Below are 82,487 nucleotides of genomic sequence, written 5' to 3' on the forward strand. Positions count from 1 at the left end.
CAGTTTTTCTTCGGGGACATTGGATTGAAATGGCTTTGACAGTGCCGTGTCGGTTGTCCCAGGATGCAGCGCGAATACGCAACTGCTCGGCTTAATCCGTGACCACTCAATACTCAAGGTTTTGATGGTCATATTGAGCGCCGCCTTTGAGGCGCGGTAGCTATACCAGCCACCCAAACGGTTGTCACTGATACTGCCGACCCGAGCCGATAAGCTCGCAAATTTAGGCTGTTTGCTCTTCATCAGCAGCGGTTGCAAGTGTTTAGCGAGCAACACTGTCGCCAGTGCGTTGGTTTGCATTGAGCGAAGGAAAAACGCGCTGTCGAGCTGCGCAAGTCGCTTTTCTGGTTGATGCGTGTCGTCATGCAACAGGCCCACCGTATTGATGACCCAATCGAGTTGGCTCATGGTTTGGCTTAAGTTCTCAATATGCGCCTCATCACACACATCCACCAAAAACCAGTTGAGCTTGGGGTGCGAAAGCAACGGTTGACGTTGGCGAAACGTCGCATAAACGGTGTCGATAGTGTCATCTTCAATAAGCTGCTTGACCATAGCAAGGCCAATACCGCCAGAGCCACCCACGATTAAAACCTTCATCCTCTGCTTTACTCCTCTCAATGACGCTTGTGCCTGTTTAATCATAAGGCTTTGTACGGGTCAAAGCGGCACAGCGCTCACCGAGTTGCGCTCAATCTCTTTCAACACACGGCGGTATGGGCTGGTACTCGCTAAATGCACTGAATTGGTGAACACTGTGTAAACTTCCTTTAACACTTATGATGTGATCATTATCACGGACGATCTCGACATTTTTGCTAAACAACTTCATCTTATGCCCGTTTGATTCTGAGAATTTTTTGAATCTAAAGGATAGGAAGCCGGATTATGGACAACGAACATAGCTTGCGAGAAAACTTACTCGCCCTCATTTTAGGTAGTGCCCTGGTCTCACTTGGGGTGATCTTCTTTAACAAGGTAGGTCTCCTCACGGGTGGCACCGCGGGATTGGCGATTTTCCTCACTAAAGTGAGTGATTTCAGTTTTGGTCAGGTGTTTTTCGCTCTCAACTTACCCTTCTATATTTTGTCGGTCACTCGTATGGGCTGGCGTTTTACCATCAACACGTTTATTGCGGTGACCATAGTGTCGTTTGCGGTCGACCATCTTCATCACTTGATTGAGATTGCCCGTATTGAACCCGTGTATGCGGCGTTACTGGGTGGTGGATTAATCGGCGTCGGTATGCTGGTGATATTCCGTCACAAAATGAGCTTAGGTGGCTTTAACATCTTGGCGCTGTTTCTTCAGGAACGCTTTGGTATTCGTGCCGGTAAAGTGCAAATGGGTCTTGACTGTACCATCGTGATTTTGTCGCTGTTTATCGTCGATATCCATCTGATTCTATTGTCGGTACTGGGCGCGATTGCGACTAACCTTATCTTGGCCATGAACCATAAACCGGGTCGCTATCAGCCCAAACCCACGGCGGCTTAATCTGACGTTAATGTCTCGAGTTTGTCACAGATGAAAAGGGCAGAGCCAAGGTGGTATTGACCACTGAGCTCTGCCTTTTTTGTTCTCTGGCTTGTACTTTAGTCGCGTTCGAGCAACTGAGTCAGTGACTGGATGTGTGTGATGCCTTCAGGTACCGCATCGTTGTTTGGGTTGTACAAAACCGTATTGAGCCCAGCTTGCTGGGCAGGATAGATGTCTTTTTCCAGTGAATCTCCAACCATGATCAGATGGCTTGGCTCAACCTCCAGAGATTGTGCGATGGCGTCGTAAAACGCAACACTGGTTTTTTCTAACCCTAGGTTCGCCTTGCAGTAGTAGCCATTAAGATAGTTGTCTAACCCGACTCGCTGGAAGGCTTGTTCAATGTCTCTTTCTGAGGAGTGCTGAGCGCTGGTGGCCACGTAAACCGCATGCTCTTTTGCGAGTGCTTGTAACGTCTGCTCGGCGCCTTCTACCGTTTCGACTTTTTCCCATGTACTCATTTTCCCGCTTTGGTCGGGAAAATCGACCATTAAGGTATCTCCCCAATCAAAGAGATAGATTGGTTGCGTCATTGCCCGCTCTCCCATATTTGTTCGTTGGCACCCTCGGTGAATGGGAAGGTGTTGATTGGTCATTATTTTCAATCTATTACGAGAAATCCAGCGCTAATTGAAAATGGTTAACTATTGCTAATCGAAACGATAAAAAACTGGATTAGGCACCGGATAAAAATGCCCTTACAGTCGCCGCATAACCTAAGGTAGGTTAGTGAAAAATCCAGTTAATTGAGGTGGTTTAAATGTACGCAATCGGTGATGTGGTAGTAGCGACAAAAGGTAAGGACTTCGGCCCAATGACCGTTTACGGTTTAAGCAGTGGCGGTTTTTACGTGCACGTTAAAGCGGACGGATTGATGTTGACTTACCCAGCTAAAGATCTACAAATCGCTCAATCATCTAAAGCAGCGTAATTGCTCGGATGAGAGAATTCTAAGATAAGGCCAGAGCATGTTCTCTGGCCTTATTTTTTGTTAGATTTCCTCGTGTTTATGCACCAAGCCAAAATCCGCTAGGATGGCGTAGGCAGCCGGGATCATAAACAGCACCAGGAGTGTCGAGGCGAAGATACCGAACACAATCGAGATGACCAGCGGCTGGATAACCTGCGCTTGCAAACTGGTTTCCGTCAAGAGCGGAAGTAAGCCGGCGGCGGTGGTCATGGAGGTGAGAAAGACGGCGCGAAAACGCTCGCGACTCGCTTTGACCACGGAGTCGTGCACGCTGTCCCCTTCATCGACATGGTGGCGGATATACTGCACCAGTAAGATGGAATCGTTCACCACGATCCCCGCCAGCGATACAAAGCCCATCATACTCGGCATACTCAATGGGTGGCCAAGCAGCACGTGGCCCCACACCACACCGATAAACGCCAGTGGAATCGCCAGCATGACCACAAACGGCTCAAGATAGCTGCGGAACTGATAGCTTAAGATGGCGAACACGCCAAACAGCCCGAGCAAAAATCCTTTACCCATTGAGGCGCCGGTTTCCGCGGCGTCTTTCGCTTCGCCTTCAAAATCAAATCTCAGCCCCGGGTATTTAGCGACCAGTCTTGGCGCTTCTTGCTGCTGAAACTGACGAATGATGGCGGTGGAGTTGGCTTTGGTGTTGTCAGTATCACCAAACACACTGACGGTTCTTAGCCCATCAATACGTTGAATGCGCACGTAATTGCGTTGGAAATCCAAGGTTGCAATACTGGCAAGTGGGATCTGGCTGCCGTCTGCAAGAATGATAGGGAAGTTGGCCAACTGGCCAAGATCGCCAGCCTGCGTTTTGTCCAGCCTCACCTCGATAGAAATGTTCTCCACACCGACTTGAATTTCATCCGCCGTTTGACCAAAGAACGCCGCGCGGAGTTGCGAAGCGATCAGTTGCCCGTTCACCCCATAGCTCTCGGCGCCTGGGCGAAGCTTCACCAGCACCTCTTCTTTGCCCATGCGCATGTCATCTAAGACGCCATGTACGCCATCAAATTCATTGAGGTATTGTTGAATCTCGATGGAGGCGGCTTTGAGCTCTTCCAATGAATCGTGTTTGGCGCGAATTTCAATCGCGCGGCCACCCGGTCCCATTGTCGGCTGCTTAAATACCAAAGAAATGGGGTCGGCGAGCTCACCGACATCATCACGCCACGCAGCAATGAAGTCATCAATAAGGGTGTTGCGACTTTCCGCGCCAAGCAGATCGAGTCTCACCGTCGCAATGTGTGGGCCAGACTCATTGGCATCCGCGTTGGTATTAAACTGGCTAGTGATGTGCTCAACAAGCGGTCTGCCTTGCTCAAACTCCTGACTCCAGGTTTCATCGAGTTTGCGCGCTGAAGCAACAATGTGATCCACCACCTGTTCAGTTTGGCGCAGCGAAGAGCCCGGCGGTAAAATCACACGTGCCTCGGCGATATCACCATCCAGTTCAGGAAAGGGTTGGAACTTCAAAATGCCACTCACCAGTGTTGAGGCAGAGATCAACAGCATCGCCACCACCGCGCCTAAAAACGCGTAACGGTAGGCCACCACTTTGTCGACGGCGTTGACCAACGTGGTGTTGCGAAAATGCTCAAATCGATCGAGCAGTCGCTTCTTCCAACGATTGGGCGCTTTTTCGACTTTCTGCTTATGCAATGAGTGCGACAGGTGATTCGGCAAAATCAAAAACGCTTCCACCAAGCTGAGCGTTAAGACCAAAATCAGCACTTGCGGCACCGCTTTGAGCACTGCGCCCATCTCTCCTTGCAGGAACAGCAAGCTACCAAAGATACACACCGTAGTTAAGAAGGAGGAGATCACCCCAGGGAGCACTTTTTTGACGCCTTTGATCACCGCGTCATCGATCTCTTCGCCTCGATCTAAGTGGGCGGCAATAGACTCAGCGATAACGATGGCATCATCCATCATGATACCGATGGCCATCAATAAGCCGACCAAGGACATGATATTAATGGATAGCCCAAGTTGTGCCATCAAGAACAGGCCACCTAAAAAGGCCACCGGTAAGCCCGCGGCTACCCAAAATGAGTAGCGTAAGCTAAAGAAAAGCCACATGGTGGCAAACACCAACACGATCCCTTGCCAACCGTTGCGTACCATCATGGTTAGGCGGTCCCACAACACCGATGAGAGGTCATTGGTCATTTCAAGGGTGACGCCATCGGGCGCGTGCGCTTGTTGGTCGGTCACGAACGCGGCCACGCGCTCTTTAATGCGCAGTGCGTCGTCTTCTTTGTTTTTGCTCACTTTGAGCAGGGCGGATGGGTGACCATCAAACAGCACTTTTTGCTCATCGAGCTCAAAGCGATCGGTGATTTTAGCCACGTCTCGCAAGCGAATCAGAGAACCATTCGGCCCAGAGCCAACCACAATCGTTTCAAGTGCCTCTGGTGTGACGCGTCGCTCATCAAAGCGAATGAGAAAGTTTTTGTCAGGCGTTTCCACGTTGCCACTGGGCAGTTTGACGTTCTGCTTGCCGATTTGCGTCGCGATATCGCCAACACTCAGACCCAGTTGGCGAATGGCACTGGTGTCGAGTTCCACTCGGTATTGGTGATCAGAAAACCCGGCCACATCGACCAGCGACACACCATAGTCAAGTTTCAACGTTCGCTTAAGCTGTTCGGCGTAGGCTTTTAACTCTGGCCATGTAGTGTCTGCGGTGATAGCCACATCAACCACAGGCTCGTTCCAATCCAACTCTTGAACGATAGGGGATTCGATCTCCTGCGGAAAATCGTTGATGGCGTTGATTTGAGTTTGCACATCCACCAACATGCGGCCAATATCGGCTTTCTCGTCCAGTTTGAGCACTAAACGCGCTGAGCCTTCGACCGCCTCACAGCGTGTTTCAACGATATTGGCCAGACCATCCACCGCGTCTTCCATGCGCACGCAAATGCTCTCTTCGACCTCTTGTGGCGACGCGCCGGGGTAGACGACGCCGGCCATGATATATGGCGGATCAAACTCAGGGAATGTCTCACGTTTGATGGTGGTGAGAGATGTCACGCCGAGCAGTAGCAAGGTGAGCATCAATAAGTTGGCCGCCGTTGGGTGCTTGGCGAAAAAACGAATCATGATTTCGGCTCCTGTGGCGAACGCGCATCTTTGAGCAGCATCCCTTCAATCGCAGGGAGGAGATCATTGAGAATCAGCGCTTGTCCTTGCTCCAAATCCCCCTCGATCACCACTTGGTTATCGCGGCGATAAAGTACTTCAACCGGCACCATGCGCAATTTGCTTTCTTTATCGAGCAGATAAATGGTATTGCCATGGAGGGCGCGTTCAGGGATAACCCAACTCGGGTTGGCTTGGCCTTCGACTTCAGCGCGCACAAACATGCCATTAACCAGTGGCGGCGTAGCGCCCGGCGCAAGTGCGCGATAGTCTTGCTCGATTTCGAGGATGACGCCCGCCGTCGCTTGATTAGGATCGACCGTTTCACTGATGCGCGCCACACGCGCAGGCCACGAGGCTTTTAGGTTTCCGCTGCTTAGCTGCACGTTAGCTTTAATATCCGTCATATTGGGTTGCGGAATGCCGGATTCGTCGCGGCCAAATTCACCTAGGCTTGCTGCGATAGTCAGCATGTCATGAATCGAGAGCTGCGCTTCCACTTCCATCACTTGTATGCCATGAGCGACCACCATGGTTTGCTGTAGATTGACCACTTGGTCTTGCTCGATATCAACGCTGGCGATGCGTAAGTCGTAAGGCAAGCGAATGATGGTTTTCTCGAGAGAACGCTTGGCCTCATCCACTTTGGAGGTCGCCACTTTCACTTGCGCCTCTGCAACGCGTTTTTCGTCAGGCATCAAGCCGATTTGGTTCTCGATGTCGAGCACCAGTTTACGTTGTGATAAGGTGCTTTGCTGCTGCTGGTCAACGTCGGATTGAGAGTTCAGCCCTTTTTGACGCAGGTTTTGTTGGCGCGCGAGTTCTTTGTTGGCAATGTCGAGTCGATTTGACTCAATCACTAACGTCTGTTTGAGGTTGGCTTCTTCTTGGTTGAGCTTAGCTAAAGAGGTGTGAGCAGAATTGAGATCAGCTTGGGCTTGAACCAATTTGAGTTCGTAGTCGAGCGGGTCAATACGCAGAATTTCCGTCCCCGCAGGTAGGACTTGTCCTTTTTCAAGATCCGGGTGTCGATAGACAATTTTCCCCGTAACTTCCGCGATGGCTTTCCACTCGACTTTCGGTGCAACCTTGCCAAAACCAATCGCCAGTGGCGCCATCGCTTTGAGTTCCAGTGTTTGGGTATCGACCAGTCTGGCACGCTCACCCGCGGGCTTTACGGGCAGTTGCGGCTTGGTCATGATCGCAAGGGCGAGGATAAGGATCCCGACCCCAAGCGCAGGGAAAAACAGCAGTTTCTTATTAATTTTCATCGTGTTCGCCTTGGGCTTGTAAAAAGCCATGTTTAAGAACGTCAATATTGTGTTCAAGCAATCGGTTTAAAAAAGATTCGCTCAGTTCAATGCCATGAATCGAGAGAAGAGAAGCGGGTGCGATAAACGGAAACACCATCAAGCTGATAAAGGAGACTCGACACAGCAGGGGATCCATACTCGGGCGAATAATGCCGTTGGCGGCCAGCTTCTCAAAAATCATTGACTGCATAGGCCGGCCCACGTCATCAAAGACTTTCTGCATGAGTTTTCGCTGGGTTTGCGACTCAGGCATATTCATCACTTGCCAAATGAGCTTGGGAAAGTGCGGCGTTTTGTGCATCTCTTGATAGTAAGTGCGCATAATGTCGATAAAACTTTGCTGAGAACCGACACTAAACATCTGTTGCAACTGATGTTTCATCGGCTCGAGTGTTTCTCTCAGCATGGTCTCAAACAGCCCCTCTTTGCTGCCGAAGTAGTAGCGAATCATCGCGGCGTTGACCCCCGCTTTTTGCGCAACTAAACGTGTCGAGACCTTGTCATACGGCATCGCCATGAACAGTTCGCGCGCATGGAGGATGAGCGCGTCTCGGGCATCAATGTTTTGCGTCGGTCGACCTGCGCGGCGTGGTCTCTCTTGCACGGGCTTCTCCAATCAACAATTAAACAATTGGATAATTATAGGGGGCAAACTGGCGCTTCGACATGAGAAAAATTATTCACCTGTTAATCAAGTGGATAATTATTGCGATGCTTCACAAAATTCGACGTCTCGAGAAAAAGATGAAAAAAAAACCGTGCAGTGGGCAAACCGCACGGATCAAAGTATGAAATGAGATAGTTTGGAATGTTTGCCACACGTAGAGAGTGTTATTAAACGCCATTTAAAGCGATATTTTCAAAGTCATTACCCCAATAGTAATCACCATAAAAATACCGAAAGAATGGTGTCTCATTAACACCGTTTTTCGTCAATTAAACTCTTGATTCATCGGTGTGACCAACGGTGTCTAAAGTAACATTATTGTTATCTATAATTAAATGTTAAAAACGAAATTATACATTACAAATATGAAAATGACGTGCCACATAATTACCCTTTCTGTTAACAATATGATGCCTAATTTAATTGTATGATTATCGATGGATGCTGAACAATATCAGAAACTTAGGTGAGCATAGGCTTGACAAGAAATCCACTGCGGAAATTCACGTGCTAAAGAGTACGAATGTGTGATCAATCACAGGTTATTAACCATTAATATTGTATGGTTAATAAAGGTGTAATGTCGCAAAGAATGGAGTGCGGTGTGATTGAGATAATCATTGATGGAGCTTATCGAATTGTCGAGACGGACAAAACGTTACTTGAGGTCGCGAGCGTCTGCGGCGTTGAGATCCCATCTTTGTGTGGTTTGAACCGTTCAAACGACAAAATCCCATGCGATTTGTGTGTGGTCGAAGTGGAAAGTGGCGGCATGAAACGTGCCTGTGAATTGAAGGTCTACTCTGGGCTCAATGTGGTGACGCAGTCTCCTGCGCTTTCAGAGCATCGCCGCCGGGCCTTAAATCGTATCATGGAAGATCACTACGCCGATTGTGAAGCGCCGTGTCAGACCGCGTGTCCCGCTGGGGTCGATATTCAGAGCTATCTCTACCATATTGCGCAAAATGATCATCAAAAAGCGGTCGAAGTGATTAAAAAAACGCTGCCGATGCCATTGTCGATTGGCCGCGTTTGTCCTGCATTTTGTGAAAGTGAGTGTCGCCGCTCGCTCGTCGATGAGCCGATCGCGATTCGCCAGCTCAAACGCCACGCAGCCGACGCTGATCAGCGTGCCTATCAGGCCTATGTACCGGAGAAAAAAGCCGACAAGCCACAACGTGTCGCGATTGTTGGCAGTGGGCCGGGCGGATTGACAGCGGGCTACTACCTATCGAATGAAGGCTATCAAGTGGACGTGTTCGAGGCAATGCCACAAGCCGGGGGCTGGCTGCGTTATGGCATTCCTGAGTATCGCTTACCCAAATCGATTCTTGATCAAGAAATAGATCTGCTGTGTCGCAACGGCATGACGATTCATACCAACAGCAAGTTAGGTGAGGCGAACACGCTCAGTGCGCTGAGTGAAGAGTATGACGCCGTTTGTCTTGCGGTTGGCGCGTCCAAAGCGGTCGAAATGCACTACCCTGGGAGCACGCTTGAGGGTTGTTATCTTGGAGTGGATTACCTCAAGGATTACGTCACCGAGCAGCGCTATACCACCGGGAAAAAAGTGGCGGTGATCGGTGGGGGCAACACCGCGATAGATTGCGCGCGCACTGCGGTGCGAGCAGGCGCCGATACCACACTGATTTATCGTCGTACCCGCGATGAAATGCCTGCCGAAGATTATGAAATCGTGGAAGCGGAACACGAAGGGGTCAAGTTCCACTTTTTAACTAACCCAGTGGAAAACCATGCGGACGAGCAAGGGCGCGTACATCAAGTCACCTTTGAGCGCATGGCGCTGGGGACACCCGATGCTTCAGGTCGCCGTCGTCCAGAGCCGACCGGCGAGTATTTCACACAAGCGTTTGATACCGTGATTGCGGCCGTGTCACAAACCCCAGATCTGGATTTCATGCGTCATGAAACACTGGATATTCCTATCACCCGATGGAATACCGCTGATGTGGATGAGACTACTATGCATCACGGTAGTGGTAACTTGTTCAGTATCGGTGATTTTCGCCGAGGCCCAGCCACTGCCATTGAAGCGGTAGCGGATGGACGAATTGCCGCGCAAGCCATCGATCGCTTTTTCAATGGCACCATGGCATCACTGCCTGTTAAACCGTTTAATGCGCGCAAAGAGCCGTCGTTAAACAAAGTCGACCCTGCTCAGTTTAAGCAGTTAGAGCAGGTGAAGCGGATGATCATGCCTGAGCTCAGCGCCGAGCAGCGTGAATGCTCGTTTGACGAAGTCGAGCTAGGCTTTGATAACGAGCAAGCCATAGCGGAAGCTGCGCGCTGCCTAGAATGTGGCTGCCAAGCCAACACCGATTGTGCGCTGCGTGACTACGCCACCACTTATCAGGCCGAGCAACACCACCCGCAATCGGTGAAGGTTCAATCCGCAGCCGATTGGCAAGCGGTGCGCGATGAGCGGCATAAATTCTGCGTCGATAGCAGCTCAGAGTTTATTGTTTTTGATGCCAACCGTTGCATCAGTTGCGGGCAATGCATACAAGCGTGTCGTGAGCAAAGCGTTCATGGCGTGCTGAGCTTTATGACCGACGAAAAAGGCCACCCGAAACTTCGCCCCGATTTACGACCTAACTTTGGCCCCAATGGCACCTTAATGGGCGATTCCACCTGCGTACAGTGCGGTGCGTGCACGCAAGCGTGTCCGACTGGGGCGATGGTGGATAAGCGCAATAAAGCGCAAGGCCGGGATATTGAATTGAAACAGGTGGATACCATATGCACCTACTGCGGCGTTGGCTGTAAACTGACGCTGCATGTGGATGAAGCGCGCAATCGTATCATGGCGGTGACAGGCGGAGCCTCTCCGGTTAATGAAGGTATGTTGTGCGTCAAAGGTCGCTTTGGTTTTGATTTTATTGGCAGTGACGAGCGCCTCACCACGCCGTTGATCCGTAAAGATGGTTGGTTGCAACCGGCGTCTTGGTCTGAAGCGATTACGCTGATTGCGAACAAGTTTTCTGCCATCAAACGCGACTTTGGTTCGGATGCGCTGGCCGGTTTCTCTTCAGCGAAAACCACCAACGAAGATAACTACGCGTTTCAGAAATTCATCCGTCGAGAGCTGGGCACCAATAACGTCGATCATTGTGCGCGTTTGTGCCACGCCTCGACAGTCACCGGGCTTGAAGCGGCGCTTGGCAGTGGCGCGATGACCAATGATATTCCGAGCATTCAGCACTCTGACATCATCTTTATCATAGGGTCCGATACCTCATCAGCGCACCCGATCATCGCTTCGCACATTAAACAAGCGGTGCGTCACCATGGCGCGCGCTTGATTGTCGCCGACCCGAAACGCATCGCCATGGCCGATCACGCGGAGCTCTATCTTGCGCATCGTCCGGGGACCGATGTGATGCTGATTAATGGCGTGATGCAGCAAATCATCAAACACGGTTGGTATGACCGAGACTACATCGAAGAGCGCGTAGACGGTTTTGATACCATGATGCAAGAGGTGATGTCGCCCTCATACGCGTTAGAAAACGTGGAGCTGGTCACCGGTGTGAAGGCGGACGATATTTTCGCTATGGCGCGCATGATAGGCACGGCGAAACGCACCGCTGTGTATTACTCAATGGGCATCACTCAGCACACCACCGGTCATGATAACGTTCGTTCCATCGCCAATTTGCAACTCTTGTGCGGCAACATCGGTATTGAAGGCGGCGGTATTAACCCTCTGCGCGGCCAATCCAACGTGCAAGGTGCGTGTGATATGGGCGCGCTGCCCAATAACTACCCGGGCTACCAAAAGGTCTATAACCCCTTGGTGCGGGATAAATTTGCCCTCGCTTGGGATGCGCCCAATCTATCGCTCACACCTGGATTGACCTTAACAGAAATCATCGATGGCGCGTGCGATCGCAGCGTACGCGGCTTGTATGTGATGGGTGAAAATCCGGTACTGAGCGATCCGGATCAAGCCCACGTGATTGAAGGGCTTGAGAGTCTCGATTTCTTGGTGGTGCAAGACATCTTCCTTACCGAAACCGCGCAGTACGCTGATGTGGTCTTGCCGTCGTGTAGCTTTGCCGAGAAATCGGGCCACTTTACCAACACAGAGCGCCGAGTGCAGCGCATTACTCCTGCAGTAGCGCCGCCGGGCGAGGCGAAAGAAGATTGGTGGATCATTCAGGAAATCGCCAATGCGATGGGTGGGGAGTGGCGTTATCGTCAGGTCTCGGATATCACCAATGAAATAGCTCGAGTCACACCACAATATGGCGGTCTAAAGTGGGCCAACATCCCGCCTAATGGCGTGCAGTGGCCGAGCAATAAGAATAATCCTGAAGGGACGCGCATCATGCACCAGACGCAGTTTTCGCGTGGTAAAGGGCAAATGGAGGCGATTCCTTTTCGCTATGCCGCAGAGCTGCCGGATGAGGAGTTCCCATTAGTGCTGACTACCGGCCGCGTGCTGGAGCAATTTCACACCGGTACCATGACGAGAAAAACCCAAGGGTTGGATAACCTTGCCGGGCCAAGAGCGATGATCAGCGTGCAGGATGCCGAGCGCTTAGGTATTGGCAATGGTCAACGGCTGAAAGTTTCCACCAGGCGAGGTGAGATTGAGATCGACGCTTTTGTCACCAAGCGTATGCAGCCTGGGGTGGTGTTTATTCCGTTCCATTTTGTGGAGTCACCGGTCAACCGTTTGACCACCACGGCCAAAGATCCGCACGCTAAGATCCCGGAATTTAAGGTCGCAGCCGTACGCGTGGAGCCGCTTTAGGCAATCACGCGTTGTACTTTAGCCGATTTTAACGGCTTAGCCTTGGGCTAAGCCGTTAAAAACTCGGTGAAAACGTCAATCATCGACCATACTTACTCTAATTTGTTACGCGCGATTGGGCCTTGTCTCAAGTGGCGCTAACGTTGAGGGAGAGGTGGAGTGAAGCGTTGGATTCTTTGGGCAATTGTCTATTTCCCAGCCTTGTGCTGGGCAGGGTTATCACTGAAAGAGTCCCTCTGGTGGGTAGAAAATATCGTCGCGTTTCCTGCGCTGTTTATGTTTGGCTATATACTGCTTGCCCTCGTGTTGGGGCTGGCCCGCTGTTACGGTCAAACGCTTGTCTGCCTTGTCCTTGCCGGCGCGTTTGCCTTGATGACCCCCAAAGGCAGCCAAGCACTCGTCGCAGACTGCGATACTCCCGTCACCGTCTTGCAATACAATCTCTACTACGAAAACCCAGATATCCATCAGTTCATCAACTACTTATTAACGCAGCCAGCGGATTTGATTGTAATGCAGGAAGTGGCGCCGGAGATTGGTGAGCAGCTTAAATTGCTCGATGACCGCTATCCGTTTTTCTATGGCGGCCAAGAGGGCATCGGTTATCCGTCGAGCCAAATGATTCTCAGCACCACCCCGTTAACGGACGCCTCTGTGTTTCACACGCCGGATCAGCAGAGCGTGATTCGCGCGCTATGGCATCCACCAAAACAAGATCCCATCACTTTAATGGTGGCGCATCCACCTTCGCCGCGCAGCAAAGAACTCTGGCATCGTCGCAACGCGTTAATTCGAACCATTGAGTCGTTGAATGAGCAATACCCTGATGATGAAGTGCTTATCGTCGGAGACTTTAACCTATCCTCGATCAGCCGACGTTTTGCGCAGCTGTTCCCCACCTTTCAGACCGCGCCGGTGGCCAGTTGGCCTAATTGGGGCGCACAAGTCGCAACGCCTGCATCAACCATGATTGCCATTGATCACCTTTGGCTACAATCGGCGAATGCTGGGCGGCGTTTGTGCCACAGAGAAAGTCTTTCGACACCCAACGGTTCCGATCACAAGTTGGTTCTCACCAAAATTGGCTATTGAGCAAAAAAAAACCAAGGCAGTTTTTGCCTTGGTTATGAGCTGAATGGGTTATTCAGTAGAGGAGGTCGAGGGCAATTAAGGTTTCAGTGCGAGCACTTTATCAATGTCTGCCGCGCTGTGGCGTTCAGGCACTTGCTCCCACTCTTCACCCCATGCACGGTTGACGATACGACCACGCTGCACCGCTTCTCGCGCTTCAATCTCTTTCGCCCAGCGTTTGACGTGTTGATAACTGTCGACGTCTAAGAACTCTGCGGCATTGTAGGCGTGACCTAACACCAGATTGCCATACCACGGCCAGGTGGCGATGTCGGCGATGCTGTACTCTTCACCACCGAGGTAGGTGTGCTTCGCCAGTTCTTTGTCGAGTACGTCGAGCTGACGCTTGGCTTCCATCGCAAATCGGTTGATCGGGTACTCGAATTTCTCTGGTGCATACGCATAGAAGTGACCAAAGCCGCCGCCCAGATAAGGCGCAGAGCCTTGCAGCCAAAATAGCCAGTTCATCACTTGAGTTCGCGCCGCATGATCTTTAGGTAGGAAATGACCAAACTTTTCCGCAAGGTAAAGCAGGATGTGGCCAGATTCAAAGACGTTGATGGGCGTTTCACCAGAACGGTCCACTAAGGCCGGAATTTTTGAGTTCGGGTTGATTTCGACAAAGCCAGAACCAAACTGATCACCGTCACCAATTTTGATCAAGTAAGCGTCGTACTCCGCCTCTTTGACACCGAGTGCAAGCAGTTCTTCGAGTAAGATGGTGACCTTTTGTCCGTTTGGCGTTGCCAGAGAATGCAGTTGTAGCGGATGCTCGCCAACGGGTAGGGCTTGTTCGTGGCGCGCGCCTGAGTCTGGTCGGTTGATGCTGGCCCATTGTCCGCCGTTGCCTTCTTCCATTGTCCAAACTTTAGGTGGTACGTATTGGTTAGTCATTCTAATTCCTTATCCAACGTTGCTTTGTGCCCTAACATCATAGGGCATACTTCACACGTTGGGGTGGCAAGAGAGAATTAAAAGGCTATCGGACCAATTTGATAGAACCTCGAGTTATGACACAGAGTGCTTTGGCATATCGGCGGATGCGTTAGGCGAGATAATCAGTAATGAGGGACGACGATACTCGTCAGAGGCAGGGCACTATCTTGAGCACATTTCAGCCTTCTTATTTGCAAGCGATCGGTGCTGCGCTTTCAAACAGGATCACAAAATCCGATCATTTTACACAGCAGATAGGAAATTCAATGGAGCAAAAAGAGGGAACTGCTACAGTGAAACTGCGGTCAAATCGAACAACTGTTTGACCACAGTTAGCTAGGGAGTCATACCATGGATGAGATGATTAGAAAGGCGCGCCAAAAGCGTCGTAAACACCAGCAGCAAGTTAAACCATTGAACTTGCAACAGAAAAAGTACAGTGAACTGATTTTGGTCGATTTCGATGAACCCTCGGCGCCGCAGGTTGACCGCCGCGCCGAGAGCAAAATCTATTCATAGTGCCTAGGTGTTAGGCCACCATTGTTTCCGTTTTCAAGCGCGCCAGCGCATCCGATAACGAAGACTCGACGTAGTGGCCTAATGCCAATACTTCCTCACAAGGCGCGACCAAATCAGGGATCTGAAACGTCGTCATATTGGCAGCCATGGAGCTGCGCACACCATTGTTCGAATCCTCAAACGCCACACATTGCGCGGCCTCAACGCCGAGCCTTTGAGCGGCGAGTAAATAAATCTCTGGGTCAGGTTTGCCTTGGGTCACTTCACAGCCGCACGTTAGAGAATCAAAGTATTGATCCAATCCCGCCAGTTTTAATTTCACCGTGGCAACCTCTCGTTGTGATGAGGTGGCAACAGCGGTTGGAATCTTGTTCGCCTTTAACCACTTCAGCAGATCAAGCACGCCTTCTTTGACCGGAATGGCTTGATGATTAACGATGGCTTTGTAGTTTTTACGCCATTCTGCATCGAGCTTATCGAGATCGTCGTGGTACACCTTACGAAATGTCTTATCAATGCTGACCGCGTTTTGGCCAATGATGGAGAGGTAGACATCGGGGTAGAACGGAAGGTTAACGTTGGCGCAGGCTTGTTCAAACACCTGCATACAGAGGCGCTCGGTATCGAGCAATAGGCCATCCATATCAAAAATTGCGGCTTGGAAATTCATAGTAGGGCTTTCATTGTGAGACGTTGAAAGCGGTCATTCTGACATAGATGAACGGCTCCGTCCAAGTGGCATAAATTGAATATTTGCTTGCGATAAGCTTCGGTCAGAAGTGTGACAAAAAGGGCGATTTAGCCCTTTTTTGCCATCCATAACTTGGTTAATCTACTTTGTCGAAACAAACGCGGAATTGTAAAGGATTAACGATGAAACTCTCTGCCATGATCGCAACGCTTGTCTTACTTCTCGCCGGTTGTTCCAACACCTGGGAAGGAGTGAAAGAAGACTCCTCCAAAGTATGGAAGGACACCAAAGAAGCGATTCACGAAGCGACAGAATAACCAAAGAAAACGCCGCCCTTTTAGTGACTAAAAAGGGCGGCGTTTTGATATCTAACGGTGCCAATGCCTACGGCTTAACCATATTGCGCTTCTAACTGCTCCGCTTTATTGAACTTGTCGTGAGTCGCAAGTTGCTTGGCGTAGGTAGCGATATGAGGGTAACGCTCCAGTAGTCCGAACTTGGTTAAGATTTCCACGATGAAAGACATCATGATATCCGCACCGGTGAGGGTGTCGGCGACCAAGTAACGTTTACCTTCTAAACGTTGATTGACGTAACTCATCACCTTATCTAACTCAAGATCGGCGTACCCGGCAAGGAAGTTGGTCTGCGCACCATCTTTGGCGACAAACATTTTCAGAAGCAAGGGCAGCGCCGCTGAGCTTTCCGCAAAATGCAGCCATTGAAGGTAATCGACATAGTCATCGCTGTCTGATTTGGGCGCGAGATGTGGCCCGTAACGTTGGATTAGGTACTCTGTAATGGCCCCAGATTCAGCGATCACCACTCCTTTGTCTTCAATGACGGGCGATTTACCCAAAGGGTGAACACTTTTGAGTTCAGGTGGCGCGAGAAACGTGACGTTATCACGTTGATAAGGCGCGATTTTATACTCAAGATTCAGCTCTTCTAGTAGCCAAATGATGCGCTTAGAGCGCGATTGGTTTAGGTGGTGCAGCGTAATCATGACGACTCCTTATACCGGCTCGTTGGTTTTAACGACCAGCTTACCGAAGTTTTTCCCTTCGAGTAGGCCAATAAAGGCATCAGGCGCGTTGTCTAGCCCTTCTACCATGTGCTCTTTGTAGTGAATCTTACCTTCTGCCAGCCAACGATTCATGTCTTGAGCGAACTCACCATAACGGTGACCGTAATCATCAAAAATGATGAAGCCTTGCATCTTGATGCGTTTAACGAGCAATTGCCCCATCAACATCGACAGGCGATCTGGCCCTTGTGGCAAAGAGGTGGCATTGTACTGTGAGATAAGGCCACACAATGGTACGCGCGCGCCAGTGTTGAGCAATGGCATAACAGCGTCAAACACTTTACCGCCAACGTTTTCAAAGTAGATATCAATGCCTTTTGAACAATGCGTGGCGAGTTGCTCAGCGAAGTCGTCCGCTTTATGGTCGATGCACGCATCAAAGCCAAGCTGCTCCACCGCATAACGGCATTTTTCTTCTCCGCCGGCTACACCGACAACGTAACAACCTTTCAATTTACCGATTTGGCCAACCATAGAACCGACCGCGCCAGTGGCGGCAGCCACGACCAGCGTGTCGCCTTCTTTGGGGGCTCCAATATCAAGTAGGCCCATGTAAGCGGTAAAGCCAGGCATGCCCATTACGCCGAGCGCATAGGAAGGGTGCGCCGGGTTTTGGCCCATGTTGATTAGGCCTTCGCCATTTGACAGTGCGTAATCTTGCCATCCGCTGTAGGCCAGCACCCAATCACCGTTTTTAAACTGATCGTGGCGAGATTCGATGACCTGACACACGGTACCCGCGACCATGGTGTCACCGATAGCAACTGGGTCTGCGTAGGATTTTGCATCACTCATCCGCCCGCGCATGTACGGATCAAGGGAGAGATAAACACTGCGCAACAGAACTTCGCCCTCAGCTGGGCTTGGAATGTCTGTTGTCTCTAGACGAAAATTATCCGCAGTGGGGGCGCCATTGGGGCGAGATGCAAGCACTACGCGTCGGTTAATGGAATCTGACATGATGTTCTCCTGTGTAGACATGACATAAAGTACGTCTTGGTTATGTTATTAGACCAGTCGTCTAGTTGTGTGGCCAAAAAATCCCGCTACCAGCATAGTCGATAACGGGGAGCAATGTGTGATGAGCCTGCTCTACTTGATGGCCGGATTACCCAGCAAAGCTTTGGAGCTAAGTAAACACAGCTCAAGATGGGTTTCATCTTGAACAAGCTTGTTGAGCAAACTCGCACCTAACCATTGTTGATATAACTGAGTGGCCGTGGCATGTGCGTTGCTTACCTGGACCGAGCCATCGTCAATGCCCACTTCAATACAGCGAGCAAGGCTTTCGATCACCATTTCTGCGCCTTTGGCGAGCGATTGACGCATCGGCTCGGATAAATCGGCGACTTCGGCACTCAACTTGACCACAAGACAGCGGTTCGCATTGCAGGTGCCTGAATCTTTCTCCAGCCAGCGAGAGAAGTAGTGAACGAGTCTTTCAAAACCGTTCAGATCGGTCTGAGTTAATATCTCGTTGCTGCGCGCCATGTACTCACGAATGTATTCGCTAATTAGCGCCTCGCCAAACTGCTCTTTCGATTTGAAATAGTGATAAAAAGAGCCTTTCGGCACTTGGGCGGTGCTCAGCAGTTCAGACAACCCCACGGCGGTAAAGCCCTTATTGACCACCAACTGATAACCAATATTGAGAATGTGCTGACGAGTATCTTGTGTTTTTGCGTTCATGGCCGCTACTATAGTGTAAAACTAGACCAGTCGTCTAGTGCGTCAATCAATGAGCTGCTCATGCAGTGGGACAAGGAACAGTATGGACATCAGTGTTCGCTCATACACCAAACAAAAACGCGGTCATTGGCACACTTATCATCAATTGGTTCTGCCGCTAAGCGGAGCGATTGATATTGAGCTTGAAGACTATCGCGGAAAGGTTTCGCCGGGAGAGTGTGTGGTGGTGAAGAAAACACTTGAGCACATCTTCCGGGCCGATGAAGCCGCCCGTTTTTTAGTCGTGGATAGCGACACGTTGCCAGAGCCCTTACTGACTGCCAAGATGCCGGTGTTCTCAATCTCGACACCACTTCAGCACTACATTGAGTTTCTCGCAGCGCAACTGGAGCAGTCTGTTGATACGCCTTTGGAAAGTCAAGCATTTGAACTGTTTACATCGCTGCTAGCACGACAAGAAATGCAGCGCAGTGGTGATGCCCGAATTCAGAGGGTAAAAGCGCACATCAGTGCTCATATCGATGCGCCGATGGGCATTGAATCTCTCAGTCGCATCGCCTGTTTGAGCGCGACACAATTTAAATCGCAATTCAAAAAGCACACCGGACAAACCGTTCACGCGTATATTACGGCAGAGCGTATGTCACGAGCTCATGCACTATTGACTCACACCGACTTAAGTATTGCTCGAATTGCAGAGCAGTGTGGTTATCAAGACGCGTCAGCATTCTCGCGGCGATTTCAGGTGCACTTTTCACTGTCACCGAAGCAAGTACGTCATCTCTAACAGCGCCATAATCATCAGAATAACCGAATAAACCGTCCTTTCTGCACATTGGATGTCTTAGGCTTGCCGTAAGCTAAATGGAGTATTTCTGGCTTGGATTAGGCAATGTCTGCTCACGTTTCTTCTTCACAATGGCAATCTATTGGTGCCATCCTATTCGCTTCCTTACTTTGGGGAACCACTGGCAGCGCTGCGGCGCTCGCTCCGACCATTCACCCGTTAGCGATCGGTGCGTTTGCGATGGGATTGGGGGGATTACTTTTGGCGCTTATCGCTGTTCCCGCACTCATAAAAGACCTGGCAATTTTGCGCCAACATGTTGGTACGCTGATTTTGGGCGCGTTGGCTTTAACCTTGTACCCGCTGGCGTTTTATACCTCGATGCGGTGGTCAGGTGTTGCGATAGGGACGGTGGTTTCTATTGCCACTGCGCCACTGTTTACCGTCTGTTTTGAGCGTCTTTTTGGCACGGTTAAAGCGCTATCGACACAATGGCTAATCAGTTTCGCTTTTGGGGCGATTGGGGTCATGCTGTTAACCCTAACCAAAGGTGATGGCGTGAACACCTTGGACAATGGGCGTTTTACATTCGGTGTTGTGTTGGGGTTAGTGGCGGCGGCGAGTTATGCCGGTTATTCACTGGCAGCAAAGCAGCTTATTACCTTAGGTGTACGATCCCAAAGTGCGATGGGGGCGATTTTCGGCCTTGGTGCATGTTTGTTGCTGCCTACGCTATTTTGGACGGGAAGTGCCCTATTTGCATCAGCAATCAACAGCGCTGTCTCTCTATATATGGCTGTGATCCCGATGTTTGTCGGCTACCTGCTGTTTGGTTTTGGATTGCGCAGGGTCGAAGTGCGCACGGCGACACTACTCACTCTGTTTGAGCCTTTGGTGGCGGCACTGCTGGCAGTGATATTTCTAGGTGAGAGGCTCAGCATTCAAGGCTGGGTCGGACTGGGGTTGATCAGTGCGTGCCTACTGATTCAGACACGCACAGGGCGAGTGAAAAAGGCTATGCCACTCGCTCAAAACGAATCATAAACAGTTGATCCAGATCGGGGTAGATGTCACGAATCAAGGTTTTCAGCTCAGGCAGCGGCAGGTGCTCTTGCTCTGCGTGAAATTCGTTGATGTCGTCGTAGCGCAGCGGTTCGACAGACAGAATGCGGATGGTGCAAATGCTCTGCTGCGTCTCGAGTGTCAACACCTCGACCTCAGTGCCAGGCACATAATGGGATTCAGCTTCATCTCGAATCGTGATGGTCTTTTTCCCTTGTGCCACCAGCGGTGTCAAGAACTCGAAAAACGTCATCTTGGTAGGATGACTGATGTCAGGGTGACTCATGACTCTTCCTTAGGTTGACGTTTATGTTTCGGCACATAGTTGAGGATCGAAATCGGTACCGGTTTGCGCGGCTCAAAGCCTTCCACTTCACGGCGTTCAATCAAGTGGCCTAATCGGCTCTCAATCATGCACAGGTTCTTAAAGTTGTCTTTAGAGACAAACGAGATCGCCTCACCTTGGGCATCGGCGCGACCGGTTCGTCCAATACGATGGACGTACTCATCGGCAGGGAAAGGCAGGTCGTAGTTAATCACCCGTGTCAGTCCTTCAATATCGATCCCGCGTGCGCCCACGCCAGTGGCGATCATGTAACGGATTTTACCGGCTTTGAAATCCGCTAATAGCTGTTTTCTTATCGCTTGACTACGACCACTATGAAACGCTTCAGCGTCAATGCCGCGTTTGGCCAACTGATCGGCGAGTTTAGCCGCGCCATGTTTGGTCTCAATAAAAATCAGCGCTTGGTCCCAGTCGTTCTCTTTGATGAGATGGCTCAACAGGGCCGATTTTTTATCTTTATCAACGGTAATCAGCCACTGCTCAATGTTCTTTTTCGATGCCTGATTGGCGGCAATACTGATTTCAAACGGATCGTGAACCGCTGTCTTGGCAAGTTCTCGGACCTTGTTGGATAGGGTCGCTGAAAACAAGAGATGCTGAATATCGGTTGGCAGTCGGTCGAGAATTTTGTTCAGATCGTCAATAAAGCCCATGTCTAACATGCGATCCGCTTCATCCAGCACCAACACTTCGACCTCTTCAAAATAGGCGGCGCGCTGGCCATATAAATCGAGTAAGCGCCCCGGTGTGGCCACCACAATGTCAACGCCTTCGATCAACGCCTGCTTTTGCGCTTTATCACCCACACCACCAAACAGGGCGACAGAGGTGAGCGGCATGTGGCGACTGTAGTGGCGGATTTTTTCATCAATCTGCTCGGCCAACTCGCGGGTTGGCGCCAGAATTAATGCACGAAAACGTTTTTTACGCTGAGTCTCTCCTTGGGCGAGTCGCTCCAAAATTGGCCAGACAAAACTGGCGGTTTTACCTGTACCGGTCTGAGCCGCGGCGATTAAATCGTCGCCACGTAAAATGACAGGGACAGCTTTGGTTTGAATTTGGGTCGGTTTACTGTAGCCCAGTTCGTCAATTGCACGAACCAACGGCTCGCTGAGGCCAAGGTGAGAAAACGCCATGATGATACTCTGTAGTTGTGGGTGGCTACCGCACAGGGCAACCTAAATGCTGAGGCGGATTGTAACATGAATCCGCCACGAGACGACCTATTCGGCCGTGTCGATGTGAGTGATAATCTCGGTGGTGACGGAGTTGGCGATAAAGCAGTGTTGGTGCGCTAAGTTGTGCAATTTTTCCAGCTGTTGACGAGTGGGCCGTTTCTCACCGGAGAAGATCACGCGAGGAGAGAGAATCACTTGCGTCACTGAGCTATAGCCTTGGCTGTTTTCCTCCAGTTTTCCCACCGCTGCATCGCGGTAATGGTCAACGACGAAACGTTGTTTGGCCGCAATGCCAAGAAACGTCAGCATATGACAACTGGAGATAGCGGCAATAAAGGCTTCTTCAGGATCGACGTTGGCTTCTGTCGAATAGGGTAAAGGGACAACGTGAGGTGAGGAGGACGCGTCAATCACAGCGCCGCCATCAAAATGCCATTGATGACTGCGATGGTACTGATTGTCACTAAATGGTTCATCGGGTGCTCTTTGCCATTCCACCGTCGCGATATGCTTAGCCATTGGGTCTCTCATCCATGTGGGTGAATCTTGCTGTTAGGTTAACAGAGTTTCCTTGTTGAATCAGAGCGATATATGTCACACCTCGTTGGTTGTGTTGTGCAGCGAAACAGTAACCCGCGTAAAGTGACAGCAAATTACCGACTTTTGGCTAGGAGTCATCATGAACAAAACCGAAAAACAAAAAATGCTCGCAGGTGAGCCGTACAATGCGTGGGACGAGACACTCTACCAAGAGCGCATCCGTTGTAGAGAGCACTTACTCAAGCTCAACAACACGATTCCCAACAGCCCAGAATGGCGCGAGGCGATCGACAGCCTGCTGCCTGATGCGGGAGAGGCCTATTTAGAGCCGCCGTTTCGTTGTGATTACGGCAGTAATATTCATGTGGGTAAAAACTTCTACGCTAACTTTAACTGCGTGATTTTGGATGTGGCGCCGGTGTACATTGGCGATAACGTGTTGCTCGCTCCCAATGTTCAGCTTTACACCGCAGGCCACCCGTTGGATGTCAAAGGGCGTGTCGAAGAGGGTGTTGAGTTTGGTACCACAATTACCATTGGTGATAATGTCTGGCTAGGCGGTGGTGTGATTGTTTGCCCAGGAGTGACCATTGGTGATAACACGGTTATCGGGGCGGGCAGTGTTGTGACGAAAGACGTTCCGGCGAATGTAGTTGCCGCGGGTAATCCGTGCCGCGTGATTCGCGAGATTGAGCAGCGTTAGCTAGCCATGATCTCGAAGCGTCGGGGGAACCACGGAGAGCGTGGCGCTCTTCCCGGCGCTCATTTCTTCTGCTTGTTGGTAGAGAATGCGGCTGATGGCCTCGGCGTAAACGGGTTTCGAATAGAGATACCCTTGGCCGAGTTCACATTGCTCGCTCAGTAAGTAGCGTGCTTGCAGCGCGGTTTCTATGCCTTCAGCCACCACTTTGATGTTCATCTGCTGAGCCATTGAAATCACGGCCGAGCACAACGCGCGATCATTCTCATCCTCTTCAATATCAGACACAAAGCTGCGGTCGATTTTCAAACCATCGACGTTGAATTCTCTCAGATAGGCGAGCGACGCGTAACCTGTCCCAAAGTCATCCAACCATACTTCAATACCCAATTGGCGGATTTTATCCAGCGTTGTTTTGGCTTTGTCCATGTCGAGCATTAAGGCCGTTTCCGTCACCTCGACGTGCAGGTGCGAGGCGTGAAGCTGATGTTTGTCGACCAGTTCCGCTAGGCGTGCGGCAATGTCTTGGTTGTAAATCTGCTTGGCAGAGAGGTTGATTGCAACATGAAAATCATCAGCGTGCGGTAACTGATGCCACTTGTTCAGTGCCAGACACACTTGTTCCATAATCCACTGGCCGAGAGGCAGAATCAGCCCAGTGGATTCTGCGACGGGGATAAACTCGCTTGGCGCGATTAATCCTCTGGCTGGGTGATTCCAGCGAATCAGCGCTTCAACGCCGATGACTCGACCTGTTTGCATATTCACTTTCGGTTGGTAGTGGATTTCAAATTGAGAAAAGTCTCTGATTGCCGCCCGCAACTCTCGTTCAATCACGCCGCGATTGAGTACTTGATATTCCATCTCTGTGGTGAAATGACAGTAACGCCCTTTGCCTTGAGTTTTGGCGGCGTACATCGCGATGTCGGCGTTTTTGACCAGTTCCTCAGCACTTTGACCGTTGGCAGGGAAGAGGGCAATACCAACACTAGCGCCAACGACCACGGATTCGTTGACCCCTTGGAGTAATATCGGTTCTTCAAATAGGTGTACCAGTCGCTGCGCGATGTCACCGGCTGCGTGTTGATCAATGTGAGGAATACAGAGTAAAAACTCGTCCCCGCCGACGCGGGCAATTAGGCTATTTTCTTTGGCGTGACGACTGAGTAGATGCGCGACAAAATCGCTGTGACGTAAGTTCTCGCTAATTTTACTCGCGACGCTGCATAATAACTCATCGCCCGCTTGATGGCCCAAGTTGTCGTTGATGCGTTTGAATTCATCCAAGTCGAGGAAAAGAATCGCGAACGTCAGCGGCTTCACGCGGTGCTGCTCCAATAATCCCTCTAAAAAGCCCAAAAACTGGGTGCGATTGGGTAGTTTTGTCAGTGGATCGTTGTAAGCTAAAAATTGAATGGCATCACTGCGTTCTTTGAGGTTATTGTCCATCTCATTAAAGGCTTTGGCTAGCTCACCAAGCTCATCACCACGCTCAATGTTATTCAGATTTTGATAGTGACCCCGGCTGATACGCTGAGAGTGACGCACCAGTTTTGTGATGGGTTTGATTAAGGTGTTGGCCATGACAATTGAAATCACAAAACTGACGAGACACATCACCGCTGTGACCACCACAATTAAAAAGGTGCTGTGCTCTGTGCTGGCTTGGTTAATTTGTTGAATGATCTCTTGGTTTTCAGCGATGTCACGTTGTATTGCGGTCAATGAGTACACCATCATCACACCGCCAAGTAGCTCCTGATTAAGAATCAGTGGGCGGGCGATAACGAGTCTATTCCCTTCATGGCGCAGATACTCCATCTGTTTGCCAAGCGTCGTTTGTTCGACATTGGTATCATTCAGGGGCATGCCATAGGCGTCGCCTTCTCGACTGCCTCTGTGAATGACGGTACCATTGAAATCATACACTTTGACTTCGAGCGTAGAGGCATTTTTCAGCGTCGGTTCCAAAATCCGCTCAATCCCATCCAAATCGTAAAAGTACATAGGGTTAAGCAGCGCTTCAGTGAGATAGCTCATCGTCTGTTCGGCTTGGCTTTTCGCATAGCCGATAAAACGCTGCGCCATGTGCTGTCCGTTTTCTTCTAGTACCTTGGCATTGTAATGGCTGTTGATGATCCATTGAGAGAGTGCAAAGCTCCCCAGTGTGAGAATCACGGCGAGCATATTACCAACGACCAGTTTACTCTTGAGTTTCATCCTATTGCCTCGTCATGCTGGTCACTAACGACCTAGATATTGATCGACGAGGGCTTTCTGTTGCAGAGACCAGACGATGCTCTGTTCGATGTCGTCGGTAATGGGGTCAAACTTTGCTGTCTCCTTGTATTTTTTGAGTGGCAGCACGGCGCTCGGGTCTTGGTCTGCCAAGAAGAGGACTTGGCTTATTGCTTGTTTGAGATCGGGATCCATATCGGGTCGAACGAGCATAAACGCACGAGGCACAGAGGGGCTCGTGTGGATGACGCGCAGCTGCTCTTTGATTGGGGCCGGAATTTCTTTCTCCCAGTCGATATCACTGAACGCCGCAGCGGACACGATTTTACGATGTACCCAACTCATCATATTGGACTCACCACCCGCAGATGAGAACTCATCGGAAAAGAAGTAGCCAATTTTATCTGTAGGCGGCAGATCGCGCGGTGAAGTCACTTCATGCAGCGGATAGCCTTGCTCTATCAATACAGAGATAGGAATTAGAAATGCGCTGGTGGAGTTACGATCCTCAAAGACAATCACTTTGCCCACCAAATCATCCAAGGTATAGATGTCGGAGTCTTGATGAACGAAAAACAGCGAGGCGTAGTTGGCCACCCCGTTTTTCCAGCGACGCGCAATCATTTCAGCATGGCTGTACTTGATGAGATCGTCCGAGGCATACACCGTCTCTGATACGATATCCACTTGGCCACTTTTGACCCAATTGGATAGCTGAAGGTTAGTTTTGGCCACCACAACTTTGGCTTGTACAATACCATGTTGATGGAGGTTCGCCGCTAAGTAATCGGCAAAGGGCTGCGCACGTTTAAAAGCTTTCTTCGGGTTGGAGCTAAGCGTGCCAAGAATAAGGGTTTGCTCGCGCGTAATCTCAGGTGATTCGCTCGCGAATACGCGAGGTAAACTCAACAGCAACGCGATGGACAAGGCGGTAACAGCAATGTGAACCCAGTGGCGTGGTGTCATAACTCTCCCCTTATTTGAAGAAGATACACGTCACTGTCTGCGCAGTGTTTTAAACAATTGAACAACTGACTTAATAAATTAAGTCTAGTGTGACTCGTAATATTGAGCAATATGAATGATAAATTGCTCATCAAGCTTGAGCGAAAGTTCACGGTTTACAATGTAAATGCTAGGAAGAAAAAGGCTTCTCATGCTGAGAAGCCAGTTCATTGAGGTTATAGCCAGTTCAATGAGTTTATAGAGTGCGGTGTGAAGGCCACAGGATGCTTAACGCTCGTCTAGCCACGTTTGCAAATCGAACGTGCGTATATTGCCTGCATCCTCAAGGTGAATCTGCGCTCTGCGAGTTGCCAAATCAAGTTGCAGCGTTGCGCGACTGTCTAAATGAACCCATTCCATCGTAAGGCTTGAACCCTCGCCAGCCACGCTAAAACTACCATCAAACGCGGCGCTGCGATTACGCAATCGAATCAGTTCACACAAGGCGTTGACGACAGGCTTGCCTCGTTCAGCGGCTAACTGCGCTGGTGTGAGGTAAGGGCGATTGATGTCTCGACCCACTTGAGTGCGATGGAGCAGGGCCATGTCGTTGTGCATCGCCAACAAACCGCCGTAGTAGACTTGAGGAACGCCGGGGCTGAAGAACTGAATGGCTCTCGCCAGCAAATAATCAAAATCGCATCGCCCTAGTGCGTCATAGTAGCTGCAATTGACTTGATAGAGATCGAGGTTATTTGCTGCGCTACCTGTTGCCTGCTGACTCTCTCCTTGGCTCTTTTGATGAATGGTCTCGACGAGCCGATCGATTTGTTCGGCGTCGAGTAACCCCGGTTTGTCACCTTCAGGGCCAGCGTCGATGATGCCGATGCCATCGTGTGTGTCGAGCACGGTTAAACAGTTTCGTGGTGCGATCGTCAGCCACTTGACCAACGCCTCGACATTATTGCTATAGAGGGTGTGTAGGACCAGTGGCGGCAGAGCAAAGTCGTAGACACGATTGACTTTGCTCGCCACGTCAATTTGGGTTTTATAGTGGCTATGAATTTCAGCCACGGTCTCCATGCCAAGTGCGTTGGCGCGCTTGGATAAGGTATCGATAAACGCAAAGGTATCCTCAATCATAAAGCAGGAGGTGCCCGCGCGTTTAATCGCATAGCCTGCGGCGTCAAGGCGAATGATTTTTACACCGTTATCAGCAAATAGGGTCAGTACGCGCTCAAGGTAGGCTTGACCCGCTTGCGTTTCCACATTGATGTCGATTTGGTTGTCAGTGAAAGTGGTCCAAAAGTTGACGGATTCACCGCTGGCGAGGGTTTTTGCGCTAAAACAACTGCCCGGACGAGGGCGATAGATCCGCTTAGCTTGCTCTTCACTGATGCCATCTGGAAACAGATCGCGCTCTTTAAGAAACATCGACCAATACTCAGAGGCTTCGCCTTTCTCCAGCACATCCAAAAACTCGGGCGATTGGCCAGAGGCATGGTTGACGATAAGGTCGGCCATGATTTCAACGTCTTTGCCAAGTGCGTTGAGATCGGGCCAATCGCCAAGCCTTGGGTCGATTTGAGCATGGTCAATGGGATCAAATCCCGCGTCGCTACCATCAATTGGGTAATAGAACGGCAAAATATGCACGCCGCCAAAGAGGTCGCTCAACGTGTTGCTGAGTGTGTTGCGCAGCGCATGAAGACCGCCACCCGTTAGGCGGTCTGTGTAAGTGATTAACTGAACTTGGTTTTTCATCGGATTCTCTTTTTTTACACTCTCTTGTCCAAACTCTCTTGTTCAAACAGGGTGAGCGATAGACACACTACAGATGTTTCAGTGAGATACCTTGTTGGTTGAACAAGTGAATCTTATCGGGCTCGGCGGTCAGTTTAATTTGCTCGCCTTTGTGATAGTCGAGAATACCCGGCAGTTTGGCGACGATGGACTCATCATGATTGGGCAGCTGAATGTGCAGCAGCGTGACTTCACCGAGCGATTCGACAAACAGCACCGTGCCCGTCATCAGCTCTTGCCCCTCTGCGGCGACGCGAAAATCTTCTGGGCGAATGCCCATTTGCAAGGTGTCGCCAACTAATGCGTTCTGCGCTGCGATCGGGACGGTAATGGTGAGGCCGCTTTCGGCTTTGATTTGAGACTCGCTGCCTGCCGCTTCAAGAGTGACTGGGCTAATGTTCATCGCAGGTGAGCCAATAAAGCGCGCAACAAACACGTTCGCTGGATTGGTGTAGAGTTCCAGTGGTGTGCCGACCTGTTCAATCTTGCCTGCTGACAGTACCACAATGCGATCGGCAAGTGTCATGGCCTCGACCTGATCGTGCGTCACGTAGATCATCGTGGTTTGCTTGAGCTCCTCTTTTAAGTTGGCGATCTCAATACGAGTTTGTACCCGCAGCGCCGCATCGAGGTTAGAGAGTGGCTCATCAAAAAGGAAGACTTTTGGTTGGCGTACAATCGCGCGGCCAATCGCTACTCGCTGTCTTTGCCCACCGGACAGCGCTTTCGGTAAACGGTCGAGGTAAGGTTCTAGTTGCAGCATGCGCGCGGCTTCCATTACTCGCTCATGGATCGCTTCTTTTGACTCTTTCGCGATGCGCATCGCAAACGCCATGTTGTCGTAAACCGTCATATGCGGGTAGAGGGCGTAGGTTTGAAACACCATCGCAATACCGCGCATCGCCGCAGGCAAATCGTTGACTTTCGCCCCTTCAATAAACAAATCACCAGAGGTGATCTCTTCCAACCCCGCAATCATGCGCAGCAAGGTGGATTTACCACAGCCTGATGGCCCGACAAAGACGATAAATTCGCCTTGATCAATCTCCAAATCGACACCGTGAATGACTTGGGTGTCACCGTAGGCTTTTTTTACGTTGGTCAGTGTTAATCCTGTCATTATCAATTCTCTTCAATCCTTGGCTGGTTATTTCACAGAGCCAGAAAGCAATCCGCGCACTAAGTAGCGCTGCAAGGCAAAAAATACGGTCAGTGGTACAGCAATTGAGACAAAGGCTGAGGCCGTGAGGATCTCCCAGTTACCGCCACGGGAGCCGAGCAGTTCGCGTAAGCGGGCGGTGAGCACCATGTGCTCTTCTCCTGTACCTAAGAACACCGTCGCGACCAGTAAGTCATTCCATACCCAAAGGAATTGGAAAATGCCAAAAGAGGCAAGGGCAGGGAAGGAGAGTGGCAGTACGATGCGCATAAAGATCTCAAAGTCTGTCGCACCGTCGACCTTGGCGGACTCAATGATCTCCCTTGGTAGGCTAGAGATGTAGTTGCGCAGCAGATAAATCGCCAGTGGCAGACCAAAGCCGGTGTGGGCAAGCCAGATACCGAGATAGGTTTTCGCGCCCACGCCAAAGAAGGCACCAATGTCGTTGTAGAGACGTAGCAACGGGATCAGTGACATCTGCAATGGCACCACTAGCAAGCCAACGACCATAGCAATCAGCAGGTTGCGACCGGGCATCTTCATCCAAGAGAGCGCATACGCAGCGTACGCAGCGATCAAAATCGGGATAATGGTAGCGGGAATCGTCACGGTGAGTGAGTTAATGAATGAGCGACCGATCCCCTCTGCAGTCAGTACCTCGCGGTAGTTATCTAAGCCAAACTTGGGCGGCACGACGGCGGTATAGAAAATACGTTTGCCACGTGAGCCTTTGAACGGCTCGTTTGAGACCATTTCATAGTGACCATCCTCAGTGACGGTCAATGTCCCGTCGTTCATCTCGGCCACGTCGCCGGGTTGGTAAGCGGTCGGCTCTCTTGAGGAGAAACCAAATGCTTTAATATCAACAGGCTCACCATCAAGCAGCAGTTGCCCGGCAAGCACATACTGATCGCCCCGTTGAATTTGCGTGTCTGGATCGCCGGTGCGATCAACGAGATTTTGTTCGGATGCGGTAAGGGATGTCCACCAACCACTCAGGGCAAGCTGATCTTTATCTCGGAATGAGGAGATAAACAGGCCTGCGGTCGGCAGTGTCCAAAGAATCACGATGACGAGCACCGAAAGGTGGACAAGAAAGGTCAGCGGTGAGCGCCTAAGTTTACTCAGGCTAAACTTGGCTTGGCTCACATTGGGTGCTGTAGTTTGAGGCTGAGACATTAACGATCCTCCATTTGAGCGCTGGCTTGGCGCATGTTCCACACCATAACAGGAACAACCGCGACCATGATCACCACGGCAATCGCCGCGCCGCGGCCAAAGTCACCGCCGCCTCTAAACATCCAGTCGAACATCATGTTCGCCAGCACCTGTGTACTCCATTGACCGTTGGTCATGGCAAGGACGATATCGAACACTTTCAGCACTAAGATGGTGATGGTGGTCCAGACCACAGCAATGGTGCCCCAAATCTGTGGAATGAGTATTTTGAAGAAGATTTGCACGCCATTGGCCCCATCAAGGACCGCCGCTTCCACCGTCTCTTCGGGAATACCGCGCAGCGCGGCTGAGAGAATCACCATCGCAAAGCCGGTTTGAATCCAAATTAAGATCACCATCAAAAAGAAATTATTCCAAAAAGGGAGGGTAATCCATGCTTGCGCCGTGCCGCCGAACAGTTCGACGATGGCGTTTAAAATACCGATTTGTTCTGAGCCTGACGCACGATAGTCATAAACGAACTTCCAGATGATCGACGCACCAATAAAGGAGATGGCCATCGGCATAAAAATCAAGCTTTTGGCAATATTGCCCCAGCTGACTTTATCGGTCAGCGCCGCGATCACCAAGCCAAAGAAGGTCGAGGCAGCCGGTACGACCAATAGCCACAATAGGTTGTTGAACAGGGATTCACGAAACTCCGGATCGTTAAACAGCCAGGTGTAGTTACTCAAGCCTACAAACTCAAAGCCGTTTCGATCGTGCAGTGATAACACCACAGATTCAAAAACGGGATAAATAAGGTAGAGGCCCAAAAACGCCAACGCTGGGCCAAGAAAGAGCCAAGGGCGAATCGCTGCGGCGCGACGCAGGTTTTGCGCCATAGTCTGATTGGAAACCCGACGAGTCGGGAAGATCACGCTAAGTAACCAGTTGGTGCCGACAAAGTAGACCACGCAACTGGCGACGCCTAGCGCCATGATAAATAAAGAGGAATAGAGTTGCTCCATCACGACCTCAACTTGGAACCCATACCGACAGAAAACGCTTAGCTGACTGTCGAGGGTTGAACATCAATACGGCAGTCTCATCAGCGGGCTACATTAGGTAGCCCGCATGGGATGAGATGAACTATTTGAGCGCATCCCAGGTTTTTTGGATGTCGTTGGCGACATCTTGCGCCGATTTACCGCCGCTGTAGTCGACCATGCCTGTCCAGAATGCGCCTGCACCGATTTTACCTGGCATCAAGTCAGAGCCGTCAAAGCGGAAGGTTGTGGCTTGAAGTAAGATCTCACCTTGTTTTTTCAAGGTGTCGTTGCCGTACGCATCCACGTTAGCGCCTTTGTGCGGTGTTAAGAAACCAGACTGAGCCATCCAAATTTCATGCGCAATCGGCGATTGGAGGAACTCCATGAACGCGCGAGCCGCTTTTGAATCTTTGGTGATGCTCCACATGGTGCCGGCACCCAGTACCGGTTTACCTAAGTCTTTCGACTCATAAGCAGGGAAGTAGAAGAAGTCCGCATCCGCGCCCAGTTCCGTTCCTTCAGGGAAGAAGCTTGGAATGAATGACGCTTGACGGTGCATGTAACATTTGGCCGGAGAGGTAAAGAGACCTTTTGGTGAATCCCTAAAGTCAGTTGCAGCGACCGCACGCGCACCGCCATCCACGTAGGCGTCGTTGCGAACAAACCAACCGAATTCTTCAATTGCGCCGACCACTTTCGCATCGTTGAATTTCAGCTCGTTGCTAACCCATTTGTCGTAATCTGCGGGTGATTGGGTGCGCAGCATCATGTCTTCTACCCAGTCAGTGGCTGGCCAGCCGGTTGCGCCGCCAGAACCTAGACCGACACACCAAGGTGTTTCACCATCTTTGACGATTTGATCGGTAAGCGCTTTAAGCTCTTCCATCGTTTCTGGTACTTCGTAGCCTGCGTCTTCAAAGTTTTCAGGCACATACCAAACCAGTGATTTCAAATCGACTTTATAGAAGAAGCCGTAGAGCGCTTCTTTGCCATCTTTGCCGGTAAATGTGCCCAGGTCGACCCAGGATGAGCCTGCCGCATAGTTATCATTAATCCAGTCGGCCATGGAAGGCTCAAGTGGCGTTAGGAAGCCTTTTGAGGCCAAATCAGCCGCAAGACCTGGCTGCGGGAAGATCGCAATGTTTGGCGCACTACCTGCTTGTACATCGATGGCGATTTGCTGCTCAAACGAGTCTGAGCCAGAGTATTTCACCACGGCGCCTGTTGCCGCTTCGAAGTAGGCGATAACGCTTTCCACCAGCTCCTTATCTTCGGTCAACCAAGGGCCGAATACGGTGACGGTTTCACCTTTTAAATCCATATTTTTGAGTGCTTCGTAGCTCTGCCAATTAAAGCGAGCGTCTTCACCCGGTGCGTACTTCAGTTCGGCGGCAAACGCGGAGGTAGCAGAAATCGCGACCGCGATTGCACCAGCAAGTAGAGAGGTTTTCATCAGTAAGACTCCATGTATTCGATACCCTTTACCTTCAATGGGTTAGGGTGGGTTCAGATACTTTGTTTCATTGTTATAATTGATGTTATTCCCTAGACTTAACCCATCAAGATTCTATAACTTCTATAAAGACCAGTAATTTCTTAATCGATTAAGCTATCAATAAACAACATAAGACGTTATTTCAAATTCGCCTGTTTTTCTGCTCAATCTTGTGCTTTTGATCAAATTTTTCTCTGGTTTGCTGCTCACTCTATGACCGCTGTCAAACTAATCAATTTTTAGTGATCAAGTGAGTTCCTTATTTCTTCTTAATCGATTTAGAATTGTGACATATAACCCTGATCTATCGACGCCGTTGGTGTGGTTCACTCAGGGAGTCAGTGAAGGAGTGGTAGTGCGATGAGCAGTGAAAGGCGAAAACCGACGTTGAAAACCGTGGCGGCCCATCTTGGGGTCTCGACCGCGACGGTGTCGAACGCTTTCAATCGTCCCAACCAACTCTCCCAGTCTCTGCGTGAGAAAATTTTGGCGGAGTGTGAAACGCTCGGTTACACGGGGCCAAGCATTACGGCGCGCAGTTTAAGAACGGGGAAAACGGGCGTGATTGGTGTATTGCTGGCAGACAGCCTGGCGTACAATTTTACCGATCCGGTGGCGACCGAATTTCTCGCGGGAATATCAAAAACCTTGGACGCAGCACACGTCAATATGCTGCTGCTGCCCTCCAATCACGAGAACTACCAAAATACGCAGGTGGAAACCATACCGGATAGCTTTATCGTCTATGGTAAGCCGATGGACCCGAGCGTGATCAATCTGATTTTGCGTCAACACAAGCCGGTGGTGTCGGTGGATTTCTCTCTTCCTGATATTCCTTCCGTGAACGTAGATAACCTCACCGCGTGCTATGAGATCGCCAAACACGCCATTCGTAGCCCGAATGACAATGTGTTGATTCTTGGCCTGCGTCTAGAGCCATCGACCTCCATGTCGCTGGCGAACCTGAACTCACTGTATACCAGTGAAGAGTCCGTCTCGCGTTGCCGTTTTGAAGGTTACAAAAAAGCTTTGGCAGAAAGTGGGATTGATTTGGCCTACGAGAACGTCTGGCAGATTCACGACCTTGACGAAACCAGCCTGAAAACCATGCTGCGCGGCGCGTTGGCCAACCCGAAAAAAGTCGATGTGCTGCTCTGTATGAGTGACAAAATCGCGCTTGCCGCGCTGGATGTGGCCAATGAACTTGGTCTTTCTATGCCCGATACACTGCGCGTTGTAGGCTTTGATGGCATTCCCAAAGCTGCGCAAGCGGGCCTGACAACGATTGCTCAACCGATTATGAAAAAGGGCCAAGTGGCCGCGCAAATGGCGCTTGGACACATCCCTTACGAAACCGTCCAACTGGACACAGAGCTGGTCGTTCGCACCAGCAGTTAACTTGCTAAGGAGTCTCCCATGACGACGGGACAACTGGAAAAACGCTGGTGGCATGATGCCGTGGTGTACCAAATCTACCCAAGAAGCTTTAATGATTCTAATGGGGACGGTATTGGCGATATTCCGGGCATCATCGACAAACTGGATTACATTCAAGAGCTCGGAGCCAATGTGATTTGGCTCAGTCCTGTCTACAAGTCACCGATGGATGACAACGGATACGACATTTCAGACTATCAGCAGATCGCGCCGGAATTTGGCACCATGGCGGACATGGACAGGCTATTGGCAGAAGCCGACAAACGCAGCATCAAGATTGTGATGGATTTGGTGGTGAACCACACCTCTGATGAACATCCTTGGTTTATTGAATCGAAAAGCAGCAAGGATAACCCTAAGCGCGATTGGTACATCTGGAAAGATCCCAAACCCGATGGCAGTGAGCCCAACAACTGGGAGTCTTTCTTTAAGCCCAAAGCGTGGACACTGGATGAGAATACTGGCCAGTATTACTTGCACCTGTTTAGCAATCGCCAGCCGGATCTCAACTGGGCCAATCCAGAAGTGCGTGAAGCCGTGTATGAGATGATGCATTTTTGGCTCAAAAAGGGGCTTGGCGGGTTTCGCATGGATGTGATCAACATGATTGGTAAGCCGTCTGATTTTCCCGATGCGACCATTTTTGACGCCGGTGTCGCAGGCTGGGAACATTGGTCCAATAACCTGTTGGTGCACCAGTATTTACGTGAAATGCATGAGAAGGTACTTCAGCATTACGATGTGTTGACGGTAGGAGAAACGCCCTTCACGACGACCTTAGATGGCCGCTACTATTCGCACCCTGATCGCAAAGAGATCAGCATGATTTTCCAATTTGAGCACGTCAGCATTGATCGCGAAGAGCATAACGCAGTGAAAAAGCCGTTCGATCTGGTGCAGTACAAGGAGATCATGGCACGTTGGCAAGACGATTTGTACCAAAAAGGCTGGAACAGCGTCTATTGGAGCAATCATGATCAACCGCGTACTGTCTCTCGCTACGGTTGTGATTCGCCGCAATATCGAGTCATCAGTGCGAAAATGCTCGGTACGGTGCTGCACATGATGAGCGGTACGCCCTACATCTATCAAGGCGAAGAAATTGGCATGACCAACAAGCATTTTGCCAGTATCGAGGAGTTCAACGATTTGATGGCCAAGTTCCATTATCAAAAAATGATGGAGCGTGGCATGACCGAGCAAGACGCATTGGCGTTTCTCAATGACTTCTCACGCGACCATGCCCGAGTTCCTGTGCAGTGGGAAGATGCGGTCAACGCGGGATTCACCACCGGGACACCGTGGTTGCCGGTCAATGACAACTATCCAGAGATCAATGCGGCGCAAGCGGTGCTTGATCCTAACTCGATTTACCACCACTACCGCGCCCTGATTGCGCTGCGTAAAAGTGAAGAGTTTGGTGATGTGGTGGTGTATGGCCGTCACACATTGCTCGACCCGCAAGACAGTGAAGTGTACGCCTATGTGAGGCAAGATGAGCAAAGCGGCCGCGCTCTGTTGGTTGTGGCGAACTTTACTGATCAAACCTTAGAGCGCCGCTATCCGTATCAAGCCAAACAAGTGCTGATCAACAACTATCCGCAAGCGGAATTTAACCTTGATGGATTAACCTTAGCGCCGTATCAAGCAGTGGTGATGGAGATTACGCCAAGCGTTTAAGTGGGCGTTTGGCGCCTTCATTCTCACCGCCATAGCGTGAGTTCATAAGCCGCATAGCATCAACGCTATGCGGCTTTTTACTTAAAACTCACACGGTGCTTCGAAGATGAGCGGCTCTTTAGTGTAAGGATGCTCAAACTCCAATCGCTCAGCATGCAAATGTAGGCGATCAGCTTTATGGCCGTAGAGCGCATCACCGACAATCGGGATGGCGAGGCCAAGGTGATGGGCACAGTGAACGCGCAATTGATGGGTGCGTCCTGTTCTTGGGTGAAGCCGTAACTTGCTGCGCCCATCGCGTTGTTCAATTAATTGCCAATGGGTTAACGCCGGTTTGCCGTGTTCAAAGCAAACCAGTTGGCGCGGTCTATCTTCTGGGTCGCCTCGCAGCGGCAGCGAAATCTCCCCTTCATTGCCAGGCACTTGGCCATCGATTAGCGCGATGTAGCGTTTTTGTACTTGGCGAGAGATAAACTGTTTTTGCAGGCTTTTGTTCGCACGGCGCGTGAGAGCGAACACCAAAAGCCCAGAGGTCGCCATATCTAATCGATGAATAACAAACGGCCCTTCACACTCAGGGTAGCGCTCAATCAAACGCGTATAGGCGGAATCTGTGATGGTTTTACCCGGGACTGAAAGTAGGCCAGAAGGCTTATTGACCACCACCATAGCGTCATCTTCATAGATAATGTCGAGGGGCAGGTTTTCGGCCCAGTTTTGCTCAAGTGGATTGTCATCCACCTCTAGCCCTTGCAGCATGTGGCCGAGAATCGGTTGACACTTACTGTTGCACGATGGATAAAAATGTCGGTGCTGGCGAATTTCCGATTTGGGTGACACTCCCCACCAAAACTCCGCCATAGCCAGTGGCGTATAACCATGCTGATGCGCGTAGTGGAGCAGTTTCGGCGCAGCGCATTCGCCTGCGCCAGCAGGAGGCGTCGGGGTGGTGGTTGGGGCGAAAATTGCATTGAGTGAGCGCGATTCACCGCGTGCATTGAGAAACTGATAGTGGTCAAACAACTTGTGTTGCAGTTGGTTTGAGAGCGTTTTGCGCTTTTGTTTTAACGCGTCTAACTGCGCTTGTTGTTCGTCAATGCGTCGCTGTAATGCTGTCGCTTTCTCTTCCCACTCCAGTTTTAGATACTTGAGGCGGTTTTTATCCGCGACACTCTGTTTTGCTAATTCATCGAGGCGCGCTTGCTGCTCAGCGCTGTGTGGCTCGCTTTGTAGGGTTTGACGCTCTGCTTTACGCTCAGCACGGCGCGAGATCATGGTTTGTCTCAGAGCGTGCTCCTCTTTGGCGAACGTTTGATTGAGCGTGGTGAGCGCCTCGATGAGCGGTGTCAGATCGTGGTTTTGCTGCCAAGTGGTGACTTGCGCATTAATGTCGGTGATTTGCGCTAATTCTCGGCGGAAAAAGCTCTCTTCCGCGAGCATATCAAAGACGGGCGGGACAAAACCGGGCAGAAGGTTTTGGTCAGCAATTTTGCCTGAAAAAGCAGAAAAGAAACCAATCTCACCTTGCGGTGAGCGCACTAACAGCACACCAAACATTTTTCCACTAGAGTGTTGCACGGCCGCAGAATCACTCTTCAGAGCGCCGTTTGGCGAAACACCAAAGTCATGCTGCCACTGGGTTTGGCTCATCAAGTGTTGCTGCAACTGCGCAGCTGCTGCCACGCACAGCGGATGCGGCTGGTAGTAGAAGGGGAACGTGAACTTCTCAGGTAGTGTGCGGGTATCTATCGCTGGTTCAAAGCGAGTAAACAGCGAGTCCGGTTGGTGCATGGCTGGCATTCATTCTTGATTCAATCTGGCGCCGATTGTACCGAATTAACGTTTGAATGCCAGCGAGAGCGTGTTACGCATCAATCAAAGCGAGGTGCTTGGCGTGAAACTCGAGATGTTCATCAATAAAGCTCGAGATGAAGAAGTAGCTGTGGTCGTAGCCACTTTGCATGCGCAGTTCCAAATGACTGTCATGGGCTTTTGCCGCGGCAAACAGCATCTCTGGTTTGAGTTGATCGTTTAAAAAGTTGTCCGCATCACCTTGGTCGACAAGGATAGGCAAAGGTGATGGCCCAGATTTCAATAGCTCACACGCATCGTATGGCTTCCATGTTTCGACATCTGAACCGAGATACGCCTGAAACGCTTTTTGTCCCCAAGGGACATGAATCGGATGACAAATCGGACTAAAAGCGGAAATCGACTGGTACAGGTGCGGATTTTTCAGGCCAATCGTCAACGCTCCGTGTCCGCCCATGCTGTGGCCAGAGATGGAGCGCAGCGAGGAGATGGGAAAGTGCGATTCAATCAGGGTCGGTAACTCTTCGGTGATGTAGCTGTACATCTGATAGTGCTTTTTCCACGGTGGCTGTGTGGCGTTGAGGTAGAATCCGGCGCCTTTCCCTAGGTCGTACTCTGGGTCATCGGCGACCTCGTCACCTCTTGGGCTGGTATCGGGTGCGATGATTGCTAGGCCAAGTTCGGCCGCTTTTTTGAACGCACCAGCTTTTTGCATGAAGTTTTCGTCAGTACAGGTGAGGCCAGAGAGCCAATACAAAGCGGGGACAGGCGAGGTGGCACTGGCATTGGGCGGCAAAAACAGCGCAAAACGCATGGTGCAGTTTAGCACCTCAGAGTCATGGCTATATTGCTTGTGCCAGCCTTGTGCCACTTTGGCTTGCGATAGGTTAGTTAAGGTCATCGTATGCTCCTAACGTTGGCTGCCGCCACAGTGTGACGGCAGACGAATGATGAGTGTGCGGGCGGGTTATTTATCCATGTGGATGACAGAGCGAATGCTCTTACCTTCATGCATCAGATCAAACGCGTGGTTGACCTCATCAAGGCCCATGGTGTGCGTGATGAACTCTTGCAAGCCAAATTCACCCGCTAGGTAGCGCTCAACAATGTCGGGAAGCTCAGAGCGGCCTTTAACGCCACCAAAGGCACTGCCGCGCCATACACGACCTGTCACCAATTGGAATGGACGGGTTGAGATCTCTTGGCCTGCACCGGCCACACCAATGATCACTGACTCCCCCCAACCTTTGTGGCAACACTCGAGTGCAGAGCGCATCACATTGACGTTACCAATGCACTCAAAAGAGAAGTCGACACCGCCATCCGTCATTTCGACGATCACTTCCTGAATGGGGCGATCAAAGGATTGTGGATTGATGACATCCGTCGCACCCAGTTGCTTGGCCAAATCAAATTTGCTCTCGTTGATGTCGATACCAATGATACGACCCGCGCCCGCCATGCGTGCACCGATGATTGCCGAAAGACCAATACCACCGAGGCCAAAAATCGCGACGGTATCGCCTTTTTGTACTTTCGCCGTATTTAAAACCGCGCCCATACCTGTGGTGACGCCACAGCCGAGCAAGCACACCTCTTCAAGCGGCGCTTCTTTGTTGACTTTCGCCAGTGAAATCTCTGGAAGCACAGTGTATTCAGAGAAGGTTGAGCAGCCCATGTAGTGGAAAATAGGCTGGCCATCTTTGTAAAAGCGCGTGGTGCCATCAGGCATCAAACCTTTGCCTTGTGTTTCACGTACCGCTTGGCACAAGTTGGTTTTACCCGAGGTACAGAACTTACACTCACCACATTCTGCGGTGTAGAGTGGAATGACGTGATCGCCGACGGAAACACTCGTTACGCCTTCGCCAACCATTTCGACAATGCCGCCGCCTTCATGACCGAGAATCGCGGGGAATACCCCCTCTGGATCGTCACCTGAGAGCGTGTAAGCATCGGTGTGGCATACGCCCGTCGCCACGATACGCACCAACACTTCGCCTTTTTTCGGCAGTTGGACATCTACTTCTTCCATTTTCAGTGGCTCGCCAGCCGCCCAAGCCACAGCGGCTTTAGACTTAATGAATTCCTGACCGGGTTTAATATCAAGTGCCATCGGGTATTCCTCTTTTTTAGCAGTGGGCAGACGCTCTAAGCCTAGCAACAATAGCGAAAGCTGCAGCGTCCTATTTCATTACTACCTTATACTGTTTCGCTTTTGTTGATAATGAGGTGGATTTGCAAATGATTTTTACGTATATGTAATAATTGGCGAGTTTAAATGAGGAGAGAGTCATGGCGAATTGGGAAGGGGTGAACGAGTTTGTCGCAGTGGGTCATCATCAATCGTTTACTGTCGCGGCCAAAAAATTGAATACCTCTGTGGCGCAAGTCAGCCGTAAGGTCGCTGCGCTTGAAGAGCGGCTAGCGGTTAAACTGCTTAACCGCACTACGCGTAAAGTCTCGCTCACCGAAGCGGGGCAATTGTACTTTCAACGCTGCAAACATCTGGTCGAAGGGCTTGAATTGGCAGAGCTCTCTGTAACACAAATGCAATCGAGCCCCAAAGGTATGGTGAAAATCACTGCGCCAGTGGCTTATGGTGAGTCGCATGTCGCGCCGATCCTTAATGAGTTTTTGGAGCACTATCCGCAAGTGGATCTGGACTTAAATCTCACCAATCAAACGTTGGATTTGATTGAATCAGGCGTTGATATCGCCGTGCGCCTTGGCCGCTTACAAGACTCCAGTTTGATTGCCAAGCGGCTGTCATCTCGGCAAATTCACGTCTGTGCTTCACCGGCTTATTTGGCGCGCTATGGCGAGCCGCATACCTTGTCTGAACTGGTGAATCACAGTTGCTTGGTTGGGTCACTGGATCATTGGCGGTTTGTCGGAGGGACGAGAGAGCGAGCGATTAAAGTCTCGGGTCGAGTGCGCTGTAACTCTGGTTTTGCGCTGCGCAGTGCGGCAAAGCGCGGCCTTGGTTTGATTCAACTGCCCGACTACTACGTCAAACAGGATTTAGAATCGGGCCAATTGGTTGAAGTGCTCACCGATTATCGCGTTGACCGAGAAGGCATTTGGGCGCTGTATCCCCACAATCGAAATTTGTCGTCCAAGGTTCGCCTTGTGATTGATTTTCTGGCAGAGAGGCTCGCACAGCGCGAGCCGGTTAGTGAGTAACTAGGCGAGGCTATCGGCGTCTTGCTTTTTAATTTGCTTGTGGCCATCTTCTGAGACACCTTGCTTCCAATAACTGCTGATGTAGATGAAGTCGCGGTCCACCTCTTTCTCATTTCTAAAATACTGTCGCAGTTGGCGCATCGAATCAAACTCGCAGGCACACCAAATGGACGCTTGACCTGCTAACCAAGGTTGCGCTTTGACATGCTCTGCCAAAGGCTTGCCTTCGGTGACCCAAAGTACATTAAAGTGACTGGGTATCGTTAAGGCTTGTTTATCTTGCTCGGATTGAACCTGAATCACCGCATAACCGCGTGCGTCTTCAGGCAGTTGTTTGATTTTGGCGGACAGAGCAGGGAGCGCAGTCATATCGGCGACCATAAAAAACCAGTCGGCATCTGTGTTAATAGGCGCAATGGTGCCAGGGCCGGCAATTGAGATGTTATCGCCCACCTGAGCGGACATCGCCCAACGCGCCGCAAAGCCGCAACTTAAGTCGCGAGTTTCGTGACGAACAAAATCCACTTCAAGAGTGTGTGCGGCCGCATCAAAGTGACGAATGGTGTAGGTACGCATGATGGGGCGCTGACCTTCTTGTTGTGAAGTGAGATCGGTGCCACCTTCTGCATTAAACAGTAGTTTAATGTAACCGCCATCGCAGTCATGGGGAAAGTCACTTAAGGCGTCGCCGTGCAATACGATGCGCTGCATATTGGGCGTGATGGTCTCTGTTGATACAACAGTAAGCAGTTTTGGTGAAGGCTTCTTCATAATGAGGACTCTTACAATCAGGTTGAGCGCGACAGTAGTTGTCGATAATTATTCTTTTTCGCATTTAAGATTAACAGCTCAACCTCGTTAATGTCAGTCTCTTTAACTAAATTTACATTCGAAAGATGTAAATTAGCCAAAAGCACATCCGCACCAACAGCGTTGAGATGAATCACAGCATCGGTAGGGTAGATGCGATCAACAGCAGTGCCATCGTGATGTTAAACACGCGCACGCGCGTGGTGCTGGTTAACCAGCGTTGCATCTCTTTGCCTGCCAATACCCAGAAGGAGCAAGAGGGGAAATTCACGAGCATAAATGCGCTGGAGATCACCAACAGTTCCCACACACCTCCTCCATTACTATAGAGGGTGACCGCCGTCAGTGCCATTGACCAACCTTTGGGATTGACCCACTGAAACCCGGCGGCATTGAGAAAAGTCAGCGGTTTATACGCCTCTTGACTGGAGACTTGTCCGCTCAATGCAATTTTTACCGCGAGGTAACCAAGGTAGAGTAAGCTGAGCCACTTTAATCCTTGATGAAGCGCTGGATAGGTGATGAAAACTTGCGTCAACCCGAGCCCAACTAGTAGCACCATAAACGCAAAGCCGAACACCACGCCTGCGATATGCGGCAGCGTTCTTAGATAGCCGACGTTGGCGCCACTGGTCATTAACATGACGTTGTTGGGCCCCGGGGTAAAGGTAGAAACGAACGCGAACAGAGTCAGCGCAATCACTTGATCCAGTAACATGATGCAATCCTTAATCAAGAAACGAATCCTTATCGTATGTTGTCGTGCGAGCAATTGTGTGTTTTTATTTGTGTAAATTCGCCACCAAAAGATATGAATTATCAAAATGGATAAATACGACGACAGAATATTGCGTGAGTTAAAAAATGACGGAAGAATATCCAATGTAGAGCTATCTGAGCGAATTGGGCTCTCAGCCTCAGCAACCTTGCGACGTGTGCAAGAGTTGGAAAAAAGAGGGGTGATAAAAGGGTATCGCGCGGTGCTCGATAATGGACAGTTGGGTGTTGGCTTTGTCGCCTACGTGTCGATTGGGCTAGCCAGTCATCGCAAGCAAGCCCAGTTGGAATTTGAAGATCATGTCAGGTTTGTTGATGAAGTGGTGGAGTGCCACAACATCACAGGATCGAACGAATATCTGCTTAGAGTCGAGACGAAAGACCTGCCCAGTTACAAAAAATTTCACGCGGATGTACTGGGTGAGTGCCGACAAGTCAACTCCATATCCACCATGGTGGTGATGGACTCTCCTAAAGATGAACGATAGCGGCTATTTTTTAATCTAAGTCTGCATTTTTCTATTCAATCTATATTAATTCACTGATTTTAAATAAGGTTTTGTCATTATTATTACATAGAACTGCCACCAAAGTGTCATCAACGAGCCATGAAACCTTCATAGAGTCTGACTAACTTAGTCGCCATTGAATTGGTTTGAGCAATGAAGCTCTTTGATTAAAAAAGGTAAGTAAGATGAATAAAGCAGTTCTAGCATCAGCAGTGTTGGCGGTTCTCACTTCAGGTTCCGCATTGGCGGCAACAGTTTACAAAGCTGACGGTACTGAATTTAAAGTGGGCGGGCGTGTTGAGTTTCGTGGTGATTTCATTGGCAACGACGACGGTGAAGAGATTCCAGGTACTATGGAAGATTCTTCACGTGCTCGCCTTAATCTTAAAGGTAAAAGTGAAATTCAAGACGGCATGACGGCGTTTGCTGTCTACGAAGCAGAACAAAAAGTAGATTCTGACTTCAAAAATCGCTACATGTACGCTGGTGTTGACTTTGATGGGCAAGCTTTCTCCGTTGGTAAGCAAGACATGGCATCAGTCATCGTATCTGATATGACGGATATCACTGAGTTTTCTGGCGTACAACAAGCGATTGATGCGTCTAGCGATAAAGCGAGCAGTGTGATCGCCTACCGTGGTGGCTTTGATTCACTACAACTTGAAGTCACCTACCAAGCGAACAGCGAAAAAGACGCAGACGGCTACAGCCTAGCAGGTTTGTATTCTGCACCTATGGGCCTAGACATCGGTTTAGCGTACTCGGCGGCGGAAAGCGGCAATCTAGATGATTCGCAAGTGCTTGTTGGTTTGGGTTACACCCTAGATAATCTGTACTTAGCGGGCACCTATTCAAAAGGTGACAACGAAATTGATGAAGGTGCTGGCTCTGAATTCACGGCCTACGAACTCGCGGCGCAATACAAGTTTACTAAGCAATTCTCAGCGGCGGTTCTGTACACTTATCAAGAGAACGAAGCGTCTGACGGTACAAAAGCCGACGCGACCGATGGCGTAGAAATTGCGGGCTACTACAAATTTAACAGCAACTTCCGCACTTACGTTTCTTACTTCATCAATGGCATCAGCGAAGAGAAAAACGCAGACGGTCTAGTTACCGCGGGTGAAGATACACTTCGTCTAGGCGCGCGTTACGATTTCTAAGCACAAAACAACGTCAGTTTTGTCTACCCATTTGGTCAAGCTTCGTGCTTGGCCATTTTTTTGCCTGAAATTTGAGCAAAAAATGCCGTCTGTTTTGAATATCCGTGGCTCAGGGTGTGAGTGGAAAAGGTGAAATAACCCAGATGAGTGCGCTGGTAATGAGCGAGCGATAAAAGCAAACGTTTGGCTAGGTGTTGTTAACTATCTGATTAATAATGAAAAATTAAGAATAGATCTGAAGGGTAGGGAATTTAGGTATGCAACTTAACCAAACTGTATCACAAAAAATCTAACAATATCAGTCTTGCAGGAAACAAATCACAACCTATAATGCTGAAAACCGGAGCGTCTGCCAACGCTCCGGTTTTTTTGTGTCCGAAACTCAGTCACGCTTCTGCCAAAGCGTACCGAAAACGCACCGACACTCCGATTTGAAGAGAAAGGAATGGTAATCCATGCGTATCGAACAAGAACTTAAGTTAGGCTTTAAAGATGTCCTGTTTCGCCCGAAACGTTCTACCCTAAAAAGTCGTTCTCAAGTAAATTTAACCCGCGATTTTACATTCAAGCATAGTGGCCGTCAATGGTCCGGCGTGCCTGTGATCGCTGCCAACATGGACTCTGTCGGTAGCTTTGAAATGGCAACCGCACTTGCTGAGCACGGCGTGATGACGGCAATGCACAAGCACTACTCTGTTGAGCAGTGGGCTGAGTTTGTCGCCAATGCCACACCAGAAACGCTCAATAAAGTGTTTGTTTCAACGGGTACTTCACAGCGTGATTTCGAAAAGACGCAGCAAATTCTCGCCCTCAGCGATAATTTGGAATTTATCTGTATTGACATTGCAAATGGCTACTCTGAGCATTTGGTGGAGTTTGTCCAGCAAGTGCGCCAAGCATTCCCAACGAAAACCATCTCTGCGGGTAACGTCGTTACAGGCGACATGTGTGAAGAGCTGATTCTAGCCGGTGCCGACATCGTCAAAGTGGGCATTGGCCCGGGGTCGGTGTGTACCACTCGCGTGAAAACCGGTGTCGGCTACCCGCAGCTTTCCGCCATCATCGAATGTGCGGATGCGGCGCACGGCCTTGGCGGCATGATCATCGGAGACGGTGGCTGTTCTTGCGCCGGTGACGTAGCCAAAGCGTTCGGCGGCGGTGCTGATTTTGTCATGCTCGGCGGCATGCTCGCGGGTCATGAAGAATCTGGTGGTGAGTTGGTAGAAAAAGACGGCAAAACCTTCATGAAGTTCTACGGCATGTCTTCTCAGTCAGCCATGGACAAGCACTCAGGCGGCGTTGCACAGTACCGCGCAGCGGAAGGAAAAACCGTACTTCTACCATTCCGCGGCAGTGTTCACGGCACCATTTCTGACATCCTTGGTGGTGTGCGCTCAACGTGTACCTATGTAGGCGCAGCAAAGCTTAAAGAGCTAACGAAGCGTACTACGTTTATCCGTGTACAAGAACAAGAAAACAACGTATTCGGAAAAGAGTGATGTAAGCACTTTGGAATAGATTGTAAAAACAACCCTATATTGATTTTACGAAAGCATACGTTGAGATAGAGACAACCATACCTTCAAACGTTTTATAAAGTGTACAACACTTAACGATGTTTGCTACAGGTATGGTTTTTTTATTCTGAGCAATGCATTCTTAGATATTTCTCAGCAAATACATTGCCCATTTTACCGGCCGCACTTTAGATCATTGCCACAATTATCATTTTCGAAGACCTATCTATCCGGCTTGAGTTTTTATCTAGGGTACGCTGCCATTCTCGACGCGCATTTTGTTCGCCTTCTGGCTATTGCCAATTAAAAGCGTAAGATAAGACATTTCAACGTTATCTCTCCTGCTAAAAAGTTTGAAACCGATGTTCAAATCAAAAACCACGACTTTGTTGATGATTAGCGTGCTGCTGCTTTCTATCAATTTACGCGCACCGTTCACCAGCTTAGCTCCGCTAATTTCGCAAATTATGGACTCGTTACAGATTTCAGCGGTCAGTATGGGTGTGATTACGTCAACGCCGTTGATCATGTTTGCGTTGGCGTCTCCTTGGTGTCCCAAGCTTGGCAGCAAACTGGGTTTAGAGAAGTCGATTTGTTTTGCGTTGGTTTTGATCGCGGTTGGGGTAGTATCTCGCTCTTTTGGGCACTTTTACTGGTTGTTCATTGGAACAACACTTATCGGCCTTGGCATTGCAATCGGCAATGTGTTGGCTCCGGCAATCATCAAGGCGTCATTTCCCGGGCGAATTGCGACAGTGACTGCACTGTATGGTATATCGATGGGTATTGGCTCAACACTGAGCGCTTCGGTCATGGTGCCTGTCACCAACGTTATTGATGACATCTCTATCGGTTGGCGAGTCGCATTGGCGGGGAATTTGATTTTTCCTGTGCTCGCTTTGGCTTTTTGGTTGCCAAGGTTAGCGGAAAGCAAAACTCGCAGCACTGCGAGTAGTAAAGAGTACTACCCATTAAACAAGCTGATGCGCCAGCCTATTGCTTGGTACTTCACGTTTGCGCTTGGTTTGAACTCTTTTATTTTTTACACGTTTGCAGGCTGGCTGCCAAAAATTCTCGCGGCTTTAGGCTATAGCGAGTTAGAAGCGGGGTATGTGTATGGCTTTTTGCAGTTTTCGACTATGGTTCCGGGGTTGCTGCTGATTCCTATCATGGCTAGAAGCAAAAGTATTGCGCCTTTATTTGTTGGTGCTGCGCTTTTAAACGGGGTAGGTGTGACTGGCCTAATGCTGTTTCCTCAGTGGGCTATCTTCTGGGTTGGTGTGTTTGGTTTGGGCAACTGTTCTACCTTTATTCTCGCTTTGTCTATTTTGGGGCAAATATCCGGGACCTCAGCACAAGCGGCGACGTTGTCAGGTATGGCCCAATCAATAGGTTATGCTCTTGCGGCTGTTGGCCCCGCCATTGTTGGCATGATTTACTCTCAGACTCAAACCTGGTCATTGTCACTCACCATTATCGCTTTCGCGGCCTTTTTATGTGCGCTATTTGCTCTTCTAACGACCCGCAAAGGGTGTTTGGTTGTGGATTAGCCGGCGGTTTGTTTATTTAACGTCTGAAACCGCTTGTAGATGTCTCTGAAGATCGCAATCAACAATACGATGGCGCTTAACCAAACGAGGCTCTCTGGGATAAGCTGACTGCTGCTGTCGAGTTGCGCTTGGATGTCGATAGCGAGTGTATCCACTAACGCGTTCGTCATATATCCAAACACCATTGCCACGCCCACAACACCAATCAGGTAGCTCACAAGAACGCGCTTGCCTAGCTGGTGATATACCACGCCCAATGTCGCCATGTTGGTGGCAGGGCCTGCAAGTAAAAAGACAAGCACGGCGCCAGGGGAGACACCCGCAAGCATAAAGCCTGCTGCGAGAGGCGTTGAGGCTGACGCGCAGATATACATAGGCACGCCAATCAGAGCCATAACCAGCATCGCCCAAGGGCCGCGGCTAAGTTCACCTAGAGATTCAGGAGGAATAAAAGTCACGACTAACGCGGACATCGTTAGCCCTATGATTAACCAAATAGAGAGATCGGCAATCAAGTCGGTAAAGGCAAATCGCTGACCTTGCCAAATCCGCGTTGTCCATGAGACAGGGCTGTTCTCTACTCGCTTACTGCTACAGCAGCTTGATGAGCAATGATTGTTGCTTAGCTGAGAGGGTGTCACGGGTTGCGTTTCTTTGTCTGTCACTAGCACGAGTATCGCTGCGACTAATGCAGAACTCATTGCGGCAATAGGGCGGACAATGGCCATAAATGGCCCAAGTAACGCGTAAGAGATGGAGATGGAGTCAACGCCCGTTTCTGGTGTCGAGATCAAAAAAGCCACCGTCGAGCTTTTGGAGGCGCCGGCGCGTCGAAGGCCCAAAGCAGCAGGGATTACGCCGCATGAGCACAGAGGTAATGGCGCGCCTAATACTGTCGCTTTTACTGCAGGCCACAAGCCATAACCTCTGAATAGCAGCGCCAATTTGTCTGTGTTCATCAAGCTTTTTAGGATGCCCGCGACGATGAGGCCGACAATAATCCAAAAGGCGGAGTCGAGCCATAAATCAAGCAACGTCATGAAAAAGGTATCAATTCGGCTCATGCTATCTCTCCTCGGGCTTTGTATGCGCAAGTGCTGTGAGTATGGTGCAGTGTGTTGCCGCATGGGCGCCGCCACAACAACGCTGATTGATCACTTGCAGCGCATCGTGCATGTGTTGTAGGCGCTGTATCTTTTGTTCAATATCGTCCAGCTTAGCTTCCGTAATACTCTTTACCTCTTGGCAGGTATGTTGTTCAGGCTTGATATGGATGGAGAGCAGCTCTTGGATGTCTTCTAGTGTGAACCCCAACTCTTTTGCGTGCAGAATAAACGAGAGCTTGGCGACGCAGTCACTATCGTATTGACGATAGCCGTTGGCGGCACGTTGTGGCTTTAGTAGCCCTTGTTGCTCATAAAATCGTATTGCTTCAATGGTGATGTTCAGCTGTTTGGCCAACTGACCGCGGGTTAACCGTTCCATGTTGATAAGCCATGTTGAAGAAATCATGGCGTGATTATAAACCCTGTAGTTGCCTACAGGGTCAAGAGGTTTATTCTCGGATGATAAAAAGGCGAGAAGAGGCCACCAGCGTTACCACTGGCAGCGACTCGTTATGCTTGGTTGAGGCTTGAGATACTAACCAAGACGTCTTCAAGTTGTTGCCAAGGCAATAACTGGCTGTCGATGACTTCAAGACGGCTTTCAAATCCGTCCAAACCGACTTGATTGACGGAGACCACGCCATTGCTGACGTTAAATGCGAAGCTACCATTGTTGGTATTCAACACCCCTTTGACGCGCTCAGCGGTGAGATCAGACAACACTGAAAAGAGATCATCAAAATTAAAGGTGACTTCAGCGCCGAAAATCCAGCCGCAGCTGTAGTAACCTTGGCCCTGGTTTTCTTTGCGAGCCATCACTTGAGCGGGGGCAAGGGCGAATTGAGGCTCTTGCTCGGCATGTTCATGGTGATGAGCGTCCATTGGCGCGCTCGACGGAGCTTTACTGCGGCGCTGGCTATCGAGCAACTCAATCGGGAAGCGACCTTGTTTCACCAACTGACTGTAGATTTTCGGTGGTGTCTGAACCGTGACCCAATCGTTGAAGGCGTCTACATCACTGACCTGACATTGATCAACCTTGTTGCCAATAATGATGTCGGAAATGGCCAGTTGGTCAATAAAGTTCTGATTACTGGTGTATTTATCCTTAGAGAGATTGCGCGGATCGACCAGCCCGATGGTCGCTTTCAAATCGATATAGTCAGCGAACTGCTCAGAGGTGAGGGTAGCCAATACTTTGTGTGCGTGCCCAAGGCCCGTTGGCTCAACGATTAGCCTATCTGGTTGGGTACGCAACAGTGCCGTGACCGCCACTGACATCGGCACGCCAGCGGCACAGCACATGCAGCCGCCGGGGACTTCTTTGATTAGTGCGCCTTGGTCTGTGAGTAGTGCGCCATCAATCCCTATTTCGCCAAATTCATTGACCAATACCGCCCAATGCTCGTTTGCCGGTTTCTCTTTGAGCAGGTTCAAAATGGCGGTGGTTTTTCCTGTGCCCAAAAAACCGGTAATAATATTCGTGGGGACTCTCATCGACACTCTCCTAAACGCCTTAACGTTTGTTTTTCAAGTAACGCTTACGACGCTCTTCTTTCTTCTTCGCTTTTTCCTCTGCTTTGCGGGCCGCTTCGATTTCGACTTCGATCAACTCTTGGGTGATCATCTCTGGGCGTTCCAGAGTCAATTGACCCAGTGTTCCGCCGCGCAGCTCATGCAAAAGGATTTCTGAGCATTTGTGCAGATCAACGCGCCCACCTGTGCGTAGTGCGCCGCGGCGTCGACCGATCTCTTCCATCAGCTCAATATCGGTTTCTGGTAACTCTTCAATTTGGTAACGCTCTTTTAGGCGCTCTGGATACGCTTTGGCTAAGTACTCAACGGTGTAGAATGCGACTTCATCGTATTCCATTGCTGTGTCTTTTACTGCGCCCGTTGCGGCGAGTCGGAACCCACTGTGCGGGTTTTCAACTTTCGGCCACAAAATTCCCGGCGTGTCTGACAGCACGATGCCATTTTGCAAGTTGATGCGTTGTTGGCGTCGAGTCACGGCAGGCTGGTTACCGGTTTGTGCAATCACACGACCAGCCAGTGTGTTGATGATGGTCGACTTGCCGACGTTGGGAATACCCATGATCATGGTGCGAACGTTTTTGCCGATCTCTTCACGATGTGGCGCCAGCTTGCGACAAAGCTCGAGGATTTTATGAACTTCTTGGGGATTTTGTGTGGTGATGGCCATCGCCTTCACGTTGTGCTCTTTCTCAAAGTGCTCGATCCACAATTGAGTAAGCTCAGGATCGGCAAGATCGCGCTTGTTGAGCACTTTAACCACAGGTTTCTCTCCGCGTAGTTGAGAGATCATCGGGTTTTCGCTGCTAAACGGGATACGAGCATCGAGCACTTCAATAATGACATCCACTTGCGGAATGGCTTCTTCGATCTCCTTGCGCGCTTTGTGCATGTGGCCAGGAAACCATTGAATTGTATTGTTAACCATTTGAATACCTTGTAATTACTCTTTTGTGCTTGAGCCAGATGAGAAATGAGTCGCCCCATTAATCTTAAGTTTGCCGCTGATACCACGGGCTAGCGATGTGTCTGCTTGCTCAATACACACTTATCTATTGGCGCGATGTTACCATTTTATTCTTCTTAGCGTTATGGCTAGCGAGCTTTTTACTGAATCGGGATGTGGAGATGTAATAAAAAGTCGCGGCCTATTTACCGCGACTTTTAGAGCATGAGTGCTTACCTGGGGAAGGTCAACACGTTGGCGAAGGTAGGGGAGCTCTGAAGTGTTTAACTATCGAGTACGGCGAGTGCGCGCGCGTTAGCTGAGCGATCAAAATGGACTTGAATTTTTGTGCCCAAGCGTTCGAAGATCACTTGGTCAAAGTCGGTGTCGATAATCTTGAAACCGTTCATGGCAAATAGACTTGTCACTTGGGTACGCTGTTTGAGTTCCAGTGCTGAAGCGAAGAGTTTTTCCATAGGTAAGCCCTCATTATGTCGTTATTTTAGTCATCCTAGCGCGTGCGAATCCTCGACTCAAATGACGAAAAAATAGCAATTTGACATAGTTTGCTGTCTATTTATTGATCAATGATGACAGTGAATAGTGCTGAAGGCTTTTAGATGAATTTCATATACATTAACGCGGTTTTTGTGAACTCAGTGCAAGTTGTTTAATAGTGTATGGATTCATTTTTGTCGTGAATGACAAGCTTGGTTACAACTTTTTTGTTCGATAGGTCGATTTTTTATCTTACCCCTAAAATTGTGGGCGTTTTAGGCCAACGGCAGTGCACTAAGGCAACGGCGACATAAGCAAAGATCACGAGAAGTATCGTCATTGAGCGTCGATTTGTCGCGTTCTTCGAGCGAAAAGCACCAACATGTTGATTTTCCGAGGCTAATGTCACACTGAGTAGGGCTAGCACACTGAGAACACGTGTGTGTACTCTGTTGCCCGCTGATTGAGTCCATGATGTGATCACGTTGTTCATCAGAGTGCTGAGACCACTGAACGATTTCGTCCATAGTACGGTGACAACCGCTACAGATTCCGCCATTGTTTTTACATGCTGCAATGCAGGGTGTTTTCATAAATCGCTAGGTGTTAGAAGATAGGTGCGCAGAGGATAACACGTTCGAATCGCGCGTAAAAATGACTTGTTTTTGATAATGGTTCTCATTAATATTTAAGCCAAATCATAATAAAGAGTCACCTATGTTGTCTTTGTTTGCTGCTCTACTTTTCTCACTCGCGCTCGGGTTAAAACTGCACTTACCGCAATGGTTTATTATCGGCTATTTGGTGGTTATCGCTTTAGTTGAGCAATGGGCACCGGGCAGCGCCTTGTTGGTACTGATTGGCCTGTTTGTATGCTCACCCGTACTCATTCATCAAAAAGGTCGTTGGATCCCTTTATGGGTCTATGGGCTGTGCGTGGTCATTCCCGCCGCGTTTATCAAACTTTCTGTCTAACGCTTGTCCACTAAGGTGCATTAAGGTTGCTTGGCGTTCGCTGCCTTCGGTTTGACAGTATAGGGTTTGACAGTAAAAGCGACCGACTGATCATTTTTTAAAAAGACGTTGCTGGCGATAATACTGCCAAGCGAGATACAGCCGAGGGCGAGCAAGCTCACCGCGTTGGCACTTTCTTGCAAGAAAAACCAAGCTAAGAGCGTCGCGATAGCAGGTGTCGTCGCTGCAAACGCCGCGCTGCGCTCGGCGCCCAGATGAGCAATGGCATAAAGGTAGGTAAAGGCTGCAATAATGCCCGCTCCAACGCCTTGCAGTAAAAGATGGCGGAGTAATTCATCGTACGGCCACAGGGTGACGTCGACACTGGCTAAGGTGCTTGGCGCGGTCCCAGTCCCTATCAAGAGTGCTAACGTAAAGCTTGAAAGCAAGGATACCCATCCGGCGACGGCTAAGGCATTGAGCGCGGCGACTCTGGCGCAAATCGTAAACACACTCCACATGAAACTCGCCACAAGCAAGACAAGGTAACCATTAAGCTGATGGTGGCCCGCACTGGCCCCATAATGCAGAAATATCGCGATGCCAACCACAATCAGGCATAAACCTATCACTCTATGGTGGCTCAGTGATTGACGGTAAACCAACACCGCAAGCGCCGTGACAAAAAGCGGTAAGGTGCCGGGGATGAGTGCGCTGCCATCGGAAACCGGTGCAAGCTGCATTCCATTACCCGCGACCCATAGATAGGGAAGGCCGCAACCGATCAACAAGCCTAGTTTCAGCCTCCAAGGCGTATCTCGAATTGCCGCTCTGTGTTGGATGACAAACGGCAACAGAACAATTGCGGGCAGCATAAAACGCAGCAGCGCAATATCAGCCAGAGTCAATGTAGATTGAGCGCCCATACGTAGCGAAAGAAAAAAGCCTGACCACATCAGGAGGGTTGCCAGCATGGCAAGATAGCCTGTGAACATAATGCTTTAACATTTAATTATCATTTGCTAAGTATGAATCGTATGATGGGGTTAAAGATGGCAAAGTGAGTAGAAATCTACTTAATATGTGCCAAATTTTGCTAATGATAGAAGGTTATTTGATTGATATGGGCAACGTAGTATGGATCGAATTGATAAACACATTCTCTCGCTATTGCAGCGAGATTCGCGTCAATCTGCGGCGCAAATAGCGGAGAAAGTCGGACTGTCACCGTCACCTTGTGCGAGGCGAATTAAACGCTTAGAGGAGAGTGGGGTGATCAGCGGCTATCATGCAAAGTTAGACACGAGGCATATTGGGGTTGGAATGACAGTATTTGTCGAAGTGAGCTTGAATAACCATCAGGCGAGTTCTATTACCAGTTTCGAACAAGACGTGATTGAGATGGAAGAGGTGGTGAGCTGTCATGTGGTGTCGGGGGCGTACGATTATCTACTTGAGGTCGCGGCGCGCGATTTGAGTGGCTATGAAGCATTTACACGCAAGTTACAGACTCTCAATCATGTGAAAGACATTCACACCCATTTATCGATTCGCCAAGTGAAAGCATCGAGTGAGTGGCCAATCTACCGTTAGCCACTCACCTTGATCATGTGCGTAACGCGGCGAATTATTCTGGCTTGATGATGCTACCCAGCTCTAGCACTGGTGCCGCTTCGATGTCTTCGGCATTCATCATGGCGGAAATGCGTTGTACTGACGAGAGCAGCAACGACTGTTCCCACTCCTCCAGCTTTTGAAACTTATTGATGAAGCTTTGTTGCAGTGGCATTGGCGCTTCGCTAAGCACTTGGCGGCCTTTGTCAGTTAAGTGAGCGTGTACCTTGCGTTTGTCTTGCACGCTGCGCACGCGCTTAACCAGCTCATTGCGCTCGAGGCGGTCAAGGATGGTGGTGGCCGTCGCCTGACTCATGTTGGTGTGGTTAGATAGCTCACGAATGGTCACTTCACCGAGTTCTCGAATAGAGCGCATGAGTATTAATTGTGGCCCGGTTAGGCCTGACTCTTTACTCAGTTTCTTCGAGTGCAAATCAATAGCGCGCATGATTTGGCGGAGTGAAACCAAGACTTCTTCGTGCTTATCCAACTTGATACCTCTATTAACGTCGCGATGGAGCGGGGAAAATACCTTAATTAGTGAATCATTTGAAGTGTAAAGATCAACGTTCTTTCAGGCGTTTGACTGACCACCCATCGTGTAAATTATCATTAAGAAGAAGTGTAGTGATGAATTTAGTAGAGTTCAAATGTTTAGAATTAAAACAAATCCATGTCAGCGTTGAGTAAGGGTTTTGTTTAAAAATTGAACTTCTGCTAACCTTTTTGGGTGAAAAGTGAACGTTTAACCGAGGTTTAATGGAACATTTTATATGGGTGAGTACAATATGTGCGTTCGCGACGAGCTTGAACTTCGTTAGGAATGCGTCGTAAAGCGCAAGATATTAGTTTTACGACTAATGATTTTTATGTCAACAAGCTCGAACACACGCACTAATCATCTAAGAGAGGAACGATGACTAAGGGTATAGATAAGTACAGTATCGATAGCACCGACTACACCGTCGGGCAAGATAATGTGCAAAAATGGGGGTTTGATGTTCACAACCCTGTTTTTGGGATCAGCGCGGGTTTGATCGCGTTGTTCTTGGTAGCGACGCTAGTGCTTGATGCGGAGTCGGCTAAATCTGCGTTAGATGGCCTAAAATGGCAAATCATTGGCAGCTTTGATTGGCTGTTCATTTGGTCGGGCAACATTTTCGTGATCTTCTGCCTAGCGTTGATTGTCTCACCGCTTGGAAAAATCCGACTGGGCGGTCAACAAGCGACGGCGGACTATTCGTTCATCTCCTGGCTCTCTATGCTGTTTGCTGCAGGTATGGGTATCGGACTGATGTTCTGGAGTGTGGCAGAGCCCGTTGCGTACTTCACCGGATGGTATGAAACGCCACTAGGTGTGGAAGCCAACACAGAAGCCGCCGCCAAACTGGCTATGGGCGCAACCATGTTCCACTGGGGTCTGCACCCATGGGCTATCTATGGCGTGGTGGCACTGTCACTTGCGTTCTTTGCGTACAACAAAGGCTTACCGCTCTCAATTCGCTCAATTTTTTATCCACTTCTGGGCGATCGCGCTTGGGGCTGGGCAGGTCACGTGGTGGACATCCTCGCGGTTTTGGCTACCTTGTTTGGTTTGGCAACGTCTCTTGGTCTTGGCGCGCAACAAGCGGCCAGTGGTATTCACCATGTCTTCGGTATTGATGCCGGCCTAGGGCTACAGATCGTCGTGATTACTATTGTGACATTACTGGCGGTGGTATCGGTTGTTCGCGGCATCGACGGTGGCGTAAAAGTGATCAGTAACATCAATATGCTAGTAGCGTTCGTGCTGCTGATTTTGGTGGCTCTGATCGGTTATGCGGTCACGTTTGGCAACATCGGCACGACGCTGATGGCGTACGTTGAAAACATCATCCCGCTAAGTAACCCGCATGGTCGTGAAGACGTTGCTTGGTTCCAAGGTTGGACTGTTTTCTACTGGGCTTGGTGGATTTCATGGTCACCATTTGTCGGCATGTTCATTGCGCGCGTTTCTAAAGGTCGTACTGTGCGCGAGTTCATGACCGCAGTATTGCTTGTCCCTACCGCCGTTACCTTGCTTTGGATGTCGGTCTTCGGTGGCATTGCGATTGATCAAGTGGTCAACAACATTGGTGAGCTAGGTGCCAACGGCTTGACGGATGTGTCGCTAGCGATGTTCCAGATGTTTGATGTGCTGCCAATGGGCACGATGCTCTCTGTGATTGCAGTGGTATTGGTCTTGGTGTTCTTTATCACCTCATCGGACTCAGGCTCACTGGTTATCGACAGCATTACCGCTGGTGGTAAAGTGGATGCGCCTGTCCTGCAACGTGTATTCTGGGCCTTCATGGAAGGGGCGATTGCGGTTGCGCTACTCTGGATTGGTGGCACGGAAGCGATTCAAGCGCTACAAGCGGGTGCGATTTCAACCGCGCTGCCGTTCACGATTGTCCTGCTGTTGATGTGTGTCAGCTTGATACTCGGTATGCGTACTGAGAAATACAACCAGTAAGTCATTCCATCAATAAGTGAAAATAAAACGGGAGACTCGAAGGTCTCCCGTTTTTTATGCCTCGCTAAAATTGAAACCTCTGAGTGACAGCGACTTAAATCCACAGTTTGCCAATGGGGGTCGAAGGTGCAAAGCGATAGGCGATCTGCGCTTGAAGAAGCTCAGCGGTTGCGATCGCATCGGTTAGGGCATGATGTGGCGTGTATTGTGGCAAACCATAACGTGTGCGACTTGCCGCTAAACGGACCGATTGTGGTTTTTTGCCTTTAATCCGATTGATGATGCCCTGGGTCTGTTTCTTCTGCCATTCGATTTCAAGTTGCATGGTATCGACCACTGGAAACTCAATGCCTTCATTGATGCGAGAGCGCAGCGCTTGATCGAAAAACTCACGTTCGATTTTTTGATAGTGAACCACGGTGATCTTACCCGCCATTTGCTCTAATACTTGATCAAACACAGCAGACAAATCCGGAGCGTCCAGCACATCTGAGTGGGTAATGCCATGAATGACCACCGACTCTTCCGCTAACTGCTGACGGGGACGAACGGTCCAGTGCTTGGCCTGATTCATGTAAATTCGATTAAGATCAAAGGGCACAGTCCCTATGGTGATGATGTCATCTTGATTGGCATCAAGGCCGGTGGTTTCAAAATCCATCGCTAGAAACTTCACCTCGCTAATTGGGGTGTCGAGCGCAGGCACGCCCGCTTGGTAGTAGCGCAGCAGTCGCTCATCTTGAGTCAGTGCGAGCTTTTGTTGGAACTTGTTCGGCCAGTCTATGCTGCCAGCGTATTTGAGTCGATTTAGCATAGTGTCGCCTACTTAAAGTTGTTGCTCGCTTGATAGCGGAACTTGAGGAAGTTCTGCGCATTACTCAATATCTGAAACGCATCTTTGAGGTTGCGTCGTTCAAAATCAGACAAGTGCTCAGGCTCGATGTTGTTGTCTGGTTCAATCTCATTTTCCACATCATAGGCTTGGTGGCGGATACGTACCATGGAGATGAATTCCAACGCGTCACGCAAATCTCGCGCTTTGCCTTTTGGCAAAATACCCGCTTCTTGAATGTCATCAAGACGTTCGAATGAATTTCTTGAGCGAGAGCCAACGGCCAGTGCATGCACACGGATAAGGTCGGCCAGTGGCGCGGTGCCACGACGTTTTAAGTTGATCGAGTTTTTGTGCTGACCGTCTTTTTCCATCACAAAATCTTTAAAAAAGCCAAGTGGTGGGGTGCGGTTCATGGCATTGCGCGCCAAGCACGCGAGAAAACGGTTGTTCTTACGGGCGCGGCGGACGATAAAACCATTGAGTTGCTCCGCGAATTTGAGCCTGCCATACACGCCATCTAAGTCAAAGAAAATAGAGGCATTGAGCAGCGCCTTAGGGTTTGGATCGTCAATCCAATCGGCAAAACACTCTTCCCACTCGGTGCGTGTCATTCGCCAGTCGGGGTTTGTCGCCATAATGTCGCCGGTGCAGTATTGGTAGCCGCAGCGATCAAGCCCATCACAGACGCGTTTGGCGAGCAGTGCAAAATAGTCATCGTGCCGTTTTTTATCAAAACTGTTGTCGAGAATAATGGCGTTGTCTTGGTCGGTGACTAATAGCTGTTCATCGCGCCCCATCGATCCCAGTGCGACAAAGCAGTAGGGGATGGGTGCTTCGCCGAGCTCTTCTTCTGCCAACTCGATGATACGCTGCTTAAAGCTGCGACCAATCACCGACATCGCGCTGCCCACCATGTGCGAGTTGGCGTCTTCGTTCACCAGACGGACGAAACTGTCCTTCACTTGTTGGGACAACACCGCCAATTCATCAATGCTTTGTTGTTGGAAGATGGTGCTCACCAGTAGCAGCGAGTTTTGTGACTCATAGCGAACAATATCGGTTGCCTCAATGATGCCTATCGGTTTTTTGTCTTTCAGCACAGGTAAATGATGGACGTTGTAGCGCAGCATGGTGAGCATGGCTTCATAGACGTAGGCGTTGTGATCAAGGGAGATGAGTTCGGTGGTCATCACGTCCGCTACTTGGTCTGCGGGGTTAAGACCCTGCGCGAGCACGCGTGTGCACAAATCGCGGTCGGTAATGATCCCGACTAATGGGTTGGTGTCTTCTTCATCGCTCTCGACGATATCAGCATCATAAATCAACAACGAAGAGACATTCTCATCGGCCATTTTGATCGCCGCGTTTTGAATAGACTCGGTTTTGTAGATGTAAGGCACTTCACCGGTCAGCAAGGTGCGCACCTTAGACGTGGTGAGATCGTTTTGCTCGGTTGAGGTGGAAATCGCATGGCGAAGACGCGCACTGTCTTGTACTTCAACAAAATCGGCAAAGGATTCATAGTTGTCGTAGAGGTGCTGGAACACCGCTTCGGGAATGCAATAGAGTAGGGTGTCGGTGATCGCTTTCGCCGGGAAGCGGACTTTGTTGTTGGTCAGTAGCCCCATTTGGCCAAATAAGGCGCCCTCATCGATTCGGTTATAGAGCTCCCCTTTGCGGCGGTAGACTTCAATGACGCCACTGCGAATCATATACAGATCGTGAATCTCATCGCCAAAGTGGATGACGGGTGTATCTTCCCGAAAATAGGAGATTTCGATGCTTTTCGTGACGGTGTTGAGAACTTCATCTTCGAGTTCATCAAAAGGCGGATGTTGGGCGAGGAAGTTTTTGATTTCGAGTAGTTCGGCTTCCATGATGGGGTCCACTGTTGGCTGACTGAATGTCAATGGTACAACATCTAGGGTGAAAAGTGGCGCAGTGGCTTAAAAAATAAAGGCTTAGGCACAGTGCCCAAGCCTCGTTCAAACTTGAATAAAACCTGAAAGGCGAAGCTAACTCGCTAAGGTTTAGCTCAGCCCGATGATGTTGCCGTCATCGTCTAGATCAAGATTCATAAACGCTGGTTTATCAGGGAGACCAGGCATCGTCATCACATTGCCACACAGGGCGTAGATAAAACCGGCACCTGCACACAGCTTGAGTTCCCGTACTGGCACATCAAAGTGACTAGGCGCCCCTTTGACTGCGCCATCAGTCGAGATGGACATGGGCGTTTTTGCCATACAGACGGCAAGGTGATCAAAGCCTTGTTGCTTGAACTGGGCCAGTTGCGCTTTCGCCAGCTCACTGAGCGTGATGGACGACGCGCCATAGCCTGTTTCTGTTACCGCCATCAGTTTCTCTTCCAGTGATTGGGAAAGTTGATACAGTGGCTTAAAGCTCGCGTTCGTCTGCGTTTGTTCCACCACCTTGGCGGCAAGCTCACGAGTGCCTTCACCACCAAGGGCAAAGCCTTCGCTGATAGAAACGGCGACATTGTTTGGCAGAGCTTCGATCAGCGCTTTCAGCTCAGCGAGCTCTTGTTCGCTGTCTTGCGGGAATCGGTTGATGGCCACAACCGCCGGCACGCCGTACTTGTTGACATTGTCGATGTGCCATTTTAGGTTTTCAAATCCAGCGTGCAGCGCGTTTTTATCATCATGGAATAGGGCGTCAGGCAAGGCTTGGCCTGGCTTTAAGTCGTAACAGCCAGAGTTGGCTTTAAGTCCGCGCAACGTTGCCACAATGACGGCGCAATCAGGCGCTTTGCCGGAGAGTTGCGCTTTGATGTTGCACGCTTTTTCAAAGCCCATGTCTGAACCAAAGCCGCCTTCGGTGACCGTGAAATCGGCCAACTTGGTGGCGATATTGTCTGCGATGATGGAAGAGTTACCGTGAGCAATATTGGCGAAAGGCCCAGCGTGGATCAAGGTCGGCACACCTTCTAGCGTTTGCATTAACGTGGGTTCGATGGCGTCTTTCATGCAGACCGCCATAGCGCCGGCGACTTGCAAATCTTCTGCGGTCACGGGCTGCCCATCGAGATCATAAGCTAGTACAACACGGCCGATACGCTGGCGCAAATCGCTCAGGTTGCTGGCAAGGGCAAGAATGGCCATCAGTTCCGATGCGGCTGAAATGTCAAAGCCATCTTGGCGCTCAAAGCCGTTGATGGTTTTACCTGGCTCGTTCTGACCCACGCGGATCATGCGCAGTGCACGGTCATTATGATCCATTACGCGTTTCCACACGATGCGTTCTGGGTTAAGACGCAGTGCTTTGAGTCCACTGCGCGTTTCGAAATCGTCATAGCCGTTGCGCTGTTCATGATACAGACGCGCGTCAATGGCGGCCGCCGCGAGGTTGTGGGCAGCGCTCACCGCATGAATATCGCCAGTGAGGTGCAAGTTCAACTCTTCCATCGGCGCGACTTGCGAGTAACCGCCGCCCGCTGCGCCGCCTTTGACGCCAAACACGGGCCCCATAGAAGGTTGACGAATGCACGCCATTACAGAGCGCCCCAACTTTTTCAATCCTTGCGCAAGGCCAATCGTGGTGACGGTTTTGCCTTCGCCAAGAGGGGTTGGAGTAATCGCGGTCACGACGATTAGCTTGCCTGTAGGTTGATCATCGAGCCTTTTCAGTGTGCTCAGTGAGATTTTGGCCTTATATTTTCCTTGGCTGTGAAACTCTGATTCCGTTAATCCAGCGTTAAGCGCAACCTGATCGATAGATTGCAGTGATGTCGTGCGACAGATTTCAATATCGGACAGCATAAAACCCTCAAAATACAGACTCAAAAAGTGAGGCAAACGTTTGCGCACGAATGATAGCGTGTAATCTTGCGTTGTAAAGCGCTTTTTAGTGACGGAATATTTTAGCGGATTGGGCGAAGAACGCCTACGCAAATTGGGTTGGACATGTAGGCCAATAACTCAGCGAACAATGTTGGAATGAACAGAGCGAGTGACAGAATAATAAAACGCCCTGCAAGGCAGGGCGAGTGAGGCGGCCCAGTTGACTGAGCAACTATAGTTAGTACCAGTCGTCTTCCGGATAGAGCTTCCCTTCGGGTGCATAAGGGGAGTCATCACGGGTGTGAGATGACCGGTTTCTCAAGCTGTCGAGTTGGTGCTCTAACATCTGTACGGTGTCGTAATCACCTTCGGAGCACGCGACATAGATTTGTTGCTCCAATGCTCGGATATTGTCTTGAAGTCCCATAACTACCTCCGATAACACGTTAAACCCAATTAAAACGTTTATCTGTTTTCAAAACGATTATAGTCCAGCAATCCAAATTCGATCGGTTGATCCGCTTTATACCACTCGTGCACGCGGTCACTGAACGGCCAGAATTCATCAGAACTGCGGCGAATCGCGAATTGATCCAGTATCTTAATGTAATCGTCTTCGGTTCGCAGCGCTTCTAATGATTCGACCAACTGATCGACCTCAGATTCCTCCAACGATAGGTACGCAGCCGGATAGCTACCGATCACTCCGCGCACTAAGGTTAAATCATCATTGGCGAAATCACGGTTACTCTCTTCATTAAACAAGCTAGAAATATTGGTGTGAGCGTTATTGTGTAGCAGAGTAAACAACTGCTCTTGTCCGCTTGGCGCGCGCACCATGATCATCAGGCTTTGTGGCAAATGGACCAGACCTTCACCTTGTATTGCATCGATACGTCTCAGGGTTGCTTCACTGCGCTCGCTTAGACCCGTTTGCTCAATCTTGAAACGGTTGGACAGTACGGGGGCGAGTTGGGTTTGGAGAATGTCATACAGCTCCGCTTTCGGATCATCGCTGGCATAGCGCACTTGCGTTGGTTGGTTGAAGGGTTCGACGTTGCGCTGTAAGAAATCACTCAACTGAGCGCTCTGATCTTGATACCAGCTCGAATGCTCTTGATGACGAACCTCTTGAGGAAGTAAGGCGACAAAATTACTTTCTCCCTCTAGGCGCAGGAAGTCCATAAACATGCGCGTCATCAATTGGTGGCCAAAGTTGCCATAGACATCAAAGCCTGCCACAAGGAGGTAATGAATGCGCTCTAACAAGGCATAATCAAGCACCCAGGCGGTTTTTGGTGGCGTGCCGACTAACCCTTGGACCACTGACGCACTATCAAAATGGCGAAATACCGTGAGAGCGGCATTGGGGTTCGTGCCACCGCCTGTCCAGATGATATCGGTGGTCAGGTGTTTGCCGTCTTTAAACCACTGATTGGTGAACTCAGATTTCGCTTTCAAATAGCGCGCTTGCTGCTTGGAATAACTGACCCAATTGGCAATCGGCAGCGTATTGCTTTCCAGCTCAGCAGGCAGTTTTAGGTTGTCGGCTTGCGAGCGATAAAACTCATTCACTTGCGGAATATCCGATTTATCGGGATCTAAAAAAAAGACCCAAAATCGGTCATTGATGACATTGAGCGCCAATTGTCCTCGGCATACCGGCCCTTTGATGAAGGCGTTGATGGTATTTTGTGCGTTGTCGAGCAAGTAGTTGAAGCGCGCTTTGACGGGTAGATCGATAAAGGCCGTCATGGGATTCGCCGCGACATCAGGCTCATAACTGGGTAAGGTCGCGACGTCATACTCAGCATCAATAAACCAGCTTTTCCAGTTGTGGTAGCGCTGCTTATTAAGCGCATAGGGCATGTGCGTCTTATCGACAATAGTGCCTTGCTCAGGGATCAAGCGGTAGTATACGCGCGCCACGCCCGGATCATCGTACGGCCTGCGAGTGGCAATGCGCTGAACCGGCTCGCCCGGTGGGGTTGCTGAGCGTACGATAGTGAAAAATCTCGGCTGCGCATCGTCTATCTCAGAGAAATAAAGATGGAAGAGAAACAGGTGCTCATAGAGATAGCGCGCAGTCAACTGACCTTTACGAGAAGGCAGATTAAGCAGTGCTTCATACTGATCAACATGTTGCTGCTGCTCTTGGCTAAGCGGCAGCGGTGCGCTCATCGTTGCGCCGCCTTGCAGCCAGGCCATGAGAGTCGCGTATTCCTGTTGGGGTAAATTTGGCATGCCGTAGGGCATTCCCCAAGTTGGGTGATCCGCTTGGTATTGCTCAAACTCATCCATGGTTGGGCACACTTGGCTTCGGTCAATAGCAAAATCAAAACCTTCAAGTTGAACTTGTTTGGGTAGTGGGTGCGCCTCTTTTTGCATCAACATTTTCGCCATCAAGCCCGCCTCTAGGTTGGCGGTTGGCGTTTGATTGCGCTCGTTTAAAACCGGGTGAAAGCCGAGCTCGCGCCACTGTTGTGTGGTTTGCGCGTCTTCAAACAGACGCGTCGGGCTTGCGGCAGTCAGTCGCGTACCTTGATAGACCAGTTCCTTGCTTCCACCTCGTTCTATTCCTTCAACTGATGACATCTTGAGCTGGCAAGGGGCGTCGTAACAGGCGTGGCAAACCACACAGCGTTTATCAAGAATAGGTTTGACTTGAGCATGAAAGAAATCGTGTCGTGTATCGCTCGCGTCGACTCGGCGCTCGCGCACTTGCTCTATGCCAAACAGCTGATCGTAATTCAGGCCAGCATAGGTGGCACAGCCGGCAAAAAAGAGTACGGTAAGTAGGCTCAAGATCTTTTTTGGATTCATGATTTGGATGATTCCGCTGGTCAGTGATAGATGAATTGCAGCAAAAACTGAGCGATAGTGCAAATTAATGCGCATTTTCGCTCGAATAAGGTTCCGCCTGGTGCGTGACATAACAGACCGAAAAAGGTACTTCAAGCCGTGTGAAGTATTCAATCCAGCGCCATTGGTTATCTTGCAGTTTGTCACCGGGTCCTTTGACTTCTATCCATTGATATTGACCCTCTTTAAAGGCGATCAGATCCGGCTGGCCATTGCGATACAGCTTAAGATCGCTCAATAAAATGCGAAACAAAGCGATCAGTGTGGGTGTTGGAATGGTGTTTAACGCTAGGCTAAGCAGTTCTTCGTCCAATAGCGACCACTGTACAAACGCATTGTTGGTGGCGTATTTGTCCCGATAGGTCGTGAGCAGTGCTGACCAGTCGCGCCCTTGTAGAGTTTGCATCACATGCTCAATCTCTTCGCGGCGTTTGCTTGCGAAATCTGAATGGTAGAGATCAAGCGGGCGATATTGGTAAGCATTGATGAATGCCCCTTCGACGGGCGCAAAGATGACAGGCCAAAATGCCAAACCAAATAAGCCATTGAGGAGCGCATTTTCACAAAAATAGACCTGCCAACCTTGCGCTTCTAAGTGAGCTTTCACCGCCAACTCAACCCGTTCTCGAGAGAGGTCAAGCGCAAGGTGCATCGCATCGTGCGCAGGCTTTTGCGCCCTGGGTACGCGCTCTCCCTGCTTGCGCTTTAATCGTTGTTGCAACTTGAGCGCGACTTCGTACTCAGCTTGGTCTCTTGGTGTATGTAACATCTTAGTGACAACGTCACTAAAATCTCTATTCAACTTATCTAGAATGCGCGCTTGTCGCTCACGGGTGGGAGGAAGATCTGTTTGCTGATACAGCGTCAGCGCCTCGTCAAGACGCTGGACGCGCTCAAGATCGCGCGCGATATCGTTGATGAGGTGCTGACGTTTGCGCTCCACGTAAGGGTGAGTATGCGAAGTGGGGATCTGATCGGCTAGCGTAACCAGTGTGTCGGCGCATTTTCTGTCGCCTTGTTGGTATTGCTCACTCAACTGACTGAGTTGCAGCAGACTATCGACATCGTCTCTGATTGGAAAAAAGCGCCGCTCGCGGCTCAGAGGATAGGGTTCGTAACGATGAAGGCCCAAGTCATCAAGGACAAATTGACTTAAATCTTGGTGGGTATTGGCGAAAAACAGCGTGAGAAGCAGATCGAGCATGCTGCCATGCTCAAGCTTGATCCAGTCAAAATCTAACGCGGAAGCGGTGAGAAAAGGCTCGCGGGGCAGCTCAGCCACCAAGGCTTCTTTCTTTCGCTGCTTATTGAGCGGTGAAAACAGAGCGACGATTTCGGGTTTGGTCAGTAATGACGCGGCTAAGGTTTGCTTATCAATCGGACCATTAATAAGGATAAAACCGTGTTGCTCGAGTGTGCTTAACGCCTCGGTGATACTGCTGATTTCTGGATAGTGTAACTTATCACTGCGAAACCATTCGCCTTTACGGCTCAGTAATCGAACAAGCAAGCACTGAGCATCGCGGCTCTGCATATTAAAGCGAGCCAACCACGCTTGCTCGTCCTCATGTAGCAGGTCGCTGTACCACTGCTGAGCATGCGAAGTGAGCTTGATAAAATTGTCGAGGTAATAATGGGGCGCGAGCGTGGGTTGAGCGTCCATAACAATCTGTCTCGTCCTACATTACTTTGAAATACAAAAAAGGCTTACCGATCAGGGTAAGCCTTTTGCAAAACAAATCAATGTTTAGGCATTTTTCAACTCAGCAACTTTCGCTTCAGATAGCGGTTTGGTCACTAGCGCTAGCACGATACAAACCCCCATCATGACTGCTGAGATGGTGTAAGCAAGGCCGTATGCTTCGCCGTGCGTCATCGAGAAACCAACGACTGCCGCACCAATTGCACCGCCGATACCCCATGCAGTGTAGAGTACGCCGTAGTTCGTACCGTAATTTTTCAGGCCGTAGAATTCCGCTGTCAAGGTTGGGAATACCGCTAGCAGGGTACCGTAACCCACCGCTGCGATCGCCGTACCGATGATCAGTGTGAACTCTGATTTGAAGGTGGCGAAAAGCACCATGTTGATGCCTTGCAACACGAATGCGAGAAGCAGAGTGCGCACACCACCAATTTTGTCAGCCAAGATACCCGCAGCAACACGACCGCCAGAGTTAAAGACCGCAAGGATAGACGCTAGGTAAACCGCATTTGGCAGGTTTGCTTGAACACTTGCGATGGTGGTGATGTTACCAATGATCATCAAACCTACAGATGCGGCAAACGCGTACATAACCCAAAGCGAGTAGAACTGAGGCGTTTTCAGCATTGCTTTCCAAGACAAGTTCTCAGAAGTTTTTACTGCTTTTGGCGCCGCGCCCGCTTTTACTTTTGGTTCTGCTGGCGTGTAGCCTGCTGGTGGGTTGTTGATGGTGGCTGCAAGAGGAACCGCAATCGCGAGTACACCGGCACCAAGCACCATAAAGCTGGTCTGAATGCCCATGCTGTCAATCAGCGCAGACGTCACAGGAGCAAGATAAATTGCCGCCAAGCCAAAGCCTGCTGCGATCAAACCATTAACCATACCTTTCTTCGACGAGTGGAACCACTTCATCGCCGATGGAGACAAACATGCATAACCAAAACCGATACCGGCACCGGTAATGACACCAAAGGTGATGTTAAGCATCAGCGGGGTGGTCGCAAAACCAGAGGCAATCATACCTAGACCAGTCAGTACTGTACCTAGAATTAGGATCAGACGTGGACCCATGCGATCTTGAAGAATGCCCGCAACTAAAAGACAGATAGAGAAAGTGATGGTTGCAGTGGCATAAGGGGCAGAAGCTTCAGCGGCGCTCCAGCCTGCTTCTGTGACGAGTGCCTTGTTAAATACGCTCCAAGCATACAAGATGCCAAGGCAGAGGTTGATACAGAAACCTGCTAGCAGGATGCGTGATGCTTTATCAATCTTGCTCATTATTCTTCTCTGTGAGTCTCTTCGGGGGAAGAGGCGGGTTAATGGCGGAATACTCAAATTTTGTTTGCGTTTATCAACATAAGACGCAACGGGCGCGAATTATAACCAATCTATATGTGATTGGAATCTCTTTTTGGGACAAAATAGAAAATAAATACTGAGATGTTAAGCGTTTGTTTTGTTGTTAAAAATGGCGCAACAATTGATGACTGTTCTGGTTACAATTTGCGCGGTTTATGACCTAAGTTGTCAGTGGGCTATTGGTTTGGCATGTAGGATAGGGACGAATCATCTTGTCGGAATGATAGAAGTGCTGAGTAATTAGACACTTAACATGTCAGTATTCGGTAAAAAATAGAGGCGATCTCTTTCAAACCGATGACTCTGTCGTTAGCATGCGCGCCATCATCAACAATGGAACGACAATAATGAAATCAAGCAAAGTAAAAGTCGCGGTGATTGCCGCGTTAGGCGTTAGCACACTGACGGGTTGTATGGGACAAATGGCGACAACTGGGCTTGTCACTAAATTCAACCTAGAAGCGGTAGATAACCGCTACGGCCGTGAAGGTTTGTTTGTTTTGCTGTCACCGGTTTACGGTATTGCCAGTGTCGCTGACCTGTTTATCGTCAACGCGGTGGAGTTTTGGACGGGCACTAACCCAATCACTGGGAAGTCTCCTGCGGTAGTGGATACGCCAACCGACAACTACATCAAGGTAAACGATAAGTTGGACAAGTCTCTAACGGATGTCCCGCTTTCCAGTGCGAACGAGATTGAAAACACAACGATTCAATCCATTGACGCCAATACCGTACAAATGGACATCGCTTACCTAGATGGAACAAGCAAAACGCTTACGGGCGTCAAAGGTGATGAGAGTGTAGCGTTTTACTTGAATGATGAGTTGATCACAACTGTATCAAACCAAGAATTAGAACAGTACGTGGTGAGCTCGCACATCTAATCGAGTCTCGCCCTGGAGCCTTCTGGGGCGATTTTTGGGTTCTATCACATCTATAAGTCTATTATCCGAGTCAACGCCTGCCACACTGGTCCTCAGATTTAACGCCCTTTTCGATCGCGCATCACTAATCCCAGCTAAACGAAAGTAGTAAGTTTTTGTTCACTATTGTTTAACAATCCGGTTGAACAGGATATAGTTGCAGCGAAACTAACTTTAGGAGTTTAAGGATGAAACTCACGATATCAGGGAAGTTACGTCTTAGTTTTGTGTCACTTGCAGTACTTTTTATCGTATCCGCTTTGTTTATTTTTCGCAGTGTTAACACTGTAGAGCAGCATACCGATTCGCTGCTATCGACCGATCTTCCGACGGTCGATGCTGCGCGTTCCATTCAGCAATCACTTCAAGCCACCGTATCCACGTTACGTGCCTATATGCTATTGGGCGGCGACGAGCGTGTCGGAGAGCAACAGTTCCAGCAGTTACAGCAAGCGATGGAGGGCCTGAATAACGCCTTGCCTACACTTGAGCCGTTAGTAAGTGAGGCGCAATACCAGCAGATCAATGCGGCTTGGCAGAATACCAGCGCACTGTTTTCACGTATCGCCCAACTCAGTCACAGTGACGAAAATTTACCTGCTCACTCATTGTTTATCTATGAAGCGGCGCCGATTGCCGAAGTGGCGTTAGATCAGTTGCAGGGCCTGATTAACGATGAAGCGGGCAATAAAGAGGGTGGAGAGCGCAAGCGCTTGTTCCGCTTGTACGCAGACAGTTATACCTCATTTGCAAATGCGCTGTCGGCGATGCGAGATTTTCTCCAATACGGCAAACAAGAGCACTTAGACAAGTACCATGAGTGGCTTGACCTGCATGCCAAACCAGTCAATGAAATTGAATCTAAATTAACCTTACTGTCGAGCAGTGATCAAGGTTTGTGGGATCTGTTTAAAGAGATGCAGCAGCTATACTATCCATTAGCGGATCAAGTGGTTGCACTGCGACTCTCCACCGATTGGAATCAGGCAAACCAAGTGATGGCCAACGAGCTGATTCCCGCGGTGGATGATCTAGACCGTCAGCTTGAAGCCTTGATCGAGATACAACAGCAAAAAGCGGACATAAGCGGTGAGGGGATATTTACCTCCGTGACGACAGTCATCAGTGTTTTGGTTGGTTCAATCATTGCTGTGGTGATTGTGGCGGTGAGCTTGTCACAAGCGATGGGTAATAACATCGGTCGCCGTTTAAAAATTGTTTCCAAGCGCGCGCAGGCCATTGCTTCAGGGGATGTCTCTCAATCCCCATTGCGCATCGAAGGGAGCGATGAACTCGCGAGCTTGATGCTGTCAATCAATACCATGAACACGGCGCTGAATGAGATTGTTCATGGTGTATCGAGCAAGGCTCAGTCGGTCAACGACAGTATGAATGACCTACTCAAAGCCAACCAAAAGACCGCGTCTCAAGTGGCGCTACAAAAAGAGAAAATGAGCGATGTTGGCAATCAACTTGCCGATGTCAGTGAAAGTGCCCAAACCACTTCAGTTCAAGTGCAGCAATCGGCTGAGAGTTTGGCGCAATCACGCCAGCAGATTCGACTCGGTGGTGAGGCACTCGAACACAATCGCACCACAGTGGATGAGCTGCACAGTCGTATTGAAGCGGCCAATCAGCGAGTTGCTGAGTTGAGTAAAGAGAGTGAGGCGATTGGCCGCGTAACAGAGGTGATTGAAGGACTTGCGGAACAAACCAATCTACTGGCGTTGAATGCTGCGATAGAAGCGGCGCGAGCGGGTGAGTACGGGCGCGGTTTTGCTGTGGTGGCTGATGAGGTGCGTTTGCTTGCCTCACGTACCACGGAATCGACTTCTGAAATCAACGCTATCGTCAATGCGATTCAGACGTCGACCTCTCAAGTGGTCAGTGAGATAGAACAAAGCCGCCATCTAGCGCAGCAAGGCGCAGCGCAAACCCAACAAGCCTATGGGACGCTGAGCCAGACTACCGACCAAATCGAACAGGTGAGCCAACAAATGAATGCCTTGTTGGATGCCGCGCAAAGACAATCTTCAGCAACGCAAGAGATACAGTCGATCATGGCGCAGGTGATCGCATCCGCAGAAGACGTGGCGACGATTTCTGTGTCGTCCTCACAGGTCACGGATACCGTCAAGCAAGGCATTTCTGATCTTAATGGCGAGATGCAGCGTTTTAAAACTGAGTAATAGACGCGTAGCGCAAACGTGATGGGGTAATGCCCCCACCTGTTTAGTGAGATCCAATTCTCAATTATGTGTATTGTTGCACTAAGTTTGTGGGTGAATCACGATGGGCGCAGGAAAAGCGTGCTGACGTCGTCTATACATTAACCGTTGAGTGAAGTATTGAAGCTCAAGCAATGCATGCTTGAGCTTTTTCGTTTAGGGGATGATGTGCGTCAGTTATTTGTACTGCTTCTGGTGTTGGTGGCTAACTCGGTGTATGCCGACCACGCGGAAACGATAGTCGTGACCAATTCCAAAGCCTGGAAGCCTTTTTCCTTTCTCAATCAGAAAGGGGAACCGGATGGGATCTTGGTTGATTACTGGCGCAAATATGGTGAGTTGAATAAGGTCAACGTCGAATTTTTACTCGTGGACTGGCAAGCCTCTTTGGATGCGATGAAAAGCGGTGACGCCGATATCCATGCCGGTTTGCTCTGGTCAGAAAGTCGAGAGCAGTATCTTGAGTATGGCCCGAGTATTATGAAGATCGATACTCAGCTCTATGTCCATCAATCGCTCATCACTCAAGACATTGATGAGTTTATGCGTGGTGACCACAATTATCGCGTGGGTGTGGTTGCCGGTGGTTACGAAGAGTCTTTTACCCGACGTGAATTTCCCGGCTTAGATGTCATCAGTTTTGCCAATAACCAACTTATGATTGATGCCGCGTTTAATGGAAAAATTTCCGCCTTTGTTTCTGATCTTCAGGTCGCGAATTTTTATCTCTACAGCAGCGATGAACCTCACCGCTTTATTGGTGTTCGTCATCTTTACTCCGGCGACTTACGCCCTGCCGTGGCGGAAGGGGAGCGCGACCTCTATGACACAATCATCAGCAACCTCAAGCGTTTTAGTGAGGACGACAAAAACCAAATATTACAGCGCTGGATGTACGTCAGTACCGTCTACCCTAAATATTTGGTGCCGCTGATTGTTTTTGTCTGTACGTTGACGGCGCTTGGCTACATTGTGCTACTTAAAGTGACGGTGAAGCGGAAAACGGTGCAGCTGGAAGCAGCCAATCGTCGGTTGAAAAAGTTGAGTGAACAAGATGAGTTGACTGGAGTCAGCAACCGCCGTCATTTTATCCGTGAGTTCAACCGCGCCATCAGTCGAGGCCACCCACTGGCGATCATCATTTTTGATATTGATGACTTTAAGCAGGTCAACGACACCTTTGGTCACCAAATAGGGGACTGCGTGATCCAAAATGTGGCGTGGGCGGCGCGAGACGCCATTAGCAAACATTGCTTGCTAGGCAGAATCGGCGGAGAAGAGTTTGCTGTGTTGGTGTTTGGTGAAACGTCGAATACAGCTCGGTTAATTGCCCATCAGATTTGTGACAATGTCCGCCTTGTTGACTGCTGTATCGAAGGCACACGTCACGTGACTGTGAGCGTGGGCTGCGCAATGTACCCGAAGACCCACAAGGGCATTACGTTATCCGATGCGGACCACTTAATGTATGAGGCAAAAGCCAAGGGTAAGGACTGTGTCGTCAGTCGAACGATAGAGGCGTCGACCACTGAGCAAGAGTAGCGAACTCACGATGGGCAAGTTCGCTGTTTAGGTGGGCGTTAATTACCACATTAAATCATCAGGGACGACAAATTCTGCATATGGGTCGTCCTCTGCGATGGTCTCTTCATCCGCTTCTTTTTGATCGACGATGACACTCTCATCACGCTGAGCAATTTTATTCGCGACGCTACTTGGAATCACAACGTAAGACTCATCTTCGCGTACAATTGCAAGAATGCCTTTACTAAGCTGGGTTCGCACCAGTTCCGTCACATAGAGAGATTTGACCAATGTGCCATCGGTAAAGTTGTACTTGATCTCTCCATCGCCCAAGTCTAGCTTGTTCATCTGGATCAGTTGTTTCACTTGGGCGCGAATCTCTTTGCTTAAGCGCTGTTCGTTTTGTTCTTTGCTGAGTGCTTTATCACGTTCAACTTGCGCTTTTTTTTGCTCTTCGACGGCGGCTTTCACTTCACGCGCTTGAACACGCGATTTTTTTGAGCCTTTCTTGGCTTTCTTGAGTTTCTTCTCATTGACTAAGCCAGCTTTGAGCATTTGCTCTTGAAGGGTGAGTTTTGCCATGGCAATCAGTTCTCGGATAGCTATCTAAAATTGGCTTTATTCTAGCGAGCAAAACACGACAAATAAAGGATACCGACCGAATTGGGTGAGCCGCCCAGCCCAGAAAAAGGGTAAAGAGACGATGCGTCGATGAAAGTTTGCCCGTTACGTACAAAAAGCGTCCGAACGAGCTAAATAACTGGAAATTAGGCTTTTCTTTTTCATCGGATATGGCATAGTAAACACGCTTTCCGAAGATGCGTACTTCGTATAATGGCTATTACCTCAGCCTTCCAAGCTGATGATGCGGGTTCGATTCCCGCAGTACGCTCCAATCATTCCCAACTAATATTTTTGTCCCAACCTATTGAATATTAAGCGCTTTATTGCGTGTTTTTTCATGTCTGAAATTCAAGATCGGGACGTTGCCTATTGTGTCGGTGGCCAAATGGTGGCCAATTTGGTGTCCACCATTGGTGAAGGGTACTAGGTGACGTTAAATGTGCTCAAGTGTAGTAGTCGTCAGCTCATTATTACTTTTTCTAATTATTGTTTTTAGGTATCCGTTCGAATAACTCTGCAACAGTGATATCAAAGTAGCCACATAGTGTATCAATCACTTCTAACTCTACACGGGTCGCTGTTTCGTTATACAAACGCGTAATCGTGCCTCTATTGATCCCTGTATCGCGTGATACATCGGAAATTTTAAGTTTTTTTTCACCCATGATTTTCGACAAGTGGCACTTCAACATGGTCTTCTCCTGTAAAAAATGACCTCCTAAAGGTTAAAAATGCTTGCAAAAGAGTATTCTTATGATACATTTTATTCTCCAGGAGAGCATTAAGCTCTTTTGAAAGATATTTAGTTCAGCAGGAGATTGTACGATGGATAATACCTATTTGACAACGTCAGAGCTCTCAAAGCGAATCAAGTATGACGAAAGAGTGATTAGAGAACAGCTGAAAGACAGCGTTCTGTTTGAGGGAGTGCATTACATCCGTCCATTCGGTGGTAGAAAAATACTTTTCATTTGGGAAAGAGTAGAAGAGGAAATGCTTAGCGGTATTTCAATGCAATCATTAATCACTGGTTTGTAAGGGGGAAATATGGGGATATTGAACGTTCGAAATGGCAGACTTGTCCTTCAGTTTCGCTATCGTGGTCAGCGTTGCCGAGAACAAACGAAACTGCCTGACAACAAGTCTAATCGAAACAGATTGGAGCGTCTACTCAAAAGGATAGAGGCGGAAATTGTACTCGACACCTTTGACTATGCAGCTTACTTTCCAAAAAGCTCTATGGCTAAGCGCTTTGCTGAGGTTAAACGAAGAGAAGAAAAAGCAAGAAGTTATTTTGAAGCGCCAGAATCACCAACATTTAGGGACTTTTCTGAAACATGGCTAGCCGAAATGAAGGTAGAATGGAGTCATAGCCATTTGGTGGATGTTGAAGGCGTATTGAACAAATACCTATTACCGACATTCGGAAATAAAAGGATCAGCGCCATCAATAAGGCTCAAATCATGCAGTTTCGTTCCATCCTCGCCAAAGTACCGGGACGAAATTCGCAGTTCTTAAGTCCATCACGGATAAATCACATAATGACACCGCTTAGGATGATTCTTAATGAAGCCGCTGATCGTTATGACTTTAACCCAGCCTGGAAGAATATCAAAGCCTTAAAAGTAGGGCGCACTGAAGTAGACCCTTTCTCATTAGATGAAGTGGAGTTGCTGCTTAAACATGTTGATGATGATTACTATGCCTATTACGTCACGCGCTTTTTTACGGGAATGAGGACTGGCGAAGTCGACGCCTTGATGTGGAAAGATGTTGATTTGGAGAACAAAACGATCACCGTCAGACAGAGTATCGTTAGAGGTCGTTTGAAAGGGCTAAAAACAGATGGCTCGTACCGCGTGATTCAATTGACGGATAGGGTAATTGAGGCACTAGAAAAGCATCGCCGTAGCGCAGATGAGGCACTAAAGTTTGTGTTTACGAATGCACAAAAACGCCATCTCAATTACGCCGTCGTAGCGCGCTCTATTTGGTACCCCGCTATTGAAAAAGCAGGATTGAAGCGGCGCAACCCATACCAGACAAGGCACACGTACGCAACGTTGCTACTGTCTGCGGGGGAGTCACCAGAGTGGATTGCCAATCAAATGGGCCACACTACGACGACAATGTTGTTTCGAGTGTATTCACGATATGTACCTAACCTTACGCGAAAAGACGGAAGTGCGTTTACTCAGTTTCTTAGTAGTGGAGGTGCCCTATGAATTGCTCACCACTTGCAGTCCATTGCGCTAGCTTATGTTTTGATGTAATCCAGCGTGATGATTTTGAGACATTTAGTCATCAAGACATCCAAGGGTTCTATGATGAGGTGTACCAACTCGTCTGTGAGCGTTCTAAACTGTCTCCGCGCCTATATGAACAAGAGCACCTGTTTCTGTGCGAGGTGACTAATGCTGTAATTAGCGTTTTGCATTGTTGTCTCGAGTCTAGATTAAGTCGCGATGTTATGTGGATTTTAAGAGCGATCGAGTCACGCATTGACATGTCGATTAAAACTATTCGTCACTAGTTCTATGTGCGCACACTGCTGATTAGCTTGTGCGCTGCTAGTCGAAATACGTCTCGCTTAGGTGTACACCCATGAAAAAAGTTTTCGTAACTCTTAACTGCAACACCAACCGCCAGTCTGCAAAAAAGAACATACGCTTTGAGCATGAGCTTCTCTATGCAATTGAAAATGTTAAGCCTAACAATCAACCGTTTTCTCAATGGGTAAAGGGAGCCTGTTGGGACAAGATTCGTTGTGAAAGTGATGCCGACACTCCTATGTGCGCACAAGAGGAAAGTAGAGATTACGTTTCTGTGCGCACAGTGAGATCGGGCACAGACCTGACACCATCAACTATTGTCAGTCCAGAACTGCTAAACCTAGTCGTCGCATTCCATCAGCAAGGCCTTTATTATCAACAGATAGCGGACAAGCTGAATGACTTGAAGATCCCTTCGGTTGAAGGAAAATGCTGGAGCAGAATCGCAATAAAAAAATTGATCGAGTCTTGCGCATAATCACCTGTATTAGGACGTCATTTCTGAAACCTAATTCTGAAGAAGTCAATGTTGGTGATTGTTGATATTTCGTGTGAATTGTATAGACAACGTATCGTAACGGAACCAATGTGGCTTTAATCGGTTCGTAAATGGAAAGGGAGCAATAAATGAACAAACTAAATGAATGGATGGATAGAAACCCGACATTGACGACCATCATTGTCACCATTTTGGGGTTAGCTCTTGGGTATGTTCTTTTTTAAAGTGAGATATGGGTACTAATAACCGTTGAGTTGCTGCAGAACTTGCCATAGCTCCCACGGGCTTCTATTGTGCAATAGTATGTTGCACAAATCAGTCAGAATCAAAATACTCTTAATGCGCTTCGTAAAAGGGTCTATATTACGGCTAATAACCCGCTATGCTATATATTATCTAATATCATTCTTGAATCGAGAGAAACGGCGTTGAGCGAGAAAAGGCTATCAGAAAAAGAACTGCTTAAGGGTATTACAGCTGACACAGCCCACGCCGATGAGCTTGCAACAGTTTCATGGGATGAACTGGGACTCGAATCCTCAGAGGCTAACTATAGAGCTGCTTTGAAGAGGATAGAATCCTTGTCTGATGTGGCTGAACCAGGCACACGCGAAGGCGACGAACTTGAAAAGCTAGTGACTTGGGTTGAAGCGTATGAAGAGGAGCACTTCCCATTTTAAGTTAGCTAGTTTTTGTCTGAATCACCCCCTAAGCGCATCGTTCGTCAGTTAAACTAGTTACTGTGCAAAGCATGCATAATACTTATCAATCGACTGCGGAGTATTACTCGTAGCTCGGTTGTTGAAAAATTGTCGATAGGTTTCTCAATGAGAAAGTTCAGCAACAATTCAAATATTCCCCAAAACTTGGAATGAGCTGTATATGGTTAGTAGGTTGCAGATGAAACTTGCTGGCATACTGGTCTCGAACTCGCTTTTGGAGTAAACAGCTATGGCCTCAAGCTAATTCCTACAATCTGATGACAGCGTGTTAGGGCGAAAATTTCGAACACGCTCCTGTCACAGAGATAGCGGCAGAATTTTTTCCTAACACGTCTTTGCCATCATATGAATGATAGACGGGAATTTGTCGTGAAGCTCAACAAGTGTCATAATGAATCATTCGCTAATGCTCTGATTTACTGTGGTTTATTAGTGCTAAGTAACAAGTGGGTAGAAGTAATAGGCGGCAGGATGCGAGTTGGAAAGGCGGCTTGTTGCCGTATATAAAGCGTTAGAACTCAAGGAGAAAGTATGGAGCACCTTATACAATCTATAGAGAAAAGTATTGAAACACAAAACTGGTACGCGGCTTTAACTTTAGCGATTACTTTGCCAGATATATGTGGAAGGCTTAATAATCCAAAGTGGGGCTCTCAGAAACGTTTCGAAAATTGGTTCGATAAATATATGAAGCATCATTATGAAAGCCCTTTTCATGGCGAGGACTTCACGTTTTTACCTGCTTCTGATTGTTATGCACTTCGCTGCGCTTTCTTACACGAAGGCAGAGATGATGTTACTCAGCAAAGAGCAAGAGAAGTTGTTTCAAAGTTTGCTTTCTCAACAACAGGTTCGCATAAGTGTATGTTTAACAATGTCCTACTACTAAATATTCAATCGTTTTGTCTTGAAATTTGCCAAGGAGTCAGGGCATGGAAAATTGAATTTGAAAATGATGCTGACGTTTTAAGAGGGCTGGAAGAATTACTAAGAGTGCAAACTGAGGGCTTTTCTCCGATTCCGGGAGTGTTCGTACAATGAGTTCTAACAATCGCTTCAACCTGACTGCCAACCTTTGGTATTTTTGGTTTGGCTTTAGTGATTACGGTGGCCAGTTTGAGCTCGGTTTAGTTGGCAGCAAGTTAAGCGGGCGTTAGCTGTCTAAGGAGAATATATGTACAGGATTAGGCACAAAACTGCGAAATGTACTATTTGTCAGAGCAAAATTGCGCTTAATGCGAAAAAGTGTGTTCATTGTGGTAGCTATCAGGATTTTAGGCGTTACATCGATGTGGGTAACACATCTTTATCTCTTCTTGTCGCTCTTTTTACGTTAATCATTCTTGCGTCAAAAGAAATTTTTTCGATTTATGAAAGTTATATCGTTAGTAGGCAGGAACCAGAAATTATAAGCACAATAGCAAGTATTAGTGACCGGGAATTGAATGTTATATATACAAATAACGGCAAGTCAAAAGGCATTCTGCCTAACGGTTCATTGTGTTTAATTCCGGTAGCTAACATCGATAGTGACTACTACCGAGATGTTGAATTAGAACCAGCAATAGGAACAAATTTAAGGCCCGTGAGTTATGATGAGATTGAACGAATAAACATGTCCGTTTATTTGACTGATTTACCTCAAAGTAAAATGGTTCTTTTACCAAGTCAGACCATCATTGTTTCATACAAATTACACCAGCGTAGGGATTTGATAAATCAAGAAGTCAGTAACGAATTTAGAGCTTATTGTAATTTATCGGTAAGTAACATATACGGTGAAAATCAGTTTGGTGGCATCAGTGTGTTAGACAACGGTAGTATTCTGCTAATGCAAAGTATATTACGTGAACGTCCAGAATATACCCCAACCAACAGCTAACAAAGCGTTTAAGACGGATTCCCAACGCTTGGCATTTTCGGTTTGAATCGGCTTTAGTGTTTACGGCACAATAGGTTAGGTCTGGTGGTAGCGTTGCTCACCACTTAACGCGGCGTTATATGCCATTGTAGTAATGAGGATTTTATGTCAGTTGAGTTATCGTCATCCTTTTCATCAGAGGATTGGCAAGAATTAAAAGATAGCCAAGATAAGGCTCAAATTATCACGGTTTTACGTCATCGTTATTCCGAGAGATATTTTGAACCATTCAAGAAAAATGAATCCAAACACGGCTTCAGTATGATGGCAGTTTCGTGTTTAGTTATTGAATCGTTAATTTCATTAAAACGCGGATGGAAGAAAACTAATAAACCGGGGAAAGTAATCTTTGAAGAGTTCTTCTCCACATCGCAACATTTAACTGATTTTACTGGACTTGGCGCTGATTTTTATCAACACATTCGCTGCGGTATTCTGCACCAAGCAGAAACTACGGGAGGTTGGCGTATTCGCAGAGATCGCTCATTGCCGCTTGTTTGTGCAGATACGAAAGTAATCCACGCAACAAAATTTCTAAACCAGTTAGAAAAGGAATTCGAAAACTTTCTAACTGAACTAGACGAACAAGAATTCGCGTCACCTCAATGGAGCAAGGTTGTGAGGAAAATTGACCATATTGTGACTAATTGCGGCTAGCATATAACAAACTGTTTAAGAGTGATTCGCAACGCGTGGCATTTTTACTATGCGTTGGTTTTAGTGTTTAAGGTGGTATGCGGGAGCTTCGGTATTGCGTTGCTCACACCTTAACAGGGCGTTAGCTTTCAGCGGAAATTGGAGATATGAGTGAAATCAAGATCTAGAAGTATGTTAGATAAGTCTATTGCAGCGATGTTATCTGCAATAGAAATTTATAATAAGCCAGACTTTAATTATCGGGAAGAGACATTTTCAGTACTTTGTATTAATGCTTGGGAATTACTTTTAAAAGCAAAGGTTTTGCAGCTTTCTCGAAACCAAGTAACAAGTCTGTATGTTTGGGAAAATCGCTCGCTGAAAGGTGGTGGCAAGTCTAAGAAAAGGTACATTAAATATAATCGCTCAGGTAACCCAATGTCTGTGAGCATTTACGAGGCTCATCGTATAATAACAGAAGATTATGGTGTAAAAATCGATAAAGCGGTGAAATCCAACATCACAACACTTGCTGAAATTCGAGATAACTCGATTCATTTCATTAATGATGATCTGACTCTTGCTGTAAAAGTCCAAGAGTTAGGTACGGCATCTTTACAGAATTATCTACACTTAGTCCAAGAATGGTTTGGTTCAGTTCTTGATAAGTATAATTTTTACTTAATGCCAATGGCATTTTTCAGAAGTTTTGACTCAGTTAATGGAGAGGCGCTCAATGCGTCAGAGAAGAAACTTCTTCAGTTCATTAATCATGTTGAAACCGAGTATGATGACAATGAATCTGAGTATAATTTATCGTTACGAATAGATGTTAACTTCAAGAAAGTCAGAAGTGGTGATGGTATACCTGTTCAAATTACAAATGATCTTCAGGCTCCAATAATAAGGCTTGAAGAGGAAGAAATAATGGACAAATACCCGTGGGATTATGATGTATTAAATACTCGTTTACAAAAAAGATATTCAGACTTCAAAATAAATCGCGAGTATCATGAACTACGTAAATCCTTTGCTACTGATAAAAGGTATTGTCATGAACGCCTGTACAACCCAGCCAACCCTAAAAGTGGTAGTAAGTTGTTTTTCAACCCAAATATCGTGAAAGAGTTCGATAAACATTACAAAAAGAAAAGCTAACAAAGCGTTTAAGACAGATTCCCAACGCTTGGCATTTTTCATTTCATCGTTGGGATTTGTGTTTAAGGTGGTATGGTTACGTTCAGTGGTAGCGTTGCTCACTACTTAACGCGGCGTTAGGTGTATAAGGAAATAATCTATGAAAAAAGACCCACGTCATCACATATATGTAAGAGACAATTGGACTTGCCAGTATTGTGGCCGAACAGGAGCTTCGGATTTTAACGCTTGGAATGAAGCATGGTTTGCAATTGATCATATCAAGCCTAAAAAGCATGGTGGTAGCGATGATGATTCAAACTTAGTGGTAGCCTGTCATACTTGTAATAGCGTAAAAGCCGCTGATATGTGTAGTTCAATTGAAGAAGGCAAGGCTATTATTGCTCGAAAGAATGAGGGACGGAAAGAGTGGTTCAATAAATTTGTGCTGGGAGTCGGCGAATAACACCTAACAAACAATTCAAGCAGACCCTCAACGCTCGGCGATTTTTGTTTGCGTCGGGTTTGGCGTTGCCGAGCAATGCGGAAAGTGAGCCAGTGCGTTTCGGGCTACTTAATTGGGCGTTATGTACTTATCAGTTATCAAACAAGTAGTAGGAGTTGATAATGACAACAATTGGTTCACTGTTTGGTGGGGTTAAATTCCCATATGTTTCGCCTATTCAATTTACTGACATCATGATGGACTCTTTTGTCATCCAGACTGAAAATGTAATTGAATCGGAAATTGAAAAATTTAAGGAAAACGGACCAGAAGAACAAGTAATTGAGATATGCGCTGAAGAGGGGATCTATGAGTATATTGAACATTATTGCGGCTTAAGCAGCCAAGAGGTCATGTTAGATGAGATCTTTACTGAGTACTTTCCTAGTTTGAATCGTCGGTCTGCCTTTCAGACGATTTACAGCACATACGAAGTTGAATTACAGGCTCTATGTAGGCGTTATCATAAAGATTTAGGTGGCAAGAAGTTCGAGCGGTATGAAGGCTCTGGTATCGTAAAAGTACACAATTTCATTAAGTACCACTTCCCAAACTTGAAAAATTCCGTTGAATGGAAGGCTATTGACCAATTACGCATATTAAGAAACAACTGTGTTCATAACGATGGTCGAGCATTCAAGGCTAATGGTAAACCAGTCAAAGAGATAGAAAGCTTAATTCAAAAGCACTCGAATCTATTCCATCATGATGGCATAAAGGATGTTGATGCTGACGGGAACACTATCAGGTACGTTAGTGGCGGTGCACGCCGAAAAGGGCGCTATGTGTTGTTCGAAAAAGGCAGTTTGCAATATGTGATTGGTGCTTTCGAAGAATACGTAAAAGCTATTGTTGGTGAGTTTTCCAAACGGTAAAAGCGTACATAACAAATTGCTTAAGAGTGACGGCTAACCTTTGGCATTTTTGGTGTGGTTTAGTTTAGTGATTACGGTGGCTTTGCTAAGGTTCAGTGGCTTAGCCGCACCTTAGCAAGGCGTTAGTTTTTAGGAGAATACAATGACATTGTCAGTGGCTTGGATAAGAAAGGTTAACAATACTGAAGAGCTAATGGTTGCGACAGATAGCCGACTTCGTTGGGGAAGAGCATGGGACTGCTGTCCTAAAATATTCCCGCTAGTTAGACAGGATTCTGTGCTTTGTTTTGCTGGCAACACTCAGTACGCCTATCCAATGATGTTGCAAATTAATAACTCATTGAGCATGCATGGGAAGTCTTCGTCTCGTGCGTTAGATATTACAGATGTGAAAGGTCACATACTAAAAGTCATAGAGGGCATGCGTGATCATATTCATGATCTACCGCGAGGTAGTGACGCTTTTGAAGCTCCCGATGCTCTGTTTATATTTGCTGGTTACTCATGGAAAACTCAAAGCTTTAAAATTTGGACGTATTATTACGACCCAAAAACTGATAAGTTTTCTTGCAAAAAAGCATCTAGTCATCGAAAAAAACTCGATGGAACAAAGTACTATGCATTCATTGGTGATAACCTAGATATTGCTAGAAAAAAGACTACGGAGTTACTTATAGAAAAAGGCTTAGGTGACAATCCTGGCTTAGATATGGAGCCTTTAGAAGTTCTAATTGAAATGATTCGTGATGAAAAATACCCTCATATCGGTGGCTCTCCACAAGTGGTGAAAGTTTATAAACATATGAATACAATGCCTTATTCTGTCTATTGGCCGAATAAAGAAAGCAACCAAAAAACCTTTTTAGGGCGACCGATGTTAGATTATGAAGTCAACGAGTACTTTGTTCTAGATCCAGACACGATGAAACTAGAAAAAAACTAACAAAGCATTTAAGAGTGATTCCCAACGCTTGGCATTTTTCATTTCATCGTTGGGTTTCGTGTTTACGGTGGCTTGGTTAAGTTTCGTGGTAGCGTTGCTCACACCTTAATGCGGCGTTATGTTTCTAGGAGTAACTGTGAAAGATATGTAGTGGTTTAATGATTCCGGACATCACTTTAGGTGGTAAACTTGCCACCGTAACAAGAGGTGTTTAATGACTAGAAAGCGTCGCTCATTTACTGCTGAGTTTAAATTAGAGGCCGCGTGCCTAGTGCTGGATCAAGGCTATTCGGTTGCTGAAGC

Annotated in this window: 76 protein-coding genes and 1 tRNA gene (1 of these 77 only partly in view); 35 read left to right on the forward strand and 42 right to left on the reverse strand. The window is 48.7% G+C overall.

The window, feature by feature from the left end; translation table 11 throughout:
- Nucleotides 1–600: the 5' portion of an SDR family oxidoreductase gene (locus tag AC6R1A_RS05450; protein ID WP_500633995.1), read on the reverse strand. 108 nt of this gene lie to the left of the window's left edge; only the first 600 of its 708 coding nucleotides appear in the window; its start codon is at nucleotides 598–600; the stop codon falls past the left edge of the window.
- Between the two features lie 288 nt (nucleotides 601–888).
- On the opposite strand from AC6R1A_RS05450, the gene AC6R1A_RS05455 reads away from it, so the two are divergent.
- Nucleotides 889–1,497 (forward strand): DUF6198 family protein, encoded by a 609-nt coding sequence (locus AC6R1A_RS05455; RefSeq protein ID WP_334551698.1) that lies wholly within the window; start codon nucleotides 889–891, stop codon nucleotides 1,495–1,497.
- A 98-nt stretch (nucleotides 1,498–1,595) separates the two neighbouring features.
- Here AC6R1A_RS05455 and AC6R1A_RS05460 read toward each other — a convergent pair whose 3' ends face one another.
- A complete protein-coding gene (locus AC6R1A_RS05460; RefSeq protein ID WP_487901568.1) occupies nucleotides 1,596–2,072 on the reverse strand; it encodes an HAD family hydrolase in 477 nt (158 codons plus the stop codon).
- A 227-nt stretch (nucleotides 2,073–2,299) separates the two neighbouring features.
- Here AC6R1A_RS05460 and AC6R1A_RS05465 point away from each other — a divergent pair, with 227 nt between their 5' ends.
- Nucleotides 2,300–2,470 (forward strand): hypothetical protein, encoded by a 171-nt coding sequence (locus AC6R1A_RS05465; RefSeq protein WP_334551700.1) that lies wholly within the window; start codon nucleotides 2,300–2,302, stop codon nucleotides 2,468–2,470.
- Nucleotides 2,471–2,530: 60 nt separating this feature from the next.
- On the opposite strand, the gene AC6R1A_RS05470 is transcribed toward AC6R1A_RS05465, so the two are convergent.
- Genes AC6R1A_RS05470 through AC6R1A_RS05480 form a run of 3 tightly spaced genes read right to left on the reverse strand, consistent with a single transcriptional unit; the run spans nucleotide 2,531 to nucleotide 7,588 of the window.
- Nucleotides 2,531–5,632, reverse strand: coding sequence for an efflux RND transporter permease subunit (locus AC6R1A_RS05470; RefSeq protein WP_500628383.1), 3,102 nt, complete (start codon nucleotides 5,630–5,632; stop codon nucleotides 2,531–2,533).
- On the reverse strand, nucleotides 5,629–6,942 hold the full coding sequence (locus AC6R1A_RS05475; protein ID WP_500628382.1) for an efflux RND transporter periplasmic adaptor subunit: 1,314 nt from the start codon (nucleotides 6,940–6,942) through the stop codon (nucleotides 5,629–5,631). Before AC6R1A_RS05475 ends, AC6R1A_RS05470 begins: the two co-directional genes overlap by 4 nt.
- Complete coding sequence (locus tag AC6R1A_RS05480) at nucleotides 6,932–7,588, reverse strand: TetR/AcrR family transcriptional regulator (RefSeq protein ID WP_500628381.1); 657 nt, start codon at nucleotides 7,586–7,588, stop codon at nucleotides 6,932–6,934. The genes AC6R1A_RS05475 and AC6R1A_RS05480 overlap by 11 nt, the downstream gene beginning before the upstream one ends.
- 667 nt (nucleotides 7,589–8,255) lie before the next feature.
- Here AC6R1A_RS05480 and fdhF point away from each other — a divergent pair.
- Both fdhF and AC6R1A_RS05490 read left to right on the forward strand, forming a co-directional pair.
- Nucleotides 8,256–12,431, forward strand: a complete 4,176-nt coding sequence (gene fdhF, locus AC6R1A_RS05485; protein ID WP_500632915.1) for a formate dehydrogenase subunit alpha — start codon at nucleotides 8,256–8,258, stop codon at nucleotides 12,429–12,431.
- Nucleotides 12,432–12,590: 159 nt separating this feature from the next.
- Nucleotides 12,591–13,523, forward strand: coding sequence for an endonuclease/exonuclease/phosphatase family protein (locus tag AC6R1A_RS05490; RefSeq protein ID WP_500632916.1), 933 nt, complete (start codon nucleotides 12,591–12,593; stop codon nucleotides 13,521–13,523).
- A gap of 75 nt (nucleotides 13,524–13,598) precedes the next feature.
- Here AC6R1A_RS05490 and yghU read toward each other — a convergent pair whose 3' ends face one another.
- Entirely contained in the window at nucleotides 13,599–14,456 is an 858-nt protein-coding gene (gene yghU / locus AC6R1A_RS05495) for a glutathione-dependent disulfide-bond oxidoreductase (RefSeq protein WP_334551711.1), read from the reverse strand.
- Nucleotides 14,457–14,849: 393 nt separating this feature from the next.
- On the opposite strand from yghU, the gene AC6R1A_RS05500 reads away from it, so the two are divergent.
- Complete coding sequence (locus AC6R1A_RS05500) at nucleotides 14,850–15,017, forward strand: hypothetical protein (protein ID WP_487901561.1); 168 nt, start codon at nucleotides 14,850–14,852, stop codon at nucleotides 15,015–15,017.
- A gap of 10 nt (nucleotides 15,018–15,027) precedes the next feature.
- Here AC6R1A_RS05500 and AC6R1A_RS05505 read toward each other — a convergent pair whose 3' ends face one another.
- On the reverse strand, nucleotides 15,028–15,687 hold the full coding sequence (locus AC6R1A_RS05505) for an HAD family hydrolase (protein WP_487901560.1): 660 nt from the start codon (nucleotides 15,685–15,687) through the stop codon (nucleotides 15,028–15,030).
- 203 nt (nucleotides 15,688–15,890) lie between these two features.
- Here AC6R1A_RS05505 and AC6R1A_RS05510 point away from each other — a divergent pair, with 203 nt between their 5' ends.
- Nucleotides 15,891–16,025, forward strand: coding sequence for an entericidin EcnAB (locus AC6R1A_RS05510; protein WP_334551715.1), 135 nt, complete (start codon nucleotides 15,891–15,893; stop codon nucleotides 16,023–16,025).
- Between the two features lie 74 nt (nucleotides 16,026–16,099).
- Here the strand turns inward: AC6R1A_RS05510 and AC6R1A_RS05515 are convergent, their stop codons facing one another.
- The 3 genes from AC6R1A_RS05515 to AC6R1A_RS05525 all read right to left on the reverse strand — a co-directional run bounded on the left by AC6R1A_RS05515 (nucleotide 16,100) and on the right by AC6R1A_RS05525 (nucleotide 18,484).
- Nucleotides 16,100–16,714, reverse strand: a complete 615-nt coding sequence (locus AC6R1A_RS05515; RefSeq protein ID WP_500633542.1) for a glutathione S-transferase family protein — start codon at nucleotides 16,712–16,714, stop codon at nucleotides 16,100–16,102.
- A gap of 9 nt (nucleotides 16,715–16,723) precedes the next feature.
- A complete protein-coding gene (curA, locus tag AC6R1A_RS05520; RefSeq protein WP_487901557.1) occupies nucleotides 16,724–17,755 on the reverse strand; it encodes an NADPH-dependent curcumin/dihydrocurcumin reductase in 1,032 nt (343 codons plus the stop codon).
- 132 nt (nucleotides 17,756–17,887) lie between these two features.
- Nucleotides 17,888–18,484: a TetR/AcrR family transcriptional regulator gene (locus tag AC6R1A_RS05525; RefSeq protein ID WP_487901556.1), complete on the reverse strand. Its 597-nt coding sequence runs from the start codon at nucleotides 18,482–18,484 to the stop codon at nucleotides 17,888–17,890.
- An 82-nt stretch (nucleotides 18,485–18,566) separates the two neighbouring features.
- Here AC6R1A_RS05525 and AC6R1A_RS05530 point away from each other — a divergent pair, with 82 nt between their 5' ends.
- Together AC6R1A_RS05530 and AC6R1A_RS05535 are read left to right on the forward strand one after the other, a co-directional pair.
- The gene (locus tag AC6R1A_RS05530) at nucleotides 18,567–19,271 is read left to right on the forward strand and encodes a helix-turn-helix domain-containing protein (protein ID WP_487901555.1); all 705 of its coding nucleotides are present in this window, start codon (nucleotides 18,567–18,569) and stop codon (nucleotides 19,269–19,271) included.
- A gap of 105 nt (nucleotides 19,272–19,376) precedes the next feature.
- Nucleotides 19,377–20,315 carry a DMT family transporter gene (locus tag AC6R1A_RS05535; RefSeq protein ID WP_487901554.1) on the forward strand — a complete coding sequence of 313 codons (939 nt, stop codon included), beginning with the start codon at nucleotides 19,377–19,379 and terminating at the stop codon, nucleotides 20,313–20,315.
- On the opposite strand, the gene yqfB is transcribed toward AC6R1A_RS05535, so the two are convergent.
- From yqfB to AC6R1A_RS05550, 3 genes are all read right to left on the reverse strand, one after another.
- Nucleotides 20,287–20,619: a N(4)-acetylcytidine aminohydrolase gene (gene yqfB, locus AC6R1A_RS05540; RefSeq protein ID WP_334551721.1), complete on the reverse strand. Its 333-nt coding sequence runs from the start codon at nucleotides 20,617–20,619 to the stop codon at nucleotides 20,287–20,289. The genes AC6R1A_RS05535 and yqfB overlap by 29 nt on opposite strands.
- On the reverse strand, nucleotides 20,616–21,815 hold the full coding sequence (locus AC6R1A_RS05545; protein WP_500633543.1) for a DEAD/DEAH box helicase: 1,200 nt from the start codon (nucleotides 21,813–21,815) through the stop codon (nucleotides 20,616–20,618). Before AC6R1A_RS05545 ends, yqfB begins: the two co-directional genes overlap by 4 nt.
- Before the next feature lie 87 nt (nucleotides 21,816–21,902).
- The gene (locus AC6R1A_RS05550; RefSeq protein ID WP_500633544.1) at nucleotides 21,903–22,376 is read right to left on the reverse strand and encodes an OsmC family protein; all 474 of its coding nucleotides are present in this window, start codon (nucleotides 22,374–22,376) and stop codon (nucleotides 21,903–21,905) included.
- Nucleotides 22,377–22,536: 160 nt separating this feature from the next.
- On the opposite strand from AC6R1A_RS05550, the gene AC6R1A_RS05555 reads away from it, so the two are divergent.
- Nucleotides 22,537–23,100 (forward strand): sugar O-acetyltransferase, encoded by a 564-nt coding sequence (locus tag AC6R1A_RS05555; RefSeq protein ID WP_487901550.1) that lies wholly within the window; start codon nucleotides 22,537–22,539, stop codon nucleotides 23,098–23,100.
- Here the strand turns inward: AC6R1A_RS05555 and AC6R1A_RS05560 are convergent, their stop codons facing one another.
- From AC6R1A_RS05560 to AC6R1A_RS05590, 7 genes are all read right to left on the reverse strand, one after another.
- A complete protein-coding gene (locus AC6R1A_RS05560) occupies nucleotides 23,101–25,317 on the reverse strand; it encodes a putative bifunctional diguanylate cyclase/phosphodiesterase (protein ID WP_500633545.1) in 2,217 nt (738 codons plus the stop codon).
- Nucleotides 25,318–25,341: 24 nt separating this feature from the next.
- Complete coding sequence (locus AC6R1A_RS05565) at nucleotides 25,342–26,301, reverse strand: phosphate/phosphite/phosphonate ABC transporter substrate-binding protein (RefSeq protein ID WP_500633546.1); 960 nt, start codon at nucleotides 26,299–26,301, stop codon at nucleotides 25,342–25,344.
- A gap of 267 nt (nucleotides 26,302–26,568) precedes the next feature.
- On the reverse strand, nucleotides 26,569–28,044 hold the full coding sequence (gene gtfA, locus AC6R1A_RS05570; RefSeq protein WP_500633547.1) for a sucrose phosphorylase: 1,476 nt from the start codon (nucleotides 28,042–28,044) through the stop codon (nucleotides 26,569–26,571).
- Between the two features lie 67 nt (nucleotides 28,045–28,111).
- On the reverse strand, nucleotides 28,112–29,203 hold the full coding sequence (locus AC6R1A_RS05575) for an ABC transporter ATP-binding protein (protein WP_500633548.1): 1,092 nt from the start codon (nucleotides 29,201–29,203) through the stop codon (nucleotides 28,112–28,114).
- 27 nt (nucleotides 29,204–29,230) lie between these two features.
- Nucleotides 29,231–30,421, reverse strand: a complete 1,191-nt coding sequence (locus AC6R1A_RS05580) for a carbohydrate ABC transporter permease (protein ID WP_500633549.1) — start codon at nucleotides 30,419–30,421, stop codon at nucleotides 29,231–29,233.
- Complete coding sequence (locus AC6R1A_RS05585) at nucleotides 30,421–31,431, reverse strand: carbohydrate ABC transporter permease (RefSeq protein ID WP_487903479.1); 1,011 nt, start codon at nucleotides 31,429–31,431, stop codon at nucleotides 30,421–30,423. The genes AC6R1A_RS05580 and AC6R1A_RS05585 overlap by 1 nt, the downstream gene beginning before the upstream one ends.
- A 121-nt stretch (nucleotides 31,432–31,552) precedes the next feature.
- The gene (locus AC6R1A_RS05590; protein ID WP_500633550.1) at nucleotides 31,553–32,905 is read right to left on the reverse strand and encodes an ABC transporter substrate-binding protein; all 1,353 of its coding nucleotides are present in this window, start codon (nucleotides 32,903–32,905) and stop codon (nucleotides 31,553–31,555) included.
- Between the two features lie 402 nt (nucleotides 32,906–33,307).
- On the opposite strand from AC6R1A_RS05590, the gene AC6R1A_RS05595 reads away from it, so the two are divergent.
- The gene (locus tag AC6R1A_RS05595; protein ID WP_500633551.1) at nucleotides 33,308–34,345 is read left to right on the forward strand and encodes a LacI family DNA-binding transcriptional regulator; all 1,038 of its coding nucleotides are present in this window, start codon (nucleotides 33,308–33,310) and stop codon (nucleotides 34,343–34,345) included.
- 18 nt (nucleotides 34,346–34,363) lie between these two features.
- Nucleotides 34,364–36,064 carry a glycoside hydrolase family 13 protein gene (locus AC6R1A_RS05600; RefSeq protein WP_500633552.1) on the forward strand — a complete coding sequence of 567 codons (1,701 nt, stop codon included), beginning with the start codon at nucleotides 34,364–34,366 and terminating at the stop codon, nucleotides 36,062–36,064.
- Nucleotides 36,065–36,145: 81 nt separating this feature from the next.
- Here AC6R1A_RS05600 and AC6R1A_RS05605 read toward each other — a convergent pair whose 3' ends face one another.
- The 3 genes from AC6R1A_RS05605 to AC6R1A_RS05615 form a co-directional block, all read right to left on the reverse strand.
- Nucleotides 36,146–37,855 carry a pseudouridine synthase gene (locus AC6R1A_RS05605; RefSeq protein WP_500633553.1) on the reverse strand — a complete coding sequence of 570 codons (1,710 nt, stop codon included), beginning with the start codon at nucleotides 37,853–37,855 and terminating at the stop codon, nucleotides 36,146–36,148.
- 73 nt (nucleotides 37,856–37,928) lie between these two features.
- Nucleotides 37,929–38,777 (reverse strand): S-formylglutathione hydrolase, encoded by an 849-nt coding sequence (fghA, locus tag AC6R1A_RS05610; RefSeq protein WP_500633554.1) that lies wholly within the window; start codon nucleotides 38,775–38,777, stop codon nucleotides 37,929–37,931.
- A gap of 66 nt (nucleotides 38,778–38,843) precedes the next feature.
- A complete protein-coding gene (locus tag AC6R1A_RS05615) occupies nucleotides 38,844–39,992 on the reverse strand; it encodes an S-(hydroxymethyl)glutathione dehydrogenase/class III alcohol dehydrogenase (protein ID WP_500625378.1) in 1,149 nt (382 codons plus the stop codon).
- Nucleotides 39,993–40,171: 179 nt separating this feature from the next.
- On the opposite strand from AC6R1A_RS05615, the gene AC6R1A_RS05620 reads away from it, so the two are divergent.
- Nucleotides 40,172–41,062 (forward strand): LysR family transcriptional regulator, encoded by an 891-nt coding sequence (locus AC6R1A_RS05620; RefSeq protein ID WP_500633555.1) that lies wholly within the window; start codon nucleotides 40,172–40,174, stop codon nucleotides 41,060–41,062.
- Here AC6R1A_RS05620 and AC6R1A_RS05625 read toward each other — a convergent pair whose 3' ends face one another.
- The gene (locus tag AC6R1A_RS05625; RefSeq protein ID WP_500633556.1) at nucleotides 41,063–41,833 is read right to left on the reverse strand and encodes a siderophore-interacting protein; all 771 of its coding nucleotides are present in this window, start codon (nucleotides 41,831–41,833) and stop codon (nucleotides 41,063–41,065) included.
- 172 nt (nucleotides 41,834–42,005) lie between these two features.
- Nucleotides 42,006–42,590: a LysE family translocator gene (locus AC6R1A_RS05630; RefSeq protein ID WP_500633557.1), complete on the reverse strand. Its 585-nt coding sequence runs from the start codon at nucleotides 42,588–42,590 to the stop codon at nucleotides 42,006–42,008.
- Between the two features lie 106 nt (nucleotides 42,591–42,696).
- Between AC6R1A_RS05630 and AC6R1A_RS05635 the strand changes: the two genes are divergently transcribed.
- The 4 genes from AC6R1A_RS05635 to AC6R1A_RS05650 all read left to right on the forward strand — a co-directional run bounded on the left by AC6R1A_RS05635 (nucleotide 42,697) and on the right by AC6R1A_RS05650 (nucleotide 47,388).
- Nucleotides 42,697–43,137, forward strand: coding sequence for an Lrp/AsnC family transcriptional regulator (locus AC6R1A_RS05635; protein WP_487903489.1), 441 nt, complete (start codon nucleotides 42,697–42,699; stop codon nucleotides 43,135–43,137).
- Nucleotides 43,138–43,343: 206 nt separating this feature from the next.
- On the forward strand, nucleotides 43,344–44,321 hold the full coding sequence (locus AC6R1A_RS05640) for a porin (RefSeq protein ID WP_500633558.1): 978 nt from the start codon (nucleotides 43,344–43,346) through the stop codon (nucleotides 44,319–44,321).
- A 455-nt stretch (nucleotides 44,322–44,776) separates the two neighbouring features.
- On the forward strand, nucleotides 44,777–45,820 hold the full coding sequence (locus AC6R1A_RS05645; protein WP_500633559.1) for a GMP reductase: 1,044 nt from the start codon (nucleotides 44,777–44,779) through the stop codon (nucleotides 45,818–45,820).
- 380 nt (nucleotides 45,821–46,200) lie between these two features.
- The gene (locus AC6R1A_RS05650) at nucleotides 46,201–47,388 is read left to right on the forward strand and encodes an MFS transporter (RefSeq protein ID WP_500633560.1); all 1,188 of its coding nucleotides are present in this window, start codon (nucleotides 46,201–46,203) and stop codon (nucleotides 47,386–47,388) included.
- Here AC6R1A_RS05650 and AC6R1A_RS05655 read toward each other — a convergent pair.
- The 6 genes from AC6R1A_RS05655 to AC6R1A_RS05680 all read right to left on the reverse strand — a co-directional run bounded on the left by AC6R1A_RS05655 (nucleotide 47,385) and on the right by AC6R1A_RS05680 (nucleotide 52,064).
- Nucleotides 47,385–48,452, reverse strand: coding sequence for an SO_0444 family Cu/Zn efflux transporter (locus tag AC6R1A_RS05655; RefSeq protein ID WP_500633561.1), 1,068 nt, complete (start codon nucleotides 48,450–48,452; stop codon nucleotides 47,385–47,387). The two genes, AC6R1A_RS05650 and AC6R1A_RS05655, sit on opposite strands and share 4 nt — an antisense overlap.
- Before the next feature lies 1 nt (nucleotide 48,453).
- Nucleotides 48,454–48,873: a Zn(2+)-responsive transcriptional regulator gene (gene zntR / locus AC6R1A_RS05660; protein WP_334551744.1), complete on the reverse strand. Its 420-nt coding sequence runs from the start codon at nucleotides 48,871–48,873 to the stop codon at nucleotides 48,454–48,456.
- Nucleotides 48,874–49,004: 131 nt separating this feature from the next.
- Entirely contained in the window at nucleotides 49,005–49,997 is a 993-nt protein-coding gene (locus tag AC6R1A_RS05665; RefSeq protein WP_500633562.1) for a CobW family GTP-binding protein, read from the reverse strand.
- A 13-nt stretch (nucleotides 49,998–50,010) separates the two neighbouring features.
- Nucleotides 50,011–50,955 carry a ribosome biogenesis GTPase YlqF gene (gene ylqF / locus AC6R1A_RS05670; protein ID WP_487903378.1) on the reverse strand — a complete coding sequence of 315 codons (945 nt, stop codon included), beginning with the start codon at nucleotides 50,953–50,955 and terminating at the stop codon, nucleotides 50,011–50,013.
- Between the two features lie 302 nt (nucleotides 50,956–51,257).
- On the reverse strand, nucleotides 51,258–51,449 hold the full coding sequence (locus AC6R1A_RS05675) for a hypothetical protein (protein WP_500633563.1): 192 nt from the start codon (nucleotides 51,447–51,449) through the stop codon (nucleotides 51,258–51,260).
- A 297-nt stretch (nucleotides 51,450–51,746) separates the two neighbouring features.
- Nucleotides 51,747–52,064: a DUF1289 domain-containing protein gene (locus tag AC6R1A_RS05680; protein ID WP_500633564.1), complete on the reverse strand. Its 318-nt coding sequence runs from the start codon at nucleotides 52,062–52,064 to the stop codon at nucleotides 51,747–51,749.
- A 124-nt stretch (nucleotides 52,065–52,188) separates the two neighbouring features.
- Here AC6R1A_RS05680 and AC6R1A_RS05685 point away from each other — a divergent pair, with 124 nt between their 5' ends.
- Complete coding sequence (locus tag AC6R1A_RS05685) at nucleotides 52,189–52,446, forward strand: hypothetical protein (protein ID WP_500625241.1); 258 nt, start codon at nucleotides 52,189–52,191, stop codon at nucleotides 52,444–52,446.
- Between the two features lie 20 nt (nucleotides 52,447–52,466).
- Here the strand turns inward: AC6R1A_RS05685 and AC6R1A_RS05690 are convergent, their stop codons facing one another.
- Nucleotides 52,467–53,420, reverse strand: a complete 954-nt coding sequence (locus AC6R1A_RS05690) for a DMT family transporter (protein WP_500633565.1) — start codon at nucleotides 53,418–53,420, stop codon at nucleotides 52,467–52,469.
- Nucleotides 53,421–53,562: 142 nt separating this feature from the next.
- Between AC6R1A_RS05690 and AC6R1A_RS05695 the strand changes: the two genes are divergently transcribed.
- Complete coding sequence (locus tag AC6R1A_RS05695) at nucleotides 53,563–54,018, forward strand: Lrp/AsnC family transcriptional regulator (RefSeq protein ID WP_500633566.1); 456 nt, start codon at nucleotides 53,563–53,565, stop codon at nucleotides 54,016–54,018.
- A 34-nt stretch (nucleotides 54,019–54,052) separates the two neighbouring features.
- On the opposite strand, the gene AC6R1A_RS05700 is transcribed toward AC6R1A_RS05695, so the two are convergent.
- A complete protein-coding gene (locus tag AC6R1A_RS05700; protein WP_487903384.1) occupies nucleotides 54,053–54,529 on the reverse strand; it encodes a MarR family winged helix-turn-helix transcriptional regulator in 477 nt (158 codons plus the stop codon).
- 426 nt (nucleotides 54,530–54,955) lie between these two features.
- On the opposite strand from AC6R1A_RS05700, the gene AC6R1A_RS05705 reads away from it, so the two are divergent.
- Nucleotides 54,956–56,533: a BCCT family transporter gene (locus AC6R1A_RS05705; RefSeq protein WP_500625245.1), complete on the forward strand. Its 1,578-nt coding sequence runs from the start codon at nucleotides 54,956–54,958 to the stop codon at nucleotides 56,531–56,533.
- Between the two features lie 94 nt (nucleotides 56,534–56,627).
- On the opposite strand, the gene AC6R1A_RS05710 is transcribed toward AC6R1A_RS05705, so the two are convergent.
- The 7 genes from AC6R1A_RS05710 to AC6R1A_RS05740 all read right to left on the reverse strand — a co-directional run bounded on the left by AC6R1A_RS05710 (nucleotide 56,628) and on the right by AC6R1A_RS05740 (nucleotide 67,010).
- Complete coding sequence (locus tag AC6R1A_RS05710) at nucleotides 56,628–57,347, reverse strand: 3'-5' exonuclease (RefSeq protein WP_500631988.1); 720 nt, start codon at nucleotides 57,345–57,347, stop codon at nucleotides 56,628–56,630.
- An 8-nt stretch (nucleotides 57,348–57,355) separates the two neighbouring features.
- Nucleotides 57,356–59,245 carry a putative nucleotidyltransferase substrate binding domain-containing protein gene (locus tag AC6R1A_RS05715; RefSeq protein ID WP_500633567.1) on the reverse strand — a complete coding sequence of 630 codons (1,890 nt, stop codon included), beginning with the start codon at nucleotides 59,243–59,245 and terminating at the stop codon, nucleotides 57,356–57,358.
- 153 nt (nucleotides 59,246–59,398) lie between these two features.
- Nucleotides 59,399–61,147, reverse strand: coding sequence for a formate--tetrahydrofolate ligase (locus AC6R1A_RS05720; RefSeq protein WP_500633568.1), 1,749 nt, complete (start codon nucleotides 61,145–61,147; stop codon nucleotides 59,399–59,401).
- Between the two features lie 259 nt (nucleotides 61,148–61,406).
- Nucleotides 61,407–61,595, reverse strand: coding sequence for a hypothetical protein (locus AC6R1A_RS05725; protein ID WP_487903389.1), 189 nt, complete (start codon nucleotides 61,593–61,595; stop codon nucleotides 61,407–61,409).
- A gap of 38 nt (nucleotides 61,596–61,633) precedes the next feature.
- The gene (locus tag AC6R1A_RS05730) at nucleotides 61,634–63,991 is read right to left on the reverse strand and encodes a fatty acid cis/trans isomerase (protein ID WP_500633569.1); all 2,358 of its coding nucleotides are present in this window, start codon (nucleotides 63,989–63,991) and stop codon (nucleotides 61,634–61,636) included.
- A 64-nt stretch (nucleotides 63,992–64,055) separates the two neighbouring features.
- Nucleotides 64,056–65,693, reverse strand: coding sequence for a VRR-NUC domain-containing protein (locus AC6R1A_RS05735; protein ID WP_500633570.1), 1,638 nt, complete (start codon nucleotides 65,691–65,693; stop codon nucleotides 64,056–64,058).
- Nucleotides 65,694–65,777: 84 nt separating this feature from the next.
- Entirely contained in the window at nucleotides 65,778–67,010 is a 1,233-nt protein-coding gene (locus tag AC6R1A_RS05740; RefSeq protein ID WP_487903392.1) for an L-lactate MFS transporter, read from the reverse strand.
- A gap of 428 nt (nucleotides 67,011–67,438) precedes the next feature.
- Here AC6R1A_RS05740 and AC6R1A_RS05745 point away from each other — a divergent pair, with 428 nt between their 5' ends.
- The 3 genes from AC6R1A_RS05745 to AC6R1A_RS05755 all read left to right on the forward strand — a co-directional run bounded on the left by AC6R1A_RS05745 (nucleotide 67,439) and on the right by AC6R1A_RS05755 (nucleotide 71,787).
- The gene (locus tag AC6R1A_RS05745) at nucleotides 67,439–67,978 is read left to right on the forward strand and encodes a DUF3332 domain-containing protein (RefSeq protein WP_500633571.1); all 540 of its coding nucleotides are present in this window, start codon (nucleotides 67,439–67,441) and stop codon (nucleotides 67,976–67,978) included.
- A gap of 227 nt (nucleotides 67,979–68,205) precedes the next feature.
- Nucleotides 68,206–70,206 carry a methyl-accepting chemotaxis protein gene (locus AC6R1A_RS05750; protein WP_500633572.1) on the forward strand — a complete coding sequence of 667 codons (2,001 nt, stop codon included), beginning with the start codon at nucleotides 68,206–68,208 and terminating at the stop codon, nucleotides 70,204–70,206.
- Between the two features lie 207 nt (nucleotides 70,207–70,413).
- Complete coding sequence (locus tag AC6R1A_RS05755; protein WP_500633573.1) at nucleotides 70,414–71,787, forward strand: transporter substrate-binding domain-containing diguanylate cyclase; 1,374 nt, start codon at nucleotides 70,414–70,416, stop codon at nucleotides 71,785–71,787.
- Between the two features lie 42 nt (nucleotides 71,788–71,829).
- Here the strand turns inward: AC6R1A_RS05755 and AC6R1A_RS05760 are convergent, their stop codons facing one another.
- Nucleotides 71,830–72,351, reverse strand: coding sequence for a DUF2058 domain-containing protein (locus tag AC6R1A_RS05760; RefSeq protein WP_487903396.1), 522 nt, complete (start codon nucleotides 72,349–72,351; stop codon nucleotides 71,830–71,832).
- A gap of 238 nt (nucleotides 72,352–72,589) precedes the next feature.
- On the opposite strand from AC6R1A_RS05760, the gene AC6R1A_RS05765 reads away from it, so the two are divergent.
- Nucleotides 72,590–72,664, forward strand: a tRNA-Gly gene (locus AC6R1A_RS05765).
- A 208-nt stretch (nucleotides 72,665–72,872) separates the two neighbouring features.
- On the opposite strand, the gene AC6R1A_RS05770 is transcribed toward AC6R1A_RS05765, so the two are convergent.
- The gene (locus tag AC6R1A_RS05770) at nucleotides 72,873–73,085 is read right to left on the reverse strand and encodes a helix-turn-helix domain-containing protein (RefSeq protein WP_334551764.1); all 213 of its coding nucleotides are present in this window, start codon (nucleotides 73,083–73,085) and stop codon (nucleotides 72,873–72,875) included.
- Between the two features lie 133 nt (nucleotides 73,086–73,218).
- Between AC6R1A_RS05770 and AC6R1A_RS05775 the strand changes: the two genes are divergently transcribed.
- The 12 genes from AC6R1A_RS05775 to AC6R1A_RS05830 all read left to right on the forward strand — a co-directional run.
- Nucleotides 73,219–73,431, forward strand: coding sequence for a hypothetical protein (locus AC6R1A_RS05775; RefSeq protein ID WP_334551765.1), 213 nt, complete (start codon nucleotides 73,219–73,221; stop codon nucleotides 73,429–73,431).
- A gap of 9 nt (nucleotides 73,432–73,440) precedes the next feature.
- On the forward strand, nucleotides 73,441–74,619 hold the full coding sequence (locus tag AC6R1A_RS05780) for an Arm DNA-binding domain-containing protein (RefSeq protein WP_500633574.1): 1,179 nt from the start codon (nucleotides 73,441–73,443) through the stop codon (nucleotides 74,617–74,619).
- A gap of 379 nt (nucleotides 74,620–74,998) precedes the next feature.
- Nucleotides 74,999–75,424, forward strand: a complete 426-nt coding sequence (locus AC6R1A_RS05785) for a hypothetical protein (RefSeq protein WP_500633575.1) — start codon at nucleotides 74,999–75,001, stop codon at nucleotides 75,422–75,424.
- 449 nt (nucleotides 75,425–75,873) lie between these two features.
- A complete protein-coding gene (locus tag AC6R1A_RS05790; protein ID WP_500633576.1) occupies nucleotides 75,874–76,125 on the forward strand; it encodes a hypothetical protein in 252 nt (83 codons plus the stop codon).
- 573 nt (nucleotides 76,126–76,698) lie between these two features.
- On the forward strand, nucleotides 76,699–77,208 hold the full coding sequence (locus tag AC6R1A_RS05795; protein WP_500633577.1) for a hypothetical protein: 510 nt from the start codon (nucleotides 76,699–76,701) through the stop codon (nucleotides 77,206–77,208).
- A 133-nt stretch (nucleotides 77,209–77,341) separates the two neighbouring features.
- A complete protein-coding gene (locus AC6R1A_RS05800; protein WP_500633578.1) occupies nucleotides 77,342–78,049 on the forward strand; it encodes a hypothetical protein in 708 nt (235 codons plus the stop codon).
- A 144-nt stretch (nucleotides 78,050–78,193) separates the two neighbouring features.
- Nucleotides 78,194–78,745: a hypothetical protein gene (locus AC6R1A_RS05805; RefSeq protein ID WP_085570167.1), complete on the forward strand. Its 552-nt coding sequence runs from the start codon at nucleotides 78,194–78,196 to the stop codon at nucleotides 78,743–78,745.
- Between the two features lie 150 nt (nucleotides 78,746–78,895).
- Nucleotides 78,896–79,882: a DUF3644 domain-containing protein gene (locus AC6R1A_RS05810; RefSeq protein ID WP_500626187.1), complete on the forward strand. Its 987-nt coding sequence runs from the start codon at nucleotides 78,896–78,898 to the stop codon at nucleotides 79,880–79,882.
- 139 nt (nucleotides 79,883–80,021) lie between these two features.
- Nucleotides 80,022–80,327 carry an HNH endonuclease gene (locus tag AC6R1A_RS05815; RefSeq protein ID WP_500628923.1) on the forward strand — a complete coding sequence of 102 codons (306 nt, stop codon included), beginning with the start codon at nucleotides 80,022–80,024 and terminating at the stop codon, nucleotides 80,325–80,327.
- A 161-nt stretch (nucleotides 80,328–80,488) separates the two neighbouring features.
- Nucleotides 80,489–81,241, forward strand: coding sequence for a hypothetical protein (locus AC6R1A_RS05820; RefSeq protein WP_500633579.1), 753 nt, complete (start codon nucleotides 80,489–80,491; stop codon nucleotides 81,239–81,241).
- 142 nt (nucleotides 81,242–81,383) lie between these two features.
- Nucleotides 81,384–82,184, forward strand: a complete 801-nt coding sequence (locus tag AC6R1A_RS05825; protein WP_500633580.1) for a hypothetical protein — start codon at nucleotides 81,384–81,386, stop codon at nucleotides 82,182–82,184.
- A gap of 214 nt (nucleotides 82,185–82,398) precedes the next feature.
- On the forward strand, nucleotides 82,399–82,487 hold an 89-nt coding region (locus tag AC6R1A_RS05830), incomplete at its 3' end, for a transposase (RefSeq protein ID WP_500646151.1).

This window comes from Vibrio sp. R10-SG3-ISO3, from assembly GCF_059834225.1.

Bases quoted from the DNA above. Each gene is read 5' to 3' on its own strand.
- AC6R1A_RS05635 (WP_487903489.1), top strand. From the start codon at position 42,697: ATGGATAAATACGACGACAGAATATTGCGTGAGTTAAAAAATGACGGA.
- curA (WP_487901557.1), bottom strand. From the start codon at position 17,755: ATGTCAGATTCCATTAACCGACGCGTAGTGCTTGCATCTCGCCCCAAT.
- AC6R1A_RS05685 (WP_500625241.1), top strand. From the start codon at position 52,189: ATGTTGTCTTTGTTTGCTGCTCTACTTTTCTCACTCGCGCTCGGGTTA.
- AC6R1A_RS05625 (WP_500633556.1), bottom strand. From the start codon at position 41,833: ATGAAGAAGCCTTCACCAAAACTGCTTACTGTTGTATCAACAGAGACC.
- AC6R1A_RS05760 (WP_487903396.1), bottom strand. From the start codon at position 72,351: ATGGCAAAACTCACCCTTCAAGAGCAAATGCTCAAAGCTGGCTTAGTC.
- AC6R1A_RS05650 (WP_500633560.1), top strand. From the start codon at position 46,201: ATGTTCAAATCAAAAACCACGACTTTGTTGATGATTAGCGTGCTGCTG.
- AC6R1A_RS05795 (WP_500633577.1), top strand. From the start codon at position 76,699: ATGGAGCACCTTATACAATCTATAGAGAAAAGTATTGAAACACAAAAC.
- AC6R1A_RS05640 (WP_500633558.1), top strand. From the start codon at position 43,344: ATGAATAAAGCAGTTCTAGCATCAGCAGTGTTGGCGGTTCTCACTTCA.
- AC6R1A_RS05605 (WP_500633553.1), bottom strand. From the start codon at position 37,855: ATGCACCAACCGGACTCGCTGTTTACTCGCTTTGAACCAGCGATAGAT.
- AC6R1A_RS05735 (WP_500633570.1), bottom strand. From the start codon at position 65,693: ATGGACGCTCAACCCACGCTCGCGCCCCATTATTACCTCGACAATTTT.
- AC6R1A_RS05555 (WP_487901550.1), top strand. From the start codon at position 22,537: ATGAACAAAACCGAAAAACAAAAAATGCTCGCAGGTGAGCCGTACAAT.
- AC6R1A_RS05780 (WP_500633574.1), top strand. From the start codon at position 73,441: ATGGGGATATTGAACGTTCGAAATGGCAGACTTGTCCTTCAGTTTCGC.
- AC6R1A_RS05655 (WP_500633561.1), bottom strand. From the start codon at position 48,452: ATGAGCCGAATTGATACCTTTTTCATGACGTTGCTTGATTTATGGCTC.
- AC6R1A_RS05560 (WP_500633545.1), bottom strand. From the start codon at position 25,317: ATGAAACTCAAGAGTAAACTGGTCGTTGGTAATATGCTCGCCGTGATT.
- AC6R1A_RS05820 (WP_500633579.1), top strand. From the start codon at position 80,489: ATGACAACAATTGGTTCACTGTTTGGTGGGGTTAAATTCCCATATGTT.
- AC6R1A_RS05475 (WP_500628382.1), bottom strand. From the start codon at position 6,942: ATGAAAATTAATAAGAAACTGCTGTTTTTCCCTGCGCTTGGGGTCGGG.
- AC6R1A_RS05645 (WP_500633559.1), top strand. From the start codon at position 44,777: ATGCGTATCGAACAAGAACTTAAGTTAGGCTTTAAAGATGTCCTGTTT.
- fghA (WP_500633554.1), bottom strand. From the start codon at position 38,777: ATGACCTTAACTAACCTATCGCAAGCCAAAGTGGCACAAGGCTGGCAC.
- AC6R1A_RS05740 (WP_487903392.1), bottom strand. From the start codon at position 67,010: ATGAGCAAGATTGATAAAGCATCACGCATCCTGCTAGCAGGTTTCTGT.
- AC6R1A_RS05470 (WP_500628383.1), bottom strand. From the start codon at position 5,632: ATGATTCGTTTTTTCGCCAAGCACCCAACGGCGGCCAACTTATTGATG.
- AC6R1A_RS05720 (WP_500633568.1), bottom strand. From the start codon at position 61,147: ATGCTGTCCGATATTGAAATCTGTCGCACGACATCACTGCAATCTATC.
- AC6R1A_RS05725 (WP_487903389.1), bottom strand. From the start codon at position 61,595: ATGGGACTTCAAGACAATATCCGAGCATTGGAGCAACAAATCTATGTC.
- AC6R1A_RS05680 (WP_500633564.1), bottom strand. From the start codon at position 52,064: ATGAAAACACCCTGCATTGCAGCATGTAAAAACAATGGCGGAATCTGT.
- AC6R1A_RS05595 (WP_500633551.1), top strand. From the start codon at position 33,308: ATGAGCAGTGAAAGGCGAAAACCGACGTTGAAAACCGTGGCGGCCCAT.
- AC6R1A_RS05695 (WP_500633566.1), top strand. From the start codon at position 53,563: ATGGATCGAATTGATAAACACATTCTCTCGCTATTGCAGCGAGATTCG.
- yghU (WP_334551711.1), bottom strand. From the start codon at position 14,456: ATGACTAACCAATACGTACCACCTAAAGTTTGGACAATGGAAGAAGGC.
- yqfB (WP_334551721.1), bottom strand. From the start codon at position 20,619: ATGAGTCACCCTGACATCAGTCATCCTACCAAGATGACGTTTTTCGAG.
- AC6R1A_RS05510 (WP_334551715.1), top strand. From the start codon at position 15,891: ATGAAACTCTCTGCCATGATCGCAACGCTTGTCTTACTTCTCGCCGGT.
- AC6R1A_RS05785 (WP_500633575.1), top strand. From the start codon at position 74,999: ATGAAAAAAGTTTTCGTAACTCTTAACTGCAACACCAACCGCCAGTCT.
- AC6R1A_RS05710 (WP_500631988.1), bottom strand. From the start codon at position 57,347: ATGCTAAATCGACTCAAATACGCTGGCAGCATAGACTGGCCGAACAAG.
- AC6R1A_RS05745 (WP_500633571.1), top strand. From the start codon at position 67,439: ATGAAATCAAGCAAAGTAAAAGTCGCGGTGATTGCCGCGTTAGGCGTT.
- AC6R1A_RS05770 (WP_334551764.1), bottom strand. From the start codon at position 73,085: ATGTTGAAGTGCCACTTGTCGAAAATCATGGGTGAAAAAAAACTTAAA.
- AC6R1A_RS05805 (WP_085570167.1), top strand. From the start codon at position 78,194: ATGTCAGTTGAGTTATCGTCATCCTTTTCATCAGAGGATTGGCAAGAA.
- AC6R1A_RS05530 (WP_487901555.1), top strand. From the start codon at position 18,567: ATGGACATCAGTGTTCGCTCATACACCAAACAAAAACGCGGTCATTGG.
- AC6R1A_RS05455 (WP_334551698.1), top strand. From the start codon at position 889: ATGGACAACGAACATAGCTTGCGAGAAAACTTACTCGCCCTCATTTTA.
- AC6R1A_RS05550 (WP_500633544.1), bottom strand. From the start codon at position 22,376: ATGGCTAAGCATATCGCGACGGTGGAATGGCAAAGAGCACCCGATGAA.
- zntR (WP_334551744.1), bottom strand. From the start codon at position 48,873: ATGGAACGGTTAACCCGCGGTCAGTTGGCCAAACAGCTGAACATCACC.
- AC6R1A_RS05600 (WP_500633552.1), top strand. From the start codon at position 34,364: ATGACGACGGGACAACTGGAAAAACGCTGGTGGCATGATGCCGTGGTG.
- AC6R1A_RS05775 (WP_334551765.1), top strand. From the start codon at position 73,219: ATGGATAATACCTATTTGACAACGTCAGAGCTCTCAAAGCGAATCAAG.
- AC6R1A_RS05705 (WP_500625245.1), top strand. From the start codon at position 54,956: ATGACTAAGGGTATAGATAAGTACAGTATCGATAGCACCGACTACACC.
- AC6R1A_RS05585 (WP_487903479.1), bottom strand. From the start codon at position 31,431: ATGGAGCAACTCTATTCCTCTTTATTTATCATGGCGCTAGGCGTCGCC.
- AC6R1A_RS05620 (WP_500633555.1), top strand. From the start codon at position 40,172: ATGGCGAATTGGGAAGGGGTGAACGAGTTTGTCGCAGTGGGTCATCAT.
- AC6R1A_RS05500 (WP_487901561.1), top strand. From the start codon at position 14,850: ATGGATGAGATGATTAGAAAGGCGCGCCAAAAGCGTCGTAAACACCAG.
- AC6R1A_RS05460 (WP_487901568.1), bottom strand. From the start codon at position 2,072: ATGACGCAACCAATCTATCTCTTTGATTGGGGAGATACCTTAATGGTC.
- AC6R1A_RS05565 (WP_500633546.1), bottom strand. From the start codon at position 26,301: ATGACACCACGCCACTGGGTTCACATTGCTGTTACCGCCTTGTCCATC.
- AC6R1A_RS05800 (WP_500633578.1), top strand. From the start codon at position 77,342: ATGTACAGGATTAGGCACAAAACTGCGAAATGTACTATTTGTCAGAGC.
- gtfA (WP_500633547.1), bottom strand. From the start codon at position 28,044: ATGAAAAACCAAGTTCAGTTAATCACTTACACAGACCGCCTAACGGGT.
- AC6R1A_RS05630 (WP_500633557.1), bottom strand. From the start codon at position 42,590: ATGTTACTGGATCAAGTGATTGCGCTGACTCTGTTCGCGTTCGTTTCT.
- AC6R1A_RS05825 (WP_500633580.1), top strand. From the start codon at position 81,384: ATGACATTGTCAGTGGCTTGGATAAGAAAGGTTAACAATACTGAAGAG.
- AC6R1A_RS05465 (WP_334551700.1), top strand. From the start codon at position 2,300: ATGTACGCAATCGGTGATGTGGTAGTAGCGACAAAAGGTAAGGACTTC.
- AC6R1A_RS05715 (WP_500633567.1), bottom strand. From the start codon at position 59,245: ATGGAAGCCGAACTACTCGAAATCAAAAACTTCCTCGCCCAACATCCG.
- AC6R1A_RS05590 (WP_500633550.1), bottom strand. From the start codon at position 32,905: ATGAAAACCTCTCTACTTGCTGGTGCAATCGCGGTCGCGATTTCTGCT.
- AC6R1A_RS05815 (WP_500628923.1), top strand. From the start codon at position 80,022: ATGAAAAAAGACCCACGTCATCACATATATGTAAGAGACAATTGGACT.
- AC6R1A_RS05535 (WP_487901554.1), top strand. From the start codon at position 19,377: ATGTCTGCTCACGTTTCTTCTTCACAATGGCAATCTATTGGTGCCATC.
- AC6R1A_RS05575 (WP_500633548.1), bottom strand. From the start codon at position 29,203: ATGACAGGATTAACACTGACCAACGTAAAAAAAGCCTACGGTGACACC.
- AC6R1A_RS05675 (WP_500633563.1), bottom strand. From the start codon at position 51,449: ATGGAAAAACTCTTCGCTTCAGCACTGGAACTCAAACAGCGTACCCAA.
- AC6R1A_RS05730 (WP_500633569.1), bottom strand. From the start codon at position 63,991: ATGAATCCAAAAAAGATCTTGAGCCTACTTACCGTACTCTTTTTTGCC.
- ylqF (WP_487903378.1), bottom strand. From the start codon at position 50,955: ATGGTTAACAATACAATTCAATGGTTTCCTGGCCACATGCACAAAGCG.
- AC6R1A_RS05515 (WP_500633542.1), bottom strand. From the start codon at position 16,714: ATGATTACGCTGCACCACCTAAACCAATCGCGCTCTAAGCGCATCATT.
- AC6R1A_RS05525 (WP_487901556.1), bottom strand. From the start codon at position 18,484: ATGAACGCAAAAACACAAGATACTCGTCAGCACATTCTCAATATTGGT.
- AC6R1A_RS05615 (WP_500625378.1), bottom strand. From the start codon at position 39,992: ATGGCACTTGATATTAAACCCGGTCAGGAATTCATTAAGTCTAAAGCC.
- AC6R1A_RS05690 (WP_500633565.1), bottom strand. From the start codon at position 53,420: ATGTTCACAGGCTATCTTGCCATGCTGGCAACCCTCCTGATGTGGTCA.
- AC6R1A_RS05505 (WP_487901560.1), bottom strand. From the start codon at position 15,687: ATGAATTTCCAAGCCGCAATTTTTGATATGGATGGCCTATTGCTCGAT.
- AC6R1A_RS05750 (WP_500633572.1), top strand. From the start codon at position 68,206: ATGAAACTCACGATATCAGGGAAGTTACGTCTTAGTTTTGTGTCACTT.
- AC6R1A_RS05545 (WP_500633543.1), bottom strand. From the start codon at position 21,815: ATGGCGTTTTCTCACCTTGGCCTCAGCGAGCCGTTGGTTCGTGCAATT.
- AC6R1A_RS05580 (WP_500633549.1), bottom strand. From the start codon at position 30,421: ATGTCTCAGCCTCAAACTACAGCACCCAATGTGAGCCAAGCCAAGTTT.